Source organism: Emticicia sp. 17c, assembly GCF_037153985.1.
Lineage (GTDB): Bacteria > Bacteroidota > Bacteroidia > Cytophagales > Spirosomataceae > Emticicia.
This window is the reverse complement of the sequence record NZ_JBBAYI010000002.1, coordinates 288357-403699: the sequence shown is the minus strand read 5'-3', so window position 1 is coordinate 403699 and position 115343 is coordinate 288357. Positions and strand designations below refer to the sequence as shown.

The following is a 115343-nucleotide window of genomic DNA, read 5'->3' as shown; positions in this document are numbered from 1 at the left end:
AAAGCCAAATGTGCCAAGCGATAAAACAAGCAGTTTGAGCCATACATTCATGTCCCAATTGGCTATATGAAATCCGATGGCTACCGTAATGGTCTGATGCAGAATATAAAATGGATATACGGCCTGAGTGCTATATGCCAGAAAAGTGTTCTTGAAATTGAGGTAGTGTTTGGCAAAGCCACAAATTCCCAGAATGGTTGTCCAGAGGCTAATTATAGTCAGAAAGCCATTAATAAAGGGCATAAACGGAATATCTTCAGGAATACTACCGACGAGTGTATCAAAAGAGATTCTGGATACAATAATGAAGGTGCCAACAGATAAAAGCATAACGCGGTATTTCTCCATAATATCCCAGATTTTTTGGTTTGTGCCTATTAAATATCCATAGATAAAAATGGTCAGCGACAGCGCAAAATTATACCAGTCAGAAATGAGATTATTAGTAACAGGCCATTGGTTATGAAGTGTCCAGTAGATAAGCATAGGTATTACACTCAATAACAATATACCCCAGATATTGCTGAATAGTTTACGGGCTTTATTAATAACGTTTTGGGCATTTGCTGTTTTAAGCCATACAAATAAAGGAGTGCCTAGCAAGGAGAAAACCCACAGGTAGGCCACAAACCATAAATGATGCCAAGAGAAATCGCCTTTCGGGTAGGGAATAAATTTTAATACGTTTTCATAAAAACTTATATATGACCCACTGAATTGCCCTCGCTGCAAGCGTTCGAAGTAAATCTGTGGGGGTACAATTACAAACATACCAAAAACAAGGGGCAGTAGTAAACGCTTGGTACGCTCGCCCACAAATTGCCAGCCTGTACGAGACCTCATGGCGAAACTCACACCTACCCCTGAAATAAAAAACAATAATGGTAAACGCCATAAATGCAGCCATTCCATGGGGAACTCCATCGTATGATTAATTACGTTGTTTTTTACATGCCAGCCCCAGCCTACGAAGAACATACCGCTATGAAAAAAAATAAGGATACAAAAGGCTAATACCCGAATCCAGTCAATATAATATTGTCGGGTTGAAGATTTAGTTTGTGTGCTAACTGATGTTGTAATAGGTTCCATTATTTTGTGCCTGAGTGTTTAAATGATGCCACAAAACTAAAAGGACTGATACGTTCAGGGAGCCTCTGCCGATAAGGATGGCGTTCGAGCCGATAAAAACGAACATTGAACACGCTTATTTCTGTACACGAAATTGTGAGGGCGTTTGCCCGACAATCTTTTTGAATGAAGTATTAAAAGCCGATTTTGAGTTATAACCTACCATTTCGGCTATTTCTTCAATTTTAATATGGGCATTTTCGGGAGAAGATAATAATTGTTGTGCCTCTCTGATACGATAAGCGGCCGTGTAGTCGAAAAAACTTTGGCCTAGTTTTTCGTTCAGAATCTGTGAGAGATGGTGCGGCGAAACAGCTAGCATCTTAGCCAGAACTGGCAACGAAAACGAATCATTCAAGAAAGGCTTCTGGGTGTCCATTAACTCGGTCAGCTTTAATAATATGTTATCCTGAATATCGGTAGTCAGTGAAGATTTTTCGTATTTTTTTCCTGTTTTTGTTTGCTCTTCATGAAAAAACCTTGAGCGGCTTATTACTGTAAAAGAAATGGCATAAATAATAAGTGTAATATGCCCCGCCAGAATGTGGTCGCCTAAATCGTGAATAAAAGTACGTTTTACAACCAGAAATATAATAACAATAGAAGCCAGCGAAATCACCTGCTTGCGCGCCCAGCTAAGTTTAGGGTTCTGCGTAGCGGCTAGCGGTAAATTTTCTTGTCGGAATGCGCTGATAACTACATAAAAACTGGCAATCAGATAAATAACCATGTGAGCAAACATCAGTTCATTTACATGGTGTTTAAAAAAATAATACCATTCTTTTTCCGAATAATCGCAAGGTACGGTAGCCATATCAGGATGAAAGGCATACAGATACGAATTGTAATGGTAAGTGTCGGGTAGGGGGTAAAACAAAACCGACATATAAATAAGATAAGCAAAAAAAGGTATAAAATGTAAAAGCTGTGTTTTGGTGAAGCGTTCGGTTATGTAGGTCTGAATGTATAAAAATGAGAGGGGTGCTACTGTGAAATTCAAAGGCTCGGCCATATCGACGAGGTAAAGCGTTTGAAAGGTATAATTGGTGTAGCCCATTAAAACTTCTGTGATAGAAAAAGCTATGGCAAACAGAAATAAACCCAGATACCGATGTGCTACCTTATTGCCCTTTTGGTGGGTGAGAAAGAAAAATGCCAGAAAAAACCCCTGTACTACGCCTAAAAGCATGATAATGGCAAATAAATCGATTTTAAGGGGCAATGTTTGTAGCATTCATTTAGATTTTCAGGCCAAAATACAAATAAAAAACTGCCTCGGCAAATCCTGTCAGGCTAGCCGAGGCAGTTATAAAACAAGCGTTTATTATTTTTCTAACGGGTGTTCTGATAAAAGTTTTGAGGCATTGTAAATATCCTTCTGGTTTTTAAGGGAAGCCCTTATGGTTTTTACTTTTTCGGGTTGAATGGCCGGAGCTTTGTTCCCGAACGAATTACGGACGTAGGTTAATACAGCCGCTACTTCCTTGTCGGTGAGTAAACCCTCAAAAGGGGTCATCGGTACTTGGCCGGGATATTTTTTTCCGTTTACCTCTATGGGGCCGAGTAAGCCTTTTAGTACTATCTTAATGGCGCGGTCTTCATTGCCTTGTACCCAGTTAGTGCCAGCCAACGGAGGAAACCCAGAGGCCGTTAGCCCTTTGCCATCGGCTTGGTGGCACGTAGTGCAGTACCCTTCTTTGGCATAAATGGCTTTACCTATATTGTAAAGTTCAAGTTCTTCTCCCTTTAAAGTCGATTTCTCTGCAATTGCTTTTTGTTTTTTTACGGGTACGCCATTCAGGTGCGCTACTGCTGTTTCGTAAGCATGAATCATCCAGTCATCGAGTGGTTTCTTTTTAGCTTCTGCCAGAATAGGCAAGCCTTTTTCTTTGCCAATCCATGAGGCTGCTACAATGGCATCCAGACGCACACGGCTGTTTTCATCGCGTACGGCTTGCATTAATAAGGCGGCTTGGTCAGGTAACTGATGCCCCGTAAAACGGATTACCTCTACAACTGCCGCTCTTACATGATAATCTTTGGCTTTGAGCAACTGCCGGAGTAACTTCTGGTCAACTTTATCAAGCCCCCATGTAACCCATAGTGCCTCAAGCAAGTGGTGTTCATAGCGGGGGTCAGCCTTATCTAACGAAGCCACCCATTTTGTAACTTTTGGTAAAACTTCGGTGGCACTTCTGCCACGTAATTCGCGTCGGGTACGATACCGCGTGCGGTACTCAGGTAGTTTCAGGTTATCAAGTAATGTTTCTACGCTTGCTCCGGCAATTTTAGCAGGAGTTACGAGTGGTCTTGACGGATAAGTAATGCGGTAAATACGGCCATGCGAATGGTCACGGAGTGGGTCACGGGCATTGTGTTGCATGTGGCCAATGAGTATGTTATGCCAGTCAATCAGGTATAAAGAGCCATCAGGGGCAAACTCCATATCAACAGGGCGGAAGTTTCGGTCTTCGCTTACCACCAAATCCATACGATGTTTGCTTTTATAGCCCGTGCCATCATCAACCAAGCTGTGCATTTTAGTACCCAGAAAACCAATGGTATTATTAATGAGTAAATCGCCTTGCACTTCGTCAGGGAAATGCCTGCTCGACACAAACTCAAGACCGGAAGTTGGGCGAACCATGTGGTCTTTTTCTATCAACTGTACACTTTTATGGGTATATTCTCCATAGCGGGGCAATACACTGCCGGGCATCATCCAGCGTACATCGGGGCTTGAGGTTTCAGCAAAAAACGGCTGCCCCCATTCATCAAAGGCAATCCCCCACGGATTCGGGATTGATAGTTGCGCCGTACGCTCCAGTTTACGCAGTTGCGGGCTATACCTGTAAAAGCCGCCATTAGTAGCCCGTACGGTTCCGTAAGAGGTTTCAACATTGGTGTGCAGAAACACCCCTTCGCCCGAATAAATAGCCCCTGAGGGGTCAACGGTATAGGCGTGGCTATTGTGGTGGGTATCGTGGTCGTCAAAGCCACTAAGCAGAATCTCAACTTTATCAGCTTTATCGTCTCCGTTGGTGTCAGTATAAAGTTTCAGATTTGTACCTTGCGACACAAAAACGCCTTCATGCGTAATTTCAAAACCTAAAGGCAGGTGTAAGCCATCGGCAAATATGGTTTGTTTATCGGCTTTACCATCATTGTCGGTATCCTCAAAAATCAGTATTTTGTCATTAGGCTTTGTGTCGCCGGGCTTGTAATGCGGATAACTCGGCATTACTGCTACCCAGAGCCGCCCTTTATTATCGAACGACATCTGCATGGGCTTTGCCAAGTCAGGAAATTCCTGTTCAGAAGCAAAAAGCTCGATTTTATATCCGGCCGGAACTTTTAACTTGCTCAGGGCTTCCTGTCCGTACAAGTACTGTAAACTTCCATTTTTCTCAGGATTATAATTGGTATTTACAGGCGGTAAAGTTTTTGTTCTTTTGTCGGCAGCGGCTATGTCCATTTTTTCGCCTTTCGATGCCGCCAGCCAGATAGCTGTATCACGAATGGCCGTCATCTCACGAATTTTCTCAATTTCGGCAGGGTAGTTGTCTGGTCCGAACGGGTTATAACGGCGGCCGTATACATGTACACCATTCGGAATTTTGTAGTCGTTATGCCACATCCAGTTTTTCTCGTTTACGGCTTCCATTACCAAACTCCTGTTGTTTTCTGCTTTGGCAGGTGTTTTACCAAAAATAGCATCTGTCAGCAAGTTGGCAAATCTTTTATACCCTTCTTCGTTCAGTTGTGAGCCATCAATAGTTAAAAATTCCTTGGTGGTATCGTACCATTTTTTTGAAGGTGTAAAGGCATCTACAAACAAAACGTTGTTCTGGTCGGCCACTTCTTTCATGGCTTTGGTATAAAGCAAAAGATTTTCGTTTTCTTTTATACCGTTGGGCAAGTCATATTTGCTGCTGAGGTCTTCAAAGGCAATGGGCGATACAATAACTAACTGAGGGCTACTTGACCCATTATATTTCTGGCTGAGGCTATATTTGATAAATGCGTCGAGTTCTGCCTTATAATTGGCTAAGCCCGCTTTTCCTTGAAATGACTCGCTGTATCCAAAAAATGTAAGAATAATGTCTGTTTTTAATCGGGTCAACCATTGGTCGGGTGTTTCGAAATGCCCCTGACTGTCAGAGTTTTTAGCATATTCAGTCTGGAAATTTTCTGCACCCGGAAAAGCCCACGGTAAGTTACGGCTGGCATGTGGCCTGAAACCCGGAGTGTCGCCTCCGTCACACATATTACGTATAAAAAGCGAATAATCGGGGTAGCGTACGTGCATTTCGGTTTCAAAAAGGCCGTAGTTCATCATTCTTGACCCCAGATTACCACCAATTAAGGCTATGTGTGCGCCTTTTTGCACGGTGAGCGTAGGCGGAGGGCTGCTCTGAAATGAACTGATAGCGAAAACTATCAATACAAAAAAGACTATAAAAGGTTTAATGCTTATTTTCATGAATAGAATAGTTAATAAGGGTTGTGTTATGGAGAAATCCGCACCATTCAGGTAGCTAAACTATACTTGCAAAGTATAATTATTTGGGCAGCACCTGAGAAGCTGAATGTACTTTCTTGCCTATTAATACGCCAGAATTACTTAGTCATACCTCTGTATGGCACATTAATATCAATTTTGCCTTTCCATGTTTTAGGTACTTTCTTGCCTAGTTCCCAGTGAATGGCATTAATAACCAGCCTTTGAAAGGCTTCTACCTGAAAATCTTCGGGGTGGCCGAGGGTTGTCATGAATACTTTACCTCCGAAAGAGTTTGTGCCAGTCCAAGCTACCGGATTTTCGATAGCGGCTTTATCAGGATTAACCGATTTTCCCATTAATAACCATTCGGACCCTTTAGTGGGGTAGTCGGGCAATACCCTGTAAAGCCATGAACGGGTGTGGAAATTAGCCGCTACACCTATCAGAATCGGATGCTTGGCTGCTGCCGGAATGATACTCACATCGGTGCTGCTTTCGTGGCCATAATGTGTATGCGCTGCTTTTCCGCCCCAACCCGGAGGGGCATTCAGTGCAAATTCTCCGAAGGCATTCCATTTTTCAAGTTCGCTACCTTTAGGGTAATTAAACGCATGGGTGGTGGTACGAAAACCCATAACAGGCTTTCCCGATTTAAGGTAAGCCTCAATGTAATCGAGTTGTTCTTTAGGGAGTTGTCGCCAGCGAAGGTAGAAAACCGCCAAATCAGCTTCTTTCAATACCTCTAGGCCCGGAATATCCTTTTCGCCGTTCTGGTCAGGATACGCCTTTAACACTTTGGTACGAAAACCGTAATTTTTTTCTAATTCAGCGGCAATAAGCGGAAGCGTATGCTCGCCACTGTACTCGTGGTCGCCGGTAACAAAAACCACCAGAGGGGCTTTTTTCGACTGGGCGAAGGTTTTATTTATTGTAACACAGGTAAATAAAACCAAAAGGAAAGTGGATAATATGGACTTTGCCATAATCAGTAATGAAAGTTTATAAGTATTGAAGGATTGAATATCTGGTATGCAATTTACATAAATTTGAATAATATCCTTTGATGAGGAAATATAGTTGAAGAATATCTACTCCAAGCGGGGTTTTGATAGTGATTATTGATAAAAAAGGGGTGTTTTTGTCAAAAATATTTGAAAACTGTTTTCGATTTTCAAAAATACTCCGTACCTTTGCAGCCCTATTTAGGAATTTAGTAACTAAACGAAAAATAATTTTCAAAACAAAATGCCTACTATACAACAGTTAGTAAGAAACGGTAGAGAGCAAATGACTTGGAAATCGAAGTCTCCAGCGTTGGACTCATGCCCACAACGTCGTGGCGTGTGTACTCGCGTGTATACTACGACTCCAAAGAAACCAAACTCGGCACTTCGTAAAGTAGCCCGTGTTCGCTTGAGTAACCTAAAAGAAGTAAATGCCTACATTCCGGGTGAAGGCCACAACCTACAAGAACACTCAATCGTATTGATTCGTGGTGGTCGTGTAAAAGACCTTCCAGGTGTACGTTACCACATTGTTCGTGGAGCCCTTGATACATCGGGTGTGAACAATCGTAAACAAAGTCGTTCGAAATATGGTGCGAAACGTCCTAAACCAGGTCAGGTTGCAGCTCCACAAAAAGGCGGCAAGAAAAAGTAATCGCATTCATGTTTAGTACCGTCACTACGGAAAATCGTTTAGTTACGGGGTAGTAATCTCACGGCTGTGAGGTGAATTAGTTGTCAAAACGAAACCTTATTAAAAAACAATGAGAAAGGCAAAACCAAAAAAACGTTACGTATTACCTGACCCTAAGTTCAGAGATGTAGTTGTAACAAAATTTGTAAATAACTTAATGTACGATGGCAAGAAAAGTATTGCCTATAGTATTTTCTACGGTGCATTAGAACTAGTAGAAAAACGTACAAAAGAAAACGGTCTGGAGCTATGGAAAAAAGCTCTTAGCAACGTTTCTCCTTCAGTAGAGGTAAAAAGCCGTCGTGTAGGTGGTGCTACTTTTCAGGTACCAACCGAAGTACGTTCGGAGCGTAAACAATCTTTAGGAATGAAATGGTTAATTAGCTACTCACGTAAACGTGGCGAAAAAACCATGACAGAGCGTTTGGCTGGTGAAATCATTGCGGCTTCAAAAGGTGAAGGTGCAGCAGTGAAGAAAAAAGATGATACGCACCGTATGGCAGAAGCTAACAAAGCGTTCTCGCACTTCAGATTCTAATCAATCAGAGGTGTTTACATACAAAACCGCAAGTTCTGAAAAGAGCTTGCGGTTTTTTGTTGGTATAAATTTATACTATTGCCAGAAGCCTTATCAGATATTTGCCATTTAAACCAATGCCCAGAAAAGGCTCTTTCTTGGCTTTTAAATATACCTTTTTGACTTTTAAGTCTACGAAAAAGTTGGAATGATGGTGGAAAAGACCAACATTAAAAATGTTATATTTTTAATTTGTCCCCTTTTTGTATTTTTACCACCTGAACCTCAAAACAAACTATTCACAATGAGAATACTCCTGACGTTACTCTTCATTTCAAACTTAGTTTTTGCCCAAACCAATTCACAGAAAATCCTCGTAACAGATTTAACCAGAATCAAGCAAGTTGTTTCAATTGCCGCCTCGCCCGATGGCAAGAAAGCCGTTTACGGCCTCAGAACCATCGAAACCAATACCGATAATAATCTGGAATATGATTACCGGAATCATCTGTATCTGGTCGACTTACAGGCTGGTAGCATACCCAAGGCTTTAACGCGTGGTGCCGAGAGTGCCTCGCAGGCTACTTTTTCGCCCGATGGTAAAACCATTGCTTTTGTAAGAGCCATAAAAGGGAAAGCCCAGATTTTTATTATGCCCTTAGATGGTGGCGAAGCATGGCAGTTAACCAACTCAAAATATGGGGCTAGTAGCCCGTCATTTTCGCCCGATGGGTCAAAGATTTTGTTTAGCGGTGGTATATCTTTCGGAGAGTTATTGAAAGACTCTACCCTGAACCCTTCAAAAGCAGGCCCAGTGTGGTCTTTGGAAAAACCGGGTTTCCCGAAAAATGAATTCCTGACTAAAGATAAAAAAATTAAACCTAATCCTGACGGAAGCATAGAAGAAATACGTGCTTATCTGGACAAAGACGTAGAAGATAAAAAGGCTAAGGTAGTAAATCGGCTGAACTTTCAGGGTGAAGCTACGGTGGAACCTGAAATGAATTTCTCGCACATTTTTGTAATTGATGTCAAGGAAAATGCCAAAGCTACCCCATTAACAACCGGATTCTGGTCGTATGGGCAGGCAACATGGACACCCGATGGCAAAAGGGTACTGGCCGTTTGTGGAAAAGATACCGACCAACACCCTGACCGCGAACAGGAGAGTATCGTAATAAGCATGAAGCCTGATGGTTCTGACAGAAAAATACTTGTGTCAGAAAATGGTAAGAGTTTTTCTGGCATAGAGCCTTCACCTGATGGGAAACTGCTGGCAATGGTGATGAATACGCCTAATTTGCTTTCGTTCGGGCAACTGGTAATTGCTAACGCCGATGGCTCGAACCGCCAGTTAGTAGACTTCGACCGTGTGCCGGGTAATTTAAAATGGACCGCCGATAACAAATTTCTGTACCTTACGGCTTCTTCAAACGGTGGTATTCCGGTATTCAGAATGGATGCTAAAACACGTAAAGTAGAACGTTTGAGCGATTTTGAAACAGGAGCCAGCCCTTTTGACCTGACAGCCGATAAAGTGGTATTTGCCAAAACAGAAGTGATTAATCCGTCGGAGCTATATATGGCTGACCTGACCATGAAAAACGGTATAAAACTTAGCGCACATAACGATAGCTGGCTGAAAGAAAGAAAATTGAGTTTCCCTGAAAAAAGAGTATATACCAACTCGAAAGGCGAAAAAGTAGAATACTGGATTATGAAGCCTACTTTTATGGAAGCTGGTAAAAAATATCCGCTATTGTTGCAATTGCACGGTGGCCCAACAGCCATGTGGGGGCCGGGCGAATTTTCGATGTGGCATGAATTTCAGTATTTCTGTTCGCAGGGCTATGGCGTAGTCTATCCGAACCAGCGAGGTTCAGGAGGGTATGGCAAGGAGTTTCAGTTCTCGAACTATCGTGACTGGGGTAAAGGCCCGCAGGAAGATGCCCTGAGTGCTTGTAGTGATGCTGCCAAAGAAGCGTGGGCCGATACGGCTCGTCAGGTAATAACCGGAGGGTCTTATGCCGGCTATTTAACAGCTTGGATAATTACACAAGACCACCGTTTTAAAGCAGCGTTTGCTCAACGTGGGGTATATGACCTAACCACTTTTATGGGCGAGGCCAACGCGTGGCGTTTAGTACCTAACTACTTCGGTTTGCCGTGGGAAGATGAAAAAGTAACAAAGATAGACGCTAATTCGCCCTATACATTTGTGAACCAGATTAAAACGCCTTTCCTGATTAAACATGGTGAAAACGATTTGCGCACAGGTGTAATCCAATCAGAAATGATGTTCAAGAGCTTGAAATATCTGGGTAAAGATGTTGAGTATGTACGTATGCCGGGGGCTACACATGAACTTTCACGCTCGGGTAATGTACGTCAGAGGATAGATAGAATCCTGAGAATTTATGAATTTTTTGAGAGGTTTGTAGGAACAAAATAGCAGATAATAGGGGCATTGGTAAAGGTTTTGTTACTGCCCAAAGTGTAGAGGTAAAAATTTTTAGTGACACTATACCAACAGAAAAGGCTTCCCTTACGAGAAGCCTTTTCTGTTACTGATATTTTATCTTACTCGGCAGAATCTTTCTTTTTAGAAAGTTTCTTTTTCTCACCTTCTACCATTTGCTCTTTTAATGCAGCAAGGGCATCAAGGTCACCAAGTGTTGATTTTTCTTCGTTTGAAGAAGCAACTGCTTCTTTTCCACCTTTTTTCTTAGCATCTTTTTTCTCGTCCTCTTTTGGAGCTTCCCAAGTTTTAGAGTGAGAAAGCATGATTTTCTTCTCTTCTTTGTGGAATTCAAGCACTTGGAATGGTAATTTCTCACCAGTTTCAGCTACTGTTCCATCAGCTTTAGCTAAGTGTTTCAACAAGGCATATCCTTCAATACCGTAAGGTAATTCAAGCGTAGCTTGTTTGTCATTTTTAGAAATGATTGTACACTCATGCTCAGAGCCTACTGTGAAGATATGCTCGAAAGTATCCCATGGATTTTCTTCAAGGTGTTTGTGGCTAAGGGCTAAACGACGGTTTTCAACGTCAAGCTCAAGCACAACTACTTCCAGAGAATCACCAACTTTCACGAAATCAGATGGGTGTTTGATTTTCTTGGTCCAAGATAAGTCAGATACGTGAACTAGGCCATCGATACCTTCTTCTAATTCAAGGAAAATACCGAAGTTAGTCATGTTACGTACAGTACCAGTGTGTATAGTACCTACGCCATATTTGCTCAATAAATCTTGTTTAGTCCAAGGGTCTTCAGTTAATTGTTTGATACCTAAAGACATTTTACGCTCTTCGCGGTCAAGAGTCAATACAACAGCTTCGATTTCGTCACCGATTTTCAAGAAATCAGATGGGTTACGTAAGTGTTGTGACCATGACATTTCAGAAACGTGGATAAGACCTTCAACACCTGGTTTTAGTTCAAGGAATGCACCGTAATCAGCAATGTTTACGATTTTACCTTTTACTTTAGAACCAACTGAAAGACCTTCTGCCAACGAATCCCAAGGATGAGACTCTAGTTGTTTCATGCCCAACGAAATACGTTTTTTGTCTTCGTCGAAGTCAAGAACAACCACTTTAATGCGTTGGTCAAGTTTAAGTAATTCGTTTGGATGGTTGATACGGCCCCACGAAATATCAGTAATGTGAAGTAGACCATCAACACCACCAAGGTCGATGAACACACCGAAGTTAGTAATGTTTTTAACCACACCTTCCAATACTTGTCCTTTCTCAAGGTTATTAAGAATAACCTGACGTTGAGTTTCAAGGTCTTTTTCGATAAGGATTTTGTGAGATACAACCACGTTATCGTTAGTATGGTTAATTTTCACAACTTTAACCTCCATTTTCTTACCAACGAAAATATCGAAATCGCGGATTGGTTTAACGTCGATTTGAGAACCAGGCAAGAACGCCTCGATTCCGTAGATGTCTACAATAAGACCACCTTTTGTACGACGTTTAACAAATGCGTCGATGATAGCGTCTTCTGTAAATGATTTTTCGATGTTGTTCCAAGCAGTTAATACTCTTGCTTTTTTGCGAGAGATAACCAATTGGCCCATAGCATCTTCTTGTTTTTCGATGAAAACCTCTACTTGGTCGCCTACTTTAAGGTTAGGCAAATCGCGGAACTCTGAAATTGAAACCAGACCATCTGATTTGAAACCAATGTTTAATAATACCTCACGGTCAGTGATACCCACAACCGTAGCCATTACCACATCTTTCTCGTCAACTTCTGTAAGCGTTTCGCTGTAAAGTTTTTCAAGTTCTGCTTTTTCAGAAGCGGTATAACCGCTACCGATACCTCTTTTTGAGACTTTGTCCCAGTCAAATTCTGCAACTTGTGCCATAAGTGATTTTGTAATACGCCCGTTTGTACATCGGTTCACCGGGCTATTGAACCGAAATTTAGTTTGAGAAATGAATTTTCCTCGCAAAAAGGAGTGCAAAGGTACAGTTTTTTTGTACAAATACCTAATACAATTGATTTATTATTAATCAGTTAAGTGGTTTTTTATTAATCGGCCTATATCGGGTTGTCTTTCGCCTGTTTATGCCAATATTTATACTTCTGCCTTACTGAAAAATATTATGCTTGCCGAATATTTTTTTATTTTTTCTCGTTTGTTTTCAATAAATCGTCTTATTTTTACATTAAAAAATACAACACCTGTTCACTGTTAATAAATATAATTCTGTTATGCCTGTTAAAACACAACCGTATCCCTGGTTTAAGTTCTATCCAGAAGGGATACCTCATGAAATCAACCCTGATGCTTATCCGTCGTTACTCGAACTGATGGAAGAAGGCTTTAAGAAATATGCTCAAAATGCTGCTTATTCCTGCATGGGAAAAGAAATTACATTCGGCGAATTAGATAAATATACACGTGATTTTGCTGCATATCTGCAAAATGCAGGCTTGAAAAAAGGTGACCGGCTGGTTATTCAGATGCCTAACTGCTTGCAGTACCCCGTTGCTATGTTCGGTGCATTAAGAGCGGGCCTAATTATTGTTAATACTAATCCGTTATATACCCCTCGTGAAATGGAACACCAGTTCAAAGACTCAGGGGCTAAGGCTATTGTGATTGTAGCCAATTTCGCTTCGAACCTCGAAAAAGTTATCGATAAAACCAGTATTGAACACGTATTTGTAACACAACTAGGCGATATGCTGGGCTTCCCGAAGAAACAACTGGTAAATTTTGTGGTAAAAACCGTGAAGAAGATGGTGCCTGAATACCACCTGCCACAAGCCATGCCGTTTATGAGTGCCGTAAGCAAAGGAAGCAGCATGAACTGGACAAAGCCTGAAATAACGAACAGCGATTTGGCCTTTATTCAATATACAGGAGGTACTACGGGGGTATCGAAGGGAGCAATGCTGACACACCGCAATATAGTGTCTAATCTGGAAGCTAACTATGTGTGGCAAAGTGTGATGACCAACAAAATTAAAGACCATAAGATAATAGTAGTTGCGGCTTTACCTTTGTATCATATTTATGCCTTAACGGTTAATGCCCTGACTTCCCTGAAAACAGGAACCATGAACCTGCTTATCACGAACCCGCGTGATTTGAATGCTTTCATCAAAGATTTAAAGAAAAACCCTCCGCACGTTTTCACAGGGCTGAATACGCTTTATAATGGTTTGTTGAATCACCCGCAAATAAAAGAGGTCGATTTCAGTAAACTGGTAATTACCTCGGCTGGTGGTATGGCTCTACAAGGAGTAGTGGCGAATCGCTGGAAAGAAATGACAGGAAATTTGCCCGCCGAAGGTTATGGGCTGTCGGAAACATCGCCCGTATTAACCTCAAATCCACTGGTAGGTGAAAACCGCATTGGTACTATTGGTATACCGTGGCCAAGCACCGAAGTAAGAATCTTGAAAGACGATGGCTCTTGGGGCGAAGCAGGCGAAGTGGGCGAAATATGTGCCAATGGCCCACAGGTAATGGCAGGTTACTATAACCGCCCCGACGAAACCGCTAAAGTAATGCTGACCGATACCGACGGCAGAGCGTGGTTCAAGACCGGCGACGTTGGTGTAATGGATAAAGATGGCTACTTTAAAATTGTAGATAGAAAGAAAGACATGATTCTGGTATCGGGCTTTAACGTTTACCCCAACGAGGTAGAAGATGTAGTGGCTACCTGCCCGGGTGTATTAGAAGTAGCCTGTATTGGTGTACCTGACGAGAAATCGACCGAGGCTGTAAAGGTATTTATTGTGAAAAAAGACCCGAATTTAACAGCCGAACAGGTAAAAGCCTATTGTAAAGAAAACCTCACAGGCTATAAATGCCCTAAACATATAGAGTTCCGTACAGAATTGCCAAAAACCAACGTAGGTAAAATTCTGCGTAGAGCTTTGAAAGAAGAAGCAATGGCAAAATAAGGAATATTACATGAGAAAGCCCTCAGTCTTACAACTTGAGGGCTTTTTTGATGATGAAGCAATTGCGATTTTAAGCGACAACTCTATCAATTGAGCCTAATACTTTTTTCATGAAGGTATTGGCGGCATCCTTTTCAGGCATACCGTCGGCAATCATCTGGTGAACTTCCAAAGCTCCACAAAGGTTGGAAATTAACTCACCGATTACATCTACCTCTTCATCTTTCAAAGATGGTGTTTCAGAAATATTCTCTAAAACCTTAATAGCAGCCTCAATCTCGGCAACAGAAGCGGTTCGCTGTATTTGTCTAATTAAGGGTAATTTCATCTATCAAAGATTTTAATTGTTCTTCTTTATTGGTTTGTACCTGATTTACCAGATGCCCGCCTTTAAAGCTGGCAAAGGTAGGCAGGTTACTTACACTGGCTAATTTTCTTGATTGTGGAAACTTCTCGGCATCTACAATCACAAAAGCAGTGTTTTCGTTCTCGTTCGACAGTCTTTTGAATTTTGGTTTCATCAGCCTGCAATTACCACACCACGATGCCGAAAACTGTACCATTACCGATTTTAACATTCTGTGCACCAAAGAAAATATCCCGTTCGCCATTAGGTGCATTTTTATCTTTGAAGTGCATCCGACAGTAAATGGTAACCTCGGCGTAGTTAGGGTATCTATTAAGCGAGGCTATGGCTACTTCTACTGATGTGTTACCAAATGGTTTCTTTAATACCTATAGGCAATACCGTATTGAGCACACTTAGCTCGCTCATGTATTTTACCTTCTCAAAGGTAGTCATGGCCCGCTCTCTGGCTTCACTTGTTTCGTCTGCTACCAGAGGTTGGGTAATTACTTCCGGCATTACGTTTGCAAAATCAAGATTAAGGCTTGAGAGCGCCTTATTCATGGCCTTTTGCATACGAAGTGCCTCGGCCTGGGAGGTCGGGCCGACATTTTTAGTCTCGTTTTTCTCAGCAGCATTGCCGGAGGTATTAGCCGCATTCTTTGGCTTATCGCCCTCATGACCCATTACCTGAGTTGAGCTAACAACCGTAATAAGTAGCAATAACCTGACTAGTGTTTTTAACATAATATTCAGTAGTAGTTTATGCATATCGAATAAAAATTTCTATAACTTCTTTTTATAGAATAGTGTCAAAATTGAACTTTCCTAATAATAAGGAATATACTTGCAAGCCCAACAAATTCATCAATTTTAAGAATACAAGGCTAATTAAATATTGAATATCAATTCTGATAAGGTATAAAACTTTTAATCTCGTTAATAAAATCATCAATCAACAAGCCAGTATCTTTGTTATTTTTATAAATATTAATTTTTATATCATCTACTATAATAGTACAATGAGTATTATTAATATAATCTTCATTTGTTATTAGTTTAAGCGCCTCTTTAATAAATCTTTTTAATTTTTCTATATCTTCAAATCTTTTTAAAAATGATATATAGTTTTTAAGCAATTCATACAGATCAATTGTTGGAAATATACCCAAGTCTTGTTCATTAATTGGGTCTTGGCAAGAGGACCGATCTTTATAAGACTCTACAAAAAATCTCTCATGTCCCCATTCGTAATATTGGCTTATGCCGTCTATTACTTTTTTTAATTCGATTTCCATTTGTAGAATATATTTATATTTACATCCTATCAAATAACTTGAATTCGGGATTCTACTGTCAAAATAAAATAACCTAACGGTTCTTTCTATTTCACTTTTATTCATTACGAGAGAAGAAACTGAAATTTCCAATGAAATATTTTCCATCTTAGTTATTGTTCTAAATTGAATTTATTATTTGGGGAATGCCGAGCCATATGGTAAATTGAAAGCTGGAAGTGTACTACTATGCGGGCCAATATACATGTGTATCTTTATTGCTCCATTGCTACTAACTGATTGCCATTCATTACCATCTATGTGAAGTCCATTGGTTGGGATTTTCCATCTTGCATAAGCAATTTCTTGCAATGTCTGCTCTTTGGTCCATCCACGAGGGAATAGTGTTGTCTCACCCAAATTACCCGTTTTTAGTTTCCATCCTCCTACTGTTACTCCTGAAGGGGTTATATGCTCTGCCCATATATAAAGTTTAACCTGCACCACACCATTAGGAAATGGTGCATTACTTCCACTTTCTATTGCAACGGGGCGCGAAGCCGAAGTTATTGATGCAGTTGGAGCAGGAAGATTATATATTGGACTTCCTTCTTTGTTTACCATAGTAGATAAAGGTGTAATTTCACCTGGTTCTGTAACGGCAAGCCAAGAGTGTCCGCCCATCAATCCAGTTACTCTATCTCTAGCCTTGTTCATAACATATTTCCCTCTAAATATATGATAACCTAAATACTCACCGCTAATCAATGGAGTGTTTTCTGTGGTTCTTGCTAATATTTGTAAGTATTCCGGACTGCGTTGAGCTAAGATTTTTTCTGCTGCATCTAAATAATTATTTGCTCTAATTTTTGCCCATGTGTTTAAAAGATTTAGTCTAGTAGGAGCTGTAAGTTCCTGTTCAAAAATTAGCATTTCACGTGCATTAGCAGAGCCAAAATCGTCTAAATAATTTGAAATTCTATAGTTTCCTTTTGCTAATGCTTTCTCTAACTCTATTAAGCCAGCATCAAAAACCGTAAAAGCAGGTTCAAAAAGTCCTGTGGGCGGAGTTGGGTTATTAAGCTCACCTATAAGTTTTTGAGTTATTAAAAGCTTGTAGGGGTTGGTTCGAAATTGATTTGTTATTGGAAAAGAGTTATATAAATGTTGCCATGCCTGTAATGCTCCATTATTAGGTTTAATTATTTCTTCATGTTTAAGAGTAACTATAAGCATCACTCTGAAGTATTAAAATTTCTTTCTTTTAAAAAATCTATAAATGACAATTCAAATTCATCGATAGTTAAGATTGTGTCATTTTCAGTTTCTTTCTTAGATGCTAATAGATAGAACTCTCCTCTAAGCTGCCGAAATTCTTTTCCTGCATAAAAAAATAAATCTTTATTTTTTGGAAAATGGCTATAATATTCTGCCCATTTAAGTTTATTAATTGATAAGACGCTTTCATAATTCTGTAAAGAATTACCATCAGCGACATCTTTACCCTCATTTATTTTACGAAACTCCTCCTTTACTAAATCGAATAACACAGTTCTTATATAGTTTGTAAAGCTCACATTACCACCTATAAAATCTATTTCTGCTCTTTCAAAATATTTCTTTTGATAAATAAATAGCAAGTTAGGGTTCTCAATGGTGCTATCTATAAAACTATATCTCCTTCCTAGAGAACTGTAATTAAGGATTAAAACATTATCCAAATTCATCATATCAGAGACATGCCATATTGAACCATCTCCATAATAATCTTTCAGACCTTCACTGTCGCTTAATATGCTTATAATATTTTCTTCTGTGGCCTTCGAATTTGCATATTTAAAATCCTTAATAGCAAAGTTTAGCGACTGATCAACACCTTTTACAATTATCTCTTCTCCAAAACATTCAAAAAAAGAGAATAAGAAGTCAGGTAGTTTAATACCTAATTCAGTCTCTAAGTTTTCAATAGTCTTAACTTCTGCACCAACAACTTCATCTGGTTTGGAAAGATTAGTGTCAATTACAAAGTTCTTAACAGAATTATAAAATTTTGCAAATTTTTGTTTCATAATTATTGAGATTTTCTAATTCCATCATAAAATACCCCATGAATCCACTCTATTACTCCATTATTTCGTTTATTAAAAATCTCGAACAATATTCCCGCAATTTCTATAATAACCTAGGACGTAATTCCAATGAAAATTTCGCTAGAACTTGATAATTCTTAAAAATGGTAAGTAAATCTTCAGTGGTAATTTTTGCAAGCGCATGAGGCACAGAAGGATCAAAACCATCTGCGTCATTAAATCCAAATAAAGTTGCAAAATTCTTATTTACTTCAAAATAAGACTCATAAATGGTCTGATCCTGTACAAGTAATTGAAACAAACCCTCATTGGCAATGACATTCTCTATGCTTTTAATTGTACATTCTAAGGAAAACATTAAATTTGATGTTAAATAATTCCCGTGTAAAGTACCATCCACTGATAAAAGCTCATTACGTAAATAAAATTTTCCTTCACGAGTTGTGATTGTATAATCCGCTACATTAAATGTGATAATCAGTTTGCATGGCATATATACTCCTCTATCCTTAAAAACTGGTATCTCATATGATATTAATTCTATCTCTTTTTCAGGGTTCTTAATATCTAATAAATGTGAATAAATCTGCGTAAGTCTAAAAAGTTCCGATGTAGCTTCTTCTATTTTGCTTTCAATTTTTAAACTTTTAATAAGGCAGAAAAAAAATCTATGATTAATAATGTCTGGATTTTCGATAATAATTCGCTTCGCTGTAAAATCAATGTCATCCAATGAAACTTCTTCTGTTTCAATACTTTTATTCAAAAAAGATTCTTTGAAAATATTTATGCTAAGCAAATCTGAAAATCTTAGTATAATTCTTCTATAATTTTCAAATTGCGTAACTAGAGTGTATTTTATTTCACCATTAATAAAATCGATTCCAAAAAATAGTATCATTTATTTAGAAACTGTTTGAGTTAAATGAATAAAAAAAGGTAGAACAAAAGAAGTTGTAAATTTGATTTGTGAAGAAAAAATATACAACCGCGCGGCGGCCGCAGACCTGAGCCCTACCGAATGGTAATATATATCCCATTATTTACAAAACCAAAGGAAACCTAAGTGGGAACTTCAAAGAATCTTGGAAGGGATACTTTACTTGTGTAAGAATGGCAATAGTTGGCGAGATTTACCGGATTGTTTTCCACCTTGGCAAACAGTTTACTGGCGGCTGCGACAAATCCTATAGAGGGATTCCATCGTCAGGTTAGAAAAGTTACAAAGACTAAAGGCTCTTTTACATCAGATATCGCCCTGTTGAAGCTAATTTACCTAGTCGTACAGAAAATCTCTCAAAAGTGGATGGGGTCGCCTAGACTATGCCTGTCCGAAATTGTGGTGTCACTTTATCGCAGTTATACATCATTTTTGGAGATAAAATGAAATTTCATAATTTTGAAAAAACTCACTCGGAGCCAATCCCAAGTGAGTAGTAAAATCCTTGACACAGTTCAGTTTACACTCCCAATTAATTTTATAAAAATCTCTCTACTTAAAATGTTGGAGGGATTTTTTGTTTTTCCTCCACTCAAAAATCATTTAATACTGTAACTTTGCGAACTTATTTTTAAAATGAGTGATTTTTAGTAATCAAAACGAGGGTTTCTCTTGTTGTTTATATTACTAAAATCACGCAAGAATTATTTCCTATGCAAAAATACACCGTCACAGCAGCTTTGATTTACGCCAACGGCCCTATTCATATCGGGCATTTGGCTGGTTGTTACATTCCTGCTGATATTTATGTGCGTTATCTTCGTTCTACCGGTGCCGATGTCGCTTTTATCAGCGGAACCGACGAACACGGCGTGCCTATTACTGTTAAAGCACGAAAAGAAGGTAAAACGCCCCAACAGGTAGTAGATTTTTACTACGAGCAAATCAAAAAATCGTTTGCTGATTTTGGCATCTCGTTCGACATTTATTCACGTACGTCGAACCAGACACACCACCAGCTTTCGCAGGAAATCTTCACAACGATGTATAACAAAGGATACTTCGATGAAGAAACCAGCGAGCAGTATTATGATGAAGTAGCTCAGCAGTTTCTGGCTGATAGATATATTGCCGGAGAATGCCCTGTATGCGGAAACCCCAATGCCTATGGCGACCAATGCGAGCGTTGTGGCTCTACGCTTTCGCCTACCGAACTCAAAAATCCGCATTCAACGCTATCGGGTTCAAAGCCTGTTATGAAGCCTACCAAAAACTGGTACCTGCCTCTTGACCGTATGCAGCCCGACATCGAGAAATATGTTAATAGCCATAAAGAATGGAAAACTAACGTTTTCGGGCAGTGTCAATCATGGTTGAAAGAGGGCCTGAAACCACGCGCCATGACTCGCGACCTCGACTGGGGTATTAAAGTTCCGTTGCCTGACACAGATGGCAAAGTGCTATACGTGTGGTTCGATGCACCTATTGGTTATATTACCTTTACTAAGGAATGGGCCGACCAGAACGGTAAGAACTGGGAAGATTACTGGAAAAATAAAGATACTAAGCTGGTGCATTTCATTGGGAAAGATAACATTGTTTTTCATTGTATTATTTTCCCTGCCATGCTAATGGCCGAAGGAAGCTATATTCTGGCTGATAATGTACCTGCCAACGAGTTTATGAATCTGGAAGGAGATAAAATTTCAACTTCAAGAAACTGGGCGGTTTGGTTACATGAATATTTGGAGGAATTTCCTGATAAACAAGATGTACTGCGCTATGTGTTGTCGGCTAATGCGCCTGAAACCAAAGACAGTGAGTTTACATGGAAAGATTACCAGACACGCAATAACAGCGAGTTGGTAGGTATTTTCGGAAACTTTGTAAACCGTGCGCTGGTACTCACACATAAAAACTTTCATGGGGTAGTGCCGGCAAAAGGCGAACTGAAAGAGATTGATACGAAGGTGCTGGAAGCACTAAGTGGTTTCCCGAAGACAATAGCAGAAGCTATTACTAACTACAAATTCAGGGAAGCCTTAAGTCTGGTAATGGATTTGGCACGTTTAGGAAACAAGTATCTGGCCGATACCGAGCCTTGGAAAGAGAAAGACGCTGAAAGGGTAGGAACCATTATGAATATAGCCTTGCAGATAAGCGCAAGTTTAGCCATTGTAAGTGAACCGTTTCTGCCGTTTACGGCTGTCAAAATTTTTGAGATGCTGAACCTACATCCACAAAAGTGGGATTTGGCAGGCAGGCTAGATTTATTAACGGCTGGGCATCAGTTAAACCCTACTGAATTGTTGTTTACAAAAATTGAAGATAGCGTTGTTGAAAAACAAGTACAGAAGTTGTTAGATACAAAAAAAATGAATGAATTAGAAGCCAAAAAGAAAGAAGACGAAACAAAGGCTGTTCCTGACTTGAAAGCCACCATTCAGTATGATGATTTTGCGAAGCTGGATATCAGGGTCGGAACAATTCTGGAAGCAGAAAAAGTAGCCAAAAGCGATAAATTGCTGAAATTCCTGATAGATGATGGCATTGAAAAAAGAACGATTCTGAGTGGTATTGCCAAATACTTTACGCCAGAAGAAATGATTGGCAAACAGGTAACTTTCTTGGCTAATCTGGCTCCACGTAAAATGATGGGCGTGGAATCGAACGGAATGATTCTGATGGCAGAAGACCGCGACGGAAGTCTGGCACTCTTACAACCACATAAAGCCGTTTGGAATGGCGGGCCTGTGAGTTAAGAATTACTGATAAACGATAAAAAACAGGGGCTTGGTATTTTTGCCAAGCCCCTGTTGCTTATATTTATACACCAGCCTTTACAAAAGGCATTTTTGTAACTACTGCCTTTAACAGTTTATCTCTTACTTTGATAAACACCTCTGTTCCGGCTTTTGAAAACTCGGTAGGCACATAACCCATGGCAATACCTTTTTGCAAAGTTGGCGACATAGTACCAGAGGTAATTTCGCCGAGTTTGTTGCCTTCAGCATCACAGATTTCATAGTGCGAACGCGGAATCCCCTTGTCAATCATTTCCAAGCCAACTAACTTACGTTTCAAGCCACTGGCTTTCTGGGCTTGCAGATTAGCCGAGTTTATAAAGTTTTTATTGAATTTGGTTACCCAACCTAACCCTGCTTCAAGAGGTGAGGTGGTATCGGTAATATCGTTGCCATATAAACAATAACCCATTTCTAAACGTAGGGTATCTCTTGCCCCTAAACCAATGGGCTTGATGTCAAATTCGGCACCTGCTTCAAATATAGCATTCCAAAGTTTTTCAGCGTCTTTGTTGTCTACATATAACTCAAATCCGCCGGCACCCGTATAACCCGTTGCAGATACTAAAACGGGTTCAATTCCGGCTACTTTACCCGATTTGAAGGTGTAGTAATCCATAGAAGCTAAGTCAATATCAGTTAGTTTCTGTAAGGTTGCGGCAGCTTTAGGCCCTTGTACAGCAAAAAGGCAGGTATCGTCCGAGAGGTTTTTCATAGGCACATTTTCTGTATTGTGGCTCTGAATCCAGTCCCAGTCTTTTTCGATATTTGAGGCATTTACTACCAGATAATACCACTCGTCAGTCAGCCTGTATACCAGTAGGTCATCAACTACGCCTCCTTGTTTATTAGGCATATAACTATATTGCACTTTACCATCAAACAATACAGAGGCATCATTAGCCGATATTCTTTGTATCAGGTCAAGGGCTTTTTTTCCTGTCAACATAAATTCTCCCATGTGAGATACATCAAACACACCTACACCATTACGCACACAGTTATGTTCTTCAATATCAGAAGAGTAACGAACAGGCATTAAAAAACCTGCAAAAGGCACCATTTTGCCCCCGATTTTTTCGTGTAAATCACTCAGAGGGATTTTCTTTATTTCTGTTGAGTCCATGTATTTTGATAAAAGTAAGTTCTTGCGGCAAAAATAGAGAAAATATCTGTTTATCGGTTCTTGTTATAAAAAAAGAAGCAACAGGTGTTTCCCTGTTGCTTCTGTATGAGATGCTTAAACCAATAATCAGTTAGGATTCTGGCTCTGATTAAACTGTTCGGTAATTACTTTACGAAGAGCTTGATGAGGTCTTAAACCATTATTACGATATACTTTAGGAGTAGTATCTGATTTAGAATCCTGAGCGTTACGCATCTGGCGGATTGAAGCCGTACGGAACTCCTCGTATTCGTCGTCAGTCATTTCGTCACGGTTTTTATTACCTTTGGCTACCCCGTCAGTAAATGAGTTAATGCGGCGGTCTTGGTCTAGTTGTCTGGCGTGTTCGAGCATATTGGAAATCTCGGCCAGAATTGTACTCTTTTCTGTTTTTAATTCAGCTACGTCGTCCAGACTAGCTAAATCATTTTCCAGAATATTTTTTTGCGCTATCTGTTCTGCCAATGCCTTTTCACCTGTTTTTAGTTCTTCCGTCAGTTTTACGTTTTTCTTGCGTAACCTTCTGATGGCAGGCCCCGACTGTAACCATCGGTACCAGTACGACTGCATCACAGGCAGTGCAATACCTAAACAGATGGCTCCGGCAATAGCAAACAGAATGCCACTTAGTACGAACGACATCAAAGCCCACGGGCTATTTACGAGGTCTACGTTCAGTTTATCATAAGCCTTTAGTTGCTCATCCATTTTCTGGATAAGTGCCTGATTGTCGGTAGCTTGTACCGAAGTAGGGTCAAGCGGTGTGCTATTAACCTGCATTGACTTTATTTGCTTGTTAATGCTTTCCTTTAGTTTATCGGTTTTATAGGCTTCATAACGAAACCAACCCAGAATAAACATAGTACCAATCGAAAACACCAATAAAAACCCTTGAAAAATGCCATAAACCTTTTTGGTTTTAGGGTTGTAGTCGGTCAGGTAAGGTTGTTCAACCAGACGTTCATAGGCAGGTTTCAATAAAATAGATAACATGGCCAAGCCTATGGCAAAAGCCCATGCTTCAAACGTATTACGGATATTGAGGGCATAAGCAACAATCTCATGAGAGATAATCAAATCGCCGGATACAAAAGCAATACCCGCCAGCAAATACAAAATACCTGCAAACAAAGAGTACGGAGAGGCAGACTTTTTTCGTTTTTCGTCCAGAAAATTAATCCGGTTTGTATTTTCATCAATCGATTTCTGAATATACCCTATGTGTTGGGTTTGCGTGTTTACGCCTGATACGTATTCCTGCAATTTGTCATAAGCCGTTTTACGGTTTTCTTTGCTATGCTTAATGGCTTCATCTATTTCGGCAACCTCCTGACGTTTTTCATTAATACGTTCCTGTAACCATTCATAGCTCACATGGCTTGAAAGATAACTCTCGTACGTAGCGTTATCTACATTTTCAACCCCTGAGATGTAACCGTGCTGAAAATCGGCATTATAATAATTTTCGTTTTCTTTTTCCATTAGTCTTATGCTAAATTAGCTTTCAGGTGTTGAACAATATTATTCTAAAATTTGCTTGATTTGCTTATTAGTGAGTTTTTCGCGGTAACTTCTGGCCAGATTAAACTCACTTTCAAAGAGTTTAATCATCATGTCGCGTTTTTCATTAAGGCGTTTCAGTTCAGCTTCAGGCGTTTTCAGTTCTTCAATTATTTTCCATTTCTGTACACGTTGCTCGTCAATTTCATTTTTCAGTTGGGTAACTTCTTCTTCCCACTCGTCGGCTTTGTTTACTTTGTCTCTTTCCAGCCTTCGGTTAGCCATCCATAAACCTAAATCATTTTTAAGCACGGTCAGGTTACTAAGTAGTAGCTTACCTGCAAATAAAAACAGGAAGAAGATAAAGAACAACAAAGCTAATGCACGTACAGCCGACTGATGTTCGAGTGCCTGTACAAAAACAAAAACCGAGGCCGCTAGCGGCATTCCTACTTCTTCAAGTACGTTTTTCCATGAAATAGGCGTATCTTTTTCATGAAACAACGATTTCGGGTTAAACAGGTTAAACATTCCGGCCAACAAAATACCTAATGCAATGAAAAAATGATTCTGCGGGAAATTGGCCTGAATAGATTCATCAATCAGAAAGTAATTACCCACACACATGGCCGACGATAACAGAAAACCAATAATAGTACGCGGTAAATGATGAATGGCCGCTTCGCGGTTTTCGAGTATATTGCCTTTTTCTTTAAGCTCGTTAATGCGGTTTTCTTTTTCTCCGATAAAGAGGTTTAACTCAATGATTTTTTCTGTCAGGTATCCAACGTTTTTTTCTAGCTCGGCTGTTTTATGAGAAAAATAATTTCTGATAGCGGCAATTTTTTCTTCGGCTTTTGTTTCTGACAAACCAAAAATAACACCTTCGTCTCTGAGGGCATCTTCATTCTCAAGCCAAAAAGGCGTAATGGTGGTTTCGGCAGGCTGGGTTTGTACTTCAACAGAAGGCGTAAGGGCAATAGCTTCATTTGCAGGCTCGCTGGCTATTGCAGGGGCCTCGTTAGGAGTATCTGATGGTTTTTCAGAACTGAACCATTTTTTTAAACGGTCGAGGAAAGACATGGGTTTATTGGTGTTTTAATCATTTTCCTGATTTTTCATGAAATAATAGCTTTTATGGAAAATGAAAAGGTATGTAATATGTAAAACACAATCAGGGTCTGACAACTGAAATTATCTGACATGATTGCCATTATAACTCTAAATTGAGAAAAATATTTTGATTTTCTTAAAATAATTGTGAAGAGGGGTTATTGTTGGGGTTATATGGTTGTTTTTTCTTGGTTTTATACTATTCTGATGCTATTCATGCACAATCTAATGAGGTTTATGTTAATGTTTGTTTATTACTGATAATTTTTTGCTTGGCAGTTATCCTAATGATGTGCCATACCCTGATGTTTTAGGCAAGGTGCTAAAATTTAAGGGTGAAATTACTTAAAAAGCTAGTTTTTAAAAGCTTTTTCGTAGGTTTGTTGCATAAAATACCCTTTGATTATGTTGCTCGATTCTCTCTATAATTTGTCTATATATTCTTATGTCTCTTTGCTCAGGCTTGTTTCTCCTTTCAATAAAAAGGCAAAACTTTGGGTTGAAGGCAGAAATAATCTCTTTCATAAACTAAAGCTAGACACCGAACGCCGCCAGCTCAGGTCTCGGAGTGGTAAGCTAGCTTGGTTTCATTGTGCTTCTTTAGGCGAATTTGAACAAGGGCGGCCCGTTATTGAAGCGTTTCGTCAACAATACCCCGACTACAAAATTCTACTAACATTTTTTTCGCCATCGGGCTACGAAATACGTAAAAATTACTCAGGCGCAGACTACATCTATTATCTGCCGGCAGATACGCCCGAAAATGCCCATAGGTTTGTCAGTATTCTGGAGCCGTCTGTTGCTTTTTTTGTTAAATATGAGTTTTGGAAAAACTACTTGCATGAGCTTAAAAAAGAAAATATCCCTGTTATTTCGTTTTCGGCTATTTTTCGCCCCGACCAAGTCTTTTTTAAGTTTTACGGAGGGTTTTATCGTAAACTGCTACACCAGTTTAACCATATACTGGTACAAAACCAAAGCTCGCTCGAGCTACTTAAAAGCATTGATATTACAAACGTGACATTGGCAGGCGATACCCGTTTTGACCGCGTTAAGCAAATTGTAGATAACCGGAAGGATATTCCGGTAGTAGAGAAATTTAAAAACAAGCAACAGGTTTTTATTGTAGGGTCGGCATGGCAAACTGATATGGACGTGCTAATTCCGCTCATGAATGCTGTCAGCGGCGATGGTACGAAGTTTATTATTGCCCCGCACGAAATTCATGATGCTGAAATTGAACTCTGGCGTAAACAGCTTATGGCGAGGTCGGTGTTATTATCAGATGCCAGAGAAGTACCAGATTTAGAAAGCTATGAGGTTTTATTTATCAATAATATTGGTATGTTATCATCTTTATACCAGTATGCCGAATATGCTTTCATAGGAGGGGCATTCGGGAAAGGCTTACATAATATTCTGGAAGCAACTACTTTTGGTATGCCTGTTTTTTTCGGTAACAAATCATACCAGAAGTTTCAGGAGGCCACAGAGCTAATCAGGCTAGGAGGGGCGTTTCCGATAGGCTCAACAGACGAACTGAAAGCGTTATATCAGCAGCTAAAAACGAATGAACCAGAACGGAAAAAAACAGCCACAATAAGCCGGAACTATGTTTTAGAAAATGTAGGAGCTACCCGTAAAATAATGCAGGTAGTTGAAACTTTGGTAAAGAAATAGCCTGATATTATCAGGTCTATTAGTTTTTTACAATCATATAAACCCCTATAACGGTTACAATACCACCAATAATGCGCCACATAGATATAGGGTGCATTTTAAAACCTATTAGCCCGAAGTGGTCGAGTGTCATGGCTGTAATAAGCTGACCAGCCACAATCAGGGCTATCATGTTAGCCGAGCCGATACGCTGCACAATTAAAATAACAGTAGTTACAAAAAATGCTCCCAGCAAGCCGCCAATCCATTTCCACCACGCCAACGATTTAAGCGAAGCCAGCGACGGTATAGGCTCTTTGAAGAAAGGAGTTATCAGAATTAAGGCCACCAAACCAATAGAAAAGGAAATAATAGCCGCAAAAATAGGGTTATTGATGGCTTTGCGTAGCTCGGCATTTACGCCTGACTGAATGCTGTTAGCAGCCCCGCAAAGAATGGCAAAAATGTAAAAAATAATATTCATTTAAAGGTAATTAGCTGCAATTAAAGCTTTGTTTTACTAAATTCTTTGAATTATAAAGAACCCCAGACACACATTGTTGTTATATCTGGGGCTATATGAGGCTTAGGTGGGGTCAGACAATTACTTTTTCTAACATTTTTATGTATAACTGTATGCCCTCGTGTATTTCATCTATATAAATATACTCGTCGGCCGTATGCGAACGGGCAGAGTCTCCGGGTCCCATTTTTAACGATGGGCAGTCAAGCAAAGCTTGGTCAGAAGTAGTTGGCGAGCCATAAGTATTGCGCCCCATGCCAATACCTGCCTGTACAATTGGGTGTTCCATAGGAATGCTCGAAGGACGCAAACGGATAGAACGTGGAATTACCTCGCTACCGATGTTTTTCCGAACAGTTTCAATAATTTCTTCCAACGTATACTGTTCAGTTACCCGAATATCTACCGTAAACTTGCAGGTATCTGGCACTACATTGTGCTGCGTTCCGGCATTAATGATGGTTACTGTCATCTTGATTGGCCCGAGGTTTTCTGATACCTTCGGGAATTGGTAAGACTGAAACCATTGAATATCCTGAATAGCTTTGTAAATAGCATTTTCGCCTTCGTTTCTGGCTGCATGGCCCGATTTGCCATGTGCGGTGCAATCGAGTACCAACAGCCCTTTTTCGGCTACTGCCAAGTGCATTTGGGTTGGCTCGCCTACAATAGCAAACGAAATGTCGGGTAATTCAGGAGCAACCATTTCCAAGCCTTCCCGCCCTGATATTTCTTCTTCGGCGGTAGCCGCCATAATGATATTATACTTTAAATCATCGCGGTAATAAAAAAAGCAAAAGGTAGCAATCAAAGACACGAGGCATCCGCCGGCATCGTTACTGCCCAAGCCAAATAGCTTGCCATCTTTTATTAGAGGATTAAAAGGGTTAAGGGTCCATGAAGGGTTAGGCTTTACCGTATCATGATGTGAGTTAAGCAGTACCGTAGGTTTGCTGGCATCGAAATGTTTGTTTTTAGCCCAGATATTATTTTTCTTTCTACGATAAGGAATATTCCTTTCGCGAAAAAATTCTTCGATAATAGCTGCTGTTTCGTCCTCTTGTTTACTGAAAGACTCAGTCTGAATTAAATCTTTGAGTAGTTCAATAGCATCTTGTGTGAGTGTCTCAACCAGATTGGAGTTTTGAATCATGAATTGTATAATGTTAGTACTACAAAGTTAAAGAATAATTTGTGTTCCGCTTTCACCGTGCGCCACGGCTGCCTGTAATTCGTCGGCATGGCAGATAATTACTTTTGAAACACCCTTCTGTAAAGCGGCAAAGGCGTTGTCGAGTTTGGGAATCATGCCAGCATTAATTGTTCCAGATGCTTTATGTTCGGCATAAATGGCTGGTGTGAGTGTCGGAATCACCGAATCGTTATCGTCAGGGTCCGACAATACCCCTTTCTTTTCAAAACAATAAATAAGATTTACTTCAAAATCGTTGGCCATGGCTACCGCTACCGACGACGCCTGCGTGTCGGCGTTGGTATTTAGCATATTACCATCCTTATCATAAGTTAAAGGAGCAAAAACAGGTGTTAGTCCGTTATCGACAAAGTTTTTAATAATAAAGCTATCTACTTTTTCAACATCTCCAACATATCCGTAATCAATTTCTTTTACAGGGCGTTTACGGGCCAGAATCACTCCCGCATCGGCACCTGTCAGGCCAATTGCATTACAGCCCAATGCCTGTAACTGCGCAACTACCTGTTTGTTTACCAACCCACCATAAACCATTGTTACCACTTCTAGCATGGGAAGGTCGGTTATGCGCCTTCCGTCTACCATTTTGGTTTCAACATCTAATTTTACGGCAATTTTGGTAGCAATTTTACCACCGCCATGGATTAAAATTTTTGCTTCGGTTAAAGCGGCAAAATCTTTCAGGAACTGTGCCAGCGAACGTGGGTTGTCGATGACATTCCCGCCGATTTTTATAATATTAAGTTTTTGCTTCATTTATTGGTTATATTTGCTGCTATGCGTGGCACGTTTTCGGGCGTGCTATATGCCTTTCAGAATTAATTCTCAAAATTACACATGAAATTAGAAACTCTAGCCATTCATGCCGGAAATCATGGTGAGCCTACAACCGGAGCCGTTATTCCGCCCATTATTTTATCGACTACCTTTGAGCGCGGCCCTAACGGAAACTTCGTAGATGGCCGTGATATATATGCCCGTGCTTCAAACCCTAACCGCCGGATGCTGGAAGAAAAACTGGCCGCGCTCGAAGGCGGAACCGATGCCATTACGTTTGCATCGGGGCAAGCCGCTACCATGAGTGTTTTTCATGCACTCGGAGCCAATAGCCATGTGATTCTGCCCGACGATATTTATTATGGCACCCGCTATATGATTGAAAGCCTGTATGCACATTGGGGTATGACTTACAGCGCAGTTGACATGACCGACATTAAACAGATAAAAAAAGCTATCAGAAAAAACACAACTTTAATCTGGATAGAAACCCCCTCGAACCCAAGCCTTAAACTGACCGACATACAAGCCGTGGTGAAGCTGGCTAAAGCAAAAAATATACTCGTAGGTTGCGACAACACATGGGCAACACCTTTCTTTACAAAACCCCTCGAGTTTGGAGTAGATATAGTAATGCACTCAACAACCAAGTATTTCGGCGGGCATTCTGATATACTAAGTGGGGGTATTATTGTAAATGACAACATTGATGCAACAATAAAAGGCCGTATAAGAAACTTCCAGTCGACAGGTGGAGCTATTCCTTCTCCATTTGATTGCTGGTTATTGTTCAGAAGTCTGGCTACTTTTCCGGTCAGAATGCCTGTACATGCGCAAAACGCCATGAAACTGGCTACATTTTTAGAGGGGTTTCAGCAGATAGAAAAAGTAAATTACCCGGGTTTAAAATCGAACCAATACCATAAGGTGGCTAAAAAGCAAATGCAGAACGGTTTTGGAGGTATGATGTCGATACTGGTAAAAGGTGGGCAGGAAGCGGCCTTAAAACTTACATCACAATTAAAACTAGTGAAACATGCCACTAGCTTGGGGGGGGTTGAAACCCTGATAGAACACCGCAAAACAGCCGAAGGAGAACACTCAAAAAGCCCTGACAATTTATTGCGGATTTCGGTCGGTATTGAAAATATTGATGACCTCATAGCTGATTTCAGGCAGGCACTCGAAACAATATGAGCAAGAAGCGGCTCGCCATTTAATAAAATAACCCATTATGGGTTAAATAAATGTCGAATCATTTCGTTTAATTCGCAGTTTACTTAATTATCTATCAGAGGACGTTCTACTTTAACTGTACAGGTTCTGTTTCAAATTAAAAATTAACCAATGAAAAAAATACTTTTTGCTATTTTCTTATTTCCCTTTTTCCTTCAGACAAAAGCACAAGACCTAAAAACTAAACCTAACTGGCAGAATCTTGATTTTGAGAAAGATGGTATCCGCGGCATGAGCGTTGAGCGTGCGTATCAGGAGTTACTGAAAGGCCGTACTTCAAAAACCGTAGTTGTAGCCGTAATTGATGGCGGTACTGACATTAACCACGAAGACCTCAAAAGTAAAATATGGGTTAATGCCAAAGAAATTGCAGGTAACGGAAAAGATGACGATAAAAACGGATTTGTGGATGACATTAACGGTTGGGATTTTCTAGGGGGTAAAGATGGGCAGGATGTTAACCACGAGCAGGTTGAAATTACCCGTATGCTTAAAACTTTCAAAGAAAAATTTGGTGATAAACCTTCAAAAAAACTGATTCGTAAAAATCAGGCAGACTACGAGCTTTATGGCAAACTACAAAAAGAGTTTGATGAAAAAAGAGCAGAAGCCGAACAGTACGCACCTTTTTATGCACAGTTATATAAAAACTATGTTGAGTCAGAAAACATTCTGAAAAACTACCTGAAAGTAGAAACACTTACCAAAGAAAACATTACAGGTATTGACGAAAATAATGTTGACCGTAGTGTAAGAGCCGCTAAACGTACAATAGAGAAGTTTATGGAACTGGGTGCCACAGGTAACGATATTAAAGAAGCAGTTGAGCATTATGAAAGTGAGCTGAAATATAATTATAACCTTGATTTTAACCCACGTACAGTTGTAGGCGATAACCCTGATAAACTGCAATACAGCGAATATGGAAATAATGAGGTAGTAGGACCCGACGGAATGCACGGAACACACGTAGCAGGTATTATCGGGGCCGACCGTAACAATAATCTGGGCATTAAAGGTGTGTGCGACGATGTGAAAATTATGGTGGTACGTGCCGTGCCTGATGGCGATGAAAGAGATAAAGATGTTGCTAATGCCATTCGTTATGCTACTGATAACGGAGCGCAGATTATTAATATGAGCTTCGGGAAGCCATATTCGCCAGAAAAAAAATGGGTTGATGAGGCCGTAAAATATGCGCAGTCAAAAGGGGTATTACTGATTGCCGCTGCCGGTAACGACAACGAAGATACCGATGTGGTAACACATTACCCAACCAGCATTTACGAAAACGGCCAAAAAGCAGAAAACTGGATTTCGGTAGGGGCTTTATCGTGGAAAACCGAGCCGGATGCCGTAGCCGAGTTTAGCAATTATGGTAAAAAGAATGTAGATGTTTTTGCGCCGGGTGTAGATATTTACTCAACCATACCGGGTTCAAAATATGAAGAAAAAAGTGGTACAAGTATGGCTGCACCAGCTACAACGGGCGTAGCAGCTTTATTGAAATCGTACTTCCCGAACCTGACAGCGGCTCAGATTAAAAAAATTATTCTTGAATCTTCGGTAAAACTACCTGACCTCAGAGTATACAAACCAGGTTCAAAAGAAATAGTGAAGTTTAGTGAGTTATCGCTTACTGGCGGAATTGTAAACGCCTACAATGCTATTAAAATGGCAAAAGAAATGGAATAACAAATGTTGTTAAATACCCCTAAAAATCCGTAATAGTTGCTATTACGGATTTTTTATTTTCTCAGAATGAGACAATAGCAGGAGAGTAAATGAGGGTTTTATCAGACGTTTGTTTTTATTTTGAAAAAAAATACAAAAATTTATTAATAAAATTAAATTATAGATATGAAACAAACGCTTACCCTATTCATTTGCCTGATAAGCATGAGTATGTTTGCTCAGTCTGTCAGTACTTATGACTTAACCTGTGAAAGCCGTGTGAACCCTATCGGACTTGATGTTGCCATTCCGCGTTTTACTTGGAAAATAGCAGCCACAGGCCGTAACGTCATGCAAACAGCCTATGCTATCCGAGTAGCTACAAGCCCTGAATTTTCAAAGAAAACAATTGTTTGGGAGTCGGGTAAAACTAATTCTGATGAGTCGGTTCTGCAAGCCTATGGCGGGCCTGCGCTGCAATCTGGCCAGAAATACTACTGGCAGGTAAAGGTCTGGAACAATCAGGCGCAGGAGTCGGGCTGGAGTACCACCGCTTTCTGGCAAATGGCTTTACTGAACCCATCAGCCGAGTTGTCAGCCCAATGGATTTCATCGGGTATAAAAGCCGATACAGCCTATGGTGTTGTGCCACAATTCAGAAAACAGTTTACAGCCAATAAAAAAATTAAATCGGCCGTAGCTTATATTACAGCCAAAGGCTTATACGAGGCACAAATTAACCGCCAAAGAGTAGGAAATGCCTACCTTACACCGGGTTGGACAAGCTATAACAATCGTTTGCTTTATCAGACCTATGATGTAACCGATTTGCTCAAACAAGGCAAAAATGCCATTGGTGTAAGTCTGGCAAACGGCTGGTTCAGAGGAGAAATAGGTTGGGAGAAGAAAACCGCTTTTTACGGGAAAGAAACAGCCTTGTTATGTCAGATAAATATTACGTATGCCGATGGCAAAACCGAAACAATTATTTCGGATGGTTCATGGAAAGTATCAACAGGGCCTATGTTGGCCTCTGAAATTTACGACGGCGAAATTTATGATGCTCGTCAGGAAAAAGAAGGATGGGCAACCGCTAGTTATGACGACAAAAACTGGTTGCCAGTAGTTGTAAAAGATTTTTCAAAGAAGATACTCTTTTCTTCAAACCACGAACTCATTACAAAACATGAAACCTTCAGGCCAGTAAAAGTACTTACCACTCCCAAAGGAGAAAAAGTGCTCGATTTCGGGCAAAACCTTGTAGGTTGGGTACAGATGAAAGTTTCAGGTAAGGCTGGTGATAAAATAGTGTTGTCGCACGCCGAGGTGCTGGATAAAAAAGGAGGGCTTTATTTTGATAACCTGCGCAATGCTCAGGCACAAGATACCTATATTCTGAAAGGGCAGGGTACCGAAACATTTGAGCCACATTTTACTTTTCACGGATTCCGGTATGTGCGTGTGGAGGGAATACAAGAAGCGTTGAATCCTGAAAACTTTACGGCTATTGCTTTGTATTCAGACATGAAACCAACAGGTAGCTTTGAATGCTCTGACCCGATGGTAAATCAGCTACAAAAAAATATACAATGGGGGCAGAAAGGTAATTTTCTGGATGTGCCAACGGATTGTCCTCAGCGTGACGAACGGTTGGGCTGGACAGGTGATGCCGAAGTGTTTTCACGCACCGCAGCATTCAATTTCAATGTTAATAACTTTTTTTCTAAATGGCTGAAAGATGTAGCCGCAGACCAAGACGCAAATGGGTCAATCCCGTTTGTAATTCCGAACATACTAAAAGGTACTTTCTTTGGGAATCCGATAGGTGCGGCGGGCTGGTCTGACGCCGGAATTATTATTCCATGGAATATGTATCTGGTTTATGGTGATAAACGTGTAGTGGAAGAACAATACCCTAGCATGAAGGCTTACCATTCGTATGTAAGGAAAGCTGCCAAAAACGACCTCTGGAATGCTGGTTTTCAGTTTGGCGACTGGCTGTCTTATCGCGTTGATGACTCTAAGGGCCTGATAGGGCAAAAATCGGCTGTGACAGACAATTATCTGGTGGCGCAGTGCTTTTATGCTTATAACACCGAATTAATGATAAAAGCGGCCAGATTATTAGGCAAAACCGAAGAAGTAAAAGATTATGAGGCACTACTGGAGAGAATCAGAAAAGCCTTTCAACAAGAGTTTATGACTGCTAACGGCAGGTTAATTTCTGAAACACAAACAGCTTATATTCTGGCTTTGCAGTTCGATATGCTTCCTGAGGAACTACGCCCGCAAGCCCTAGAACGTCTGGTGAGTAATATTAAAAGTTATAGTTACCACCTTACAACCGGTTTTTTAGGTACGCCATTTTTAACACCTGTATTAACGCGTTTCGGGAGAACAGATGTGGCCTATCGCCTGTTGTTGCAGGATACGTATCCGTCGTGGTTATACCCGATAAAAATGGGTGCAACTACTGTCTGGGAAAGATGGGATTCGATGAAGCCTGACAGTACTTTTCAAGACCCAAGCATGACCTCCTTTAATCATTATGCTTATGGTGCCATAGGCGACTGGATGTACAGAGATGTAGCCGGACTTGATGTAGATGAAGAAGGAGCAGGTTATAAGAAAATTATTATCCGACCTCATTTGAGTAGTGAACTTAGCTCAGCCAAAGCATCGTTGAATACAAATTATGGGTTGGTATCATCGGGTTGGAAAGTAGCCCCTAAAGAAATTAATTTTATGCTTGAAATCCCTGCCAATACATCGGCAACGGTATATCTGCCAACCAGAAACATTCCAGATATTGAGGAGGGTGGCAGGCCGATTTCGTCAGATTTCAAAATTCTGGGTATTGAAGGGGAGTATACAAAACTACAAGTTGGTTCAGGAAAATATGAATTTAAAGTAAGAAAGTAAATACCTACCATATTTAAACAAGAAAGCCGAAGACTAATACCTTCGGCTTTCTTGTTTAATCTTTATGAAAAGAAATTAGTTTTTACCACTGGTTTGGATACCCGAAGGCTGATTTTGTTTCGCCTGTTGCATAGGGTTTGGTTGTTGGCTAAAGAAACTTCTTTGTTTGAATGCCTGAAATTTGGTTGGTTGTTCAGGCTCACGCGGGAACGAGTTATTAGCCGTATCGATGTCGGCAATTTCATAGAATGGGTCAAGTGTAAACTTCTTCACTTTTTTCGCAGTCGGAAGTGTTTTCTTGATTTCTTTGTCATTTAATCGCCAGATTTCAGCCGGAATTCTTACGATTTCGCTGGTACCATCTTCAAATTCCAGTTTCAAGATAACTGGCATTGGTAAACCACCTTTATTTTTGATTTTCAACACATAGAAGTTTTTACCTTCTTCCAGCATTTTGCGCTCATCTTCCGACAAAGTTGATTTGTATTGTTCTGATTTTTGTTTGTCGGCAGCTGTTACGGCAAATTTATCGTAAGAGTTATAGAAATCTCTCATGGTTGAGTCGGCCTCTACAACAGTTTGTTTAATATCAGTTTTATTACGGATATTGCTTAGTGTTTCGCGTTTTGCATCAAAATCAGCTTTATCAGCCGCTTTTTTAGCAATAGGGTCTTGGTTATCGATAGTATACCATTCTACTTCGGCCAAATCCTGATCAACAGGCTCTACACCATAGAACCAGCCTTTCCAGAACCAGTCTAAATCAACGCCTGAGGCATCTTCCATCGTACGGAAGAAATCGGCTGGTTGAGGCGATTTAAACGCCCAACGACGAGCGTATTCTTTGAAAGCGTAGTCGAACAATTCGCGGCCCATAATGGTTTCACGAAGCATATTCAAGCCGGTTGCCGGTTTTGCATACGCATTTGGCCCTAATGAAATAACGTTGTCGGAACTCGACATAATCGGTACCTGTTGTGTTTTGTCGGTTTTCATGTAAGGCACAATGTATTGAGGTTCTCCTCGGCGAGAAGGGAAGTTACGGTCCCATTCCTGCTCTGCAAGATATTGGCAGAAAGTATTTAAGCCCTCGTCCATCCATGTCCATTGACGCTCATCGGTATTTACAATCATCGGGAAGAAGTTATGCCCAACTTCGTGGATAATTACCCCAATCATGCCGGCTTTAGTTTGTTCAGAGTAAGTGCCATCTGCTTCAGGACGGCCACCGTTAAACGAAATCATCGGGTATTCCATACCGCCACCTGCTGTTGCATGGCATGAAATGGCCACAGGGTACGGATACTGAATAGTACGGTTACCGTAGCTTCTTAGCGTATGCTCTACTACTCTGGTTGAGTATTGGCCCCAAAGCGGATTACCTTCTTTTGAATAGAAAGACATCGACCAGATTTTACGTCCGTTATTATAAACATCGGTTTGCATGGCATCCCAGATAAACTTGCGTGAAGAAGCAAAGGCAAAGTCGCGTACGTTAGAGGCTTTATAAATCCATGTTTTTTTGCCTGTTGGTTTTCCTTTTTCGGCAGTTTCTGCTTCTGCTTGCGTAACAATTACGATAGGCGTTTTTGAGCTTTTAGCTTGTTCTAAACGCTTTAATTGTGCTGACGACAATACTTTGTCGTAGTTCTGACACTCACCGGTAGCTCCCACAACGTGGTCGTTTGGTACAGTGATTTCAACTTTATAATCGCCGAAAGGTAGAGTAAATTCGCCCTGACCCAAGAATTGTTTGTGTTGCCAGCCGTTTACGTCGTCATAAACAGCCATACGCGGAAACCAGTGTGCAATAAAATAGTTGTAGTTGCCATCCTTAGGGAAATATTCCATACCCGAACGACCATAATATTCAGTAATGTTGTAGTTCCAGTCAACACGGAACGAATAAGACTGACCTGTTTTTAATGGGGTTGGTACTTCAATACGCATCATAGTATTATTGATGGTATAAGTCAGGTCTGCATTGGTTTTGGCATCTTTTACAAGAGTAATTTTATAGCCGTATTCTTTATTGCTTGAGATGGTTGCTCTTACAGAACTAGGAGCGTTAATGCCCTGAATAGCGCCGAAAGACATCTGGTTATCGATACCTCCGGTTTTAGTTAAGGCATTGATAGAATTTTTCTCGAACAAGTTCTGGTCGAGTTGTAGCCAGATATAACGGAGTTCGTCAGGAGACTTGTTGGTATAGGTAATAACCTCAGTACCGATAATGCGCTGGTTGGCATCATCCAGTTCTACTTTAATATCGTAATCGGCTTTTTGTTGCCAATAATCTTTGCCCGGAGCACCCGAGGCAGTACGATATGTATTAGGGGTTGGTAGCTCAGTACCCATTTGCTCGAATCGGGTATTGGCGTTATACTGCGTAGTGGCAGGTTGTTGAGAGAACGCTGCAAATCCTGTCAGTAGACAGATAAAAAGAATGACTTTTCTCATGAATATGATGAAGGGCTTAATGAATAACAAAAATAATTAAAAAGGCGAAACTATCACATTAAAAATGCCAGTTTAGCAAGGTTTAGAGATGATTTTTGAGTTATTTTCGACGAATTTTGGGCAAAACAGCTACAACCGCTATTTCGATACTGGCACCACCGGGCAGGTTAGCAACACCAACAGTTGTGCGTGCCGGAAAATCGGCCGTGAAGTATTTGCCGTATAATTCGTTAACTTTAGCAAAATTGTTGATGTCTTTCAGGTAGATAGTTGTATTAACCACATCTTCCAGTTTTGCACCTGCTGCTTCCAGAATAGCCTTGATGTTTTCCATGATTTGTGTGGTTTCTGCTTCAAAACCGCCTTCAACCAACTTTCGGGTGGCGGGGTTAAGCCCTATTTGCCCGGCAACATATAGCATGCCATTAGCTTTTACCCCTTGGCTATAAGGTGCAATAGGCACAGGAGCTTTGTCGGTTCTGACAATTTCTTTGTTTTGTGCAAAAGATAAAAAAGAAGATACGATTAAAAGGCCAGTTAATAGAAGTTTATTCATGTGTTTTTGATTTATGAATACAATTTTCTAAATTTTGTATTGAAAATCAAAGCACCGAACTTATGAATTTAAACGCAGTTTTTTCGATTGTTAATGCGTTGGTATTGCCGCAGTGGTTATTAATGATTTTTGCCCCCCATTGGCAGTGGACACGAAAACTGGCAAACACGTATCTGATACCCATTATTTTAGCAATTACCTATGCTTTTTATATACTCGTAAGCCTGCATGAGTTAGATTTTATGGCGTTCAGTACGCTGGCGGGTATAAAACAATTATTTACGGTAGAACAAAGCGTTTTGGTGGGCTGGATTCATTACTTATGTTTTGATTTAGTAGCCGGAACATGGATTTTTAATGATTCGCTTGCAAAGGGGATAAACCGCTGGCTGGTAGGTGTATGCCTACTGTTTTGCTTTATGCTTGGGCCAATTGGTTTTCTGCTCTATTACATTATCCGAAAATTTGCTTAGAGAAAAGGGTGGCGTAATACCATTACGCCCTACGCTATATCTCCATAAGCCTTTTCAGGTTTTCGCCATAGGCCGAACCCGTTTCGAGTTTGGTTGTTTTGCTGTCGCGCATGACAACCAGATATTTTCCGTTGAAATATTTCTGTAATTCCCGAATCAGAAAAGAATTAACGATAGACGAGCGACTAATCCGAACAAAATTATCGGGCAGTTTTTCTTCCAGACTCGTAATGGTATAATTAGTCAGGTACTGTTTACCATCGGTTGTATTCAGAAAAACATATTTATCTTCCGCTTCAAAGTAACTTACATCGGTGAGTGGAATAAACAGGATTTTTTCGCCCGATTTGACCGAAATAGAATGCGCCGTAGTTTGTTTTTGCACATTGTTGCGCTGCGAATCTTCTTTTACCCGAAGCTGTTCAAGCAATTGCATTACATTGCTGCTAAGCGTGTTGTGTTCGTTTTTGTCTTCAAACTTTTTTAACTTTTCAATAGTTTTTTCAAGCCTTTCGGCCTCGATAGGTTTTAGCAGATAATCGATAGAGTTTTCTTCAAAAGCCCTGATAGCGTACTGGTCGTAGGCAGTTGAGAAAATAACCATAGGCATATAACTCAGTTTCGAGAGCATATCGAAGCCTGTCAGCACAGGCATTTCAATATCAAGAAATATTAAGTCAGGTTTGAGTACTTCAATTTTTTCCAGCCCTTCTTGTCCGTTATGCGCTTCGTCGATGATTTGAATGACAGAACTATAATTAGCCAGCAACCTTTTCAGCCGGCTAATAGCCAGCGGTTCGTCGTCAATCAATATAGTCTTAAACATAGTTGTTAAATTTAATAGTATAAAAAATTATGCAGTTGTTTTCTCAGAAGTTTCGGCAGGAACCCTGATAACAACCGCCTTATGCCCATTATTCTGAATCTGTAAACTGGCCTTGTCGCCGTAAATCAGTTGCAATTTATCGCTTATGCTTTTTAGACCGTAACCCCCGCTTAAATCTTCTTTAAAAGCAGGGCCATTGTCATGAATCTGAAAAGCAATGAGGTCGTCTGTTTTTGTAATATTTACCTCAATTGTACCATGTTCAGTAATTTTGGATATGCCATGTTTAATAGCATTTTCAACAAGTGGTTGAAGCAAAAATCGAGGTATTTTAATGTTTTCCAGTCCGGTTTCCAGATTAATAGCATAATTGAGCCTATCACCAAAGCGCATTTGTTCAATAGAAAGGTACGATTTTACAATTTCAAGTTCTTCGGCAATGGTATGAAAACTCTGGTCAGAGCGCCCCGTAGTAGCCCGAAACAATTTAGATAACTGAATGGTCATTTCCTCGGCCTTATCGGGGTTGTCATGAATTAATCCGGTAATACTATTTAATGAGTTATACAGAAAATGCGGATTAATACGGGCTTCGAGTGCATTTAACTGTGCTTTTGTTTTAAGTTTTTCCAGATTAAGTAGCTGGTACTCCTGTTCTGAAATTTTGCGATTAAGGTTTTTAGAACGCTGCCAGTTATAGAAAAATACCGTTACAACAACCATAGGTATAAACACATATAGATTATTATGAATATTTGCGGCACTTTCAGGGGCTTTAAATGAAATAATACGCCAGTAGTGGCTCCAGTATCTTTCGCCGTCATTGAAAGAGTAATACATTATTTTCTGGCTGAGCTGAATCAAAAATAAGATAATATAGGTAAGAATAACCAGAAACAGGTATTTCATGCAGTTTCGGGTAAAGAAACGCTCAATGAATAAAATAAAAAGCAACAGGCTGATAAAACACGCAAAACCGGTGGTGAGGTTAGCCAGAAAAACAGCTTTGTTCTGGTCGGCCTCTAACGAAGTAGGATTTAGTAACTCCAGAGAAAAATATAAAATACTGTTCAGTCCATAAATAAAAAAAGTAGTAAAAAACAGCGTATAAAGCAAAAAACGTGGGTTTAACCTGTTTATAGCATTTTTAAAGCTGTTTTTAAGTGTATGGTTAGTGGGGTGGTAATAAGGCTGGGGTTGTTCGGATGCTTGTGTTGTTTTGTCGGCAGCAGCCTTTGTATTTGTGTTAGTATACGGGGCTTTATCTACATGAAGTTGTTGCAGCCAGTCATATTGTTTTTTTTTTAGTTCCTGAGTAAAGTTATGAAAAGGGTCTTTTTGTGGAGAGAGAATTTTTATTCTCCCTCCTGATGCTCTGAGCTTTACGCTGGCTCCGCCTCCGTTTAGTATACCCGAAATATAACTCGATTTTTTTATACCCTGAAAATTAGGCAAGTAAGGCGTGTTAATCCAGGTGCTATCAGCTTCTAGCTGTAAGCCCTGATGCAAAGGTAATTGTGCGGTAATGTTGCCACCACTTGTTTCAAGCCAAAGGTATTCGTTAACCGAAAGCGCCTGAACAGAAATATTGCCACCTTTGGTTGAGGCCCCTATATTGCCTTTTACCTGTGCCAGTTTGATGTTTCCTCCGGCTGTAAAAGTTTTAAAATCACCCGAAACACCATAAGCTCTTATATTCCCGCCACTGGTGCGCATATACAGTTTTCCGTCGAAACCATCAAGTTTAATATTCCCGCCGCTGCTAGAACCATTAATTTCTCCTTTAGAATTCAGCACAAGGATGTTTCCGCCGGAGGTAGATATTTCAGCTTTTATGGCACAATTACCTACTTTTATGTTTCCGGCGGTAGTTCTGACCCTGACCTCGCCCTGTGTATTTGCAATTTTTATGTCGCCAACTGCCGCCCGTATACCATGCTTACTGTTCATATTATTTACAAGCACTTCACCTACGGTAGTTTTGATAAAAGAATTTATAGTTTTAGGCAGAAAAACCCGAAAAGCTACCTGACAGAAACTGAGCCAGTCCCATCGCCAGAAATTATTGTTTCGTACGCCTACCCGAAGCGTTTCGTTTTCTTTTGAGATATAAACGAGGTCTTCGTACAATTCTTCAACTGGAATACTTTCTTTTCTGAAGAAATTGATAAACAGGCGTTTGGAAGCATATATTTCTATTCTGATTTGGTCTTCGTCAGTACCTAATACCTCAATATCCCCCGTTACGGTCGACAAACTAATGTTTTTGATGTCTTCCATCGGAATGGTTTTTATATCTGAAGGTAAAATATTCATTGATTAACAGATTTTATTTTCTACCAGCCAGTTCAGGAACAAGATTTCAAACACTAGTGTGAACGGAATAACAGAAATATTTTTAATAAATAACAACACAGGCCATTTGGAGGCCGATACCTTTAGTACCTGATGCACCTTCAGCCATTGAAGCACTGAGGTATATTCGAACAAAAAGTTTAACCCAACATTAATAAGTACCGCAATAATGGCAAACACAATAAAGTTGACAAGAATGGCTACCCCATTGTTTGAAAAATTATACCTGCTATTGTGCCAGATAACCTTCCATTGTTGTTTGCTCATGCGAAAAACACCCACCACTTGTTTTATACCTGTTTGTATAGAGCCTTTGCCAATAACTAGCAACACAGTTAGTAAACGAGCCAGATTAACACCCACTTCCAGTAAAAAATTAACTCTCCACGAAATTTCGCCTTGCCCGCCTGTCTGAAAGAAACGCCCCGTACCGGCTGCTACTCCTAGGCCCAACAGCGCAACATAGTACTTGCCTATAAAAACGTTGGTATATTCAATTAGCTTGGTATACCCTAAAAATGCCTCGCCGCTTTTCATGGTGGTTAACGTTTATGGTCAAGCGTAAGGCTTAATTTGCTTGTGACAATAACCAGTTGGCGGCTCTTTCGCCCCAGTTTGGCGCAATGCTTGAGGCAGGCTTAAACTTGGCAAATTTCTTTAAGGCTTCTTCAAATAAAGGGGCCGATTTTTTCTTGCCTCCGCCGTAGGCCTCAGGTGTAAAGAAAACCCCCTGTGCTTCAAGTAATTTGGCTCTTGGGTTTTCAGGATTTAACTTATAAGCATTTTGCAAACCTGTGCTTACAGCAGTGCCGTATGTTTGCCAGCGGTCTTGCGGAGCAACGGCCATACGTGCGCTAGCCAGATACGCCTTCATAACCTCAAGTTCGTCGTTATTAGGTTGTAGTTTTACCGCAGCGGCCAGAAACTTATCGGCTTTATCAAGTAAAATATCTTTTTTGTCGGCATCGGGTTCGTTATGACTTAAGTTAGCCAAGCCATAAGCTGCCCAGTAATTAGGAAGCCATTCTTTAGGTTCGGCTGCTGCAATGCGTTCTAACTGGCTTACACCCTGTTTGGTGTTTTCGATGTTTTCAAATTCGCTTATCAGGCCAATGGCGTTTTCCATTGCTGAAACATACTCAGCTTTTTGAGCAAAAGTTCTGACGAAAATTAAAGATAAAAAGCTGATAGTTAAAATAAATGTTCTCATTTTTAATAGAAGTTTAAATGATTATGTATGAGGTTCTGATGTTAAATGATGGGTCAAAATTAGAGGCTAAGGGCTTAAGGCAACAGGAGTTTCTGACAAAGACCGGATTTGACGGAGTAAAACAGGATTTTGCAGGAGTAAATACTTTGCCCGAAAAGTATTAATTTTGAGAAACAATCCTCTTATCTGTCAAATGAACCGCATCGACCGCCTGATGGCTATTGTTACACACTTGCAAACCAGAAAGTATGTAAGTGCCGAGAATATTTCCGAGAAATTTGAAATCAGTGTCCGTACGGTTTACCGAGACATTAAAGCCCTGTCAGAACTAGGCATTCCGGTTAGTTTTGAACCACAAAAAGGCTACTTTATTATGCAGGGTTACTTTTTGCCTCCTGTGGCATTCAGTATTGAAGAGGCCAATGCTTTGTTGCTCATGGAAAGTGTAAGCATGGGGTTTGCTGATAAGTCTATCAGGAAACATTATTCTGCGGCATTAAACAAAGTAAAAGCGGTGTTGCGTACCAACCAGAAAGAGAAAATTGAGCAACTTTCCGACAACATAAAACTTCAGGTGCCGGCACGCCTGAACAACGATTTTGAGTATTTAAGTACCATTCAGAACGCCATTACTGCAAAGCATATACTGGAAATAGAATATGCAAATTATAAAGAAGAAGTAAGCCAGCGGCAGATTGAGCCTATCGGGCTGGTTTTTTATGCTTTTAGCTGGCACATGATAGCGTGGTGTCATTTACGCAACGAATACCGCGATTTCAAAGTGGCACGCATTCGTGCTATTCGTCAGACCGACATCCCCTTCCGTAAAAAAGACCATATCCCACTTAGTGACTATCAACTTCCGGTAGAATTCTGAGCTACGATGTGCGTTTTTCCAGCATATTTGAGGGCTTAAAAAATTTGAAAAAAATTATTTTAAAAAAAAGTAAAAATTCTCAAAACCGACTGCCATAGGGTTGTCAGTGGGGTGTATTTTCTTTGCATTATCAACTAAAACGCAACAGAAATATGTCTCTTATCCAACAATTTTCAAATCAATTTGAACAAGAAGCCCTTACCACCCGCAAAATGTTGTCGCGAGTTCCGAACGACAAGTATGACTGGAAACCACACCAAAAAAGCATGACCATTAAACAATTAGCTACACACATTGGAGAACTACCCGGATGGATAAAAATGACGCTCACCACCGACGGGCTGGATTTTGCCCAGAATCCATACAAACCTGAAGACATTAACAATACTACCGAATTAATGGAGTATTTTGAAAAGAACATTGAGGAAGGAAGAGCATATCTGCAAGAATCGTATGAGGCCGACCTTGAAAACGACTGGACTTTGCGCAACGGAGAAACTGTGTATAGTGTTGGCCCTAAAAAAGATATGCTACGGGTCACAATCAGCCAGATTATCCATCATCGGGCGCAGCTAGGGGTTTATTTACGCTTATTGAACATTCCGATTCCGGGTAGTTATGGCCCTAGTGCCGACGAAAGCTTTTAAAATTATTTTCAGAGAGGGAGGTATAGCTTCCCTCTGCCTATACAATGGAAAAGCTAGACCTAACAAAGCACTACAAAGCCTATTACACGGCTAGCACAAGCCCCACGGTAGTGCATATACCAGCCGCTCAGTATTTGTCGATACAAGGCAAAGGCGACCCGTCATCAGCCCAATACGCAGCGGTTCTGGAGGCGTTATATACAACAGCCTACGCACTTAAGTTTATGTATAAAGCACAACAGCAAGATTTCGTAGTTGCAAAACTTGAAGGCTTGTGGTGGTTTGATGAAACACACTTTGCAAACATAAGTATGGCTAATGCTCCGCAGCAGATACCCCGCAGCGAATGGCATTACAGAATGCTGATTCGTTTGCCTGATTTTGTAACCCCAACGGTCGTAAAAAATACCGTTGAGAAAATAGTTTCAACAAAACAGATAGCACTGGTAAAAGCCATAGAATTATACCAGATGGAAGAAGGCAAATGTGTACAGATACTACACGTAGGCCCTTTTGAAAATGAGCCCGAAAGTTTAAAACAGATTCAGCATTTTGTAGAAATCAATAAGCTGGAAAAAAATGGCCTGCATCATGAAATCTATTTATCTGATTTCAGAAAAACGGCTCCCGAAAAATTAAGAACCATATTGAGAGAACCAGTAAAATAACGCTATTAATATTCAACAATCATGAACAATTTATTGAAAAAAACTATTGCTTTAAACGCATCAAAAACCGAAGTATGGGATGCCCTTGTGAATCCTGAAAAAATCAAGAAATATCTTTTTGGAACCGAAACCACCACCAACTGGCAGGTAGGTAGCCCTATTGTATTTTCGGGTATGTGGGACGACAAACCCTATCAGGATAAAGGTACCGTACTGGCTTTTGAGCCTGAGAAATCGCTCACTTATAATTATTGGAGTAACCTGAGCGGAACGCCCGATGTGCCTGAAAACTATGCGAATATTAGTTATTCGGTAGAAGAACATGGAGAAAAAACTTTACTGACTATTTCGCAGGATGGGTTTAAAGACCAAGCAACGTTGGAACGTTCGGAGGGGGATTGGGCCGCTGTATTGGAAGAATTAAGAAAGGTAGTAGAGCAGTAAATTACAGAGGGGCCAGTAAGCCCCTCTATTCTTTTATAAGTTGTTTACAACTATTCGGTTTTTAAGGAAAACGTTTCTTTTAAGCCTTTTATCTGTAAAAAAGCCATTAAACCCACCCATGCCGCTACCGCTGTAATAAGAGCGTAGCCAATAAATGTCAGGCTGAATAATTGGGGTATAACAATAATCAGGCTATCGACAACCCAGACGATGTCCAGAAAAATAATTAACCTGACAAGGTTTCTGGATAAGGGGTTTTGGCGTGAGGCATAATAAACCAGTAACGAGAAACCCACTAGAAAAACACCAATAAGCATAAAAGGCAGGCTGGCAGCTACACCAAACATTTTTGCGGTAAAAGCCGGAAACTCTATCAATAAAAGCCCTGTTGCGCCTGAACTAAGGGCATTAATAAGTAATACATTTTTTAAGTTTGTCATGATTTATCAATTGTTTAATGATAAAACAAAGGTAGATTTGCTTGATGATTAGGAATTGATAATTCACGACAAAATGAAGATACTGGCTTTACATCTTCAGCATGTGCTGGAATACGCCCAGATGAGGGGCATTGCCCGACAAGAGCTGGTAGGAATGATGGAAACACCCCCACAGGATTTTTCGGGGCCTACCGAAACGGTAACAATTACAGATTTTTACATTGTTATTGACGAAATTGACAGGCAACTGCAAGAAGAACGCCTCGGCATTCGGTTAGGGAATTTTCTTAATCTCGGTGCGTTGGGGCTTATCTACCAGATTTCGTTGCAGGCTACAACTATTGAGGAAGCCCTACACTATTTACAGATATACATCAATGCTACTTTTCCGGCTGTTGACCTGCGCACATCAGTAACCGAACTGTCGGCAGAAATAGTATTGACCATCACAAACGAACAGTTAAGTGCTAACCGCATTATTCTGGAAAACTTACTGACGGTTATTGGCAGAGAAATAAGCCTGATGAGTGCCCGTGAATTAAGTATTATCAAAACGTCTCCTTTTTGTTCCGAAAACTACCCCGATGACTGGCGCAATACCGAGAATTATAGCGTCAGTTTTACACCTACTATTTTAAAAGCAACTTTGCAAGACCGCAGCCGTCAGCAATTAGATGTACTTATACCCGAATACCTGAAACTCATAGAAAGTTTAAAGGCCGACATGACATTTGCCAATAGGGTAAAAATAGCATCGTTACATCTGGCAAAGCCAGAATTACCTAATCTTGAAACCGTAGCCGATGTGTTTCATCTTACTCCGCGCACTTTTCAACGCCGCTTGGTTAACGAAAATATTACTTTCAGGCAAATTATTGACGACCTCCGCAAACAGATTTCCGATTTACTAATCAGGCACAACCGTTTTTCGGTGAGCGACATTGCCTATGTATTGGGCTACTCTGAGCCGGCTGCTTTTATCCATTCATTTAAAAAGTGGTTTGGCGAGGCTCCCGAACGTCTTCGGCAAAGGACTTTTACCTGACTCGTAGGGGTTAATCGGTATAATATTTATGGGCATTAAAGGCAATGGGTAGGCCTATCATTAACATTAGTACTACCATGCCTACAATAGCTTGAGTTATATTAAACGGCGCACGTGTAACATTCGATAAAGGAACAATAATCAGGTTCATAATTACCCACACAAATGCTCCGTAAAGTACTCCTGAAAGTACTTTATTAAAAGCCAGAAACCCGAGCTTGGGGTAAATCCAGAAATAGAAAAATGTAAATGAGTAGGCAATCAGGTAATGAAACAGTAAACCCGATAAAATCATACCTATGCCTCCGGCAAAGGCTTTTTCTTTACCAAATACTCCGCTGGCTATATAATGGAATATCTTATAAGGAATTTTCTGGTTCATGATGGCCGAACTCACAATGGCTCCTATAAGGTCTAAAGTTCCGGCAAGGAAGCCGGTAAGCAAAATAACTTTGTAATACGTTTTCATAGTGTTTGGTTTATTTGTAATCAAGTATAAGCGTATGACAAAAAAACTGCTTTTTCATTGTATTTTTACGAGCAAAATCCGGTCAGTTCGAGTCAAAAGCCGTTCAAAATGAATTTGATAGATGATAAAGACTTAGTAAAACGCTGTTTGGCTGAAATAAAACAGCAAATGGGATATACAGCAAGCGCCCGCCTCTCGCAGCGAGACATTGAGCATCTGTCTGAACAAATAGAAGCAAAAACAAAAATACTGATAAGTCTTTCTACCCTTAAAAGAATTCTTAACGGGCAGTTCGACCGCCTCCCACAAACGTCAACACTAAATGCTCTTACCTGTTTTGCAGGTTATACAGGCTGGCATGATTTCAAAGCAAAAAAAATATCAGAGCAAACGATTGAAAATCAACCAGAAAATAAAAAGCCGGAAAGCAAGAATAAAAACCACACTCGGTTCTGGATAGGCGCGGGCATATTTTTATTACTAGTGTTGATGACCTTATTATTGCAACCTTCTCTTTTGAGAGGAAATAATACAACCAGCGAAGTGAAATTTTCTGCACGGCAAACAAGCACAGCGCGCATTCCGAACAGCGTAGTTTTTACTTATGATGTAAGTAAAACAGATGCTGATAGCTTTTACTTTCAACAATCATGGAACGAGAAAACCAGAATCAGTATTCAAAAAAATAATCATACACTGACAGACATTTACTATGAGCCGGGTTATCATAGAGCTAAGCTGTTGGCTAATGGCAAGGTGTTGAAGGAGGTAGGTGTAAATATTACTACTAAAGAATGGGTTTCGTATACAAAGAGAGCTTTCACAGAAATAAAACCACGGTATTTTTGCAAAGGAAAAATAATTCATGACGGAGTTTTGGGCCTGACCGACGAGGCTTTCGATGAAAACCATATCGATTTCCAGCAAGATCAGTTGTATTTCTCAACGTTTTTTCCTGAAATACTGAAAGCAGAAGGAGATAACTTCATGTATAAAGTACGTTTTCGTCTCAGAAAAATAAAAGCTACGCTCTGCCCATGGATTATGACCGAGGTATTCTGCCAAAATTCGTTTATCTATTTTACTAATACAATTTCGGGGTGTATCAGTGAAATAAACGCCAAAATAAGTGATAATTATCTGAGCGGAAAAACCACCGATTTATCAGCTTTTGGTTGTGACCTCACACAATGGCAAGAGTTAGAGATACGGGTCATCAATAAAAATGTAGGGGTATATCTGGCCCATAAAAAGATATTCGAGAAACCCTATCAGCAGGCACTAGGGCCAATTGCAGGCATAGGTTTTGCCTCGAACGGACTCTTTGAAATCGATGAAGTAGTTTTAAAAAATCATCAGAATAAAGTTATTTATCAGGCATCCTTTTGAAATCTTGGCACGTTTTTAAATGAGGAAAATTTACGGTCATTAACCAATTCATTACCACATAATCATTTTTTTTGTCTTTAAAAAAAACGCTGAATAAGCAGAAAAACGTGGTTTTATAGTGCTTTTACGAAACAATTAGGTGTTTAATTAACAATTAATGGTAGATTGGCATTGATTTTGTTTTTATCTATACTGTGCATCCGCATCTTACTTGTCCCAAAAAGTCTTCAATAATTTTTTTACCTTTTTATTATTTACTAACTGATTTCTCAAAAGGAATTTAGATATTTTTTATTGAGGGAATACAATACTATCTGTTGTTCATTAACTGGAAAGTATTAACACAAAACGTATCGGGAATGATTAAGAAATTACTCTGTGTTGACGATGACAAAACAACTTTAACGTTGATTAAACTGATAGTTAATAAAGTTTCTTTCGCAGAAGAAATAATTACTAAACAGAACGGGAAAGAAGCTTTGGAGTATTACCATGAATTGTCAGAAAGTGCCGTAACCGACGATTATCCTGATTTAGTTTTTTTAGATTTGAATATGCCTATTATGAATGGTTGGGATTTTCTTGATGAGTTTGTTGCACAATTTTATAAAAAATTTGCTGGGACTAAAATAATTATTCTTTCTTCATCGACCGACCCGGAAGAGAAAGAACGAGCTAAAAAATATCCTTTTATTATAGATTATGTCTCAAAACCCCTAACAGTGAGTGCCTTAAAAAATCTATTAATAGTCTAAGGATAACAACACAATACTATAATCCTGAATTTACCTGTTTTTACTATTTTGGTGTTTTTGCGTCAACAACAATCAGTAGTGAATTCGGTATAGTTTCTACGATTAAACAGGTTATATCTATCAATAATGTTTAGAGTAAAAAAATGGGTAGCAGCAATTCATTTGTAGAAAATCCGTTTTCTACTTCCCTATACCAGAAGCCTTCTAAAAATCAGGAGGAACTGATTGGAATGCTCCAGAGCAAAGAGCTTTTCTTGGATTACACCGAAGAACCACTTTTAATCGTAGATACTGACCTTCGGGTTATAGCCTTCAGTAAAAAATATCAGGAAAAACATAACTTCTACTTTGGAGAAAAAATAACCAAAGGTAATAGTGTGCTACTCTATACGCCAGTTTCAAAGGTTGATGAAATGCAGGCTATCTACCAAAAAGTATTGCAGGGCGAAACCCTCGAGCACGAGAGCCGTCTGCTCTCAGAGGCTGGGCTGTTCATCATATACTGTAATAAATATAAACCAGTATATGGGAAGAAAAAACAGGTAATAGGCATATTTATTTCGGTAGGTAGCATAACCGAAGTGAATAATACTTGCAAAGAAACAGCACAGGATGACATAAAGTATCGGCCTATTTTAGAAAACTCCCTCAACGCCTTTTTCCTTGATTCGCCCGATGGAACCATCATTGATGCCAATCAGGCAGCCGTTGATATGTTTGGTTATACATTGGAAGAGTTAAAAACAATAGATAAAAAACAAATCATTGATTTTACTGACGAGACCTTTACCAAATTGCTCGCGCAAAGAACAAAATTCGGGCAAATTAAAGGCGAATTAACAGGGATAAGAAAAAACGGAGAGAGTTTCCCGTGTGAGTTTTCATCGGTTCTTTATCGAGACACCAATAATGACCTCAAAGCCTGTACGTTCATGTGTGATATTTCGGCAAGAAAAAATGCTGAAAAAGCAGTTGAACTAAGCGAAAAACGATTCAGAACACTGATTGAAAATGCAAGCGATATAATTATTTTGTCGGACGAGAATGGAACCGTCAATTATATCAGTCCGGCCTTTGAGAGAGTAACAGGTTTTAGTCTGGAAGAAATACAGCAAGAGCCTAGCCTGCTGTTATCCAGATTACACCCCGATTATTTACAGGAAATAAAGCGGACTTTCAGAGAAGCACTTGAGATGCCGAATCAGCCCATTTATCGTATGGCTCGTTATCAGCATAAAAAAGGGCATTATGTCTGGATAGAAGGGGTTATAACCAATATGCTGCAAGAAGAAAACGTAAGGGCTGTTGTTTCTAATTACCGCGATATTACCCAACGCAAAGCCGCTGAGGAAAAAGCACTGAAAAGCGAAAGTAAGTTTCAGGCATTGGTTGAAAACGCAGGCGATATTATTGTGTTAACCGATTCTAAGGGATATGTAGAGTATGTAAGTCCGGCCTTTGAAAAAATTACCGGATTCCATGCCTCTGAAGTAATAGGCAGGCGTAATATAGAGTTTATGCACCCTGAACAAGCACGTGACACGCAAGGCTTATATAATAAATTATTGCAGATACCCGGTTTTTCATTGCCCCGAACCAACAGGCTATTACATAAAAATGGTAACTATATATGGGTAGAAGGAAGCCTGACTAATTTGCTTCATGATGAAAATGTACAGGCTATTGTATCAAATTATCATGACATTACAGAGCGCATTAAATGTGCCAAAATTATTAAGGAGTCTGAGAACTATCTCCAGACCATTTTTGAAAATACTTCCGAAGCCTTTTTGCTTATCGATAAACACGGCATAGTAAAGGCATTTAACCGTAAGGCCAAAAAATATGCTTTCTTTAATAAGGATAAAGAAATGGAACCGGGCGAACATGTAATGAAGTTCATTTCAGACGAGCGAAAAGAATATGTTGAAATGTTGTTTGCCAGAGCTTATAGTGGCGAGGTAATTCAGTATGACCGCTATTATGTGCTAGAAAATGGAAAAGAATGGTGGATAGATTTCCTGATAACACCTGTCATTACAGACGGGCAAATAAATGGTATTTGTATAACAGGGCGAGACATTACCGCCAGAAAACAGGCAGAAGAAGAGTTAAAAAAACGAGAATTACGTTTCAGGTCAATCATTGAAAACAGCCACGATTTGCTGTTTCTTTTTGATGCCGACGGTAAAATAGAATTTTTAAGCCCTGCTATCGAAAAAACATTCGGATACGTTAATAAAGAAGACGAAATATTGCACATCTTGGATAGCATTCATCCTGAAGACTTGGAGGCTGCTATCGAACGCCTGCGCCTTGCGTTTCATCAGCCTGAAACCCCCGTGGCTATCACACTCCGAAAAAAGAAAAAAGATGGCTCTTATATATGGCTTGAAGGCACCCTTACCAATATGCTTCATGTGCCAGAAATAAAGGTAATTATTGCTAATTTCAGAGATATTACTGAGCGAAAAAGATTTGAAGACCAACAAGCATTGTTTGTTTCGATTGTAAACTCATCGGAAGATGCCATTGTAAGTAAAAGTATTGATGAAGTCATTCTTAGCTGGAACCGTGGAGCCGAAAAACTGTTTGGCTATACAGCCGAAGAGGTAATAGGTAAAAGTAGTAATATTATTATTCCGCCCGAAAGCCAGCAGGATGAAATAAGTATCACAGAAAAAATAAAGAAAGGCATTTTTGTAGAACAATACGAAACCCGCCGGATGAAAAAGACCGGAGAACTGGTTGATGTATCACTTACGGTTTCGCCAGTGAAAGATAGCAAGGGCAATATTACAGGGGCATCAGAGATTGCACATGACATTTCGGACCGTAAAAATGCTGAGGATAAAATTAAAAATAACGAAAAACGTTTCAGAAGCCTGTTACAGAATAGTACAGATGGCCTCAGCCTGCTAACAGCCGAAGGAATAATGCTGGAAATTAGCCCTACGGGTAAAAAAATTATTGGTTATGAGGAGGAAGAAATGATAGGTAAAGCCAGACACGATTTAATTCATCCTGACGATTTACCCCATGTAGCCGATGCTTTTTTAGCCGTACTAGACGACCCCGCCGACGTAAGAAACTTTGTATACAGAAGCCTCATGCGTGACGGCACCTATAAATGGCTAGAAGCAAGTTGCCAGAATCTGCTCAATGAGCCAGCCGTTGGGGCTGTTGTAGTGAATTACAGAGACATAACGGAAAGAAAAAATCAGGAGATTGAGCGTGAATTGCTCATTAAAACGCTCCACCAGAATAATAACGACTTACGAAATTTTTCTTATATTACTTCTCATAATCTGAAAGCACCGCTATCGAATCTTGTAGGCTTTATTAACCTGCTTGAAGGTGTCAGTATCACAGACCCCGTGTTGGCTTCTATTATTGAGGGTTTTAAAAATTCAACAATTTTACTGAATGAAACCGTTAACGACTTGGTTAAAATACTGATAATTAAAGAAAATAACTCTATCGAACAACGTCGCATAGCGTTCAGCAGGATATTTCATCAGGTTTGTAGCCAGCTAACAAACCTGATAAACGATATAAAACCCGAAATTAATGTTAATTTCAGTAAGGTGCCAGAAGTGGTTTTTAATGATACCTATCTGGAAAGCATCTTCCTGAATTTGCTTACCAATGCTATCAAATATCGTTCTTATGAGCGGCAACTGGTTATTGATATTAATACCGAAGAAACCACTGAGGCTATCGTACTGACCTTTACCGATAACGGTATAGGCTTGGATGTAGAGCGGCACAGAGCTAAAATTTTTGGCTTATACCAGCGTTTCCATAATCGCCCTAATAGTAAGGGTTTGGGTTTATACCTGATTAAGTCACAGATGGAGAGCCTCGAAGGCAGCATTGACATAGAAAGTCAGGTGGAAGTAGGAACAACTTTTATACTGAAATTTAAAAAATTCTGAGTTTTTACTTCGGCATCATTACCTAAACAGCAATCTGAGAGTTTATTTCTGCAAGCCCTCAGATTGCTGTCCGTCTCTTATAAATTATCCAAGTCAGCCTCTTTAGGTTTTGTCATCTGCTTCGACAAGTTCATCGAAAGCCCAATAAAGAAAGTACGGTACATTGGCGGAATTACCTCAAAACGCTGCTTGCCATCGGCCGAATAACGGTAACCAAATACATTTTTACGTGCAAACAGGTTGTCGAGCGTAGCATAAAAAACCACAAAATTGCCTTTAATTGTACGGATATGGCTAGCTGATAGACTTACGTTTTCGTAGGGCTTGGTATATTCGGGTATGAACGAAGTACTGGCAAAGTCATAGTTAGGCCGTCCGCTGGTATGGGTAAATGTAACACCTATATTAGTACTTATTTTTTCAAGAAACTGTTTGTATACCACACTCACATTGTGTCTGGAGGCAAACGTTGGCATGGTTTCTTTCAGGTAATTCCTAAACAGGCGTTTGGTGTCCAGAAACGAGTATGTTAGCCAGAATTCACCGTTTTTAATGCTTTTTTTGTCTCTGAAAAACATATCAAACCCCTGAGCGTAACCCTTTCCGCTATTATCGGTCGAGCCTGTCGGGAACCGATACGGGTTAGGGTCATAGTAGGCAATATGTTCAACTACAAGTTGCCTGTAATCTTTCCTGAAACCTTCCAGCCTGAAAGTCCGGTCATTTTTAATAATCTGATAATTCATAATCAGGTGATTGGCCAATTCATAACCTAACTTCTGATTCAGATACAGGTAGTTTTTTTCGGGTGTCTGATAAAATTGCCCTGCTGCCAGCGATACCTGACTGTACTGTCCGGTTTTATAAGCCAACGAAACACGAGGAGCCACATTAGCTTTACTGATTACACTCGTGTACTCGGTTCTCATGCCAAACCTTCCGGCGAGTTTAGGCGTTAAGTATACCTCAGTTTCTACAAAAGCGGCACTATAATTATCTTTCAGCCTGAAATCATACTGATTATAGATATTGCCCACCCTGATGGCATGAAACTCCCCACCAAATAGTACTGAACTGGCATTGTTTCTTCCAAAAAGCCGTGTCATTACTACACGTGCTTGTGTTCGTTCGTCTAGCCTATCGCCATCATCATTTCCAATTTTGATTCTGTCAGTATTATGGCTATACGATAAACCCGTAAGCATAATCCATTTGCCTTCATCAAAGTTTACCTGATAAGTGCTGTTAGTAAATATATTTTTATTTTTTAAATCGAAACGGTAATTACTGCCAACAGTTTCATAAGACGGAAACGACATGGCCGACTGATTATCAGCGTAAGTGCCGTATATTTTCAGCGTGCTGTTTTTAGTAAGGTTTTCGTTAACAGTTAGAGAGGTATTAAAGCCTTGTGGAACTTTATCGAATGTGACGTTACTTTTCATCAGGCTAAAAAATGGCGAGAGGTTAGTGTAATACAACGAACCCGAAATACTGCCTTTATGGGTATAAGTAGCCCCCAAACCTGCCAGATTCGCGTTGATGTTCCAACCGCTGGCATCATCGGTTTTGTCGCGGGTTTGTAATAAAAGTACCGACGAAAGCGCCTGACCATACTGTGCCGAATACCCACCTGTGCTAAAAGCAGTACCTTTAAACATAAACGGGGTAAAGCGGCCACGCTGAGGCACATCGGGTGTACTGCTGAAAAACGGATTTTGCACAATCATGCCATCAATAACGGTTTTGGTTTCATTGGCTGAGCCACCTCTTACAAACAAACCTTCCTGCTCGCCTACGCGCTGCGCTCCGGGTAATAATTGCATCACAGCTGTAATATCAGCCCCTCCGCCGGCAGTTGTTACGATGTCAAGTGGTTTAAGCATAACCATTTTCTTGCTGTCTGATGCCTCAAAAGTGCCTGCGGTAATGGTTACGGTATTTAACACATTCATTGATTCCTGCAACTTAATGGTTAGCTCAACGGTAGGCGTATTTAAGGTTATTTTTTGCTGAAAATTATCATAACCCACAAAGCTGGCTACAAGTGTAGCGGTATCTTTACGACTGGTTCTGAAACTGAAATTCCCCTCAGCGTCGCTTGAGGCTCCATCATAACTTCCTTTAATAAATACATTAGTGCCTGGCAGGGCTTCTCCTTTTTTGTCTGTTATTTTTCCCTTAATGGTGGTTTGGGCAAATAACTGTGGTATCAGAAATAAATAAAATAGAATAAAAGGTAATAGCTTTTTCATGTGGTTGACTTATGAGATTGATGCCACAAACCTAAAGCATATCAAAGGTGCAGAATAGTGTTTTCCGACGAATACAGAATTTTAGGGAGTAAACTTTGTTTCTGCCAAGATGAGTAAATAAGCATTGACTAATCGGGCAGATAAGTGCATCTTTACAAAAACTTCCAGTAAAAATCAGAATAGTTATGACAGCCGATTTTCAGCACATAAAACGGATTTCCGTTGTGGGTTGCAGCGGGGCGGGTAAATCTACGCTTGCGCGGCAACTGGCCGAGGCACTGGCGTTGCCTGTGGTGCATCTGGATGCTGAACTTTGGCAACCCGGCTGGAAAATGGTGCCAAAAGACAAAGAACTTGCCATAGTAAAAAACCTGATAAGTAAAGATAAATGGATAATTGATGGCAATTACCATAGTACTATGCCTATCCGTTTTGCGGCAACCGAAGCCATTATTTTGTTAGATTTTTCTACATGGCTTTGCCTCAAAAGAGTAATACAAAGGTTTTTCAGATATAAAGGCACCACCCGCCCCGATATGCGGGAAGGATGCCCCGAAAAACTTGACTGGGAGTTTATTATCTGGATTCTGAGCTTCAGACACAGGCAGCGGCCACTCGTACTGAAACATATTAATGCCCATAAAAATAATTGTCATGTGCTTGTGTTTCGTAACCCGAAACAAGTAGTTGCCTTTCTGAATGCTATACCTCATCAGTAACAGGCTTTTCAATGGCTTTGTTCGTCCTGATAAATAACCATTCATGTATTTAAAATAACCTTTCGACAAATATTTTTCATTAACAAGGTACTATGTATAACAATGTATCTGTTATTGCCTTATATTTGTATTATTAAATTGATTTCCAAAAATCAAAATACTTAAATATTATGAAAAAGCTATCTTACTTTTTAATGCTGTGTGTGTTTAGTCTGGGAGTGTTGACCGCCTGTGAGAATAAAGGCGATATTTCGGTGTCACAAACCGATGCCGACGATGTATATAAGTTCAAGGCTTATTTTCCTAAAAACAGAACAAAAAATGTTCAGCGATACATGGATGATAAACTGATAACAAGTGGTGACTTCTCTTTTAAAAACTCAACAATTGATGGTACATTAGTACTTGATAACAAAATGACTTTCTATATAAGGATGTTTCCGGGTAGTTTGAAAATTGAATTTGATAAATCGAAAAATTCTCATGAAAATTACACACGAATGAAACAAATGGCCGAAGGTATGAAAGATGTACTGATAGGTAAATAAAAAACTATGGTCGAAATCTTTGATAATATTCATAAGATATACCAGTATCAGGCTCCTTGCGAGGAACTCGCCGAATACATAGCATTCTTTTCAGAATCTTCGTGTTCAGCTACTGAAAAATATTTGGCTGGCGAAAGTTTCAGTGTAAAGCTTTTTCCTAGCTGGACACCCACCATCTGGTTTAATCTTGGCTCACCCTATAAATTGTCCATAGCTAATCAGCATTATGTTGTACAGCCAAACCAAGATGTTTTACTTTTAAGAAATACCATCGTAGAACGTCGGAATTTACCAACCGACCATATTTTTACCGTTAAGTTTTCTGCGGGTGGCTTTGAGGGCATTTTTGGGATTAAGCAAGGTTGTCTGGGTAGTGAATTAATCGGGTTGTCGCATATTATACCCTCTTCAATTATTCAGGACCTCAAACGGATTGATAATTTTGAGGAGAGGGTAATGCTATTGCAAGGTTTTTTCCTTCAAATTAAACAACGCCGTTCTTGGCAGGAGCATTATTTTAAAACTGTGCAACGTGCAATTAAGGCTTATGAAACCAGTAACATGGAATCAAGAAATAGTGAGATAGCCAGCGAGGTATCTGCTACAAATAAAACCTTGTACAGATACTTTAATCATGTAGTAGGCACTACGCCCAAAAACTATTTTTCAGTGATAAGAGTACGGGAAGCCTTGCAAAAATATGTAAGCCATAAAGCTGACTTTAGCCCTTATGATTTTGGTTATTACGATATGAGCCATTTTTACAAAGAAGTTATAAAGTTTACAGGCAGCAAACTAATTGATAATGGCCTGTAAATTGTCCGTTTTTTACTAAAATTTCATTTAGAAAGCCCATAGTTTTGCTGAAAACTTATAACATCATATCTATGAAAAGGCTTTTAATTATTCTTCTTGCCACTAATTTTTTTGCGTTTAAAGTTTCGTTTGCCCAAAAAAGAGCTACTTATAAACCAGCAATTGAACCCTGCCCCTGTGCTTTCAAAGCCGATAGCAGTCTGAAAACCATTTGCGGGTATCTGATAGTACCCGAAAACAGAACCAAACCTGCCGGAAAAAACATTAAACTACCTTTTATTATTGCTGAAAGCAGCAATCCGGCTAAAAAGAAAGACCCTGTACTCTTTACAGGCGGAGGCCCCGGAAGCAGTTCGTTGGGTTTTATTGGGTCGGCGCATCATCGTTCTCTGATTAAAGACCGTGACCTGATTGTTTTTGAGCAAAGGGGGACTCATTTTGCTGTGCCGAATCTGGATTGTAATGAAGTAGGCGAAGCCCTCAAAAAAGCCTTTATCTATAACCTGCCTAAAGATAGTATGATACAAGCGGGCGTAAAGCAATGCAGAGCAAAACTGCTGGCGCAGGGCATAGACCTCACGGCCTATAATACGGTAGAAAGTGCGGCCGACATAGAAGATTTACGTAAGGCTCTAAAAATTGACTCTTTAAACTTGTTCGGTATTTCTTATAGTGGTGGTCTTATGCCAACTGTACTCAAAAACTACCCTTCGGGCATAAGGTCTTTAATTCTGGATTCGCCTTTGCCCGAATTTGTTAACATTGATGAAGAAGAACTCGTAAACTTTAACGAAGCACTTTATACAGTATTGGCAAAATATGAAGCCGACAGTAGCACAAGCACGTTGCCGTATGGAGAGCTTCAACATAGCTATAAGCAATATTTTACGGCTATTACCGGAAAAGATTTTACGATTAAATATTTGCCAAAAGATGCAAAAGATAGCCTCATTATCCACTATTCACAGAGCGAACTGATTGGCTTTCTGGAAGGGGTTTTGTTCGACTTTTCACGAATCAAAGAGATTCCTTTTATAGTTTCAGAAATGATAAAAGGGCATCATGAGGTTTATATAAAAGAATTTCTGGATGGTATTTTTAATGGTGGTGGGCCGTCGGGGATGCGTTTGTCGGTGTATTGTTCTGATAAAATGGCTTACGCGCGCGACGCCCTTATTAAGCAGCAATACCAGTTGTATCCTTACATGGCAGGCGCAGGTTTTTATGTGAACGATGTATACAGGGCCATGTGTGATTGCTGGAAAGTGCCACCCATTATTGCCGCAACCAAAATGCCTTTTTATTCTAAAGTACCTGTACTTTTAGGAGCCGGAGATTCTGACCCCGCTACGCGCCCTATCTATAATGATATGCTGCATCATTTTATGCCTAACAGCCAGCGGGTACTTTTTAAAGGGCGTTCGCATGGGCCTTTAATCAGAAAAGAGGGCGATACCCTTATTTATCAGTTCCTGAATAACCCCCATAAAAAAGTTATTTCTACTGATACAGCTATTGTGGTGTATTAATGTTTGGGGCAAAGTAAATAAATGCCCCAAACATTATTTTAACAACATTTTGCCAAAATACTCAGGTCGGTGAAATGCCGGTGTTTTGCCGCTCATGGTAGGGCTCCAACATAAAAAATTACATTCTTTAGGGTTACATACCCAATTACTCTTTTTATGCGATTTTAAAGAAACAATTCTGTAAAAATTAATACGGTAGTTATTGGTTTGCTGTGGCCCAACTAATGCCAACGGAATTTGCAGTGAGCCACTCCAGCTGTCGTCATTAGTTTTTATGCTATGTTTAATACCAGACTGCTCGTAGCCTATCATTTCGGCCGAATTTCCGCCGCCTTGCCCTTTGGTTGGGTTATGAATTTTACCTATCCATAAAACGTTATTGGGGTTAATTTCCAGTTCCAGATAGCGGCTTGGAGTTTCGGTTCCTTCTGCAATAAATACTTCAAATACTTCCTGATTATACAATTCGGTATTATGAACGGTATACGTGTTTTCTTTCCAGAAGGGGTTCTGCTTGCATTCAAAGTCTACGTACAGGTATTGGTCGTCATATTTTAACTTTACAAAAGTTTCCTGCGGGGCTTGTTCTCCGGTGGTTGAGTGCTTGAAGTAAGACGTATCAAGCGGCTGCCATTCGTCTTTAGATAAAGTAATTGTGTAGTCGGCTAGTGTCATAAGGAAGAATTGGATATAAGGATAAAGAAAAAGTAGCATTATTGAGGTATAAATGAGAGTGGATAAATAAAAACGTCAGAACCTGTGTAAAAGATTCTGACGAATATATACAAATAAATCAGGAACAATCAGGCAATTATCATGTTATGATAAACGTTTTGCACGTCGTCGTCGTCTTCCAGTTTTTCAATCAGTTTTTCAACATCGGCCGCTTGCTCTTCTGTAATGGTTTTCATATCTGTCGGAATCCGCTCAAAGTCAGCGTGCAGTAATTCAAACCCTTTTTCTTCCAGAAACTTCTGAATCGCTCCAAAGGCTGTAAACTCGCCATAGATATTAATCTGGTTTGTTTCTTCATCCAGAAAGACCTCTTCTGCGCCAAAGTCAATCAGTTCCAGTTCTAGCTCTTCTACATCAATTTTGTCGTTATTGGCAATCTTGAATACAGATTTTCTGTCGAAGATAAAGTCTAACATACCCGATGTACCCAAACTACCACCGCATTTAGTAAAATAACTACGGATATTGGCTACCGAGCGATTGGTGTTATCAGTAGTACACTCAACCAATATGGCAATACCATGTTGTGCATACCCTTCATATACCATTTCTTTGTAGTCTTCCTGTTCTTTTGAAGACGCTCTTTTAATAGCGTTTTCTACGTTTGTTTTAGGCATATTAGCTGCCTTGGCATTCTGGATGATAGCTCTTAAACGAGAGTTGCTGTTTGGGTCAGGGCCGCCTGCCTTTACAGCAATAGCTATATCTTTACCAATACGGGTAAATGTTTTGGCCATTTGCCCCCAACGCTTCATTTTGCGAGCTTTTCTAAATTCAAACGCTCTTCCCATATACTAATTATGAATTCTATTAGTTAATAATTTTTTTTCTTGCTTTGCTTTAAAGCCAAGGCGGAATTTGAGAGTGCGAAATTAGAAAAATTTACTGTAATAATCCACTTATTTCGTGCGATAAGGCAAATGTTTAGCTACTTGGGCAAGCAACTGGTTGGTCAGGTGGTGTGGGGTATCCATACGGTTGTTAGGGCGTTGGGTTAAATGGGTTTTCCAGAGTAGCTCACCACTTGCGGCATCATACAGGTTTACGTTTGTTTCTACGCCATCGTTCCCCATATAAGCGGGCATCATTGAGTAGCGGTTCTGCTGGGTAATAGTAATGCTCAATTGCCCCCAGATAACGGCATCAACCCCTAAAAGGCGAGCCAGTTGGGATTTGTCCTGAAAAATTATATCTTCCAACCTGATTCCATTATCGGCCAGAATCTTGTTTGTCTTTGAGAAATCCTGAATGGCTAATTCATACCGGCCTTTTTCTATTTGTTTGGCGGCATAAGTAAATAATTCTTTTTGGGTATCAAGGCTTCCTTCGCGTTCCTGCTGGCTGAAAAAACGTTGTGTACGGCCGTCGGGCTTACGATTGGCAGGGTTTGAAAACTGCACATCAAAAGGTAATATGGCTATTCGCTGATGAGTATTTTTTACTTTCTCGAAGTTGTCCGACAAAAAATCTCTTGAGGCAGTGCAGGCGGGTAGCACAATTGCCAAAAGAATTATGGCAATAATGCTTTTATTTATTTGAATGGTTTTCATTTTATTTATTGTTTTATCCAGTATTTAACGAAATTTGAGAAAAATTCTTTTGTGAGATGACACTATTTTTCAAATCGTGTTTCTAACTTACACATATTATTTTTAGAATCATTAGCACAAGCACTTTTCTTTAGTAATTACAGGCAAACACGTATTTCACTTTCATGAGGCATTTTTCAATTGGTATCATCTGGCGGCTTGGGATTTTATGCCTGACCCTGATGGCAACTATTTATTTTTTTCTGAATAATCAATGGTCTGCCGTTAGCTTGTTCGGTCTTTTATCAGTAGGAGTTCTGTATTGGTTGTTTGTCTATACTACCTCAATTAATCGTAAACTGGCGCGTTTTTTTGAGTCGGTTCGTTATTCAGATTTTACCGTAAAATTTCGCTCAGATAATAAGCTCGGTAAAAGTTTTGAAGAAGTAAACCAGCAATTTAACGGCGTGTTAGAGGCGTTTCGTCAGGCCAGAGCCGAAAAGGAAGCCAATCTGCATTATATCAATACTATTGTGCAGCACGTAAATGTAGGGCTTCTGTCGTACGATTCCTCGGGTAACATAGAGCTTATTAATAATGCTGCTTTTCGTATTCTGAACATTTATCGTTTACGTAACATCAACGAGCTTCTTAAAACTCCTCATGCCGAATTATATGAAATACTAAAAACAATTCCTTCAGGTAGTAAGGCATTGTACCAGACCTCTAACGAAAAACAGATTTCTATCAATGCCGCTACGGTGAGCCTTCGGGGGCGTGTAATTAAACTTATATCTCTGCAAAATATTCAGTCAGAACTTCAACAAAAAGAACTGGAAGCGTGGCAAAACCTGACAAAAGTATTGCGGCATGAAATCATGAACTCGGTTACGCCTATTGTGTCGCTGGCCAGTACCATGCGAGAAATCATTGAAATTGACCTTTCTGATAAAAACGAAATTCAGGAAACAGTAAGCGATTTAAAAGAAGCGCTCTTTACCATTGAAAACAGAAGCAAGGGAATTATGAACTTTGTAAATGCTTACCGTGAGTTTACCAGTATACCGAAACCTGTTTTTGAAGAAACAACATCAAAAGCAATTATTAGCCATGTACTAAATCTGATTCAGCCACAACTGAAAGAAAAACAGATTAACCTGAAAACGGATTTCAAGGAAGACTTTGAGTTAATGGCCGATACGGAGCAAGTGGCAATGGTATTGATAAATATTATTAAGAATGCCATTGAGTCGATAGAAAGCCGCTTAAACCCTGAAATAAAAATCAAGGTATATGAGCTTGATGAAAGAAAAATTATTGAAGTAGCCGATAACGGTAGTGGGATAGAACCCGAAGCGCTCGAGAAAATATTTATTCCGTTTTATACTACCAAGAAAACAGGCTCTGGTATTGGCCTGAGTTTGTCCAGACAAATCATGCAAATGCACGGTGGAAACCTGAAGGTATCGTCGAAGGTAGGGGAGGGGAGCCGTTTCATGATTATATTCTGATGCTTGCCCGATAAAAGAAAAACCCGAAACGGCTGTTTCGGGTTTTTATATATTTAATCTGTTTAAAGATTATGCTTCTTCTGTTGATTCAGCAACCGGAGCAGCGGCTTCTTCAGCAACAACTGCTGCTGGTGCCTCATCTACTGCGCGTTTTGCTTCTTCTTCTTCTTGTAAAGCGGCGTTATCTTTATCCATTTTACGCTCCATGATACCTTCTTCAATAGCTTTTCCTAAAGCAAGGGTTACTAAAGCAACTGATTTGTAGGCGTCATCATTGGCCGGAATCGGATATTCAACTGACTCTGGGTTTGAGTTGGTATCGCACATTGCAATAACCGGAATACCCAAACGGTGTGCTTCTGCTACGGCAAGGTGTTCACGTTTTACGTCAACCACAAACAAAGCAGCCGGAAGTCTTGATAAGTCGGCAACACCACCTAATAATCTTTCTAGTTTGATACGCTCGCGGTCAAGCATTAAGCGTTCGCGTTTTGCCATGTTGCCAGCTGTTGCTTCATCTTTCAACATACGCTCAACGTTTTGCAACTTTTTCAATGATTTCTTGATTGTTGCAAAGTTTGTTAACATACCACCTAACCAACGCTCAGTAACGTAAGGCATTTTTAAGCGTTTTGCTTCTTCTGCCACGATTTCCTGTGCTTGTTTTTTGGTAGCTACAAACATGATTTTACGACCAGAACGAACAATTCCTTTTACTACTTGTTGTGCTTCTTCCAAACAAGCTAAAGTTTTGTTAAGGTCAATGATATGGATACCGTTTTTCTCCATGAAGATATACGGAGCCATTTTAGGATCCCATTTACGGGTAAGGTGACCAAAGTGTACACCTGCATCCAGAAGGTCTTTGTACTGTAATTGTGCCATTTTTGGTAAAATGAAAAATTAATAAAATTAAAAAACTAACATACGCAGCACAGCACGTCGGCATCACTGTAAGTGCTGTCTGGACAAAATAATTTACGAATTACACCCAATTGGCAGCAGACGGCTGCAACAAAGAGATGTAATTCGTAAAGAATCGAAATATTAACGTTTCGAGAACTGGAATCTCTTACGAGCTTTACGGCGACCGTATTTTTTACGTTCAACCATACGAGAGTCACGAGTCAGGAACCCTTCTTTTTTCAAAGCAGGGCGGTTTTCGATGTTTGCTTCACACAAAGCACGAGCAATAGCCATACGCACTGCTTCTGCTTGTCCGGCAATTCCACCACCTTGTACATTTACTTTTAAATCGTACTGGCCAGTAGCGTTTACTGCCGAAAATGGTTGATTCAAAACGATTTGAAGAATTTCAGAAGGGAAATACTCCTTTAATTCACGACCATTCACAGTAACTGCTCCATTACCCGCTTTCATGTAGATACGGGCTACGGCTGTTTTTCTTCTACCTACTGCGTTGATAACTTGCATTATTATATAGGATGTTTGAAAATATTCTGAATATTATTATTTGTAAAGATTACAGTTCAATAGTTTTTGGTGATTGAGCTGCATGTGGGTGGTTAGGCCCTTCATATACATATAGGTTTGTATACAAACGGCGGCCTAAACGACCTTTCGGTAGCATACCTTTTACGGCATATTCTACTACACGGCGGCCATCTCTTGCCATTAACTCACGAGGAGTAGCAAAGCGTTGTCCACCAGGGTGGCCAGTGTGGCGTGTATAAACTTTATCAGTCATTTTCTTTCCGGTCAGGCGGATTTTCTCTGCATTGATAACAATCACGTTATCGCCACAATCCACATGAGGAGTATAATTTGTTTTGTGTTTGCCACGAATGATGTTCGCAATCTGGCTACACAAACGACCCAGAACTTTGTCAGTAGCATCTATTACTACCCATTCTTTATTAACGGTTCCGCTATTAGCAATAATCGTTTTGTAACTTAAATATTTCACAATTTTAAATGTTAAATTATGTTCTGAAAAAAGCTCATGTTATTCACACTTTTATTCTTGCCCCCAAAGCTCGAACTAAGTATAATAACTTTTTTTCGTTAATTTATGAGGTGTTGAAACAACACATAGCAACTCCGGAAACAGTTACTTCTCTAAATTCAAAAAGCCCCTCGAACTAACGGGCCACGCTACGAGGGTGGTATTTTGGGGCTGCAAAATTAGAGATTTCTTTAAAAAAAAGCAATTGTTTCGTTTTTTTTTATGCTAAATCATTGAAAATTAGTTCTTCTGATAAGAAGAAGTTACTTTTGTAGATACTTTTCCGTATTCTGATATAACCTCCCATTAGATAAAATGAAATTAAAACAACTTTTTGGGCTTGTGGTGTTCCTGCTATCTTTTCAGTCAGGAATAGCCCAGTGGAAACTCAATGATACTACGCCCGTACCTGTATGCGCCGCACCTGATTTTCAGGCCGCAGTGCTTTATTCTATTGATGAAGACGGCAACAGCTATTATGTGTGGTCTGATTACAGAAAAGGTGTTATTGAGTTATATGTGCAGAAATTTAATGAGAAAGGAATAGCTCAATGGGAAAAAGACGGCCTCCGAATCGGAAAAGTAATTGACCAATATGCCATTATCTATACCCAACGCTTAATTAAGCCTGATGGCAAAGGTGGTGCTTTTGTTGCTTGGCACTTGCTACCCGACCCCAACAATCAGGGACATCGCCAGTTTTTTGCTCAACACGTTTCTAAAGACGGAAGCCTCTCATGGGGCAGCGAAGGTGTAAAAGTATCAGACCGTGAACTAACTACCGTTGACCCCTACGATGATGTTTTCGATTTAATCGACCTCAAAAATGATAAACTGTTGGTGTTTTTTAATCATTACAACACCGAAACTGCTACCAATACGGTTTATACCAAAAAACTGGATTACTCAGGTAAAATTATAGAAGAAGAAAAGAAATTATTTGAGAACAATCGGCTGGAAGATAAAGTTATATATGATGAAAAAAACAGCAGGTTTCTAGCCCTCATCAAAGACAATCAGGCCGATTACCTGTTTCAAACCTTTGATGCTAATAACACACCGCTTATTCCGACACCGAAAGCTATTTACCAGAATCAGTTCAGTGGAAATTCACGGATTGACCTCTTTAAAACTGATGCCGAAGGTAACGCAGTTATTGGCCGAACGCTTACTGTTGATGACAGAAAATTTGTATATGCACATAAAGTAGATATAACGGGTGCGTCGAAATGGGGAAATAACGGAGTGAATATGGGGTCTGAACATACCTTTGATATACAAGTTGTGCCTACAAGCGACGGCGGGGGCATTGCAACGTGGCTTGAAACGGCTGACCGCCTAAGACCTTTTCAGATAGCTAAAATTATTGCCGATGGAACCATAATCTGGAAAAAGGATGCCTTTGTGCCGAGGTCAGATAAACCGTATCGTTTGCCTAATAAATTAGTACCTGATGGTAAAGACGGCGTTTATACGCTATGGCTAAAACCTAAAGACATTGGCTATGAACTAACCGTACAGCATTTTGATAACAACGGGATGCACAGGTTTGTTGATGAGGGTATCTCGATTAAAGATTTTACTTTTTATAGCGACTACCGCCTGATTCCGTATCCGAAAGGTGGGGTAATTGTATTCTGGGGTGCAAACAAAGAACTAGAAGATGGCAGAGGTGGAACCGTAGATTTATATACCAATTACCTGACCGAAAATGGCCGTTTCGGGCTTGACGAGCCACCTGTGCTTGAAATAAACCCATTAGCCCTGAATAGCTTCTGTGCGGGGCAGACCTTCTCGGTATCGGTTAATACCAGTGGTCCTAATTTTAATCTTGATAATAGCTTCAAAGTGTTGTTGTCAGATAAAAACGGCAACTTCGATAACGCTATCGAGCTAGGAAAAGACACCAGAAAAACCATTAACGTTAAAACGACACAGGCAATAGAAAACGGAAATTACCGCATAAAAGTGGTATCGACCTCGCCCGTAGTAGAAAGTAAAAACGTAGTAGAAGTAAAGATAGCAGAAGTAACAGCCCCTTTAATTACAGCCGATAAAATGATTGCCTGCGTAGGCGAAACATTTACACTTACAGGCTTGGGTTGTGAGAACGGTTCGGTGAAGTGGTCGAACAACAAAGAAGGAAAAACATTAGCCGTTGCGCTTGAAAATACCACAACGTTTTCGGCAACTTGTATCATAGAAGGTTGCAAAACTAGTTCTTCATCGAACGAACTATTGCTACAAACATCAAAAGTAGCTGCTACTGCCAGTAATGGGGGGCCGTTCAATGTAGGTGAAAGTATAAAACTGACTAGTACAGGCGGAGTAAAATATACTTGGTCAGGCCCGGAGTCTTTTACTTCGAGCGAGCAGAACCCTACTATTGCCGGAGCAACCCTTAACATGGGGGGTATTTATACCGTAGTGGTTACCGACAACAATAACTGTACAGGACAGGCACAAACCACCGTACAGATTAATAATATTCTGGCTCTGGAAGAAGAAGTAAACATCCGTACTTTTCCGAACCCGACAAGCCATGAAATCATTGTGGAGTTTTATGCTCAGGTCAATAATCCGGTTAATGTTTCATTAATCAATATGCAAGGCATGATAGTAGGAGAGCGTAAACTTAAAGCCACCGGAGGATACCAGCAGGAAGTGCTCGACATCAGGTATTTTTCTCGCGGCCAATATTTAGTAAAAGTAATTACGCCTAAACGAGAAGTAATCAAGAAAGTTATTATTGAAAATTAAAAGTTCTTTGGTAAAGCCGCAGGCTTTACCAACAATTTAAACGAAATGGCATTAAAAACATATTTTCTTCAGGTTAAAGAAATTGTAAAAGAAACCCCCGATTGTGTAACTATTTATTTTTGGCATCCGCTCAGCGAGCAGATAAAATATAAAGCAGGGCAGTTTATTACCGTAATTGTTCCTATCGACGGAAAAAAGGTGCGTCGTAGTTATTCGATGTCTACTTCGCCCCATACCGATACCGCCATAGGCATTACAGTTAAAAGAGTTTTAGGTGGGCTGGTATCTAACTATCTGAACGACCACGTAAAAGTTGGCGATTTTCTGGAAGTGGTTGAGCCACTAGGTAATTTCTTTGTTGAACCCGACGCCGACAAAACAAGACATCTGGTACTTTTTGCAGCCGGAAGTGGCATTACACCCATTCTTTCTATTGCGAAGTCGATATTAAAAATGGAGCCAAAGTCGCGGGTAACATTGGTTTATGGTAACCGCACCGAAGAAAGCATCATTTTTAAAAATAAAATAGAAGAATTAGAGTATACCTACAAAGACCGCCTGATAGTCCATTATATTCTTTCGCAGCCCTCTAATTTATGGGTGGGGCAAGTAGGCCGTATCAGTCAAGGAATTGGTATTCGTTTCATGAAAGATTCTTACACGAATTTCTCGAAAGACGAGTTTTACCTCTGCGGCCCTGAGGGTATGATGGAAGATATTATTAAAGGTTTAAATATCTACAACGTTTCAAAGAGCCAGATTCATCGGGAGAATTTCCACGCTCCTATGCTTGACGAAATTTATATACAAGAAAACGACGATTCACTCAAAGCCCGTAAGGTAAAAGTAATTTATGATGGCGACGAATACGAATTTGAAGTAAAACCACATGAAACTATTCTGGAAGCTGCACTTGATATCGACATCGACTTACCGTATTCGTGTCAGGCAGGTATGTGTACCGCCTGTATGGGTAAATGTGTATCAGGTAAAGTAAAAATGGACGAAGACGAAGGCTTGACCGAAAAAGAAATTCAGCAGGGCTTTATGCTTACCTGTGTTTCGCATCCGCTTACCGATGACGTAGTTATTGAAATTGATTAAAAAAAAATTAAAATACTATTATACGAATATCAGGTTTTAAAATCAACTGATACCTTTATAAGCAGTATGAAAATAAAAGCCTCGGTCGGGCGTTAAAAATTAAAAAATCAGGAATCGTGCTTGTGAGGAAGATAATTGTTTCAGGGGCTTTTGCTTTGAGCTTAGTTATTGTTTTTAGTTCATTTATTTTATCGCCCAAACCTTCAGACTACCAAACTCAACAAGAAAAGTGGGCCGATAGCCTGCTTGCTACTATGTCGCTGGACGAAAAAGTAGGCCAGCTATTTATGATAGCTACTTATTCGAACCGCACAGAAAAGTACTATCAGCAGGTTGAGAACAGCATTGCTACGTATCGTATCGGCGGGCTTATTTTCTTTCAGGGTGGGCCATATCGTCAGGCTCGTTTAACCAACCGTTATCAGCAGATTTCGCGCATTCCATTAATGATTGGCATTGATGCCGAATGGGGTTTAGGAATGCGGCTCGATAGTGCCATTGATTTCCCGAAACAAATTACGCTCGGGGCAATTCAGGATAACAGCTATGTCGAAAAATTCGGGCAGGAAATCGGTCGGCAATGTAAAAGAATGGGTATTCATATCAATTTTGCTCCATCTGTCGATGTCAACACTAACCCCGATAACCCGATTATCAACTACCGTTCGTTCGGAGAGTCACAGATAAATGTAGCCGAAAAAGGTATTGCCTACGTGCGTGGCATGAAAAAATATAATATTCTGGGTAGTGCCAAGCATTTTCCGGGGCATGGTGATACCGACCAAGACTCGCACCGCACTTTGCCCGTAGTTAACCATACAATGGCGCGGCTAAATGAGGTAGAATTATACCCGTTTCGTCGTTTAATTGCTGACAGCATCGCTACCGTCATGACAGGCCACTTGTTTGTTCCGGCACTAGAGCCGCGCGGCTCTACTCCTACCTCTATTTCTGAAAAAATTGTCACAGAAACCATCAAAAACCAGATGGGCTTTAAGGGCCTTACTGTAACCGATGCCCTCAATATGCGGGGTATTACACAAGGGTTGCAGGCAGGCGAACCCGAGTTGCTGGCTTTTATGGCTGGTAACGATGTGCTTTTGCAAACAGGTAACTTACCTGCGGCATTTAATAAAATAAAGCAGGCGGTAGAGTCAGGGCAGATTCAGATAGAAATACTGAATGCCCGTGTGAAAAAAATATTAAAAGCAAAATACTGGGCAGGCTTAAATAAATATAAACCTGTTGAGATAGCAGGCTTGGGCAGCGATTTAAATGGCAAACAAGCCCGTGACCTCAAAACAGAATTATTTGAGCAGGCAATAACCATTGCCAGAAATCAGAATAACCTCTTGCCTTTTATTCATCTGGATACTACCACATTTGCTTCTGTGGCCATTAGTGCCGACTACGAAAATGATTTCCAGAAAACCCTCAGCCAATACGCTAATTTCAGGCACTTTGTTGTGCCTTTTAAACCTAGCTCTGACAAAGACGTAGCTTGGGTGTTAGATGAAGCCGCCAAATATAAAGTAGTGGTAGTGAGTGTACACGGCATGAACAGTAAAGGCGAACGTAACTATGGTGTTTCGCCGGCAACAGTCGATTTTATTAATCAGCTAAGCCAGCGGACAAATGTAGTGGTTTGTGCCTTCGGAAACCCCTATGGCTTAAAGCTCTATGGCTCATCAAAAACGTTGGTTTGCGGGTATGAAGATGACCCCGCTTCTCATAAAGTAGTACCACAGGTTTTGTTCGGAGCTTTACCCGCTAAAGGAAGGCTTCCGGTAACGGTTGCATCCGATTTAAAAGTAGGAAATGGCATACAAACTCCACGTCTGGGGAGGGTTTCGTTCGGTACACCCGAAAGTGTGGGAATGAACGGCCAGAAACTGGAGGAAATCGGGCAGATAGTGCAGCAAGGCATCGATAACAAAGCATTTCCGGGGTGTCAGGTATTAGTGGCGCGTCAGGGTAAAGTGGTTTATAATCGTAATTTCGGAAACTTGCGTTATGGCGTTTATGAACCCGTAACCGACCAGACACTTTATGACATTGCCTCTATGACCAAAGTTTCGGCTACGCTGCAAGCAGTGATGATGTTGAACGAAAGAGGAGAGGTAGATTTGAACGAAAAAATTGTTACTTACTTGCCCGAAGTAAAGGGTTCTAACAAAGAAAATATGCTGGTTTCGGATGTACTCATGCACCAGGCTGGTTTAGTGGCCTTTGTTCCATTCTGGGAGAAAACCAAAACGGGCCAAATCTTTAAGACAGACTATTACAGCTTTGCTTATGACAGCCTGAAAACTCCACCAGACTTGCAGGTAGCTGGTAACCTGTATATAAAGCCTAGTATTAGAGATTCGGTCTGGAAATGGGTAGTACAATCTAAACTTATTAATATCTACGACAAAGTAGGAGGCTACCGTTTCACATACAGCGACTTGGGGATGATAATACTCCAGAAACTGGTTGAACGTGTAACTAATCAGCCAATAGATGAGTTTCTGGAGCAGAATTTATATGAGCCTCTCGGCATGAAATCGACGCTTTTTAATCCTTTGCAAAGGTTCCCTAAAAATCAGATAGCCCCCACCGAAAACGAAATTACTTTCAGGGCTTCGCAGATTCAGGGTACCGTACATGATCCCAACGCGGCACTATTAGGAGGGGTGTCGGGCCATGCGGGGCTGTTCAGCACGGCTACCGACCTAGTAAAGCTATTTCAGATGAATTTGCAGAATGGTTTTTATGGAGGCCGGAATTATCTTTTTCCTGAAACAGTCAGGCATTTTGCTAAAAACTATACCCAAAAAAGCCATCGGGGCTTAGGCTGGGACAAAGCCTATCCTAACGATAGCCCCATTATTGGTTCAACAGCTTCGCTAAATACTTATGGGCATTCAGGCTTTACAGGCACCGTGGTTTGGGTAGACCCCGACCGCGAATTGATTTTCATTTTTCTATCCAACAGAGTTTTTCCGGTTTCTTCCAACAATAAAATCAATACGTTGCGCATCCGCAAACGTATCCACGAAATCATCAACGAATCTATCATGATTCAGTAATTGGCTTTCTGCCTGATTCTTTCACTTTCATAAAAAACTGTCTTTACCAGAGGTACTAATTGCGCTTTTTGCAGTATTACAAAAGATATATTGTGTGTTTTGAGGTACTTGGAAGAAACAAATAATATCTTTGAAAATCACAAAACATAAACAAATACTGTTATTTTTGCCTTGACGCATCATAGCCGATGCTCAGCGAAACATTCAACCCTTACAAGCTTTAAAATGGAAATTTCAATTCACAACTGGATGCGGGCAGAATCCATAGAGACTACTATTAAACGAATTGCCGGAATGGGATACGATATGCTCGAAATAGCCGGAAGCCCAGAAGCATACGACACCAAAACAATCGGTAAACTACTCAAAGACCACGGCCTTAAATGTTGGGGTTCGGTAACCCTGATGCTGGAAGACAGAAACCTACTGGCTAAAGACAAATCTCAAAGGCTGAAATCAATCCAATATGTGAAAGATGTCATAACAATGGTAAAAGAACTTGAAGGGCAAATGGTGTCGGTTGTGCCGGGTACAGTAGGCAAAATTATACCCGATGGCCGCCCCGAAGAAGAGTGGAAATGGGCCGTTGAAAGTATGAAAGAAGTATATGATTATGCCGAAAGTTGTGGTATTCTGATAGGTATCGAGCCTATTAATCGTTTTGAAACATACTTTATTAATCGTGGCGACCAAGCTCTGGCACTTGCACAGGAAGTAGGCCCTAATTGTGGTGTATGCCTTGATACCTTCCACATGAACATTGAAGAAGAAAATACCTATGATGCTATTCGCCGCGCTAAAGGCCGTTTGGTAGGTTTTCATGTGGCTGACAGTAACCGTATGGCTCCGGGCATGGGTACTATCAACTGGCCAAAAATTATTGAAACCCTGCGTGAAGTGGAATATGATAAAGTGCTTTCGGTAGAGTTTTGCGCTCCTTTAGACAGAACTCCGGCAAATCCTTACCCGAATTCTATTGACCTGACCCCCGAAGGATTAAGCCCCGAACAAAAGAAGTTTCTGGAAGACCACGGAAGCTCGTCTGTAACAGAAGAGTTTTATGCAATGCTTACCAGAAAATCAATTGAAACACTAAGGCCTCTTATCTGATTTATTACAGGCGAGCGGCTTCGTTCGCCTTTTTAAAATATACCTGTAAATGGCTACATTGTAAACAGCCACCAACCTATTAACCTTCTTTCTGAATGAAAATAACAAATGTAGAAGCATTCTGGCTACGTTGCCCTATACCTAAAGAAAAACAGCATTTTTCTGATTATGGTCTTCTGACTGATTTCGATATGACACTCGTTGTAGTAACAACCGACACTGGCCTGCAAGGTTTTGGTGAAGCCAAAGCAGCCGTTGGCTCGTCGGGCGTATGTGCCTCAATTGTAAGTTGTGTTGAGAACGAAATAAAACCCTTACTTATAGGGAAAGATGCTCGCCATGTTACCCGAATCTGGGAGCATATCTACAACGGAACCCGCGACCACTACGCCCTGAAAAGAGGTCGGAAGTTTCCGATATTAGGTCGGCGAGGGCTCACAATCTCGGCTATGAGTGGCGTTGATACTGCCCTTTGGGACTTAAAAGGCAAAGCATTGGGTGTACCCGTAGTAGAACTATTGGGCGGAGCTTGCAGAGAAAAAATGCCCGCCTATGCCAGTGGTGGCTGGGCCGGTACTGAAAAAATCGGAGAGCAGCTATTAGGTTATGTATCCAAAGGCTTTCAGGGTGTAAAAATGCGTGTAGGTGTAATGGACGAAACTGTGCAGGAGAGTGTAAGACGTGTGAAAGCAGCCAGAGAAGCCTTAGGAGAAAATATTAAATTAATGACTGATGCACACGGTACATTCAGCGTGCCTGAAGCCAAGCAGTTCTGTCGGGCCGTAGAAGATTGTAACCTTTACTGGTTTGAAGAGCCTATCAGCCCCGATAACCGACATGGCACGGCAGAGGTAAGAGCATCAACCTCTATTCCGATTGCTGCCGGAGAAAGCGAATATACCGCTTTCGATGTGCGCGATTTAATCGAAGTACGGGCCTTAGACGTAGTTCAGCCAGACTCGGCCATTATCGGAGGCATCACGGAAGCCATGCGTGTAGCGCATCTGGCACATACACACCAGCTTGAACTGGCCCCTCATTGCTGGGGTTCGGCTTTTTCGTTCATGGCGGGGGTTAATGTAGCTTTTGCCGCACCGGCGGCTACAATCATTGAGTTTTCGCTAGGAGGCAACCCCATGATGTACGACCTCGTAAATGAAAAAATACAGGCAGTTGATGGCATGATTGATGCCCCTACGGCGCCAGGGTTGGGACTAACCCCTAACTGGGATTTCGTGAAAGAGTTTAAGCAGCAGGTCTAACCGCTGCTTGGCAGCTTTCGGGCACCATTATTATTAATTGACAAACCTATTTAACTATACTAAACAATGGCAAAAGCAGTAAAAATAAACCATGTGGCATTGATAGTAAGCAACCTTGAAGAGGCTTGCGAATTTTACGAAAAAGAAATGGGTCTTGAACCCTTACCCGCTTTTTTGTTCGACTACCCTACCGCTTTCTTTAAATTTAATGAAGAACAACAACTACACCTGACAGAATGGGAAGATACGTATTCGTTCAGAGGACACGTATGTGTGCAGGTCGATGATTTCAATACCATATTTTATCGCATGAAAGAATTAGGCGTAATTGATATTACTCCATGGGGTAAAGTACGCCAGCTACCCGATGGTGCCATGCAGATGTTTGTACGTGACCCCTCAGGTAATCTTGTAGAAATATCGTCGGCACCCGGAAGCCAGATTGCCCCTGAAATTTTTGAAGACGAGTTATATAAAGCCGGAATCTATGTATCGGGGCGTAATGATTTCAGAGGGTATAAATCGGCCGATGCTACTTTATATCACGATAGAACATGAAAAAAAACGTATTGTTATTAGAAACAGTAGCCGACGAAGCGATGGATTTGTTGAATCAGGCAGCTTCGGCGGGTGAGATAGAAATTTTTACGGCTTACGGAAATAAACCTTTAACCGATATTCTGTCAGAAAATACCATACATGGCGTTATTACCAGAGGCAAAGGGCAAGGTAATAAACAGTTAATGGAAGCCTGCCCCCACCTGCAAGTAATAGCACGCTGTGGCGTAGGGCTCGATAACGTAGACGTAAACGAGGCCACCAGCCGCAACATTAAAGTAGTAAATGCCCCGGGGTCTAATTCCAGTACCATTGCCGAACACGCCATTACTCTGATGCTGATGCTACAACGTAATCTGTACGAGTCGGCAAGGCAGGTAAAAGCTGGCAACTGGGATTGGCGGAACCAGTTTCAGGGCGACGAGCTATCAGGTAAAACCTTAGGGGTGCTTGGCATGGGCAACATTGGCAAACGGGTAGCCAAACTCGGCGATGCCTTCAATATGAGGGTAGTCTATTGGGATAAGTTTTCGGTAGAATCAGCCTATGAAGCCTTGCCCTTTGAAGAGGTGTTGAAGGTGTCAGATATTATTACTTTACATTTGCCACTATTTGAAGACACCAAAAAGCTGATTGGTGCAAAAGAATTGAGCCTCATGAAACCTACGGCTATTTTACTTAATACAGCCAGAGGGGCCTTGCTCGACCAGACGGCTTTGCTTGAAGCCCTGAACAAAGGGGTAATCAGCGGTTTTGGGGCTGATGTGTTAGACGTAGAACCTCCGGCACCAGACGATCCTCTGTTAAGCCATCCGAAAACCATTATCACGGCACACGTAGGAAGCCTCACAGCTACCACTTACAAAAATATGTGTGTATCAACCGTAAAAAATGTATTAGCTATTTTATCGGGAGGTATACCACAACCTGAAAGTATTTTTAACCGGAAAGGGCTAGGTTTATAGCCCTTCCGTATCATAACCTGACTATTAAAGCTGATCTGGGGTAGTTTGCCTAACCAGACCCCAAAAAAAGCAGATTTTATTCTTAATCATATTCAATCCTAAAATATACACTAATGCACGCTCAACCAAACACCCTTAAGCTACTTGCTGCTATTGTAGGGGTATCTCTGTTTGCTGCTTCCTACACAAGCCTGAAAGAAAACCCCGATACCATTGAGGATAACCCCAAAATAGCAAAAATTAAACTTCAGCCGGGCTTTAAAATTGAACACTTATATAGCCCGTCTGAAAATAAACAAGGCTCTTGGGTTTCAATGACTTTCGACGATAAAGGCCGCATGATTACTTCTGACCAGTATGGAATTTTATATAGGCTCACGATTCCTGCCATTGGGCAAGGTACTGCTCCTAAAGTAGAAAAACTTATCGTTCAGAATGATACAGTTGCGTTAGGCAATGCACAAGGCTTACTCTATGCCTTCAATAGCCTTTATGTGATGATGAATAACCATAGCAACGATAAATTCCCCAGAAAAAGCGGCTTGTATCGTTTGCAGGATACTAACGGCGACGACCAGTTTGATAAGGTTACGCTGTTAAAAGAACTAAAAGGAGATGGCGAACACGGCCCACACAGTGTAATTTTATCGTTCGATAAAAAGTCAATCTATGTTATTTCTGGAAACCATACAGATGCCCCTCAGATGGATGCATACAGGCTTCCTTCAAACTGGCAGTATGACCAGTTGTTTCCGCTCATAAAAGACCCCCGTGGCCATGCCAACGACCGTAAGGAACCCGGTGGATGGATAGCCAACGTAGACCCCGAAGGTAAACACTGGGAAATGGTAAGCGCAGGGTATAGAAATGCCTTCGACATGGCTTTTAATGATGTAGGAGACCTCTTTGTATATGATGCCGACATGGAGTGGGACTTCGGCCTGCCGTGGTATCGTCCTACGCGCATTTGCCATGCTACAAGTGCCAGTGAATTTGGTTGGAGAACAGGCTCTGGTAAGTGGTCGCCGGCATTAGCCGATAACGTGCCTCCGGTTATTAACATTGGTCAGGGGTCACCTACAAACCTTATCTATACAAAAGATGCCAAGTTTCCGGCAAAATATAAAAATGTATTATTAGCTTTCGACTGGAGTTTTGGTATTGTGCATGCACTTCACCTGAAACCAAGCGGTGCTTCTTATACTGCCGAAAGAGACGAGTTTTTATCAGGTATGCCTTTACCGCTTACCGACGGAGCCATTGGCCCTGACGGAGCTTTGTATTTCATGACAGGCGGGCGCAGGTTAGAGTCAGACCTTTACAGGGTATACTATAACGGCCCCGAAAGTACCGATGTCTCAATAGCTACTGCGCTTACCAAAGAAAATACCCTCAGACGCCAACTGGAGGCATTTCACGGAGAAGCCAACAGTGCTGCTATTCCTGCGGCATGGCCTCAGTTAAAGCACCCCGACCGCTTTGTTCGTTATGCTGCCAGACTAGCCGTAGAGCATCAGCCTGTAAGCGAATGGCAGGAAAAAGCCCTTGCCGAAAAAGACCCTATTATTATTACTAACGTCATGATGGCGTTGGCTCGTCAAGGTAAACCTGAGCAAAAAGATAATATCCTGAAATCTTTATTAAGTGTTAACCTTTCGGCCTTGTCTGCCAGTCAACGTATAGATTTATTACGTGCATTTGAACTCGTTTTCTGTCGTATGGGTGAGCCGGGTGCTGCCATTAAGCCTAAAGTAGTAGCATACCTGAATCCGTTGTTCCCGACACAGGACTTTGAAACAGATAAACTACTAAGCCGGATTCTGGTGTATCTGGATGCCCCCGGTATTGTGCCAAAACTCGTAGCATTATTAGATAAAAAAGAGAAAGCAGGAGCTTTGGCAGGAGGAGAAACCGCCACTTCATCGGCCGATTTAATTATGCGTAACCCGCAATATGGGCTTGATATTGCCAAAATGCTCGAAAAAACACCACCATTGCAGCAAACCTATTTTGCCACTGTGCTAAGTTCTGCTAAAAAAGGCTGGACACCCCAGTTGCAAGATAAATACTTTAACTGGTTCCGTAATGCGTTTAATTATCGCGGAGGGGTAAGCTATGTCGGGTTCATCGATAGAGCCAGAAAACTGGCTTTGGCTCATGTGCCAAAAGATAAATTTACGCACTATGATAAACTTTCGGGCGGTACACTCCTGAGCAATTCGGGCAATGATTTGGTTATTCAGAATTATCCGAAAGGCCCGGGTAAAAACTGGAAACTTGATGATGCCGTGCAGGTAGTAGAATCAGGTCTTACGAATCGTAATTTCCAGCGAGGCAAAGATATGTATAATGCCATTACTTGTGTGCGTTGCCATAGTCTGGGCGGAGAAGGCGGCAACGTTGGCCCCGATTTAACACAATTAGGGTCGCGTTTTTCTAACAGAGATATTCTGGAAGCGATTATTGACCCAAGTAAAGCCGTATCAGACCAATACGCAGCTATGCAGTTTATCCTGAAAAACGGTGATTCAATAGTAGGGCGTTTAGTAAACGAAGACAAAGACGCATACTTTGTATCGCAGAACCCTTATGCACCTGATGTACTGAAAAAACTTCCTAAAAAAGATGTCGTTTCAAGTAAATACTCGTCGGTTTCGGTTATGCTTCCCGGGTTAATTAATAGTTTAAACGAAGAAGAGTTAAAAGACCTGATTGCCTACCTGAAATCGGGTGGTAACGACAAACACGAATTTTTTGCACCAAAGGGCGGGAAATAATCCTGCCCGCAGGGCTGAGTATCAAAGTGATAACTTTTAACCTCAAAAACGATGTATAAAATCATATCTTTAGTCGGAAGAACTATTCTGCTGAGTAGCTTGCTTTTACTTTCGATACTGGGAGCTAATGGGCAGAAGAAAATAAATGTACTGATAATTGATGGCCAGAATAATCATAAAAACTGGCCTCAGACTACCCAGCTAATGAAAGGGTATCTGGAAGAAACAGGGCTTTTTAAGGTGAGTGTGGCTACAACCCCGCCACAAGGTGGAGATATGGAGGCTTTTAAGCCCGATTTTTCAGCCTATAAAGTTGTGTTATCTAATTATAACGGCGACTCGTGGTCGAAAGCTACACAGGATGCTTTTGAAAAATTTGTACGTAATGGCGGCGGCTTTGTGGTAGTACACGCGGCAGATAACGCTTTTCCTGAATGGGAAGCATACAACAAAATGATTGGCGTAGGTGGTTGGGGCGACCGCAACGAAAAGTCGGGCCCTTATGTATATTACGACGAAGAAAAGCATAACTTTGTACATGACACCAGCGCAGGGCGTGGCGGAAGCCACGGTGTAGAACACCAGTTTCTGATAAAAGCCCGAAATACCACACATCCTATTACCAAAGGTTTGCCAGAAGCGTGGCTTCATGAAAAAGATGAACTTTATGACCGCCTGAGAGGCCCTGCCGAAAATGTAGAAGTGCTGGCAACGGCATATAGTGATAAAGAAAAAAGAGGGTCAGGCAGAAATGAGCCTATGCTAATGACAATCGCTTATGGTAAAGGAAAGGTGTTTCATACAACATTAGGGCATGGTAATTACTCGCAGCAATGCAAAGGGTTTATTACTACCTTACAACGAGGAACCGAGTGGGTGGCCACAGGTAAGGTGAAACAGACTGTTCCGAAGGATTTTCCGACGGCTGATGCCGTGAGCGTCAGAACAAACTAGTGGCGCAAAACAACAATGCTATTCATTTTAACCAAAATAAACTAATGGAAACGAATTCAACTCGGCGTTCAGCCTTGAAAAACATCATAGGAGGGGCGGCTGTTATGGCAGCACCCATGACACTTACCGAAGCATTTGCTGCAAACGAAAAAGTATTGGGTAGCGAACTGAACGGTAAAATCAACCACTCGGTGGCTCGTTGGTGTTACGGGAAAATACCTCTTGACGACCTTTGCAAAGAGGCTGCCAAAATGGGTATGAAGTCAGTAGAGCTACAAGGCCCTGACGAATGGCCTACAATTAAAAAATATGGTCTTACCTGTGCTTTACCATGGGGTGCGGGTTTAGGTATTGAAAAGGGGTTCAATAACCCCGCTTTACACGACGAGCTAGTGGCTAGTTTTGAGGGGATTTTTCCTAAACTTAAAGCATTTGGCTATGACAAAGTTATTTGCTTTTCGGGCAACAGAAACGGAATGTCGGATGCAGAAGGAATGGAAAACTGTGTAAAAGGTCTGAAAAGACTCATGCCATCGGCCGAAAAATATGGTGTTACTATGGTAATGGAGCTACTAAACAGCAAAGTAAACCATAAAGATTATATGTGTGACCACACCAAATGGGGCGTTGATTTATGTGATAAAGTAGGGTCAGATAAGTTCAAATTGTTGTATGATATTTACCACATGCAAATCATGGAGGGCGATGTAATTGCCACTATTAAAAAATATCATCCTTACTTTGCGCATTACCATACCGGAGGTGTGCCGGGTCGTGCCGAAATTGACGATACACAAGAATTGAATTATCCGGCTATTATGAAGGCCATTGTCGAAACAGGCTACAAAGGCTTTGTGGGGCAAGAATTTGTGCCTAAGCGTGCCGACCAGATTGCCTCACTCAGACAAGGCGTTCAGATATGCGATGTAGCCTGATAACGGGCTACCTGTTTATAACAAAAGCCGCTACGAAAGCGGCTTTTGTTGTTTATTAAGCAATTAAGTAATGCCTATTTTTTAAATAAAGAGTCTACAAATTCCATTTTATTGAAAACCTGTAAGTCGTCCATTTGTTCGCCTACACCAATGTATTTCACCGGAATTTTAAATTCATCAGAAATACCAATCACTACACCACCTTTGGCTGTACCATCCAGTTTTGTAATAGTCAACGAGTCAATTTCTGTAACTTTCGTAAACTCACGGGCTTGTATAACGGCATTCTGGCCTGTACTGCCATCGAGTACAAGCATTACTTCATGTGGGGCTTCTGGTAAAAATTTCTGAATCACACGCTTAATTTTTCCTAGCTCATTCATGAGGTTTACTTTGGTATGTAAACGCCCTGCCGTATCAATAATAATAATGTCGGCTTGCATTTCCATGCCTTTTTTTACGGCATCAAAAGCTACCGACGAGGGGTCGGTGTTCATGCCGTGGTCAATTACAGGCACACCCACACGTTGCCCCCAGAGTTTAAGCTGGTCAACGGCTGCTGCTCTGAAAGTATCGGCTGCACCAAGCACCACTTTTTTGCCTCTTTTCTGAAACTGATGTGCCAGCTTACCAATAGTAGTGGTTTTTCCTACGCCATTTACACCTACTACCATAAGTACATAAGGCTTGGGCAGGTGTTCGGTTTCAAAACTATCTCTTACATCCTGCGAATTATTTTCGGCTAATAGCGAGGCCGTTTCTTCACGCAAAATTTTGTCTAGTTCTTCAACCGTTGTATATTTATCTCTTTCAACTCTTGCTTCAATACGTCTGATTATTTTCACCGTTGTTTCCACGCCTACATCCGAACTAATCAGAATTTCTTCGAGTTCGTCTAATACCTCATCGTCAACCTTTGATTTTCCGATAATGGCACGAGATATTTTATCAAAAATACTTGTTTTCGATTTTTCTAATCCTTTATCAAGCGTTTCTTTTTTTTCTTTTGAAAAGAAGTCAAATAAGCCCATTTATAAATAATAATGTAAAATGAATAATTGATAAGAAGTGTGTGGTCTAAGACAAAACTATAACAATTTTATGATACTTTCAGTTTAATTTTTAGCATAAGGCTAAATTAAGCCTTAAAAAGCACGCTTAAAGGCTAGCATTACGGAAGAACAAGCCGGCAATATTTTCTCCTACGCGTTTAGGCCGGAAAGTTTTCGCATCGAGCGAAACCCACAAAGTTCTTGAACGCGCCAGTAATTCGTCTCCTCTTAATATCTCACAATGCCTGTCGCTTGTAACCCCGGTAAAGTTATCTACCCAAGTTTTTACTATTAAGTCGTCACCCAGAAAAGCGGGTTTAAGGTAATCAATTTCATGGCGGCGCACTACCCATATAATCTGTGAGCTTAATTCAGCAGGCACTACTGTAAACCAGTGGCTTCCGGCAGCTTCCTGAACATAGCGAAGATACACAATATTATTAACATGGTTTAAGTCGTCAATATCTGCCGCAACAACCCTGATAGGGAAAAAATGGCTACTACTTTGTTGGTCTTTCAATGAATTAACAATTATGAAGGTCTGTTCAAAAAATGTAAAAATAGCATATCAGGCAAGTATTCTGGCAACCATATTCTGGCAACCATTCTTCTATGAATGCCAAAACAAAAAAGCCCTCTCGACATATCAAGAAGGCTTCTACCAATATTTTTGCTGCATTATGCTTTCAACGCATTTTGCAATTCTTCCATAGGAACCATTTCTTCCTTGAAAGTATATGCACCTGTTTTAGGAGACTTCACAGCTTTAATAACTTTTGCGAAGTTTTTTCCTGCAGTTTTATCACGAAGTGTAGCGACTACTTTCTTTGCCATTTTAGTATCGTTTTATGATGTATTAATTTTAATAATTTGATTGAGTTGAACAGCAAGCTGCTAAGCCCCGAAAACCAAAATTATTTAATTTCTTTATGTAAGGTATGTTTTTTCAGGAATGGGTTATATTTCTTTAACTCCATACGGCCAGTAGTATTTTTACGATTTTTGGTCGTTACGTAGCGAGACATACCTGCTACACCGCTTGTTTTTTGCTCAGTGCACTCTAATATAACTTGTACACGATTGCCTTTCTTCGCCATTGTTTTATGTATTTAATATCTTTGCTAATCTAATTTGGGCTGCAAAGTTACTAAATTCTTATACATTATTCAAAAATCTTTTAAAAGTTTTTTCAGAAAAAATAACATTTTATTGCCTGATACTCATTTATATAGCTATAAGCATGAAGTATTTTAAGAGAAATACCAGTAAATTTAATTTTAAGTAATAGTTTTGGTTAAAAATCAACCTGAAATTTTATGAAGAACACACGTATTAATTTGTTAGCCCGCCCAATTGGCAACCCCGCCCCCGAATGTTGGGAGATTGAAGAAGTAGATATACCCGAAATTGAAGAAAATCAAGTATTGATACAAACACAATATCTTTCTATTGACCCCGCCATGCGTGGCTGGATGAACGAAGGTAAATCATATATCCGTCCGGTGCGTATAGGTGAGGTTATGCGAGCCTTAGGCGCAGGCATAGTGGTAGAATCGAAACACCCTGATTTTAAAGCAGGCGATTCTGTAACAGCCACCACAGGCGTACAGGAATACGCTGTTCTGAATGGAAAAGACGTAATAAAGGTTGACCCCGCTTTTGTTCCGCTGCCGGTTTATCTGGGCACACTAGGTATGTCAGGGCTAACGGCTTATTTCGGCTTGCTCGAAACAGGCCAGCCGAAAGCAGGCGAAACCGTAGTGGTATCAGGGGCAGCAGGGGCCGTAGGAAGTGTAGTAGGGCAGATTGCTAAAATTAAAGGCTGCCGTGTGGTAGGTATTGCAGGCGGAGAAGAAAAATGTAAATATGCAGTAGAAGAACTGGGTTTTGATGCCTGCGTAGACTACAAAACAGGCGATTTGAGAAAAAACCTGAAAGAGGCCTGCCCTGACGGCGTAGATGTTTATTTTGATAATGTAGGCGGAGAAATACTAGATACAGTACTGACCCTTATTAATTTAAAAGCCCGTATTGTTATCTGTGGGGCTATTTCGCAATACAACGCAATACAGAAACCAGTAGGCCCTAGCAACTATTTGTCGTTACTGGTAAATCGGGCAAGAATGGAAGGCATTGTGGTATTTGATAACGCACCAAACTATGGCAAAGCTATTAAAGAAATGGCCGGATGGGTTGCACAGGGTAAACTAAACGGGAAGGTAGATATAGCCGAAGGAGGTATAAGGGCGTTTCCTGAAACATTAATGAAACTCTTTAAAGGCGAAAATACAGGTAAACTGGTTCTGAAAGTATGAGTTACGCTGATTCTGAAAACGATATAATTACAGCTATTATTCAGAGAATCGCCTTGCTGCAATCGCGGGGCGATTCTTATTTTCCTGAAGGTATGTTTGCCTCGTATCGACAGAATAAATATTTGCGCTACAAACGCCCCGACACTAATATTTTTTTTACTGCAAGCATTGTATTTGTATTGAACCAGCTTAAGCCATATTTAGCGGCTGATGTAAATAGTATTATTGATGGTATGATAGCCAAAGCGGTGCAGAATTATGGAGCCTTTCAGAATAAAGATGGCCTGAAAACTTATAATTTCTGGCAAACATCTAAAGATGGGCGGGTATCGCGGCATTTCCCGAATGGTTATATTTTCAGGCATCTGGAACATTTCAGATTACCCGATGATATTGACGATACGGCGTTGATATACCTCACTACCAACCCACAAGCCGACGAATTGCACTGGTTAAAACAAAAACTTCTGCAACATGCCAATTTATCAGCGGGGCCTCAGCAACAGCGGCAGGTCAGAAATACATTAAAGCCTTACCGCAAACTGAAAGTGTATTCAACTTGGTTTGGCAAAAATATGCCTATTGAGTTTGATGCCTGTGCGTTGTGCAACCTGATGTATCTGATTGAATATTACCATTTGCCACATAATGAGTATGATACGGATACTTACCAGTTTCTAGGCGGAATCATAGAAAGGCAGGAGCTAATCACACACTCGTTTCAGGTGTCGCACAATTATGCTACTGCACCATTAATTATTTATCATCTGGCGCGTCTGTTAGGTAAGTTTAATAATACACCTTTGGAAACTTATCGAGAAAGGCTTATTGCATTAGCTCTGCAATGTCTTCAGAAAGAACAAACTGAAATGAATAAAATAATGCTGGAAACGGCTATTTTTAAGTTATACAACAACAATACGTTGGCTTATTTAACAACAGTAGCAAGGCTCGCTGAAGAAAACAAGCGAAGCCAATTACCCGCCGAGGATGACAATTTCTGCTATTTTCTGGGTCCTTTGTTGAGTTCCTACGAAAATCCGGTTTTACAATTCTTTGCTCCCATGAAAATAACTCAGATGGATTGGAAATGCGAAGCCCACGAATGGACGCTCCTGCTCGAAAACCTGATTGAACGCAAGCGCATAAACAAGGTCAATGCCTGATTAATGCTTTAGTTCAGTCGGATTTTTTACTACAAATGCTTGTATAGTGGTGCTTATAGCCTCATAGAAATGCCACGGTCTTTCAGGTAGTTTTTTAACTCAGGAATCCCGATTTCCTTGAAATGGAAAATACTTGCGGCTAGTCCGGCATCGGCCTTGCCAGTAGTAAATACATCGTAAAAATGTTCCATAGTTCCTGCACCACCTGAGGCAATCACCGGAATATTGGCGTTGTCTGAAATCTGTGCGGTTAAGTCCAGTGCAAAACCTGCTTTAGTTCCGTCGGTGTCCATCGATGTTAACAATATTTCGCCAGCACCGCGGTCTTCTACTTCTTTGGCCCATGCCAACGTGTTCAGGTCGGTAGGTTTCCGCCCCCCGTGTGTATGTACAATATGAGCCTGTGTGCCGCTTTCGAGGGTAATATAGCGGGTATCAATGGCCACAACAATACATTGAGAGCCAAACTCTAAAGCTAGTTGATTAATTAAGTCGGGGTTACGAACTGCCGACGAGTTAATAGAAACCTTATCTGCTCCTGCATTCAATAGCTTTGAAACATCTGCAACCGACCCAATACCCCCACCTACACAAAACGGAATATTAATCGTATGAGCCACCCTGCGTACGAGTTCTATGAGTGTTTTTCTTTCTTCAACAGTAGCCGTAATGTCCAGAAAAACCAGCTCGTCGGCACCTTGTTGGGCGTATGCCGCACCTAGTTCTACGGGGTCGCCGGCATCACGTAAGTTTACAAAGTTTGTGCCCTTTACGGTGCGTCCGTCTTTTATATCTAAACAAGGAATAATTCTCTTCGTAAGCATTATGATTGAATTATGCAGTAAAAATCTTTTCTGAAATTAGGGTTTCAGTATTAATTTTTACAGCGTGTTTGTGCTAAAAACTTTATTGTTTGTTTTCGGTGTTTGCCTGCATTTCCAGATAAATATCAGGGCGGGCAATTTGCATCATAATTTCGGGTTTATCCAGCGGAACAAAACCAAACTGGGCATATAAGCCGTGGGCATCACGCGTGGCTAACGACCACCGTCTTAAATTCTGTAACTCAGGTAATTGCAAAATACAATGCATTAGCCATTTAGATAACCCTTGTCCTCTTTCTGAATCTAGCACAAATACGTCGGCCAGATAGGCAAAAGTAGCACAGTCTGAAACAACGCGGGCATAACCTACCTGCTCGCCAGATTCTTTGTAGATACCAAAGGTAATTGACCCCTCTGCTGCACGCTTTACTATGTCCATCGGAATAGCGGGCGACCAGTAGCTGATTTTCAGAAAGTTATGAATTACATCAAACTGTAATAGTTCTTTGTTGGTACTAATTACATACCCGGGTTTTCTGAATTCATGAATCATAAAAAACGCTGTTCAATATCTTTCAGACTAATTCTATTCTCATAAATGGCTTTGCCTACAATAACACCAAAAATATTTAGTTCGGCTAATTCTTCAAGGTCTTGCATAGAGCTTACTCCGCCGCTGGCTATTATTTTCAGGTCAGTAAACTGCGCCTGCATTTTTTTGTATAAATCAACCGATGGCCCTTGTAGCAAACCATCTTTTGCTACATCGGTGCTAATAGTATACTGAATGCCTTTCTGCATCCATTCTCCTACAAAATCATATACCCATACGCTTGTTTCTTCTTCCCAGCCACTTACGGCGATTTTTTCCTGACGGGCATCTGCCCCCAGAATAATGGCCTCGCTTCCGTAAGTTTTTATCCATGATTCAAATAAGTCGGGGTTTTTAACGGCAATACTTCCGCCAGTTACCTGCTTGGCTCCGCAGTCAAAAGCCAGTTTAATATCAGTGTCCGACTGCACACCACCGCCGAAATCAATCTGTAAACTGGTCTTTGAGGCAATGGTTTCCAGTACCTTTGCATTCACGATTTTCTTTTGTTTGGCTCCGTCAAGGTCAACAAGGTGTAAACGTCTGATTCCGGCCCCTTCAAACATTTTTGCTACTTCGAGCGGATTTTCATTATAGGTTTTTTTCTGTGAGTAATCGCCTTGAGTGAGGCGAACACATTTGCCTTCAATAATATCAATGGCAGGTATAATCTGGAGCATATTTTTGTCGTATTCCGGTATGGTATAAAACTGGTGTTAAATCTTTAAAAAATTCTCAAAAATCTTCTGGCCTACATCTCCGCTGATTTCCGAGTGAAATTGTGCTGCAAAAAAGTTGTCTTTTTGTAGCATAGCCGAGTACTCGAGCATATAGGTGGTTCGGGCTACGGTAAAATCGCACAGGGGGGCATAGTAGCCATGGTTATAGTATACATACGAATGTTCTGTTAGGTCATCAGTTAGCGAACACCCATAACCATAAATATCGTTCCAGCCTGTTTGTGGCACTTTAAAACCCTTTATAACCGGAAATTTAAGTACAGGCACATCAAACACACCGAGGCAGTCGGTGTTGTTTTCTTCTGACGACCTACACAATAACTGCATACCTACACAAGTACCCAGAAAAGGCTGTTTTAGCGTCGGGATTAGTTTGTCAAGGCCACTTTCGCGGAGGCTTTTCATGGCTGTGCTGGCCTCACCTACACCCGGAAAAATAATCCTTTCGGCCGAACTGATTACCTCGGGGTTGTCAGAGAGTTCGTAAGTCACACCAATGCGTTCGAGCGCGTACATAACCGACTGCACATTACCCGCATTATATTTAATGATAATTACTTTCAAAACGGAGAAAAATTGGAGATTGAATGCAAATACTATTATCAATACAAATCTATATTTATGTAAGTAGAATATTAATGTTTTATGAGAAAAGTTCTATTATTTCTTTCTATAATTTAATAGATTGTGAAGGGTTTTGTCTGGTATCACTAAAAGTGGGCTCGTTGCAAATATTTTTTGGTGAAAAATCCTGAAAATAATATCAGGGCTACACCCTACTGCAAGAGGCATTGTGTATCTTGCAACATAAATTTTAATATTTTATCATGTATTGGCAAACGCTTTTTTCTAATAAACGACTAGGAGCAGAAGACAAAAATGCTCAGGATAGTTTCCGAAATGATTATATGCGAGACTATGACCGATTAATTTTTTCGTCGCAGTTCAGGCGTTTGCAAAACAAAACACAGGTGTTTCCGTTGCCCGGGGCAGTTTTTGTGCATAACAGGCTTACGCATAGTTTGGAAGTGGCCTCTGTGGGGCGGTCGTTGGGTAAAGCTATCGGTGAAAAAATAGTGGCTAAATACGACCACACACTCACACAGGAGGCAAAAGAATTTTACAAGTTTGAACTCTCGGCGGTAGTCATGACTGCCTGCATTGCCCATGACATCGGCAACCCGCCTTTCGGGCATTCGGGCGAAGATGCTATCAGAACGTATTTTAAAGAGCTTGAAGAAGACAAAAAAGCAATTCTGACCGAAGCCCTGATCGAAAACCAGTTTAATGATTTTAAAAATTTTGAAGGCAATGCCAATGCTTTTCGTATTCTGACCAGTATTTTTAACCAGAGTAACCTGAACCTGACTTATACCACGTTGGCATCGATTATTAAGTATCCGGCCAACTCGACCGAGGGGTTCAGAAAAACAGGGTTGATTTCTACTAAAAAATCAGGTTTTTTTGATACCGAAAGCGAGTTTTACCGCCGTATAGCGGCAGAGTTACAAATTAATCAGCTAGACGATACCGCCAATGTGTTTGCGCGGCACCCGTTTGTGTATCTGGTCGAGGCCGCTGATGATATCTGTTATCGTATCATAGACTTGGAAGATGCCCATCGTTTAGGAATTTTATCGATTCATGAGGTGCGGCAATTGCTGGAGCCTTTCTTTGAAAAAAGAGAAGGTAAGCCCAGTATCAGCGAGCGTGTCGATACCATTGAAGATGATAAACAGAAGTTGTCTTTTTTGCGGGCAATGCTCATAGGCCAGTTAACAGCTAAATGCACAGAAGTGTTTTTTACCTACGAAGAACAACTATTGGCCGGTACGCTGAATAAACCGCTGATAGACCTTCTGGATGAAAAAACTACGTTGTTGATTAAAAAAATTGATGAAATATCAATCAGAAAAATTTACAACGATAAGTCGGTTGTTGAAATAGAAATTGCAGGTTACCATGTAATAGGCGGTTTGCTGAAAGAGTTTGTTTCGGCGGTGTTATCGCCCGATTCGCCTAAATCAAAGAAATTGCTAAAACTGATTCCAAATCAGTTCAGAATCAGCAAAGGGCAGGGTTTATATCAGAACCTGCAATCGGTAGTAGATTTTATTTCAGGCATGACAGACCTCTTTGCCATAGACCTTTACCGAAAAATTACAGGTATACAAATTCCGCAGTTATAAACTGTTTTACTGGTTTTTCTTGCGTTTGCCGAAAACATAGGCAACCCCTAAATTGGCGCGGAAAATTCCTAAATCGAACTGTTTATTGGCATACGGAGACAACTCAAATACGCCCTGAAACTGTGGAAGTTTTTCGATAGGAGAAACCCGCACACCCAAGTTAAAAAAGTAGCCCTCTAGCGGATTCCTCTTGCTAGCGTCGGTGTTGAGGTAATTCAAAAAATTGGCTTTTATGCCAGCACCTATGTAAAACTTTGCTTTGGGGCCTTTAGTGAGGTTTATCATCGGAGAAATATCCGTGCTGAGTGATGAGAAATAGGAGTTCATCTGAAACCGGAAATCGACCCATACAGGTTTATTGGGGTTACTTGCGATTGAAAAAATAGAATTAAAAGGGTAATAGGTAAACGCCTGCGAATAACTTGCAGCACTTGTTATCATAAAACAACAGATGAATAGTAATTTTCTTAGCATAAAAGTGGTTTTAAGTTTCCTGCCGCTAAGTTAAGATAAATATTCATAGTACTTAAACAACAATTCTAAGTAATATACAATATGAAGTATATTGTATTAGTTTAATTGAGAGTTTTTAATAAAATTTGTAACAAATAGCCAAACAGATAAGTTAAATGTTATTAATATGCTCCGATTAATGTTTTTTTAATTACTAAGTATAACAAAAAAATGCTTAGTTTATCTTTTGGAATTCTTAAAAGAGTACAATAAATAGAAGAAATACCAGAACAGACTGCCAATGAGCCTGTTTGCTTAATATTGATAAAATTACTGTGCCGCTCAATGAAAGCCTATAAAACCTTACAAGGATTCGTTATCGAATACCAAAACCAGTATTTTCTCTCTCGTCATCAGGACTGGGATTTATTCATTAATCGCGAAGATTTATTTTTTGAATTACAGCGTGAAATACAGTTGCTTTCGCCTGTGCCAGAATACAAGTCTTTGATTGATAATAGTTTACAGGCCCCGATTCAGTCGCAGGAAGTATGGGCTGCCGGAGTTACCTATCTGCGCAGCAGGGATGCACGTATGGAAGAATCGAAAAATGCAGGCGGAGATAACTTTTATGACCGTGTATATGATGCCGAAAGGCCAGAGATTTTCTTTAAGTCTACACCTGCACGTGTAGTAGGGTCGGGGCAGAGGGTACGTATCCGCAAAGATTCCAAGTGGAATGTGCCAGAGCCTGAACTTACCTTGTTTATTAACTCAAAAGGACAGATTTCGGGCTACACAGTTGGCAACGATATGAGTTCGAGAGATATTGAAGGCGAAAACCCGTTGTATCTGCCTCAGGCAAAGTCTTATGATAAAAGTACTGCCATAGGGCCTTGTATCAGGATTCTGGATGAACCTATTTCGTCAGAATCAATGATTAAAATTGAAATCTTACGCTTTGATATACCATTTTTTACTGATTCGATAGCCATTAACCGTATGAAACGGAAACATACCGAACTGGTAGAGTTCCTTTTCAGGGAAACATCGTTTCCACATGGGTGTTTTCTGATGACAGGGACAGGCATTGTGCCACCTAATGATTTTACTCTGGAGGTAGGCGATGAAATCAGAATTACCATTGAGGGCATAGGTACCCTTGTTAATACCGTAGAAACAAAATAATAATTATCATAAACCCATAATAACGTTAGGTTGCAAGCTTATTGCGGCCTATTGTTATTGACTTCTACAATGCAACTCACAGGAAGAAACATTATCGGCTTTGAATCCTTTTCAGAAGGTACAGTAGCCATACAAGGTATTAATCCGGCCACGGGCGAAACCCTTGCACCCCTCTTTTTTAAAGCAACCCTCGACGAACTTGAATATGCGGCTGAAAAAGCCGAGAAAGCGTTTCAGATTTACCGCAAAAAATCAGGTTTTGAAAAAGCTAATTTCCTGGAAAAAATAGCAGAAGAAATAGAAAATCTGGGTGATACCCTGCTTGAAAGATATACGATGGAATCGGGCTTGCCACAAGCCAGAGCCATTGGTGAAAGAGGCCGGACGCTAGGGCAACTTCGGTTATACGCTCAGCTTTTGCGCGAAGGCTCATGGGTAAATGCACGCATTGATGCAGCCATGCCAGACCGCCAGCCAGCCCCACGCCCTGACCTCCGCTCAATGGAACGACCTCTCGGTGTGGTAGGTGTTTTCGGAGCAAGTAATTTTCCTTTGGCATTCTCGGTAGCGGGTGGCGATACCACCTCGGCATTTGCAGCAGGTTGTTGTGTTATTTTTAAAGCACATCCGGCGCATTTAGGTACTTCCGAACTGGTAGGTAAAGCTGTTCAGAAAGCTGCCGAAGCCACCAATATGCCTGATGGCGTTTTTTCTTTATTGTTTGATGATGGCCACGAGGTCGGAATGGCTCTGGTAAAACATCCTGTGGTAAAAGCCATTGGTTTTACGGGTTCGTTCAAAGGCGGAAAAGCCCTTTTCGATGCAGCCGTTAGCCGTCCTCAGCCAATTCCGGTATATGCCGAAATGGGAAGTGTAAACCCTGTATTTGTGTTACCTAAAATACTTGCCGAAAAAGGCAGAGCTATTGCTAATAGCTATCTGGCTTCGGCTACGTTGGGGGTTGGCCAGTTCTGTACCAATCCGGGTATTCTGTTCCTGCAAAATAATAAAGATTTTATGGAGGAAATAGAAAAAAATGCCTCAAATACACAAGGAGGGGTTATGCTTACGCCGGGTATTCGGGATGCATACGTAAGAGGAACCGACCACTCAAGGCAATTTACCGAAGTAGTAGGCATTGGTAAAGCCCCTGAAGGCTTTACGGCCGTAGAACCCATTATTTTACGTACTGATATAGCTTCTTTAAATGCTAAGCCTGAACTAGCTGAGGAAATATTCGGGCCTACAAGCCTTGTAGTAGAGGCAAATACCAAAGAAGAAATACTCATAGCTGCTCAAAATCTGGTAGGCCACCTGACGGCAACCGTACACGGTACGCCTGAGGATTTAGAAGAATATACCGAATTACTTGATATTCTGGAGCAAAAAGTAGGCAGGCTCATCATAAATGGTTTCCCGACAGGCGTAGAAGTAAATCATGCGATGGTACATGGTGGGCCTTTTCCGGCTACGACCGATTCGCGTACTACTTCGGTAGGCACAAGAGCCATTACACGTTTTACACGTCCGGTAAGTTTTCAGGATTTTCCCGATAGCCTTTTGCCCGATGAATTGAAAGATGATAATCCGCTAAATATCTGGCGTATGATTGAAGGAGAATTAAAGAAATAAAAATAAAAAACAGGAGCCGGAAGGTTCCTGTTTTTTTATTAAGAGATGTATCAGAATCATTAGTTCAACAGATTCATAATATCTTCCGAAATACCTGTGTTTACAAATCCTCCGTCATGGAAAAGATTCTGCATGGTTACCATTCTGGTAAGGTCTGAGAATAGCGTAATGACGTAATCGGCACAATCATCTGCCGAGGCGTTGCCTAGTGGGGCAATTTTATCGGCAAAGTCATAAAATTTATCAAATCCTCCGATACCAGTTCCGGCAGTAGTTTTTGTAGGCGACTGCGAAACCGTATTTACACGAACTTTCTTTAATTTACCGTAACGATACCCGTAGCTGCGTGCAATTGATTCCAGCATGGCTTTGGCTTCTGCCATGTCGGTATAAAACGGGAAAGTACGTTGAGCAGCCATATAACTCAAAGCTACTACCGACCCCCATTCATTGATTGCATCCATTTTTTCGGCTACCTGTAAAAATTTATGGAAAGATAAAGCCGATACATCTACGCTTTTCAAAAACCAGTCATAATTCAAATCGCCATAGGCTTTGCCTTTACGAATATTCGGCGACATACCAATAGAGTGCAACACGAAGTCAACCTTTCCGCCTAAAACATCCATCGATTTGGTGTAGAGGTTTTCAATTTCTTCTACAACAGTTGCATCTGCCGGAATAATCTCTGCTTCGCAGGCTTCGGCCAATTTCTTAATTTCGCCCATTCTCATTGCGATAGGGGCATTAGTTAATACGATTGATGCACCTTCTTCTTTCGCTTTCAGTGCTACTTTCCATGCAATAGATTTCTCGTCTAAAGCACCCGAAATAATTCCTTTTTTACCTTTAAGTAGTCCGTATGCCATGATGTATAAGTTTAAATCTTTGATTGTAGAAGCCTCTACAATGATGTCATAATAGTATTTGGAGTGCCAAAGGTAGTTATTTTCCAAAAAATAAAAAACGGTCGTGTTTTTTTGGCTGGCACAACATTTACTTTATTACGCTTAAGCAGGGCATAATACTTATTGGTAAGGCTATTATTTAATTTACTAACCCTTGTTCAAATAATTCATCGAGGCGTTCGTGCCCTTCTGTTACACCACTTTCCATGTTTGAGCGCAGCATCATGTCGCGGTCGGCTATTGACTGAAAAACCGAAAGCGTAGTTACTCTGGTTCTATTATCGGGTAGGGTTTCAAAGCGGGCTGTTTCTAGCGATACGTGCCCTTTGGCTCCTTCAAACTCAAAAGTCTGAATGGCCCGCTCAGGGGCATTAATCTCATGAAAAACCCCACGAAACGCATATTCTTCTCCGTTTTTACCCACATGAATATAACGATACTCGCCGCCGCTTCGGGCATCAAATTTTTCTACCTGCATCTGGTATCCTCGTGGGCCTAGCCATTGTTTTAGAAGCTCTGGGTCAGTATAGGCTTTAAAAACCAGTTCACGAGGGGCTTCAAATTCTCGGGTAATAATAATTTCCTGTTTGCCGGCTTCGCCTACAATTTTTGTTTCATTGCTGTTTTTCATAATTATTGTTCATTAAATTGTGATGGTACATTATTGTCAGGTCTGTATCTGTTTTATGCTTCTGCATAAGCATCTTTTAATTTTTGTATCTCAATTTTATCCATTTGTAGCATGGCATCCATTACTTTTTTAGCTTTTGCGGGGTTAGGGTCATTAAGCAATTGGCCTAAAGCCTGAGGGATAATCTGCCATGATACGCCAAATTTGTCGCGTAGCCAGCCACACCTGTTAGGTGCGCCCCCATTGGCTATTAATTTATCCCATAGTTCATCTACTTCGTCTTGGGTATCACAGTTCACGAAAAATGAAATAGCCGGATTAAAAGCATAGGCAGGGCCACCATCTAACGCCATGAACTCGACGCCTTCCAGTTGAAACTTGGCATTAATGATTTTGTTACCTGCACGGTTAGCAAAGATTATTTTTGTGTTTTTAAAGACAGAGGTATATAGGTTCAGAGCTTCTTCAAGATTTCCGTTGAACCACAAGAACGGGGCAATTTTTTGTTCTTTCTCCATAATTTTGTAGGTTTTAATAAATGATTAATACAATAACTTGAGGTTAGGTAGCAATACACAACCCGACGGCTTTTTTGATGCCTAAGGGTTTTGAGTTTCGCTGTTCTGGTTCTGCTGTTGTAGTCTTTCAAGCAAGGTATCTAGCGCATCGAATTTATGCTCCCAAACCTGACGATACTGCTCTACCCAGTTGGCTACTTCGTTTAACTTCTCCAGTTTGGCTATGCAGTAGTTCTCCCGCCCTTGTTTTTTTATCACAATAAGCCCGCATTCTGTTAAGATTTTGATATGCTTGGAAACCGCCTGCCTGCTTATGTCGAAAGTTTCGGCTACTGCATTCAGATTTAACGCCTGTTTGGCTACAACACCTATAATTTCTCGTCTGGTAGGGTCGGCAATGGCCTGAAATACATCTCTTCTCATGTTGGTAATTATTGTTATGCAACTATACGGTTGCAAATATATATGCAACTAATTGGTTGCGCAAGTTTTGGGTTGTTTTTTTTAGAAAAAATTTTTGTCCTGTTAAAAGTCGTAATCAGAGGATTTTTCCGAACATTCATCGACAAGCACCTGTATATATGTTGTTTAAGAAATAATTATTTGTAATTTTGAATGAATACTTGAGCCTATAATCTTTCTTTTGACCGAAATTATGAGAACTACACTACTTGGTGTGCTATTACTGTTATTCTCCTTTCATGCTATTTCTCAGAGCAGATTTCTTTTATCGGGTACGGTAACAGATGCTACCAGTGGGCAGCCTATACCGGGCGTAGGAGTGTTTTTTTCGGGTTTGTCGTCAGGTACATTAACAGATAGCAGCGGTAAATACATGGTGGCTTTGCCCAAAGGCGGCTATATAGTTACTATGCGCGCTCTGGGTTATAAAGTTGAAACATTTAATATAAACCTGAATCAGAACCTGACACGCTCTGTGCAGCTTTCGGTGCGTGTAGATGAACTGGCAGAAGTGGAAATAAAAACCACTAAAGAAGACCGTAACATCAAAGAAACCCAAATGGGTGTGGTAAAGCTGGAAATGAAAAACCTTAAGAAAATTCCGGTAGTATTTGGCGAAACAGACATCATTAAGGCACTTACTTTACAGCCGGGTATTACAACCGTAGGCGAGGGGGCAGGCGGGTTTAATGTAAGGGGCGGTAGGGTAGACCAAAACCTTGTCTTATTAGATGGTATGCCTATTTATAATACTTCGCATTTACTGGGTTTTCTGAGTAGTATTAATTCAGATGCGTTGTCGGGCGTTTCATTATATAAAGGTGGTATTCCTGCACAATACGGGGGGAGGTTATCGTCGCTTTTGGAGATGAATACCAAAAGCGGAAATGCCGAAAGGCTTACAGGCTCGGTAGGCGTAGGGCTTATTACAAGTAAAGTAGTACTTGAGGGACCTATCCTGAAAAACAAAATTACCTTTATGGTAGCAGGGCGCGTAGCTTACCCCAACTTTATGATTAACCAATTTCCGGCACCTACCGATAAAAGTAAGGCTTTTTTCTATGACCTGAATGCAAAAATTCAGTACAGAATCAATAGTAAAAATATTCTGACCTTAAACAGTTACCGGAGTTACGATAATTTCAAGTTTGCCGATGATACCCTCTATTATGCCAAAACACAAAACCTGAGCATACAATACAGTAACCTCATTAACAAAAACCTTTCGCTTAATTTTCAAGGGATTTACTGTAATTATAATTTTGGTACGCAAGGCTACCGCACCGATTATGAATTTACTCTTAATTCAAATGTACGCCATAACGAACTAAGGGCTTTCGCTTTATATACCCCCAAAGAACAACTAAAAGCCGAAATAGGTGTTAATGCCATAGATTATAATATTAGTCCGGGTAATCTTAAGCCTGATGTGAGTACCTCAAGCATTATTACATTAGACCTGCCCAGAGAATTTGCCCGTGAGGTGTCGCCTTATGTAAGTGTTGACTGGTCTATTACTTCAAAAATCAGTTTGCAGGCAGGAGCGCGCTATTCTATTTTTCAGAATTTAGGCCCCAAACAAGTATTTGACTACGCCGAGGGGCAGTCGAGGAGTAGCCAGAGTGTTATTGATAGCATATCTTACGGAAAAAATCAGGTAATCAAACAATACGGAGGTATCGAGCCGAGGCTTTCGCTTCGTTTTGCTATTACTAAAAGCTCGGCTGTTAAGTTCAGTTACAATCGGATGCGCCAGTATTTGCACCTTATTTCAAATACTACGGCTATTTCGCCTGTCGATTTCTGGAAGGTATCCGACAAGCATATTCCGCCACAGATAGCCGACCAGTTATCGTTCGGAATCTTCAAAAACTTCAAGGATAATACCTACGAAACATCCATTGAGGCATACTATAAAGACATCCAGAACCTGGTAGAATATAAAAATGGGGCAAGGTTATATTTTAACCCGACTATTGAAACCGAGCTTATTGCCGCTAAAGGTAAGGCTTATGGCATTGAAGGGAGTATCCAGAAAAACAAGGGGCGGCTGAAAGGTAGCTTGTCGTACACTTATTCAAGAACATTGGCAAGGGTTCAGTCAGACTTCCCTTCTGAACAGATTAATCGGGGCGAGTGGTTTCCTTCTACTTTTGACAAACCCCATAATCTGGCTATTTCTATTCAGCATTTTATTAGTAACGGGTGGACATTCTCTGCAAACTTTGTGTATGCCTCAGGCAGGCCAGCCACGTATCCTGACCGTACTTACAGGCTGTTAGGAAAAACAGTTATCGATTATTCATCCAGAAACCTCGACCGTATTCCTGACTACCACCGGCTGGATGCCTCTTTGTTGAAAGATACCAGAAAAACCCCTGAACAAAAGAAATATACCACGTTCTCGCTATCGTTATATAATATATATGGACGTCGGAATCCGTACTCCATCTATTTTGTGCGCTATAATAATTCTATCCGTTCATATCGTTTGTCGGTGTTTGGCAGTGTCATACCGGCAGTAGCTGTTACTTACAATTTTTAAAAAGATGAAACGAAATATACTATTTATATTACTTGCTATTTTTATTCAGTTGTCGTGCGTGGAGCAGGTAGAGCTACCTTATAGAAACGAAACCCCCATATTGGTAGTAGACGGAGAAATAACCAACGAAAGCCCACCTTACAACTTACGGCTGAGTTATTCGGGCAAGTTTGTTTCTGGGAGTATTATTACTTCCAGACTAGCGGTAAACGGTGCAAGGGTTATTCTGACCGATGACCAGGGCAATTCGGTACGTTTCCGGCAGAATATCTATGAACCAGCCTTATACCAGAGCGATAACCAGTATCAATGCCAGATAGGCCGTTCTTATTCTTTACGTATCGAAATGCCCGATGGAAAAGTGTACATTACCAAACCACAGTTAATGAAGGGTGTACCTGCCATCAATAATATTTATGCCGATAAAACTCAGGACTTTGTTCGTACTTATATAGATACCAAAGACGCCGAAAATTCATCGGATTATTATCGCTGGAAGAGCTATTCCATTTCCCTGAAAATAACCAAAGGAGGCGGGGCCAATACTTGTAGTTTTTCGTGCTGGGCATATAACCGTGACGAAGGAATTAACGTTTTTGCCGATACCTATATTAACGGCAAAGACATTAAAAAACGGCTGGTACATTTTTCACCCATTGACCCTGACGCACCTCTGGCAAAGCATTATATTGAAGTAAAGCAGATGTCAATCTCGCAGGAGGCTTACCTTTTCTGGGAGCAATACGAAGAACAACGCACCAGAACCGGAAGTATTTTTGACCCATTGCCTTCAACCATTATAGGAAATGTAATCAATGAAAAGGACGATAAAGATTTTGCACTAGGCTTTTTTGGGGTGTCGGGAGTTACTACCAGACGCCTGATAGTTGACCCCTCGCAGGTTAGCTTTTCGAACGAACTAAGTATCGGGCTTGTACCTCCGCCGGTAGTAACACAGAAACCAACTTCTGACTGCCAGACAACGTACCCCGGGTATGGTTGCACGCCTCCTGCTGAATGGAAATAAACAGAATGATTTTATGAAAAATAGCTTAAAAATATTACTTCTTGGTGGGGTTCTCTGGGGTTTTGTGGCTTGTGAGAAAAAAGAAATAGTACTGGTTGATGAGTCGCCTACATCAGAAGAAGCACCCACTTATACGCCTGACTCACCCATGTGGCGAAAATTGAGTTCACCCACCAATTATTCGTTCAATGAGGGTATCGTAAAAACAGAAACAGAAAACCTCTATACCTGTGTAATGGGGCGGCCTGATACTACTAATGACCATCTGGCCGTAGATAACCGAAGCCGTATTGATATGATGGGCAATATTGATGCCCAAACAGTTATTACAGGAACATACTCGCCCGAAGGCAATTACTGGAACTTCAGAACAGTGGCGGGCTTGCCTCGCTACTCGCCCATGCTATTGGGGCCTTTTGCTCAATTTGGCCGAACAGAAGTAGAATATTATTCGTTGTTTGGTGGTGGATACACCACTAACGAGAATTATCCCAATGGTGTAAACTATTATACTGATTTCTGGCAGCAGACTGACTTTAACCAGAGTGGCGATATTGTAGGTAAAGGTATTCTGACAGGTTTCATGGCTAATAACGCCGGATATTTTATTGAAAATAATGCCGGAAAACAAATGTGGTATATTAACAATGCCCGCATATACTATAAACGCAAGCCTTTTACGGGTAGTTATCTTGGTAAATTTGCTATGGCTTCGGCTGAGGTAAATAAAAAAGAATTTGGGTTCATGCTACTGGAAAGCGAGAATGAAAAGATAAAAACCAAAGAATTTTACCAGTACGATGCCGATAATGATACTTGGATTAAAAAAGCCGATTTCCCGGGTGAAGACCGTTTCGAGGGTGTGATGTTTGGCGTTGACGACAAAATATACTATGGTCTCGGCCAAAGCAAAACCCAGCCTAAGGGTTTCAGAGATATATGGCAGTACGACCCCGTTACAGACAAATGGGCTAATTTTGCTACTTATCCGGGTAGTGGTAATATTAAAGTTTCTACGGCAAAGGTATCGGGCAAAACCTATATAGGCTTTGGGTATTATATAGGTACTACCAAGATAAATACCGAGAAGTATATCGGTGTGTCAGACTTCTGGGAGTTTGTGCCTACACGGAAACAATAAAAAACCGTCTCCCTAATCAGAAAGACGGTTTATTGATTTTTAGTTGTTGATTACTTGAGCTTTAAAAAATATACTTGTTTGCCTCAATCATGGCATCCGCAATGTTACGGCGTGCATTTTTAAGGTTCATTGGTTCAATTTTGGTGAAGCGTTTTAAGCCCATAAGCATTACTCTTAGTTCATCGCCTTCGGCAAATGAGGTAATGGCTTCACGACCTGAGTTGTTAATTCTTGCAACAGCTTCGTGCAGATAAATCATAGCCATATCTTTTTGTAACGCTGCGGCTGCTTCGCCTCTGGTGCTAATCAGTTTTTCAACCCGTAATAGTGTTGATTCAGCTACATAGATTTCGATAATCATATCTGCAATGTTCATCAGAATTTCCTGTTCTCCCGAAAGAGCCATCATGAATTTCTGTACGGCAGCACCTGCTACCATCAAGGCAGCTTTTTTCAGGTTTTTCAACACTTTCTTTTCGGCGGCAAACAGGCTGTCATCATCAATACTACCGAAGTCAGGTATCGACATAATTTCTTTGGCTACGGCCATGGCAGGAGCCATCAGGTCAATTTCGCCTTTCATGGCACGTTTTAAAAGCATATCTACAATCAACATACGGTTGATTTCGTTAGTGCCTTCAAAAATTCTGTTGATGCGGGCATCGCGGTAGGCACGTTCCATAGGCGCATCGGCCGAGTAACCCATTCCGCCATATACCTGTAAGCTTTCGTCAACGGTATAATCAAGTACTTCAGAGCTATGTACTTTCATGATAGCACATTCAATCGAAAACTGTTCCAATGCTTTCAATTTGGCATCGGCGTCGTTCAAGCCTTGTGCTTTTAAATCTTCAATGGCATCATCAATGTTCTGTCCGGCTCTGTAATTGGCCGACTCCGAAGCAAAAATGCGGGTAGCCATTTCAGCCAGTTTATATTTAATAGCACCAAAAGTAGCAATTGATACGCCAAATTGCTTGCGCTCGTTGGCATAATTAATGGCATGAGCTAATGAGCCTTTTGAGCCACCAATAACTGCAATACCAAGTTTGATACGGCCTATATTTAGGATATTTACTGCAATTTTAAATCCATTGCCACGGGTAGAAAGCATATTTTCGACAGGCACGTGGCAATCGTTAAAGAAAATCTGGCGGGTGTCAGAGCCTTTGATACCTAATTTATGCTCAGGCTCGTTCATGGTAATGCCACCAAAACTTTTTTCGATAATAAAGGCAGTCAGGTTTTTATCGTCATCAATTTTAGCAAACACAATAAACAAATCGGCGAAACCACCATTGGTAATCCACATCTTTTGTCCGTTAATGATATAATGTTTGCCATCGGCCGATAACGCCGCTTTGGTTTTGCCTGAGTTGGCATCTGAGCCTGAATCTGGCTCAGTTAAGCAATAAGCTGCTTTCCATTCGCCTGTGGCTAATAGTGGCAGGTATTTGGCTTTTTGCTCTTCATTACCATAGTAAACAATAGGCAAAGTTCCGATACCGGTATGTGCCGATTGCGCAACTGAAAATGAATGCCCCTGACCTAAGGCTTCGGCTACTAGCATTGAAGTATTGAAGTTCATACCGAATCCGCCGTATTCTTCAGGAACTGCCGTTCCTAGCAGCCCCAACTCGCCAGCCTTTGTCATCAACGACGACATCAGTTCTGGTGATTTGGCATTATCGATTTCGTTCAGGCGTGGATGAATCTCTGTACGTAAAAAATCACGACAGGTTTCAGCAATCATTTGTTGTTCTTCTGAAAATTCTTCCGGAATAAAAATCTGATGTGCTTCTACATCTTTTATCAAGAACTCACCCCCTTTAATAGAGGCTTTGTTTTCAGTTGCTACCATAGTATTAAAAGTTGAAATTGGCAAAATAAAAAGCACTGCAATTGTTATGCGTGCATACTGTTACAAAGATAGCAGATTTTAAAAATATTATGCAAGCATACTATTGTTTTTTTTTAGATAAATAATAGAAGCATTATTTCTTTCTTACCAGAACCCACAATGCCTGACCATTCTGGTAAACAGGTTTTTCGTCAGGGTCATTTCTCTGAGTAAGTTTGTAGAACGTAAGCGTATCTTTTTTTGCCCGAAAACCATATTCGTCCGACGTATTTGTATTATTCAGAATAATAATATCTCCGTCTTCGTTAGCAGCGCAATCGCCGTTAATACAAATGGTGTAAGTAAGGTATTTGTCCCAACCTGTAATCTGCCCGAAGCGGCTAAATTGTAAGGGCGTTTTTGTTGTATCTCCGTCAATGATTTGCCAGTTTCCCTCTAGTACCGTTTTATTAACAGCCGTCTGAAAAGCGGTAGCAGGTTTCACATTCTGGTCAATTAGACCATTCTCTGCTTTGATGAAAGTATAAGTGCGGTTCAAAGATTTATCAAAAAAGGAGAGTGTTTTTCTGGATGCGTTATAAATGATTTGGGTAACAGTATCTTGATTTAATTTTAAGCTTAAAGTATCGCCATTTCTTTTGAATGGCAAGGTAAAAGTTTCTATTTGGCCATTAAAAATAGTAATAGAATCGGGGGTACTATTATTGAGTATAATTTCGGTGGCATAAAATGGGAATTGCTCCGTTACGCCCTGCGGTGATAATGTTTTGTCAAGCGTGATTAAGTAATCTCTACTAATCCAATGACCTGATACATCAGAAAGTGCTTTTTCGCTTTCGCCGGTACTACTATCACAGGCATTTAATAAAACGACTAAGGCAAAAAGGTAAGATAGTTTTTTCATGAGTGTCAGAAAGTGGTTTTGGGGCAAAGATACAATTCTTTAAAACAAGCCTATGTGTATAAGGTATATAAAAATGAGCCGGAAACTACTTTTCTGGCTCATTAGCAGGGTGTTTTCAGGACGCTTTTATTCTTTGTCTGATATTAGCAAGCGAATCATTGATTAGAAGTTTTCCGTCTCTGAAAACTTCTTTTAGTTCGCCCTGTTTTTCTTCTTCCCATGTGCATTGGTCTTTTAACTGATAACGTCCGTTGTGGTCTTTATAAATCTGTATCAATCCCTTTGCCGACTTCTTGGTGCCATCGTCAGTAACGGGGTCTTTATAAATCTCCCGACCTTCGCCATTTACTTCGCCGTAGGTGGCTTTCATGGCAAAACCAAAGGTGTCGCGCGTGTTGTATTGGTAGGTATAAGAGCCAATTCCGAGTACTATATTCGTAGAGGCAAACCCTTTTTGTTTAAGCCTTTCACAAATTTGTGTAGCTCTGTCGAGGGTAATACTATCACCATAAATAGCCCCGATTTTGGGAATCAATTCTTTAAAGCCTTTGTCGTTAATAGACCCTCCGAAGGTGTCCCATAGCAATTCTATAACCCCTTTTTTTTCTTCAGGTGTTTTTCCGTTAGGATTTCCACAGATAATATCCACAGGGTTACCAGAATCAGGACGAATAACCACTTTGCCCTCTCTGTTCATGATTTCGGTTTTTAAATCTGGCAGATAAACCGTTAATACTTTCCATAAATCCCATGTATCAGACACTATCGACACAATGCCTTTAGGGTATACCTCTGTAATCAGATGTTTAAAGGTTTCAAACTCGCCTTCGTTAGTACCCATACACATAACAGAGTGTTCGGTAGCGGCTACTGAGCCACCTATCAGGGTAGTATCTGAGTTAGCATTATAATAAGTTTCAAGAAATGCCAGTGTCGGAATGGTATCAGTACCTGTAAAGCTCAGTAAATGCCCTGCTCCTGAGGTAACAGAGGCTTCAATACCGCCCATGCCCCGCATCGAAAAATCGTGTGCCTGCCAATCGACAAATTCGGGCAATGATGAGGTTTCATAAGCATATTTATCAAGTATTTTGCGGTATTGTCTGGCTATGGTTGCAGATGTGCAAGGCAGCCATATAACAGTCGAAAGTAATGTTTCAAAATAATTAGTTAACCAGAAAAACTCAGGTTTGGTATTATACATTGTAAACATTGGTACACGCACAGGCACGCTTGTGCCTTCAGGTAATGCTTTAAAAACCATAGGTATATAACCCAAGTCGTGTAGGGCTTCTATATGTTTAGTTCCTACCTGATTTTCGCCTAAGTAATTATTAATAAAGCGGGCATATTGTTTTATTACTACTTCTTTAGGCTGGTTAAAAAAATATGTACTGAAATCTTCGATAATGTATTTTTTTAGAAAATATTGTAAGCCAAAAAACACTACTTCAGGGATATTTTCGATTCGACTTTTTCGGGGAGTCCAGTTTGAATAAACTAAAGTAGTGCCAACAGGATACTGTCTGCGATGGTCTACTTTGTAACCATCGGTCATTAATAAAGGATTCATGATTGATTATTGTTATGGAGAAATTATTTATTTCTTCCTTTCTCATTGGGATATAAATCCGGCAAAGCATCACTTTGCCAGAACTCTTTGGTATCTATATCCATAACGGAGAGGCTACCGGTAAAAGCTGCACCTGTGTCGATATTCCAGACATTACAGCCCTTCATGGGGATGCTTACATCATAGTTGAGGGTCGGAGTATGCCCAATAAAGATTTCCTTGAAATGCAATAACCTTTTAGGGTAGAGTTTTGAATCTGTTTTGATATGCTTATCCATCGTAAGGGCCATTTCCCAGAGGGTTCTGTCCCATTGAAAGTTAGACGAGTGAAACTCCTGTGCCGGGCCGTGCATAGAAGTAAAACCTGCATGAACAAAGAGTCTGTTCTGGTCATCTATGTAGTATAACTTCATTCTTTCAAAAAAATTCAGGTGTGCAAGTAGGTCTGCTTCACTTAAATTTTCATAGCTTTTTATAGTTGATTGCCCCCCGTGAAATAACCAGTTCTTCTCCCATTCGCCTTCTTTTAGCCACTCTTCACACCACGTATCATGATTCCCCTTGATAAACACACAAGGCTGTTTCAGGTCCAGTTCCATCAAAAAATCAATTACCTGAGCCGACTCACCCCATCCATCTACGTAATCACCCAGAAAAATGAGTGTATCCTGTGCTGTTACGGCTGCTCGTTTCAGTACCTGTATTAAGGCTTTAAGGCCGCCGTGTATATCGCCTATGACTAAGGTTCTGGGTTTCATAATTTAATGTATTGGCTGGCTACTAGGTCAGTAAGCCAAACGCCATTGTCTGATTGATAAAACAATAAACCATCCTGATACATTTGCGCTGCATTGATTGTGAGTACAACAGGCTTGCCATGCCTTGCCCCAACCTTAAAGGCTGTGTCTGTATCTTGGCTCAAATGTACAAACTGGCGATTCATTTTCTGAATACCATTTGCAAGAATTGAGGCAAGATGTTTTTCAGCAGTGCCATGATACAGAAAATCAGGAGGTATAATAGCTTGTAAAGCTAAGTCTATTTCGACCGAATGCCCCTGATTTGCCCTAATCTTGGTTTTATCTTCACTAAAAGAAAAGCGCTTTTTATCGTTGGTTGCTACAATTTCTTCTAGTTCTTCTCTCGTGAAGTGTCTGCCTTTTCTGGCCGATTTCTGTATTAATTCTTCTACCTCAGCCCAGCCGTTTTCGTTCAAGGTCAGGTTAATTTCTTGTGGTTTATGCCTCAGTACAAGGCTTAAAAACTTGCTGATTATTTTTTTATATTCTTCAGTCATGACCTATTCAGTTGTGAGCAGTAAATAAAAATAATAAATGTACAAACATAAGGTATTAGGTTGCGTATTCATTTTTAATGCCCGCCAATTACATAAACCTTCAACATCATACCCATATTTTATAAAACATCACCTAAGTTAATCTGCACTACATTTTCATTGGTAATGTTTTTAATCGAATCAGTAGTAAATATCTTGTCAAAATAAGGAGCCAGACTTACAAAACCTTTGCTGAAAATTCCGTGGCTTACGGCTAAATATAACTTTCCTGCATTTTTATTTTTTAGTTCCTGAGCTAATCCGGTAAAGGTAGCTCCGCCATCGCAGATGTCGTCTACAATAAGGCAATCCTGACCTTGTAAGTCATCGGCATATACTTTGAAGCCTGAGAGCTTACCTGTTTTTACATCTCGGCTTTTTGAACATTCCACTACTTCAAAACCACCCAAGTATTCAGAAACCTTATATATTTTCTTTAAAGCTCCTCCGTCAGGCGAAATCAGCAGGGGATTTCCACCAATAATCTGGATAGCTTTTTTAATGAAACCGTGGTTCTGAATTACCTCGCAGTTATTTAGCAAAGCAGGGGTTACTTCCGAATGTGGGTCAAAAACCAGCACTTTGCTTAATTGTAAGGCATTAATAATATCGGCATAAACCTTCACAGTTAAAGGTTCGCCAATTATCATAACTCTATCTTGTCGGGCGGCCGGAAAATAAGGGATAAAAGCAGAAATGTCCTTTATTTTCATTCGTCTTAAAGCATCAACGGCTAGGCACAAAAGCCCCAAATCATTAAATGTGTTTAACCGGTGGCTTATTGTCACAGGTTTGGTCATATCAAAATCAGGGCTGATTTTGATATGTGGCTCTCCGCCTGAAAATGTAAATGCTTCAAAATTAATAGTTTGCAGGCTCCGAAACGGGCTAAAGTCTTTATCTAAATTAAGTGTATACATATATTTGCGTATATTTTACGCAAAAATATGTATGGTAAACTTGTTGTCAAAGTTTTTTGTGTAAAATTTACGCAAATTTAATTTCGAAATGAAAGCTGTTACTTAGTAGCGCGTAATATTTATCTTTGTTGAACTTGAATAGCCTTGCTGGCCGTCCGCTGCCGTTATTGATTGAAGGAGCGTTGGTTTCTTCAACAAAACCTAAGCTCAGGATTTTTTTTCTGAAATTACGGCGGTCAATTTCTTGCTCTAGTATAACGCTGTAAAGGTTTTCGAGGTCAGAGAAAGGAAACTCAGTTGCGAGTAAATCGAAGCCAATGGGCTGATAGGTAAGTTTACTTTTCAGACGCTGATGCGCCATTTTTACGATTTGGTTATGGTCGTATCCAAGTTGAGGAATATTACTGATAGCAAACCACTGCGCTTCTTCGGCGTCGGTATCATTCTGCTGAGCAAGTGCAAAATTATCAGGGTTTACAAGCGCAAAGTAAGCCACCGAAATAACTCTAAAACGAGGGTCACGGTTAATGTTGTCTCCGAAAGTATATAGCTGTTCCAGATAATTTACCTTTATGCCTGCTTCCTCTTGTAACTCTCGTGTTACGGCTTCTATTAAAGACTCCTGTTGCAATACAAACCCACCCGGTAGTACCCAAATGCCTTTGAAAGGGCCAAATTTCTGTTTAACCAGCAAAACAAAAAGGGTGTTTTGCTGATACCCAAAAACAATGGCATCGACGGCAACTTTAATATCTTTTATTTCAGTCATATACTCAGGTGGAATTTGCGCAAAAATACTCAGGAATAATAAATTTTATGATAGAAACAGCCTGATTTTTAGCCTGATAGCAAAGCTAAGATTCAAAAAACTTGTCTTAACAACTATTTTTGCATTTTTCCTTGACAATGTGGTATATTATTTGTTGTTTCGCAAATAAAAATTCTTATTCTGGATTCATTTAATAAAGTTTGTTATGACAGAGACGCTAAACTTCGATGTAACGACGGTAGCTGAGAGTAGAATACATCAGCTTGACCCTAATAATATTGTTTTCGGTTCACTCTTTACTGACCACATGCTCGTAGCTGATTACATTAATGGTGAGTGGCAAACACCAAAAATTCTACCTTTTGGCGAAATCAGTTATAATCCGGCGTTGGCAGTGCTGCATTACGGGCAAGCCATTTTTGAAGGCATGAAGGCTTTCAAAAATGATAACGATGAAGTTCTGATGTTCCGTCCGCAAGATAACTGGAAACGTTTTAATATTTCGGCTGAGCGTATGTGCATGGCACAAGTGCCGGAAGAAATATTTATTGGCGGGCTTGAAGAATTATTGCGTCTGGATGCTGCTTGGGTACCAAAAGGCGAAGACAACTCTTTATACCTGAGACCCTTCATGTTTTCGACCGACGTATATCTGGGTGTGCGCCCGTCACAGAGTTATCGTTTCATGATTATCATGAGCCCTGCTGGCAAGTATTACTCTACACCTCCGAAAGTAAAAGTAGAAACCGAGTTTATTCGTGCAGCTCCGGGTGGTGTTGGTTATGCCAAATGTGCTGGTAATTATGCCGCCTCGTTGTATCCGGCTAAACTGGCGCAAGAGCAAGGTTATACACAATTATTATGGACAGATGCCCTTGAACACAAATACTTTGAAGAGTCTGGTACCATGAACGTAATGTTTGTAATAGATGGTAAACTGGTTACTCCGGCAGTAAGTAGCACTATTCTGAAAGGTGTTACGCGTGACTCCCTGATTCAGCTGGCAAAATCACTGAATATTGAAGTTGAAGAAAGAAGAGTATCAGTAGATGAGGTAATTTCAGGCATTACCAACGGAACTGTTACCGAAGTATTCGGTGCCGGAACTGCCGTGGTGGTTTCGCCGTTTGCAGCAGTAGGGTATAATGGCGAAGACTTTGTGTTGCCTGCCATTACTGAAGCCTCTGTTTCATCGAAATTGAAAAAAGCCTTGAACGAAGTTCGTACAGGTAAAGTAGAAGATACCTTCGGTTGGGTGTGGAAAGTAAACGCTTAATCGGTTTTAAATACATTAACAAAGGCGGCTAAAGAAATTTGGCCGCCTTTTCTTTAGTCCAAAAAATAATTTTTAGCCCAAAAACCCTTTATCAGAAAGTGCTGATACTGTGGTGGTTTATTATATTTAACCAATAATAATTATTATAAAAAACAGGGCTGTACACTGAAACATAAAATAATTTTCGTAACAGTATGCCTGCATACTGATTTTTTTCTACATTTGTGGTTACCCGAAGCAAAAAACACCAATGAGGAAGGAAAAAACGATAGATTTTCATATAAAATGGGCTTGGCATGCCATTTCGCGTATGTATAATGCCTATGCAAGTCAATATGATATTACGATGGCCATTGGTTATGTACTGCTCAATATTGACTCAGAGAAAGGCACTCCGGCAACAAAAATAGGCCCGTCGATAGGAATGGAGCCAAGAAGCCTCACCCGAATGCTAAAAACGCTCGAAGAAAAAGGCTGGATTTACCGTGAAACAGACGCTGACGACAAACGCTTTGTAAAAGTGTATCTGACAGAAGAAGGAAAAAAGAAAAGAAACTTTGCGCGCGAAGGAGTAATCATTTTCAATAAAAAAATTCAGGAAATGATACCAGCCGAGAAATTAGCCGTTTTTTTTGAGGTAATTAAAGAAATAAACAGCCTTGTAGACGAAGAAAACAGCAAGGTGAAAGATAATATCATTTTTGAAATCATGTCTTAAAGATAAAGGTCTGAGCATTAACTCAGACCTTTATCTTTTCTTTCAGAAACTCAGCGGTATAATTATTTTCCAGTTTTACCATTTCTTCGGGCGTGCCTGTAAATGTCAGATAACCACCTTTTTCGCCTCCTTCCGGCCCTAAGTCTATAATCCAGTCGGCCGATTTAATAATTTCCATGTTATGCTCAATAATAATAACCGAGTCGCCTTGGTCAACTAAAGCATTAATGGCTTTCAGAAGTTTCTTGATGTCATGGAAATGAAGCCCTGTGGTTGGCTCATCAAAAACAAAAAGTGTTTTGCCTTTATCTGCATTGCCTTTGCTTAAGAAAAAGGCCAGTTTTACACGTTGTGCTTCTCCGCCTGACAAAGTGCTTGACGATTGCCCTAACCCAATATAACCCAAGCCTACATCCTGTAAAGGTTGGAGTTTGTCGGCGAGTTTAGGGTCACTTTCCCTGAAAAATTCAATGGCTTCATCAACCGTCATTGACAGAATATCCGCAATATCTTTCTCGCGGTATTTTACTTCCAGAATTTCCTGTTTGAAACGTTTCCCACCACAACTTTCACATTTCAGGCGTACATCGGCCATAAATTGCATTTCAATGGTTTGTTCTCCCTCTCCCTGACAAGCCTCACAACGGCCACCATCCACATTGAATGAGAAAAAGGCAGGTTTATAATCGCGGGCTTTAGATAAAGGCTGGTCGGCCATCATCTGTCTTATATAATCATACGCTTTAATATAGGTAACAGGGTTTGAACGTGACGATTTCCCGATAGGGTTCTGGTCAATCATTTCAATCTGAGTAATACGGTCTAAAGAGCCAGTTAAATCGGCGTATTTTCCGGCCTCTTCGCTGTATTCTCCTTTCAGGCGTGCAATGGCAGGAAACAGAATTTTTCTTACAAGCGTCGATTTGCCTGAACCACTCACCCCTGTTACGACGGTGAGCGTACCTAATGGAAATCTGACATCAATTTCTTTTAAATTATTTTCTCTTGCTCCTTTGATTTCGATAAAATCAGTTGGTTTTCTTCGCTGGGCTGGCACAGGCACTTGGTCTTCACCCGTAAGAAAACGAATGGTGTGGCTAGTATTTGCACCCGCTTCATTATGTAGTAATGGAGTAGTACTAAGCCCTTTAATATCTTCCCAGTTACCCTGAAAAATCAGATTCCCTCCATGTGTACCTGCGTCTGGCCCTATATCAACAATTTCGTTGGCAGCCAGCATTACTTCCTCTTCATGCTCTACCACTACTACGGTATTGCCTAAATCTCTCAGAGATTCCAGCACACTTACCAGCCGGCGTGTGTCTCTTGGGTGTAAGCCTATACTTGGTTCATCAAGAATATACATTGAGCCTACCAAAGCACTACCCAATGAAGTTGCCAGTTTAATACGCTGGAACTCTCCGCCCGATAGGGTAGAAGTAAGCCTGTTTAGGGTCAGATACCCCAGCCCTACACGTTCCATGAAGTCGAGGCGGCTATTGATTTCAATCAGAATGCGTTTGGCGATACTTTGTTGGTATTCGGGTAATTGCAGGTTTTTGAAAAACTGAACTACATCGCTGATAGGCATTAGCACAATATCTGTAATAGATACCCCGCCAACTTTTACATAAGAAGCATCTTTGCGCAGCCGTGAGCCTCTGCATTCGGGGCAGTCGGTGCGGCCACGATAACGCGATAACATCACCCTGTACTGTACTTTATGTACCTGACTTTCGATGTCGGCAAAAAAAGCATTTAAGCCCTGAAAATACGAGTTGCCCGTCCAGAGTAAATCTTTTTGCTCTTGCGTAAGGTCACGGTAAGCTCTGTGAATAGGAAAATCAAACCGGATACCGTTTTTTAGTAAAGGAGCTACCCATTCGCTCATGCGTTCGGTTCGCCACGGGGCAATGGCTCCTTCAAATACAGATAAATTTTTGTCAGGAATAACCAGTTCGGGGTCAATACCCAGAATTTTTCCAAAACCTTCACAACGCTTACATGCGCCATAAGGATTATTAAACGTGAAAAGATTCACGCTTGGTTCTTCAAACGAGATTCCATCTAACTCAAATCTGTCCGAAAAGGTACGTTTTTCTTTGCCAACTATATCAACAATACATTCGCCCTCGCCTTCAAAGAAAGCAGTTTGTACCGAATCCGAGAATCGGAACTGCGTATCTTCATCGTTATGTTTAACCGTATTTCGGTCAATCAGAATCTCTATGTTATGTTTTTGGTCATCAAGGTCAGCCTCAGCTTCCAGAATTTCCTCAATTTGTCTGGTTTCACCATCAATCACTACGCGTGTGTATCCTTTTTGCAGCAGCAGGTCAAGTTCTTTCTTCACTTTGCGGTCATCCTTGACTTTCAGAGGCGTAAGTACCATTACGCGCGTACCCTCTTCATAAGAAAGAATATGGTTTACTACGTCTGTGACGGTATCTTTTCGTACTTCCCGCCCCGAAACAGGCGAGTAAGTGATGCCAACACGTGCAAATAACAGTTTCAGGTAATCGTATATTTCGGTTGTAGTACCTACGGTTGAACGCGGATTCTTGGTGGCTACTTTCTGTTCGATGGCAATGGCCGGAGAAACTCCTTTAATGTATTCAACCTCAGGTTTTTCCATGCGGCCTAAAAACTGGCGTGCATAAGAGCTTAGGCTTTCAACATACATTCGTTGGCCTTCTGCAAAAAGTGTATCAAAAGCCAGTGAAGATTTCCCACTACCCGAAAGGCCCGTTACTACTACCAGTTTGTTGCGTGGAATGGCTACATTGATATTTTTCAGATTATTGACTTTAGCCCCTTTAATAATGATGAAATGCTTAGGGTCAAGCGCATCGACATCAGGATACTTTATGAAATTATTTGCAGAATTTTCCATGCAGACATTGCCTGTCTTCAACCGAAGAGTGCAGGTATTTATATTTTTGGATTTCTAAAAATCATTAAGGAATGAGCATAAATCTCATTCTTTTATAACCAAATATCTGGTCAGATAGTTCTTATTTATTAGTAATAATCAAACGTCTGATATCCTCCGAAGTATCACTTTTAATTTTTATCAGATAATTGCCTTTTTCCAGACTCTTCAGGTCAATTTCTTTTCGTTCGGCGGTATCTGTAAATCTGAAATTATACATGAGTTTGCCCGAATAACTATAAAATTTTACCTCTATATTTTTCAGTGTTGTTTTGGTTTCCAGATAAACAAAATCAGACGCAGGGTTAGGGTATAACGATACGCCGCCCGAAAGTGTTTTCAGAGATACTACTTTTGAAGAAGCCGAGGCACAACTAAGCACACGAGTGTTATTGATGGTGTAGTCGCGTAGCGTTCTTACCTGATAATTACCATCCTGTTCTACTTTCAGGGTATATTCGTGGGTGGTAGCAAAACGGCTGTTTTCGCGTAGCCACTCAAACTGCTCCTGGTCTGCAAGGCTTACATTCAATGCCTGTAAGGTATATACCCCAATTTGCCCGATGTCGGGTGTTTTGGGAGCTTCTTTGATAAGTACTTTTTTGGTGTCAGACTCCCGCGTGCAACCAAAAACAGTAGTGGCTTTTACCTTGACGGGAGATTCGCCGATAGCATCAACAGAGATTTCCCGCGCTGTGCTGTTATTACTCCACACAAGGCTCTCGGTACTGTTTGTGCTGACTTTAACAGTGGTCCCCTGACAGGCAATAGAATCAGGCGCAAAAACTAACTGAGGTTTGGCTGGTAATGGGTTGATACTTATATGAACAGAATCGGATTCTTCTGAACAGCCAAAAACATTAATGGCTTTTACTTTGAAATAATACTGGCCAACTTTCTGTACCTGAATGCTATGCGAAGTGCTATCGTTGTTCCAACGTATATTTTCATGGCTGTTGGTGCTAAGGGTAATACTTTTGCCCTCGCAAACAGAAAACTCTGGCAAAACAGTAATGGCAGGTTTTTCTGGAGCAGGATTTACTTTTACGGTAACGCTGTCAGAAACTACCGAAGCACACCCAAACTGGTTATAACCCCTTACGGCATAGCGCCCTTTGGTAGAAACTGTAATAGTAGCAGTAGTTGCGCCGGTACTCCATTGAAAACTGTTAAGCTCGGCTCCGGTAGCTTTCAGCACAATACCATTGGGCTGGTTGGCACAGAGGTCTACCCCACTATCATGTATAATTTCAGGTTTAGCAGCCGGATACGTAAAAGAAGTATTAATTGTTGGTGCCAGTAATTTATTTCCCAGTTTGTCGGTAACGCTAGCCGAATACATACCTTTAGGTACGATAATCTGATTGGTTGTGCCTCCGTTAGACCAATGATAATTTGCGAGGTTATCAGGAAGGGTAATTACAGTTTCGTTATTAGGGTTACACGAAACGCTAATATCAACTATTGGCTTTGCCAGAATGGGTCTGGAATTTCTGAAAAAATTATCGTCCAGATATTTATCCCAGTTTTCGGCTAAAATACTTAAACCGTTGTTATCAGGAGGAACATTCTTGAAGTGAACAAAATCTGGTCGTGGATTTTGCAAATCATCGGTAAAAGGGCCCGGAAATATATTATTTCCGGCGCGTTCAATTACTATGTTTTGGCCTTTAATAATTTCAGGGTTAGAAGGGTTCAGATACGTAAGTGAGGTACGGGCAACTACCCACGATAAATCGTTGTTGAATTCGCTACGTACAATATCGATAAACCTCTGAAAGTTAGAAGAATAAGCCTCGGCCGAAAGTTTGTTCGGATAGTTGTCTGTTTCGCCCTGTATCCAAAGCAATGACCTGACCCCTAACAAAGAGCAGTAGTAGTGAAGCGTATTTCTGAGATTAGTATAAGGTAAACCTTTGGGTAGCAAGTAGGTTCCATCAAAAATATAGGTTGGGAGCCGCTCGGCACTTTCGCGCCAGTTAATAACTGATACCAGTAACTGGCCAGCATTAAAAAACATAATAGGTACATTTAGTTTGCGAGCAAGCCTGTCGCCTAATTCGCCATAACACCAAGCGGTGCTTCCGGCTGGTGCAATGTTTACCTCGGCATTTAAATGAACAAAATTAAGATTCTCGGGTAGAGGGTCCAGAATATCATTATTCTTGAAGTCGATGGCATTTACGCGGTCGTCGGTAGCACCAAATGCCCCCGAATCGGGCAAGCCTTCTGCGTTCGACTGCCCTAAAGCCACAAATACCTCACCTACACCCACGCGGCTCAGAGTAATGGTTTGTATAACCGCATTATCCTTTATTGCTCTTACCTCCATGGTATACCAACCACCAGCCGCTGCAATACGCCCTGAAAAATACCCTGCTTTGGGGTGTTCCTGAACCAGCGTCCAGTCGGTCGAAACGCCCTGCCCTTCCACTACTGTTGTTAGTTTGGCTTCAATCCTGTCAACGGGCTGGGTGTAATTTCCTAGC

The 115343-nt window shown here is 40.6% G+C and carries 100 protein-coding genes and 1 pseudogene (2 of these 101 cut by a window edge); 46 read left to right on the top strand and 55 right to left on the bottom strand.

Features of this window, described 5'->3' with window-relative positions; genetic code table 11:
- The 4 genes from WAA15_RS06250 to WAA15_RS06235 form a co-directional block, all read right to left on the bottom strand.
- Positions 1 to 1092: the 5' portion of an acyltransferase family protein gene (locus WAA15_RS06250; RefSeq protein ID WP_337041776.1), read on the bottom strand. Its footprint begins 75 nt before the window's first position; the window shows 1092 of its 1167 coding nt (coding positions 1-1092); the start codon lies at positions 1090 to 1092; the stop codon falls past the left edge of the window.
- Positions 1093 to 1207: 115 nt separating this feature from the next.
- Positions 1208 to 2365 carry a helix-turn-helix transcriptional regulator gene (locus tag WAA15_RS06245; RefSeq protein WP_337041775.1) on the bottom strand — a complete coding sequence of 386 codons (1158 nt, stop codon included), beginning with the start codon at positions 2363 to 2365 and terminating at the stop codon, positions 1208 to 1210.
- 90 nt (positions 2366 to 2455) lie between these two features.
- Positions 2456 to 5614 carry a PVC-type heme-binding CxxCH protein gene (locus WAA15_RS06240; RefSeq protein ID WP_337041774.1) on the bottom strand — a complete coding sequence of 1053 codons (3159 nt, stop codon included), beginning with the start codon at positions 5612 to 5614 and terminating at the stop codon, positions 2456 to 2458.
- A gap of 137 nt (positions 5615 to 5751) precedes the next feature.
- Complete coding sequence (locus WAA15_RS06235; protein ID WP_337041773.1) at positions 5752 to 6618, bottom strand: ThuA domain-containing protein; 867 nt, start codon at positions 6616 to 6618, stop codon at positions 5752 to 5754.
- A 262-nt stretch (positions 6619 to 6880) separates the two neighbouring features.
- Between WAA15_RS06235 and rpsL the strand changes: the two genes are divergently transcribed.
- From rpsL to WAA15_RS06220, 3 genes are all read left to right on the top strand, one after another.
- Positions 6881 to 7294 carry a 30S ribosomal protein S12 gene (gene rpsL / locus WAA15_RS06230; RefSeq protein ID WP_337041772.1) on the top strand — a complete coding sequence of 138 codons (414 nt, stop codon included), beginning with the start codon at positions 6881 to 6883 and terminating at the stop codon, positions 7292 to 7294.
- Positions 7295 to 7403: 109 nt separating this feature from the next.
- Positions 7404 to 7871: a 30S ribosomal protein S7 gene (rpsG, locus tag WAA15_RS06225; protein ID WP_337041771.1), complete on the top strand. Its 468-nt coding sequence runs from the start codon at positions 7404 to 7406 to the stop codon at positions 7869 to 7871.
- 283 nt (positions 7872 to 8154) lie between these two features.
- Positions 8155 to 10302, top strand: a complete 2148-nt coding sequence (locus WAA15_RS06220; RefSeq protein ID WP_337041769.1) for a S9 family peptidase — start codon at positions 8155 to 8157, stop codon at positions 10300 to 10302.
- A gap of 128 nt (positions 10303 to 10430) precedes the next feature.
- Here the strand turns inward: WAA15_RS06220 and rpsA are convergent, their stop codons facing one another.
- Positions 10431 to 12230 carry a 30S ribosomal protein S1 gene (rpsA, locus tag WAA15_RS06215; RefSeq protein WP_337041767.1) on the bottom strand — a complete coding sequence of 600 codons (1800 nt, stop codon included), beginning with the start codon at positions 12228 to 12230 and terminating at the stop codon, positions 10431 to 10433.
- A 350-nt stretch (positions 12231 to 12580) separates the two neighbouring features.
- On the opposite strand from rpsA, the gene WAA15_RS06210 reads away from it, so the two are divergent.
- On the top strand, positions 12581 to 14287 hold the full coding sequence (locus WAA15_RS06210; RefSeq protein WP_337041765.1) for an AMP-binding protein: 1707 nt from the start codon (positions 12581 to 12583) through the stop codon (positions 14285 to 14287).
- A gap of 70 nt (positions 14288 to 14357) precedes the next feature.
- Here WAA15_RS06210 and WAA15_RS06205 read toward each other — a convergent pair whose 3' ends face one another.
- From WAA15_RS06205 to WAA15_RS06175, 7 genes are all read right to left on the bottom strand, one after another.
- On the bottom strand, positions 14358 to 14615 hold the full coding sequence (locus WAA15_RS06205) for a DUF6952 family protein (protein WP_337041763.1): 258 nt from the start codon (positions 14613 to 14615) through the stop codon (positions 14358 to 14360).
- The gene (locus WAA15_RS06200) at positions 14596 to 14865 is read right to left on the bottom strand and encodes a thioredoxin family protein (RefSeq protein WP_337041762.1); all 270 of its coding nucleotides are present in this window, start codon (positions 14863 to 14865) and stop codon (positions 14596 to 14598) included. The genes WAA15_RS06205 and WAA15_RS06200 overlap by 20 nt, the downstream gene beginning before the upstream one ends.
- Positions 14866 to 14999: 134 nt before the next feature.
- Complete coding sequence (locus WAA15_RS06195; RefSeq protein ID WP_337041761.1) at positions 15000 to 15380, bottom strand: hypothetical protein; 381 nt, start codon at positions 15378 to 15380, stop codon at positions 15000 to 15002.
- A gap of 158 nt (positions 15381 to 15538) precedes the next feature.
- Positions 15539 to 15931 carry a hypothetical protein gene (locus WAA15_RS06190; protein WP_337041759.1) on the bottom strand — a complete coding sequence of 131 codons (393 nt, stop codon included), beginning with the start codon at positions 15929 to 15931 and terminating at the stop codon, positions 15539 to 15541.
- A 174-nt stretch (positions 15932 to 16105) separates the two neighbouring features.
- Positions 16106 to 17146, bottom strand: coding sequence for a hypothetical protein (locus WAA15_RS06185; RefSeq protein ID WP_337041758.1), 1041 nt, complete (start codon positions 17144 to 17146; stop codon positions 16106 to 16108).
- The gene (locus WAA15_RS06180; protein ID WP_337041757.1) at positions 17146 to 17979 is read right to left on the bottom strand and encodes a hypothetical protein; all 834 of its coding nucleotides are present in this window, start codon (positions 17977 to 17979) and stop codon (positions 17146 to 17148) included. The genes WAA15_RS06185 and WAA15_RS06180 overlap by 1 nt, the downstream gene beginning before the upstream one ends.
- A gap of 103 nt (positions 17980 to 18082) precedes the next feature.
- Complete coding sequence (locus WAA15_RS06175) at positions 18083 to 18901, bottom strand: hypothetical protein (protein WP_337041756.1); 819 nt, start codon at positions 18899 to 18901, stop codon at positions 18083 to 18085.
- 184 nt (positions 18902 to 19085) lie between these two features.
- Here WAA15_RS06175 and WAA15_RS06170 point away from each other — a divergent pair, with 184 nt between their 5' ends.
- The 3 genes and pseudogenes from WAA15_RS06170 to metG all read left to right on the top strand — a co-directional run bounded on the left by WAA15_RS06170 (position 19086) and on the right by metG (position 21702).
- Positions 19086 to 19193, top strand: coding sequence for a transposase (locus WAA15_RS06170; RefSeq protein WP_442892762.1), 108 nt, complete (start codon positions 19086 to 19088; stop codon positions 19191 to 19193).
- Positions 19181 to 19437, top strand: a pseudogene (locus WAA15_RS24560) (hypothetical protein); the annotation flags it as partial. The gene WAA15_RS06170 and the pseudogene WAA15_RS24560, both read left to right, overlap by 13 nt.
- A gap of 216 nt (positions 19438 to 19653) precedes the next feature.
- Complete coding sequence (gene metG / locus WAA15_RS06165; protein WP_337041754.1) at positions 19654 to 21702, top strand: methionine--tRNA ligase; 2049 nt, start codon at positions 19654 to 19656, stop codon at positions 21700 to 21702.
- Positions 21703 to 21766: 64 nt separating this feature from the next.
- On the opposite strand, the gene gcvT is transcribed toward metG, so the two are convergent.
- The 3 genes from gcvT to WAA15_RS06150 form a co-directional block, all read right to left on the bottom strand.
- Positions 21767 to 22870 carry a glycine cleavage system aminomethyltransferase GcvT gene (gene gcvT / locus WAA15_RS06160; RefSeq protein ID WP_337041753.1) on the bottom strand — a complete coding sequence of 368 codons (1104 nt, stop codon included), beginning with the start codon at positions 22868 to 22870 and terminating at the stop codon, positions 21767 to 21769.
- A 126-nt stretch (positions 22871 to 22996) separates the two neighbouring features.
- Complete coding sequence (locus tag WAA15_RS06155; RefSeq protein ID WP_337041752.1) at positions 22997 to 24391, bottom strand: hypothetical protein; 1395 nt, start codon at positions 24389 to 24391, stop codon at positions 22997 to 22999.
- 39 nt (positions 24392 to 24430) lie between these two features.
- Entirely contained in the window at positions 24431 to 25492 is a 1062-nt protein-coding gene (locus WAA15_RS06150; protein WP_337041750.1) for a hypothetical protein, read from the bottom strand.
- 435 nt (positions 25493 to 25927) lie between these two features.
- Here WAA15_RS06150 and WAA15_RS06145 point away from each other — a divergent pair, with 435 nt between their 5' ends.
- Positions 25928 to 27202 (top strand): 3-deoxy-D-manno-octulosonic acid transferase, encoded by a 1275-nt coding sequence (locus WAA15_RS06145; protein WP_337041749.1) that lies wholly within the window; start codon positions 25928 to 25930, stop codon positions 27200 to 27202.
- Between the two features lie 19 nt (positions 27203 to 27221).
- Here WAA15_RS06145 and WAA15_RS06140 read toward each other — a convergent pair whose 3' ends face one another.
- The 3 genes from WAA15_RS06140 to argB all read right to left on the bottom strand — a co-directional run bounded on the left by WAA15_RS06140 (position 27222) and on the right by argB (position 29673).
- Positions 27222 to 27665 (bottom strand): DMT family transporter, encoded by a 444-nt coding sequence (locus WAA15_RS06140; RefSeq protein ID WP_337041748.1) that lies wholly within the window; start codon positions 27663 to 27665, stop codon positions 27222 to 27224.
- 112 nt (positions 27666 to 27777) lie between these two features.
- Positions 27778 to 28857: a M20 family metallo-hydrolase gene (locus tag WAA15_RS06135; protein ID WP_337041746.1), complete on the bottom strand. Its 1080-nt coding sequence runs from the start codon at positions 28855 to 28857 to the stop codon at positions 27778 to 27780.
- Between the two features lie 27 nt (positions 28858 to 28884).
- A complete protein-coding gene (gene argB, locus WAA15_RS06130; protein WP_337041745.1) occupies positions 28885 to 29673 on the bottom strand; it encodes an acetylglutamate kinase in 789 nt (262 codons plus the stop codon).
- Between the two features lie 81 nt (positions 29674 to 29754).
- Here argB and WAA15_RS06125 point away from each other — a divergent pair, with 81 nt between their 5' ends.
- The 3 genes from WAA15_RS06125 to WAA15_RS06115 all read left to right on the top strand — a co-directional run bounded on the left by WAA15_RS06125 (position 29755) and on the right by WAA15_RS06115 (position 35526).
- A complete protein-coding gene (locus tag WAA15_RS06125) occupies positions 29755 to 30891 on the top strand; it encodes a trans-sulfuration enzyme family protein (RefSeq protein ID WP_337041743.1) in 1137 nt (378 codons plus the stop codon).
- A gap of 150 nt (positions 30892 to 31041) precedes the next feature.
- On the top strand, positions 31042 to 32625 hold the full coding sequence (locus WAA15_RS06120; RefSeq protein ID WP_337041742.1) for a S8 family peptidase: 1584 nt from the start codon (positions 31042 to 31044) through the stop codon (positions 32623 to 32625).
- Positions 32626 to 32790: 165 nt separating this feature from the next.
- The gene (locus WAA15_RS06115; RefSeq protein ID WP_337041741.1) at positions 32791 to 35526 is read left to right on the top strand and encodes an alpha-L-rhamnosidase; all 2736 of its coding nucleotides are present in this window, start codon (positions 32791 to 32793) and stop codon (positions 35524 to 35526) included.
- Positions 35527 to 35601: 75 nt separating this feature from the next.
- Here the strand turns inward: WAA15_RS06115 and WAA15_RS06110 are convergent, their stop codons facing one another.
- Together WAA15_RS06110 and WAA15_RS06105 are read right to left on the bottom strand one after the other, a co-directional pair.
- Complete coding sequence (locus WAA15_RS06110) at positions 35602 to 37986, bottom strand: M1 family metallopeptidase (protein ID WP_337041739.1); 2385 nt, start codon at positions 37984 to 37986, stop codon at positions 35602 to 35604.
- Between the two features lie 100 nt (positions 37987 to 38086).
- On the bottom strand, positions 38087 to 38542 hold the full coding sequence (locus WAA15_RS06105; RefSeq protein WP_337041738.1) for a RidA family protein: 456 nt from the start codon (positions 38540 to 38542) through the stop codon (positions 38087 to 38089).
- Positions 38543 to 38604: 62 nt separating this feature from the next.
- On the opposite strand from WAA15_RS06105, the gene WAA15_RS06100 reads away from it, so the two are divergent.
- A complete protein-coding gene (locus tag WAA15_RS06100; RefSeq protein ID WP_337041737.1) occupies positions 38605 to 39015 on the top strand; it encodes an ABA4-like family protein in 411 nt (136 codons plus the stop codon).
- Positions 39016 to 39049: 34 nt separating this feature from the next.
- Here WAA15_RS06100 and WAA15_RS06095 read toward each other — a convergent pair whose 3' ends face one another.
- Genes WAA15_RS06095 through WAA15_RS06080 form a run of 4 tightly spaced genes read right to left on the bottom strand, consistent with a single transcriptional unit; the run spans position 39050 to position 43406 of the window.
- The gene (locus WAA15_RS06095; RefSeq protein ID WP_337041735.1) at positions 39050 to 39841 is read right to left on the bottom strand and encodes a LytR/AlgR family response regulator transcription factor; all 792 of its coding nucleotides are present in this window, start codon (positions 39839 to 39841) and stop codon (positions 39050 to 39052) included.
- 27 nt (positions 39842 to 39868) lie between these two features.
- Complete coding sequence (locus WAA15_RS06090) at positions 39869 to 42157, bottom strand: histidine kinase (RefSeq protein WP_337041734.1); 2289 nt, start codon at positions 42155 to 42157, stop codon at positions 39869 to 39871.
- 3 nt (positions 42158 to 42160) lie between these two features.
- A complete protein-coding gene (locus WAA15_RS06085; RefSeq protein WP_337041733.1) occupies positions 42161 to 42733 on the bottom strand; it encodes a hypothetical protein in 573 nt (190 codons plus the stop codon).
- Positions 42734 to 42764: 31 nt separating this feature from the next.
- Positions 42765 to 43406 (bottom strand): hypothetical protein, encoded by a 642-nt coding sequence (locus WAA15_RS06080; protein WP_337041731.1) that lies wholly within the window; start codon positions 43404 to 43406, stop codon positions 42765 to 42767.
- Positions 43407 to 43423: 17 nt separating this feature from the next.
- Here WAA15_RS06080 and WAA15_RS06075 point away from each other — a divergent pair, with 17 nt between their 5' ends.
- From WAA15_RS06075 to WAA15_RS06055, 5 genes are all read left to right on the top strand, one after another.
- Complete coding sequence (locus tag WAA15_RS06075) at positions 43424 to 43570, top strand: hypothetical protein (protein WP_337041729.1); 147 nt, start codon at positions 43424 to 43426, stop codon at positions 43568 to 43570.
- Between the two features lie 29 nt (positions 43571 to 43599).
- On the top strand, positions 43600 to 44283 hold the full coding sequence (locus WAA15_RS06070) for a helix-turn-helix transcriptional regulator (protein ID WP_337041728.1): 684 nt from the start codon (positions 43600 to 43602) through the stop codon (positions 44281 to 44283).
- A 152-nt stretch (positions 44284 to 44435) separates the two neighbouring features.
- The gene (locus tag WAA15_RS06065) at positions 44436 to 44930 is read left to right on the top strand and encodes a DinB family protein (RefSeq protein WP_337041726.1); all 495 of its coding nucleotides are present in this window, start codon (positions 44436 to 44438) and stop codon (positions 44928 to 44930) included.
- A 44-nt stretch (positions 44931 to 44974) separates the two neighbouring features.
- Entirely contained in the window at positions 44975 to 45598 is a 624-nt protein-coding gene (locus WAA15_RS06060; protein ID WP_337041724.1) for a GyrI-like domain-containing protein, read from the top strand.
- Positions 45599 to 45619: 21 nt separating this feature from the next.
- On the top strand, positions 45620 to 46042 hold the full coding sequence (locus WAA15_RS06055) for an SRPBCC domain-containing protein (RefSeq protein WP_337041723.1): 423 nt from the start codon (positions 45620 to 45622) through the stop codon (positions 46040 to 46042).
- Between the two features lie 50 nt (positions 46043 to 46092).
- Here WAA15_RS06055 and WAA15_RS06050 read toward each other — a convergent pair whose 3' ends face one another.
- Positions 46093 to 46482 (bottom strand): hypothetical protein, encoded by a 390-nt coding sequence (locus WAA15_RS06050; RefSeq protein ID WP_337041721.1) that lies wholly within the window; start codon positions 46480 to 46482, stop codon positions 46093 to 46095.
- 73 nt (positions 46483 to 46555) lie between these two features.
- Here WAA15_RS06050 and WAA15_RS06045 point away from each other — a divergent pair, with 73 nt between their 5' ends.
- Positions 46556 to 47527, top strand: a complete 972-nt coding sequence (locus WAA15_RS06045; protein WP_337041719.1) for an AraC family transcriptional regulator — start codon at positions 46556 to 46558, stop codon at positions 47525 to 47527.
- A gap of 10 nt (positions 47528 to 47537) precedes the next feature.
- Here WAA15_RS06045 and WAA15_RS06040 read toward each other — a convergent pair whose 3' ends face one another.
- Entirely contained in the window at positions 47538 to 47996 is a 459-nt protein-coding gene (locus tag WAA15_RS06040) for a DUF1440 domain-containing protein (RefSeq protein ID WP_337041718.1), read from the bottom strand.
- Between the two features lie 108 nt (positions 47997 to 48104).
- Between WAA15_RS06040 and WAA15_RS06035 the strand changes: the two genes are divergently transcribed.
- From WAA15_RS06035 to WAA15_RS06025, 3 genes are all read left to right on the top strand, one after another.
- Complete coding sequence (locus WAA15_RS06035; protein ID WP_337041716.1) at positions 48105 to 49385, top strand: hypothetical protein; 1281 nt, start codon at positions 48105 to 48107, stop codon at positions 49383 to 49385.
- A 359-nt stretch (positions 49386 to 49744) separates the two neighbouring features.
- Positions 49745 to 50140 (top strand): response regulator, encoded by a 396-nt coding sequence (locus tag WAA15_RS06030; RefSeq protein WP_337041715.1) that lies wholly within the window; start codon positions 49745 to 49747, stop codon positions 50138 to 50140.
- A gap of 143 nt (positions 50141 to 50283) precedes the next feature.
- On the top strand, positions 50284 to 54078 hold the full coding sequence (locus tag WAA15_RS06025) for a PAS domain S-box protein (RefSeq protein WP_337041713.1): 3795 nt from the start codon (positions 50284 to 50286) through the stop codon (positions 54076 to 54078).
- Between the two features lie 77 nt (positions 54079 to 54155).
- On the opposite strand, the gene WAA15_RS06020 is transcribed toward WAA15_RS06025, so the two are convergent.
- A complete protein-coding gene (locus WAA15_RS06020; RefSeq protein ID WP_337041711.1) occupies positions 54156 to 56333 on the bottom strand; it encodes a TonB-dependent receptor in 2178 nt (725 codons plus the stop codon).
- Between the two features lie 185 nt (positions 56334 to 56518).
- Between WAA15_RS06020 and WAA15_RS06015 the strand changes: the two genes are divergently transcribed.
- From WAA15_RS06015 to WAA15_RS06000, 4 genes are all read left to right on the top strand, one after another.
- Positions 56519 to 57052, top strand: a complete 534-nt coding sequence (locus tag WAA15_RS06015) for a DNA topology modulation protein (protein ID WP_337041710.1) — start codon at positions 56519 to 56521, stop codon at positions 57050 to 57052.
- A gap of 170 nt (positions 57053 to 57222) precedes the next feature.
- Positions 57223 to 57600 (top strand): hypothetical protein, encoded by a 378-nt coding sequence (locus WAA15_RS06010; RefSeq protein ID WP_337041707.1) that lies wholly within the window; start codon positions 57223 to 57225, stop codon positions 57598 to 57600.
- A 6-nt stretch (positions 57601 to 57606) separates the two neighbouring features.
- The gene (locus WAA15_RS06005; RefSeq protein ID WP_337041706.1) at positions 57607 to 58416 is read left to right on the top strand and encodes a helix-turn-helix domain-containing protein; all 810 of its coding nucleotides are present in this window, start codon (positions 57607 to 57609) and stop codon (positions 58414 to 58416) included.
- A gap of 71 nt (positions 58417 to 58487) precedes the next feature.
- Positions 58488 to 59945, top strand: coding sequence for an alpha/beta fold hydrolase (locus WAA15_RS06000; protein WP_337041704.1), 1458 nt, complete (start codon positions 58488 to 58490; stop codon positions 59943 to 59945).
- Positions 59946 to 59978: 33 nt separating this feature from the next.
- On the opposite strand, the gene WAA15_RS05995 is transcribed toward WAA15_RS06000, so the two are convergent.
- The 3 genes from WAA15_RS05995 to WAA15_RS05985 all read right to left on the bottom strand — a co-directional run bounded on the left by WAA15_RS05995 (position 59979) and on the right by WAA15_RS05985 (position 62230).
- The gene (locus WAA15_RS05995; RefSeq protein WP_337041703.1) at positions 59979 to 60659 is read right to left on the bottom strand and encodes a carbohydrate-binding family 9-like protein; all 681 of its coding nucleotides are present in this window, start codon (positions 60657 to 60659) and stop codon (positions 59979 to 59981) included.
- A gap of 89 nt (positions 60660 to 60748) precedes the next feature.
- Positions 60749 to 61471, bottom strand: coding sequence for a YebC/PmpR family DNA-binding transcriptional regulator (locus WAA15_RS05990; protein WP_337041702.1), 723 nt, complete (start codon positions 61469 to 61471; stop codon positions 60749 to 60751).
- Between the two features lie 108 nt (positions 61472 to 61579).
- Positions 61580 to 62230 carry a hypothetical protein gene (locus WAA15_RS05985; RefSeq protein ID WP_337041701.1) on the bottom strand — a complete coding sequence of 217 codons (651 nt, stop codon included), beginning with the start codon at positions 62228 to 62230 and terminating at the stop codon, positions 61580 to 61582.
- Positions 62231 to 62394: 164 nt separating this feature from the next.
- On the opposite strand from WAA15_RS05985, the gene WAA15_RS05980 reads away from it, so the two are divergent.
- A complete protein-coding gene (locus WAA15_RS05980) occupies positions 62395 to 63720 on the top strand; it encodes a sensor histidine kinase (protein ID WP_337041699.1) in 1326 nt (441 codons plus the stop codon).
- Between the two features lie 69 nt (positions 63721 to 63789).
- Here the strand turns inward: WAA15_RS05980 and rpsB are convergent, their stop codons facing one another.
- The 3 genes from rpsB to rplM all read right to left on the bottom strand — a co-directional run bounded on the left by rpsB (position 63790) and on the right by rplM (position 65647).
- On the bottom strand, positions 63790 to 64605 hold the full coding sequence (gene rpsB / locus WAA15_RS05975) for a 30S ribosomal protein S2 (RefSeq protein ID WP_337041697.1): 816 nt from the start codon (positions 64603 to 64605) through the stop codon (positions 63790 to 63792).
- Positions 64606 to 64767: 162 nt separating this feature from the next.
- Positions 64768 to 65154: a 30S ribosomal protein S9 gene (gene rpsI, locus WAA15_RS05970; RefSeq protein ID WP_337041696.1), complete on the bottom strand. Its 387-nt coding sequence runs from the start codon at positions 65152 to 65154 to the stop codon at positions 64768 to 64770.
- Between the two features lie 49 nt (positions 65155 to 65203).
- The gene (gene rplM / locus WAA15_RS05965; protein WP_337041695.1) at positions 65204 to 65647 is read right to left on the bottom strand and encodes a 50S ribosomal protein L13; all 444 of its coding nucleotides are present in this window, start codon (positions 65645 to 65647) and stop codon (positions 65204 to 65206) included.
- 354 nt (positions 65648 to 66001) lie between these two features.
- Here rplM and WAA15_RS05960 point away from each other — a divergent pair, with 354 nt between their 5' ends.
- The 10 genes from WAA15_RS05960 to WAA15_RS05915 all read left to right on the top strand — a co-directional run bounded on the left by WAA15_RS05960 (position 66002) and on the right by WAA15_RS05915 (position 81182).
- The gene (locus WAA15_RS05960; protein WP_337041694.1) at positions 66002 to 68446 is read left to right on the top strand and encodes a T9SS type A sorting domain-containing protein; all 2445 of its coding nucleotides are present in this window, start codon (positions 66002 to 66004) and stop codon (positions 68444 to 68446) included.
- Between the two features lie 45 nt (positions 68447 to 68491).
- Positions 68492 to 69550: a ferredoxin--NADP reductase gene (locus WAA15_RS05955; protein ID WP_337041692.1), complete on the top strand. Its 1059-nt coding sequence runs from the start codon at positions 68492 to 68494 to the stop codon at positions 69548 to 69550.
- A 122-nt stretch (positions 69551 to 69672) separates the two neighbouring features.
- Entirely contained in the window at positions 69673 to 72621 is a 2949-nt protein-coding gene (locus WAA15_RS05950; protein WP_337041691.1) for a glycoside hydrolase family 3 N-terminal domain-containing protein, read from the top strand.
- A gap of 225 nt (positions 72622 to 72846) precedes the next feature.
- A complete protein-coding gene (locus WAA15_RS05945; protein WP_337041690.1) occupies positions 72847 to 73731 on the top strand; it encodes a sugar phosphate isomerase/epimerase family protein in 885 nt (294 codons plus the stop codon).
- A 95-nt stretch (positions 73732 to 73826) separates the two neighbouring features.
- Positions 73827 to 74993 (top strand): mandelate racemase/muconate lactonizing enzyme family protein, encoded by a 1167-nt coding sequence (locus tag WAA15_RS05940; RefSeq protein WP_337041689.1) that lies wholly within the window; start codon positions 73827 to 73829, stop codon positions 74991 to 74993.
- Positions 74994 to 75059: 66 nt separating this feature from the next.
- Positions 75060 to 75551 carry a VOC family protein gene (locus WAA15_RS05935; protein WP_337041688.1) on the top strand — a complete coding sequence of 164 codons (492 nt, stop codon included), beginning with the start codon at positions 75060 to 75062 and terminating at the stop codon, positions 75549 to 75551.
- Positions 75548 to 76516 carry a 2-hydroxyacid dehydrogenase gene (locus WAA15_RS05930; RefSeq protein ID WP_337041686.1) on the top strand — a complete coding sequence of 323 codons (969 nt, stop codon included), beginning with the start codon at positions 75548 to 75550 and terminating at the stop codon, positions 76514 to 76516. The genes WAA15_RS05935 and WAA15_RS05930 overlap by 4 nt, the downstream gene beginning before the upstream one ends.
- Positions 76517 to 76629: 113 nt before the next feature.
- Positions 76630 to 79293 (top strand): c-type cytochrome, encoded by a 2664-nt coding sequence (locus tag WAA15_RS05925; RefSeq protein WP_337041685.1) that lies wholly within the window; start codon positions 76630 to 76632, stop codon positions 79291 to 79293.
- Positions 79294 to 79344: 51 nt separating this feature from the next.
- On the top strand, positions 79345 to 80247 hold the full coding sequence (locus tag WAA15_RS05920) for a ThuA domain-containing protein (protein ID WP_337041683.1): 903 nt from the start codon (positions 79345 to 79347) through the stop codon (positions 80245 to 80247).
- 44 nt (positions 80248 to 80291) lie between these two features.
- Positions 80292 to 81182, top strand: coding sequence for a hydroxypyruvate isomerase family protein (locus WAA15_RS05915; protein WP_337041682.1), 891 nt, complete (start codon positions 80292 to 80294; stop codon positions 81180 to 81182).
- Between the two features lie 74 nt (positions 81183 to 81256).
- Here the strand turns inward: WAA15_RS05915 and ftsY are convergent, their stop codons facing one another.
- The 4 genes from ftsY to rpmG form a co-directional block, all read right to left on the bottom strand.
- Positions 81257 to 82213: a signal recognition particle-docking protein FtsY gene (gene ftsY / locus WAA15_RS05910; RefSeq protein WP_337041681.1), complete on the bottom strand. Its 957-nt coding sequence runs from the start codon at positions 82211 to 82213 to the stop codon at positions 81257 to 81259.
- Positions 82214 to 82340: 127 nt separating this feature from the next.
- Positions 82341 to 82754: an acyl-CoA thioesterase gene (locus WAA15_RS05905; protein ID WP_337041680.1), complete on the bottom strand. Its 414-nt coding sequence runs from the start codon at positions 82752 to 82754 to the stop codon at positions 82341 to 82343.
- Between the two features lie 158 nt (positions 82755 to 82912).
- On the bottom strand, positions 82913 to 83068 hold the full coding sequence (locus tag WAA15_RS05900; protein WP_015029008.1) for a DUF4295 domain-containing protein: 156 nt from the start codon (positions 83066 to 83068) through the stop codon (positions 82913 to 82915).
- Positions 83069 to 83148: 80 nt separating this feature from the next.
- The gene (rpmG, locus tag WAA15_RS05895; RefSeq protein WP_337041676.1) at positions 83149 to 83331 is read right to left on the bottom strand and encodes a 50S ribosomal protein L33; all 183 of its coding nucleotides are present in this window, start codon (positions 83329 to 83331) and stop codon (positions 83149 to 83151) included.
- A 219-nt stretch (positions 83332 to 83550) separates the two neighbouring features.
- On the opposite strand from rpmG, the gene WAA15_RS05890 reads away from it, so the two are divergent.
- Complete coding sequence (locus tag WAA15_RS05890) at positions 83551 to 84549, top strand: NADP-dependent oxidoreductase (RefSeq protein WP_337041675.1); 999 nt, start codon at positions 83551 to 83553, stop codon at positions 84547 to 84549.
- On the top strand, positions 84546 to 85715 hold the full coding sequence (locus tag WAA15_RS05885; protein WP_337041673.1) for a hypothetical protein: 1170 nt from the start codon (positions 84546 to 84548) through the stop codon (positions 85713 to 85715). The genes WAA15_RS05890 and WAA15_RS05885 overlap by 4 nt, the downstream gene beginning before the upstream one ends.
- A gap of 53 nt (positions 85716 to 85768) precedes the next feature.
- Here WAA15_RS05885 and hisF read toward each other — a convergent pair whose 3' ends face one another.
- The 4 genes from hisF to hisH form a co-directional block, all read right to left on the bottom strand.
- Positions 85769 to 86539, bottom strand: coding sequence for an imidazole glycerol phosphate synthase subunit HisF (gene hisF / locus WAA15_RS05880; RefSeq protein WP_337041672.1), 771 nt, complete (start codon positions 86537 to 86539; stop codon positions 85769 to 85771).
- Positions 86540 to 86621: 82 nt separating this feature from the next.
- On the bottom strand, positions 86622 to 87092 hold the full coding sequence (locus WAA15_RS05875) for a GNAT family N-acetyltransferase (RefSeq protein WP_337041671.1): 471 nt from the start codon (positions 87090 to 87092) through the stop codon (positions 86622 to 86624).
- Positions 87089 to 87811 carry a 1-(5-phosphoribosyl)-5-[(5-phosphoribosylamino)methylideneamino]imidazole-4-carboxamide isomerase gene (hisA, locus tag WAA15_RS05870; protein WP_337041669.1) on the bottom strand — a complete coding sequence of 241 codons (723 nt, stop codon included), beginning with the start codon at positions 87809 to 87811 and terminating at the stop codon, positions 87089 to 87091. The genes WAA15_RS05875 and hisA overlap by 4 nt, the downstream gene beginning before the upstream one ends.
- A 36-nt stretch (positions 87812 to 87847) precedes the next feature.
- The gene (gene hisH / locus WAA15_RS05865) at positions 87848 to 88435 is read right to left on the bottom strand and encodes an imidazole glycerol phosphate synthase subunit HisH (protein ID WP_337041667.1); all 588 of its coding nucleotides are present in this window, start codon (positions 88433 to 88435) and stop codon (positions 87848 to 87850) included.
- Positions 88436 to 88698: 263 nt separating this feature from the next.
- Here hisH and WAA15_RS05860 point away from each other — a divergent pair, with 263 nt between their 5' ends.
- Positions 88699 to 90060, top strand: coding sequence for a deoxyguanosinetriphosphate triphosphohydrolase (locus tag WAA15_RS05860; RefSeq protein ID WP_337041666.1), 1362 nt, complete (start codon positions 88699 to 88701; stop codon positions 90058 to 90060).
- Positions 90061 to 90066: 6 nt separating this feature from the next.
- On the opposite strand, the gene WAA15_RS05855 is transcribed toward WAA15_RS05860, so the two are convergent.
- Positions 90067 to 90501 (bottom strand): hypothetical protein, encoded by a 435-nt coding sequence (locus WAA15_RS05855; protein ID WP_337041665.1) that lies wholly within the window; start codon positions 90499 to 90501, stop codon positions 90067 to 90069.
- Positions 90502 to 90858: 357 nt separating this feature from the next.
- On the opposite strand from WAA15_RS05855, the gene WAA15_RS05850 reads away from it, so the two are divergent.
- Together WAA15_RS05850 and WAA15_RS05845 are read left to right on the top strand one after the other, a co-directional pair.
- Positions 90859 to 91701, top strand: coding sequence for a fumarylacetoacetate hydrolase family protein (locus tag WAA15_RS05850; protein WP_337041663.1), 843 nt, complete (start codon positions 90859 to 90861; stop codon positions 91699 to 91701).
- A 69-nt stretch (positions 91702 to 91770) separates the two neighbouring features.
- Positions 91771 to 93333, top strand: a complete 1563-nt coding sequence (locus WAA15_RS05845; protein WP_337041662.1) for an aldehyde dehydrogenase (NADP(+)) — start codon at positions 91771 to 91773, stop codon at positions 93331 to 93333.
- Between the two features lie 59 nt (positions 93334 to 93392).
- Here the strand turns inward: WAA15_RS05845 and WAA15_RS05840 are convergent, their stop codons facing one another.
- The 4 genes from WAA15_RS05840 to WAA15_RS05825 form a co-directional block, all read right to left on the bottom strand.
- The gene (locus tag WAA15_RS05840) at positions 93393 to 94202 is read right to left on the bottom strand and encodes an enoyl-ACP reductase FabI (RefSeq protein ID WP_337041661.1); all 810 of its coding nucleotides are present in this window, start codon (positions 94200 to 94202) and stop codon (positions 93393 to 93395) included.
- Positions 94203 to 94380: 178 nt separating this feature from the next.
- Positions 94381 to 94872 (bottom strand): SRPBCC family protein, encoded by a 492-nt coding sequence (locus WAA15_RS05835; protein WP_337041660.1) that lies wholly within the window; start codon positions 94870 to 94872, stop codon positions 94381 to 94383.
- 53 nt (positions 94873 to 94925) lie between these two features.
- Positions 94926 to 95390 (bottom strand): VOC family protein, encoded by a 465-nt coding sequence (locus tag WAA15_RS05830; protein WP_337041658.1) that lies wholly within the window; start codon positions 95388 to 95390, stop codon positions 94926 to 94928.
- 81 nt (positions 95391 to 95471) lie between these two features.
- Complete coding sequence (locus tag WAA15_RS05825; RefSeq protein ID WP_337041656.1) at positions 95472 to 95813, bottom strand: ArsR/SmtB family transcription factor; 342 nt, start codon at positions 95811 to 95813, stop codon at positions 95472 to 95474.
- A gap of 232 nt (positions 95814 to 96045) precedes the next feature.
- Between WAA15_RS05825 and WAA15_RS05820 the strand changes: the two genes are divergently transcribed.
- From WAA15_RS05820 to WAA15_RS05810, 3 genes are read left to right on the top strand one after another with little or no spacing between them, the layout of a single operon-like run.
- Complete coding sequence (locus WAA15_RS05820) at positions 96046 to 98397, top strand: TonB-dependent receptor (RefSeq protein WP_337041654.1); 2352 nt, start codon at positions 96046 to 96048, stop codon at positions 98395 to 98397.
- A gap of 4 nt (positions 98398 to 98401) precedes the next feature.
- Complete coding sequence (locus WAA15_RS05815) at positions 98402 to 99424, top strand: DUF4249 domain-containing protein (protein WP_337041653.1); 1023 nt, start codon at positions 98402 to 98404, stop codon at positions 99422 to 99424.
- A gap of 13 nt (positions 99425 to 99437) precedes the next feature.
- Complete coding sequence (locus WAA15_RS05810; RefSeq protein WP_337041652.1) at positions 99438 to 100565, top strand: hypothetical protein; 1128 nt, start codon at positions 99438 to 99440, stop codon at positions 100563 to 100565.
- Between the two features lie 61 nt (positions 100566 to 100626).
- On the opposite strand, the gene WAA15_RS05805 is transcribed toward WAA15_RS05810, so the two are convergent.
- The 7 genes from WAA15_RS05805 to WAA15_RS05775 form a co-directional block, all read right to left on the bottom strand.
- On the bottom strand, positions 100627 to 102426 hold the full coding sequence (locus tag WAA15_RS05805) for an acyl-CoA dehydrogenase family protein (RefSeq protein WP_337041651.1): 1800 nt from the start codon (positions 102424 to 102426) through the stop codon (positions 100627 to 100629).
- A gap of 133 nt (positions 102427 to 102559) precedes the next feature.
- On the bottom strand, positions 102560 to 103330 hold the full coding sequence (locus tag WAA15_RS05800; protein ID WP_337041650.1) for a hypothetical protein: 771 nt from the start codon (positions 103328 to 103330) through the stop codon (positions 102560 to 102562).
- Positions 103331 to 103445: 115 nt separating this feature from the next.
- Positions 103446 to 104903, bottom strand: coding sequence for a nicotinate phosphoribosyltransferase (locus tag WAA15_RS05795; RefSeq protein WP_337041649.1), 1458 nt, complete (start codon positions 104901 to 104903; stop codon positions 103446 to 103448).
- A 23-nt stretch (positions 104904 to 104926) separates the two neighbouring features.
- A complete protein-coding gene (locus tag WAA15_RS05790; RefSeq protein ID WP_337041647.1) occupies positions 104927 to 105661 on the bottom strand; it encodes a metallophosphoesterase family protein in 735 nt (244 codons plus the stop codon).
- On the bottom strand, positions 105658 to 106200 hold the full coding sequence (locus tag WAA15_RS05785) for an RNA 2'-phosphotransferase (RefSeq protein WP_337041646.1): 543 nt from the start codon (positions 106198 to 106200) through the stop codon (positions 105658 to 105660). Before WAA15_RS05785 ends, WAA15_RS05790 begins: the two co-directional genes overlap by 4 nt.
- 119 nt (positions 106201 to 106319) lie before the next feature.
- Complete coding sequence (gene prs / locus WAA15_RS05780; protein WP_337041644.1) at positions 106320 to 107159, bottom strand: ribose-phosphate diphosphokinase; 840 nt, start codon at positions 107157 to 107159, stop codon at positions 106320 to 106322.
- 67 nt (positions 107160 to 107226) lie between these two features.
- Positions 107227 to 107928, bottom strand: coding sequence for an NUDIX hydrolase (locus WAA15_RS05775; RefSeq protein ID WP_337041643.1), 702 nt, complete (start codon positions 107926 to 107928; stop codon positions 107227 to 107229).
- A gap of 205 nt (positions 107929 to 108133) precedes the next feature.
- On the opposite strand from WAA15_RS05775, the gene WAA15_RS05770 reads away from it, so the two are divergent.
- Together WAA15_RS05770 and WAA15_RS05765 are read left to right on the top strand one after the other, a co-directional pair.
- Complete coding sequence (locus WAA15_RS05770; protein WP_337041642.1) at positions 108134 to 109204, top strand: branched-chain amino acid aminotransferase; 1071 nt, start codon at positions 108134 to 108136, stop codon at positions 109202 to 109204.
- 250 nt (positions 109205 to 109454) lie between these two features.
- Positions 109455 to 109922 (top strand): MarR family winged helix-turn-helix transcriptional regulator, encoded by a 468-nt coding sequence (locus WAA15_RS05765; protein ID WP_337041640.1) that lies wholly within the window; start codon positions 109455 to 109457, stop codon positions 109920 to 109922.
- A 22-nt stretch (positions 109923 to 109944) separates the two neighbouring features.
- Here the strand turns inward: WAA15_RS05765 and uvrA are convergent, their stop codons facing one another.
- A complete protein-coding gene (gene uvrA / locus WAA15_RS05760; RefSeq protein WP_337041638.1) occupies positions 109945 to 112815 on the bottom strand; it encodes an excinuclease ABC subunit UvrA in 2871 nt (956 codons plus the stop codon).
- A gap of 121 nt (positions 112816 to 112936) precedes the next feature.
- On the bottom strand, positions 112937 to 115343 hold the 3' portion of the coding sequence (locus tag WAA15_RS05755) for a T9SS type A sorting domain-containing protein (protein WP_337041637.1). 134 nt of this gene lie beyond the right edge of the window; the window shows 2407 of its 2541 coding nt (coding positions 135-2541); its start codon lies beyond the right edge, outside the window — the gene reads right to left on this strand; its stop codon occupies positions 112937 to 112939.

What these genes read in the sequence shown, in the direction of transcription:
- WAA15_RS06245 (WP_337041775.1), bottom strand. Translation starts at nt 2,365, where the DNA reads ATGCTACAAACATTGCCCCTTAAAATCGATTTATTTGCCATTATCATG.
- WAA15_RS06240 (WP_337041774.1), bottom strand. Translation starts at nt 5,614, where the DNA reads ATGAAAATAAGCATTAAACCTTTTATAGTCTTTTTTGTATTGATAGTT.
- WAA15_RS06235 (WP_337041773.1), bottom strand. Translation starts at nt 6,618, where the DNA reads ATGGCAAAGTCCATATTATCCACTTTCCTTTTGGTTTTATTTACCTGT.
- rpsL (WP_337041772.1), top strand. Translation starts at nt 6,881, where the DNA reads ATGCCTACTATACAACAGTTAGTAAGAAACGGTAGAGAGCAAATGACT.
- rpsG (WP_337041771.1), top strand. Translation starts at nt 7,404, where the DNA reads ATGAGAAAGGCAAAACCAAAAAAACGTTACGTATTACCTGACCCTAAG.
- WAA15_RS06220 (WP_337041769.1), top strand. Translation starts at nt 8,155, where the DNA reads ATGAGAATACTCCTGACGTTACTCTTCATTTCAAACTTAGTTTTTGCC.
- rpsA (WP_337041767.1), bottom strand. Translation starts at nt 12,230, where the DNA reads ATGGCACAAGTTGCAGAATTTGACTGGGACAAAGTCTCAAAAAGAGGT.
- WAA15_RS06210 (WP_337041765.1), top strand. Translation starts at nt 12,581, where the DNA reads ATGCCTGTTAAAACACAACCGTATCCCTGGTTTAAGTTCTATCCAGAA.
- WAA15_RS06205 (WP_337041763.1), bottom strand. Translation starts at nt 14,615, where the DNA reads ATGAAATTACCCTTAATTAGACAAATACAGCGAACCGCTTCTGTTGCC.
- WAA15_RS06200 (WP_337041762.1), bottom strand. Translation starts at nt 14,865, where the DNA reads ATGTTAAAATCGGTAATGGTACAGTTTTCGGCATCGTGGTGTGGTAAT.
- WAA15_RS06195 (WP_337041761.1), bottom strand. Translation starts at nt 15,380, where the DNA reads ATGTTAAAAACACTAGTCAGGTTATTGCTACTTATTACGGTTGTTAGC.
- WAA15_RS06190 (WP_337041759.1), bottom strand. Translation starts at nt 15,931, where the DNA reads ATGGAAATCGAATTAAAAAAAGTAATAGACGGCATAAGCCAATATTAC.
- WAA15_RS06185 (WP_337041758.1), bottom strand. Translation starts at nt 17,146, where the DNA reads ATGCTTATAGTTACTCTTAAACATGAAGAAATAATTAAACCTAATAAT.
- WAA15_RS06180 (WP_337041757.1), bottom strand. Translation starts at nt 17,979, where the DNA reads ATGAAACAAAAATTTGCAAAATTTTATAATTCTGTTAAGAACTTTGTA.
- WAA15_RS06175 (WP_337041756.1), bottom strand. Translation starts at nt 18,901, where the DNA reads ATGATACTATTTTTTGGAATCGATTTTATTAATGGTGAAATAAAATAC.
- metG (WP_337041754.1), top strand. Translation starts at nt 19,654, where the DNA reads ATGCAAAAATACACCGTCACAGCAGCTTTGATTTACGCCAACGGCCCT.
- gcvT (WP_337041753.1), bottom strand. Translation starts at nt 22,870, where the DNA reads ATGGACTCAACAGAAATAAAGAAAATCCCTCTGAGTGATTTACACGAA.
- WAA15_RS06155 (WP_337041752.1), bottom strand. Translation starts at nt 24,391, where the DNA reads ATGGAAAAAGAAAACGAAAATTATTATAATGCCGATTTTCAGCACGGT.
- WAA15_RS06150 (WP_337041750.1), bottom strand. Translation starts at nt 25,492, where the DNA reads ATGTCTTTCCTCGACCGTTTAAAAAAATGGTTCAGTTCTGAAAAACCA.
- WAA15_RS06145 (WP_337041749.1), top strand. Translation starts at nt 25,928, where the DNA reads ATGTTGCTCGATTCTCTCTATAATTTGTCTATATATTCTTATGTCTCT.
- WAA15_RS06140 (WP_337041748.1), bottom strand. Translation starts at nt 27,665, where the DNA reads ATGAATATTATTTTTTACATTTTTGCCATTCTTTGCGGGGCTGCTAAC.
- WAA15_RS06135 (WP_337041746.1), bottom strand. Translation starts at nt 28,857, where the DNA reads ATGATTCAAAACTCCAATCTGGTTGAGACACTCACACAAGATGCTATT.
- argB (WP_337041745.1), bottom strand. Translation starts at nt 29,673, where the DNA reads ATGAAGCAAAAACTTAATATTATAAAAATCGGCGGGAATGTCATCGAC.
- WAA15_RS06125 (WP_337041743.1), top strand. Translation starts at nt 29,755, where the DNA reads ATGAAATTAGAAACTCTAGCCATTCATGCCGGAAATCATGGTGAGCCT.
- WAA15_RS06120 (WP_337041742.1), top strand. Translation starts at nt 31,042, where the DNA reads ATGAAAAAAATACTTTTTGCTATTTTCTTATTTCCCTTTTTCCTTCAG.
- WAA15_RS06115 (WP_337041741.1), top strand. Translation starts at nt 32,791, where the DNA reads ATGAAACAAACGCTTACCCTATTCATTTGCCTGATAAGCATGAGTATG.
- WAA15_RS06110 (WP_337041739.1), bottom strand. Translation starts at nt 37,986, where the DNA reads ATGAGAAAAGTCATTCTTTTTATCTGTCTACTGACAGGATTTGCAGCG.
- WAA15_RS06105 (WP_337041738.1), bottom strand. Translation starts at nt 38,542, where the DNA reads ATGAATAAACTTCTATTAACTGGCCTTTTAATCGTATCTTCTTTTTTA.
- WAA15_RS06100 (WP_337041737.1), top strand. Translation starts at nt 38,605, where the DNA reads ATGAATTTAAACGCAGTTTTTTCGATTGTTAATGCGTTGGTATTGCCG.
- WAA15_RS06095 (WP_337041735.1), bottom strand. Translation starts at nt 39,841, where the DNA reads ATGTTTAAGACTATATTGATTGACGACGAACCGCTGGCTATTAGCCGG.
- WAA15_RS06090 (WP_337041734.1), bottom strand. Translation starts at nt 42,157, where the DNA reads ATGAATATTTTACCTTCAGATATAAAAACCATTCCGATGGAAGACATC.
- WAA15_RS06085 (WP_337041733.1), bottom strand. Translation starts at nt 42,733, where the DNA reads ATGAAAAGCGGCGAGGCATTTTTAGGGTATACCAAGCTAATTGAATAT.
- WAA15_RS06080 (WP_337041731.1), bottom strand. Translation starts at nt 43,406, where the DNA reads ATGAGAACATTTATTTTAACTATCAGCTTTTTATCTTTAATTTTCGTC.
- WAA15_RS06075 (WP_337041729.1), top strand. Translation starts at nt 43,424, where the DNA reads ATGATTATGTATGAGGTTCTGATGTTAAATGATGGGTCAAAATTAGAG.
- WAA15_RS06070 (WP_337041728.1), top strand. Translation starts at nt 43,600, where the DNA reads ATGAACCGCATCGACCGCCTGATGGCTATTGTTACACACTTGCAAACC.
- WAA15_RS06065 (WP_337041726.1), top strand. Translation starts at nt 44,436, where the DNA reads ATGTCTCTTATCCAACAATTTTCAAATCAATTTGAACAAGAAGCCCTT.
- WAA15_RS06060 (WP_337041724.1), top strand. Translation starts at nt 44,975, where the DNA reads ATGGAAAAGCTAGACCTAACAAAGCACTACAAAGCCTATTACACGGCT.
- WAA15_RS06055 (WP_337041723.1), top strand. Translation starts at nt 45,620, where the DNA reads ATGAACAATTTATTGAAAAAAACTATTGCTTTAAACGCATCAAAAACC.
- WAA15_RS06050 (WP_337041721.1), bottom strand. Translation starts at nt 46,482, where the DNA reads ATGACAAACTTAAAAAATGTATTACTTATTAATGCCCTTAGTTCAGGC.
- WAA15_RS06045 (WP_337041719.1), top strand. Translation starts at nt 46,556, where the DNA reads ATGAAGATACTGGCTTTACATCTTCAGCATGTGCTGGAATACGCCCAG.
- WAA15_RS06040 (WP_337041718.1), bottom strand. Translation starts at nt 47,996, where the DNA reads ATGAAAACGTATTACAAAGTTATTTTGCTTACCGGCTTCCTTGCCGGA.
- WAA15_RS06035 (WP_337041716.1), top strand. Translation starts at nt 48,105, where the DNA reads ATGAATTTGATAGATGATAAAGACTTAGTAAAACGCTGTTTGGCTGAA.
- WAA15_RS06030 (WP_337041715.1), top strand. Translation starts at nt 49,745, where the DNA reads ATGATTAAGAAATTACTCTGTGTTGACGATGACAAAACAACTTTAACG.
- WAA15_RS06025 (WP_337041713.1), top strand. Translation starts at nt 50,284, where the DNA reads ATGGGTAGCAGCAATTCATTTGTAGAAAATCCGTTTTCTACTTCCCTA.
- WAA15_RS06020 (WP_337041711.1), bottom strand. Translation starts at nt 56,333, where the DNA reads ATGAAAAAGCTATTACCTTTTATTCTATTTTATTTATTTCTGATACCA.
- WAA15_RS06015 (WP_337041710.1), top strand. Translation starts at nt 56,519, where the DNA reads ATGACAGCCGATTTTCAGCACATAAAACGGATTTCCGTTGTGGGTTGC.
- WAA15_RS06010 (WP_337041707.1), top strand. Translation starts at nt 57,223, where the DNA reads ATGAAAAAGCTATCTTACTTTTTAATGCTGTGTGTGTTTAGTCTGGGA.
- WAA15_RS06005 (WP_337041706.1), top strand. Translation starts at nt 57,607, where the DNA reads ATGGTCGAAATCTTTGATAATATTCATAAGATATACCAGTATCAGGCT.
- WAA15_RS06000 (WP_337041704.1), top strand. Translation starts at nt 58,488, where the DNA reads ATGAAAAGGCTTTTAATTATTCTTCTTGCCACTAATTTTTTTGCGTTT.
- WAA15_RS05995 (WP_337041703.1), bottom strand. Translation starts at nt 60,659, where the DNA reads ATGCTACTTTTTCTTTATCCTTATATCCAATTCTTCCTTATGACACTA.
- WAA15_RS05990 (WP_337041702.1), bottom strand. Translation starts at nt 61,471, where the DNA reads ATGGGAAGAGCGTTTGAATTTAGAAAAGCTCGCAAAATGAAGCGTTGG.
- WAA15_RS05985 (WP_337041701.1), bottom strand. Translation starts at nt 62,230, where the DNA reads ATGAAAACCATTCAAATAAATAAAAGCATTATTGCCATAATTCTTTTG.
- WAA15_RS05980 (WP_337041699.1), top strand. Translation starts at nt 62,395, where the DNA reads ATGAGGCATTTTTCAATTGGTATCATCTGGCGGCTTGGGATTTTATGC.
- rpsB (WP_337041697.1), bottom strand. Translation starts at nt 64,605, where the DNA reads ATGGCACAATTACAGTACAAAGACCTTCTGGATGCAGGTGTACACTTT.
- rpsI (WP_337041696.1), bottom strand. Translation starts at nt 65,154, where the DNA reads ATGCAAGTTATCAACGCAGTAGGTAGAAGAAAAACAGCCGTAGCCCGT.
- WAA15_RS05960 (WP_337041694.1), top strand. Translation starts at nt 66,002, where the DNA reads ATGAAATTAAAACAACTTTTTGGGCTTGTGGTGTTCCTGCTATCTTTT.
- WAA15_RS05955 (WP_337041692.1), top strand. Translation starts at nt 68,492, where the DNA reads ATGGCATTAAAAACATATTTTCTTCAGGTTAAAGAAATTGTAAAAGAA.
- WAA15_RS05945 (WP_337041690.1), top strand. Translation starts at nt 72,847, where the DNA reads ATGGAAATTTCAATTCACAACTGGATGCGGGCAGAATCCATAGAGACT.
- WAA15_RS05940 (WP_337041689.1), top strand. Translation starts at nt 73,827, where the DNA reads ATGAAAATAACAAATGTAGAAGCATTCTGGCTACGTTGCCCTATACCT.
- WAA15_RS05935 (WP_337041688.1), top strand. Translation starts at nt 75,060, where the DNA reads ATGGCAAAAGCAGTAAAAATAAACCATGTGGCATTGATAGTAAGCAAC.
- WAA15_RS05930 (WP_337041686.1), top strand. Translation starts at nt 75,548, where the DNA reads ATGAAAAAAAACGTATTGTTATTAGAAACAGTAGCCGACGAAGCGATG.
- WAA15_RS05925 (WP_337041685.1), top strand. Translation starts at nt 76,630, where the DNA reads ATGCACGCTCAACCAAACACCCTTAAGCTACTTGCTGCTATTGTAGGG.
- WAA15_RS05920 (WP_337041683.1), top strand. Translation starts at nt 79,345, where the DNA reads ATGTATAAAATCATATCTTTAGTCGGAAGAACTATTCTGCTGAGTAGC.
- WAA15_RS05915 (WP_337041682.1), top strand. Translation starts at nt 80,292, where the DNA reads ATGGAAACGAATTCAACTCGGCGTTCAGCCTTGAAAAACATCATAGGA.
- ftsY (WP_337041681.1), bottom strand. Translation starts at nt 82,213, where the DNA reads ATGGGCTTATTTGACTTCTTTTCAAAAGAAAAAAAAGAAACGCTTGAT.
- WAA15_RS05900 (WP_015029008.1), bottom strand. Translation starts at nt 83,068, where the DNA reads ATGGCAAAGAAAGTAGTCGCTACACTTCGTGATAAAACTGCAGGAAAA.
- rpmG (WP_337041676.1), bottom strand. Translation starts at nt 83,331, where the DNA reads ATGGCGAAGAAAGGCAATCGTGTACAAGTTATATTAGAGTGCACTGAG.
- WAA15_RS05890 (WP_337041675.1), top strand. Translation starts at nt 83,551, where the DNA reads ATGAAGAACACACGTATTAATTTGTTAGCCCGCCCAATTGGCAACCCC.
- WAA15_RS05885 (WP_337041673.1), top strand. Translation starts at nt 84,546, where the DNA reads ATGAGTTACGCTGATTCTGAAAACGATATAATTACAGCTATTATTCAG.
- hisF (WP_337041672.1), bottom strand. Translation starts at nt 86,539, where the DNA reads ATGCTTACGAAGAGAATTATTCCTTGTTTAGATATAAAAGACGGACGC.
- WAA15_RS05875 (WP_337041671.1), bottom strand. Translation starts at nt 87,092, where the DNA reads ATGATTCATGAATTCAGAAAACCCGGGTATGTAATTAGTACCAACAAA.
- hisA (WP_337041669.1), bottom strand. Translation starts at nt 87,811, where the DNA reads ATGCTCCAGATTATACCTGCCATTGATATTATTGAAGGCAAATGTGTT.
- WAA15_RS05860 (WP_337041666.1), top strand. Translation starts at nt 88,699, where the DNA reads ATGTATTGGCAAACGCTTTTTTCTAATAAACGACTAGGAGCAGAAGAC.
- WAA15_RS05855 (WP_337041665.1), bottom strand. Translation starts at nt 90,501, where the DNA reads ATGATAACAAGTGCTGCAAGTTATTCGCAGGCGTTTACCTATTACCCT.
- WAA15_RS05850 (WP_337041663.1), top strand. Translation starts at nt 90,859, where the DNA reads ATGAAAGCCTATAAAACCTTACAAGGATTCGTTATCGAATACCAAAAC.
- WAA15_RS05845 (WP_337041662.1), top strand. Translation starts at nt 91,771, where the DNA reads ATGCAACTCACAGGAAGAAACATTATCGGCTTTGAATCCTTTTCAGAA.
- WAA15_RS05840 (WP_337041661.1), bottom strand. Translation starts at nt 94,202, where the DNA reads ATGGCATACGGACTACTTAAAGGTAAAAAAGGAATTATTTCGGGTGCT.
- WAA15_RS05835 (WP_337041660.1), bottom strand. Translation starts at nt 94,872, where the DNA reads ATGAAAAACAGCAATGAAACAAAAATTGTAGGCGAAGCCGGCAAACAG.
- WAA15_RS05830 (WP_337041658.1), bottom strand. Translation starts at nt 95,390, where the DNA reads ATGGAGAAAGAACAAAAAATTGCCCCGTTCTTGTGGTTCAACGGAAAT.
- WAA15_RS05825 (WP_337041656.1), bottom strand. Translation starts at nt 95,813, where the DNA reads ATGAGAAGAGATGTATTTCAGGCCATTGCCGACCCTACCAGACGAGAA.
- WAA15_RS05820 (WP_337041654.1), top strand. Translation starts at nt 96,046, where the DNA reads ATGAGAACTACACTACTTGGTGTGCTATTACTGTTATTCTCCTTTCAT.
- WAA15_RS05815 (WP_337041653.1), top strand. Translation starts at nt 98,402, where the DNA reads ATGAAACGAAATATACTATTTATATTACTTGCTATTTTTATTCAGTTG.
- WAA15_RS05810 (WP_337041652.1), top strand. Translation starts at nt 99,438, where the DNA reads ATGAAAAATAGCTTAAAAATATTACTTCTTGGTGGGGTTCTCTGGGGT.
- WAA15_RS05805 (WP_337041651.1), bottom strand. Translation starts at nt 102,426, where the DNA reads ATGGTAGCAACTGAAAACAAAGCCTCTATTAAAGGGGGTGAGTTCTTG.
- WAA15_RS05800 (WP_337041650.1), bottom strand. Translation starts at nt 103,330, where the DNA reads ATGAAAAAACTATCTTACCTTTTTGCCTTAGTCGTTTTATTAAATGCC.
- WAA15_RS05795 (WP_337041649.1), bottom strand. Translation starts at nt 104,903, where the DNA reads ATGAATCCTTTATTAATGACCGATGGTTACAAAGTAGACCATCGCAGA.
- WAA15_RS05790 (WP_337041647.1), bottom strand. Translation starts at nt 105,661, where the DNA reads ATGAAACCCAGAACCTTAGTCATAGGCGATATACACGGCGGCCTTAAA.
- WAA15_RS05785 (WP_337041646.1), bottom strand. Translation starts at nt 106,200, where the DNA reads ATGACTGAAGAATATAAAAAAATAATCAGCAAGTTTTTAAGCCTTGTA.
- prs (WP_337041644.1), bottom strand. Translation starts at nt 107,159, where the DNA reads ATGTATACACTTAATTTAGATAAAGACTTTAGCCCGTTTCGGAGCCTG.
- WAA15_RS05775 (WP_337041643.1), bottom strand. Translation starts at nt 107,928, where the DNA reads ATGACTGAAATAAAAGATATTAAAGTTGCCGTCGATGCCATTGTTTTT.
- WAA15_RS05770 (WP_337041642.1), top strand. Translation starts at nt 108,134, where the DNA reads ATGACAGAGACGCTAAACTTCGATGTAACGACGGTAGCTGAGAGTAGA.
- WAA15_RS05765 (WP_337041640.1), top strand. Translation starts at nt 109,455, where the DNA reads ATGAGGAAGGAAAAAACGATAGATTTTCATATAAAATGGGCTTGGCAT.
- uvrA (WP_337041638.1), bottom strand. Translation starts at nt 112,815, where the DNA reads ATGGAAAATTCTGCAAATAATTTCATAAAGTATCCTGATGTCGATGCG.